The sequence below is a fragment of the Seonamhaeicola sp. genome, from assembly GCF_028281565.1.
In the GTDB taxonomy this organism is placed as follows: domain Bacteria; phylum Bacteroidota; class Bacteroidia; order Flavobacteriales; family Flavobacteriaceae; genus Seonamhaeicola.
Genome location: NZ_JANQJQ010000014.1, coordinates 1 through 115,343, shown reverse-complemented (window position 1 = coordinate 115,343; position 115,343 = coordinate 1). Strand labels below are relative to the sequence as shown.

General features: G+C 39.2%; 70 protein-coding genes (1 of these 70 running past the window's edge). 39 read left to right on the top strand and 31 right to left on the bottom strand.

All coding sequences use genetic code 11. The annotated features are described in order from the left end of the window. The 11 genes from Q0983_RS06970 to Q0983_RS06920 form a co-directional block, all read left to right on the top strand. On the top strand, positions 1 to 2,187 hold the 3' portion of the coding sequence (locus Q0983_RS06970; protein WP_299550619.1) for a TonB-dependent receptor. The gene continues 846 nt to the left of window position 1, outside the view; 2,187 of the gene's 3,033 nt are visible here — the last part of the coding sequence; the start codon falls outside the window, past its left edge; the stop codon is at positions 2,185 to 2,187. A gap of 10 nt (positions 2,188 to 2,197) precedes the next feature. Beyond that, the gene (locus tag Q0983_RS06965) at positions 2,198 to 3,691 is read left to right on the top strand and encodes a RagB/SusD family nutrient uptake outer membrane protein (RefSeq protein WP_299550616.1); all 1,494 of its coding nucleotides are present in this window, start codon (positions 2,198 to 2,200) and stop codon (positions 3,689 to 3,691) included. A 163-nt stretch (positions 3,692 to 3,854) separates the two neighbouring features. After that, the gene (locus tag Q0983_RS06960) at positions 3,855 to 6,251 is read left to right on the top strand and encodes a glycoside hydrolase N-terminal domain-containing protein (RefSeq protein WP_299550614.1); all 2,397 of its coding nucleotides are present in this window, start codon (positions 3,855 to 3,857) and stop codon (positions 6,249 to 6,251) included. Between the two features lie 6 nt (positions 6,252 to 6,257). After that, positions 6,258 to 8,285 (top strand): glycoside hydrolase family 97 protein, encoded by a 2,028-nt coding sequence (locus tag Q0983_RS06955; RefSeq protein ID WP_299550612.1) that lies wholly within the window; start codon positions 6,258 to 6,260, stop codon positions 8,283 to 8,285. A 2-nt stretch (positions 8,286 to 8,287) separates the two neighbouring features. Further along, positions 8,288 to 9,685 (top strand): SGNH/GDSL hydrolase family protein, encoded by a 1,398-nt coding sequence (locus Q0983_RS06950; protein ID WP_299550610.1) that lies wholly within the window; start codon positions 8,288 to 8,290, stop codon positions 9,683 to 9,685. 15 nt (positions 9,686 to 9,700) lie between these two features. Further along, positions 9,701 to 10,777: an aldose epimerase family protein gene (locus tag Q0983_RS06945; RefSeq protein WP_299550609.1), complete on the top strand. Its 1,077-nt coding sequence runs from the start codon at positions 9,701 to 9,703 to the stop codon at positions 10,775 to 10,777. 51 nt (positions 10,778 to 10,828) lie between these two features. Continuing rightward, positions 10,829 to 12,904 (top strand): LamG domain-containing protein, encoded by a 2,076-nt coding sequence (locus Q0983_RS06940; RefSeq protein WP_299550608.1) that lies wholly within the window; start codon positions 10,829 to 10,831, stop codon positions 12,902 to 12,904. 87 nt (positions 12,905 to 12,991) lie between these two features. Then, complete coding sequence (locus Q0983_RS06935) at positions 12,992 to 13,975, top strand: aldo/keto reductase (protein ID WP_299550606.1); 984 nt, start codon at positions 12,992 to 12,994, stop codon at positions 13,973 to 13,975. Between the two features lie 45 nt (positions 13,976 to 14,020). Beyond that, positions 14,021 to 15,592 carry a Gfo/Idh/MocA family oxidoreductase gene (locus Q0983_RS06930; RefSeq protein ID WP_299550604.1) on the top strand — a complete coding sequence of 524 codons (1,572 nt, stop codon included), beginning with the start codon at positions 14,021 to 14,023 and terminating at the stop codon, positions 15,590 to 15,592. Positions 15,593 to 15,668: 76 nt separating this feature from the next. After that, positions 15,669 to 16,076, top strand: a complete 408-nt coding sequence (locus tag Q0983_RS06925; protein WP_299550602.1) for a hypothetical protein — start codon at positions 15,669 to 15,671, stop codon at positions 16,074 to 16,076. A gap of 19 nt (positions 16,077 to 16,095) precedes the next feature. After that, positions 16,096 to 17,049, top strand: a complete 954-nt coding sequence (locus Q0983_RS06920) for a TIM barrel protein (protein ID WP_299550600.1) — start codon at positions 16,096 to 16,098, stop codon at positions 17,047 to 17,049. Positions 17,050 to 17,353: 304 nt separating this feature from the next. On the opposite strand, the gene Q0983_RS06915 is transcribed toward Q0983_RS06920, so the two are convergent. The 7 genes from Q0983_RS06915 to Q0983_RS06885 all read right to left on the bottom strand — a co-directional run bounded on the left by Q0983_RS06915 (position 17,354) and on the right by Q0983_RS06885 (position 31,584). After that, entirely contained in the window at positions 17,354 to 18,634 is a 1,281-nt protein-coding gene (locus Q0983_RS06915) for a right-handed parallel beta-helix repeat-containing protein (RefSeq protein WP_299550598.1), read from the bottom strand. Positions 18,635 to 18,691: 57 nt separating this feature from the next. Beyond that, complete coding sequence (locus tag Q0983_RS06910) at positions 18,692 to 20,371, bottom strand: glycoside hydrolase 43 family protein (RefSeq protein ID WP_299550596.1); 1,680 nt, start codon at positions 20,369 to 20,371, stop codon at positions 18,692 to 18,694. A gap of 66 nt (positions 20,372 to 20,437) precedes the next feature. After that, the gene (locus Q0983_RS06905; RefSeq protein ID WP_299550594.1) at positions 20,438 to 23,152 is read right to left on the bottom strand and encodes a LamG domain-containing protein; all 2,715 of its coding nucleotides are present in this window, start codon (positions 23,150 to 23,152) and stop codon (positions 20,438 to 20,440) included. Between the two features lie 770 nt (positions 23,153 to 23,922). After that, the gene (locus Q0983_RS06900) at positions 23,923 to 25,134 is read right to left on the bottom strand and encodes a TlpA disulfide reductase family protein (protein WP_299550592.1); all 1,212 of its coding nucleotides are present in this window, start codon (positions 25,132 to 25,134) and stop codon (positions 23,923 to 23,925) included. 212 nt (positions 25,135 to 25,346) lie between these two features. Next, on the bottom strand, positions 25,347 to 26,750 hold the full coding sequence (locus Q0983_RS06895; protein WP_299550590.1) for a RagB/SusD family nutrient uptake outer membrane protein: 1,404 nt from the start codon (positions 26,748 to 26,750) through the stop codon (positions 25,347 to 25,349). Between the two features lie 11 nt (positions 26,751 to 26,761). Then, positions 26,762 to 30,241: a SusC/RagA family TonB-linked outer membrane protein gene (locus tag Q0983_RS06890; RefSeq protein WP_299550588.1), complete on the bottom strand. Its 3,480-nt coding sequence runs from the start codon at positions 30,239 to 30,241 to the stop codon at positions 26,762 to 26,764. A 161-nt stretch (positions 30,242 to 30,402) separates the two neighbouring features. Next, entirely contained in the window at positions 30,403 to 31,584 is a 1,182-nt protein-coding gene (locus Q0983_RS06885; protein ID WP_299550586.1) for a FecR domain-containing protein, read from the bottom strand. Between the two features lie 114 nt (positions 31,585 to 31,698). Between Q0983_RS06885 and Q0983_RS06880 the strand changes: the two genes are divergently transcribed. Continuing rightward, the gene (locus tag Q0983_RS06880; protein ID WP_299550584.1) at positions 31,699 to 32,301 is read left to right on the top strand and encodes an RNA polymerase sigma-70 factor; all 603 of its coding nucleotides are present in this window, start codon (positions 31,699 to 31,701) and stop codon (positions 32,299 to 32,301) included. A gap of 134 nt (positions 32,302 to 32,435) precedes the next feature. Here Q0983_RS06880 and Q0983_RS06875 read toward each other — a convergent pair whose 3' ends face one another. From Q0983_RS06875 to Q0983_RS06825, 11 genes are all read right to left on the bottom strand, one after another. Then, on the bottom strand, positions 32,436 to 33,419 hold the full coding sequence (locus Q0983_RS06875) for an endo-1,4-beta-xylanase (protein ID WP_299550582.1): 984 nt from the start codon (positions 33,417 to 33,419) through the stop codon (positions 32,436 to 32,438). A gap of 348 nt (positions 33,420 to 33,767) precedes the next feature. Next, complete coding sequence (locus Q0983_RS06870) at positions 33,768 to 35,051, bottom strand: beta-galactosidase (RefSeq protein ID WP_299550580.1); 1,284 nt, start codon at positions 35,049 to 35,051, stop codon at positions 33,768 to 33,770. A gap of 3 nt (positions 35,052 to 35,054) precedes the next feature. Then, positions 35,055 to 36,848, bottom strand: a complete 1,794-nt coding sequence (locus Q0983_RS06865) for an arylsulfatase (RefSeq protein ID WP_299550578.1) — start codon at positions 36,846 to 36,848, stop codon at positions 35,055 to 35,057. Positions 36,849 to 36,866: 18 nt separating this feature from the next. Further along, positions 36,867 to 38,699, bottom strand: coding sequence for a hypothetical protein (locus tag Q0983_RS06860; RefSeq protein WP_299550576.1), 1,833 nt, complete (start codon positions 38,697 to 38,699; stop codon positions 36,867 to 36,869). Between the two features lie 6 nt (positions 38,700 to 38,705). Beyond that, the gene (locus Q0983_RS06855) at positions 38,706 to 40,079 is read right to left on the bottom strand and encodes an MFS transporter (RefSeq protein WP_299550573.1); all 1,374 of its coding nucleotides are present in this window, start codon (positions 40,077 to 40,079) and stop codon (positions 38,706 to 38,708) included. Continuing rightward, on the bottom strand, positions 40,057 to 41,325 hold the full coding sequence (locus Q0983_RS06850) for an AGE family epimerase/isomerase (protein WP_299550571.1): 1,269 nt from the start codon (positions 41,323 to 41,325) through the stop codon (positions 40,057 to 40,059). Before Q0983_RS06850 ends, Q0983_RS06855 begins: the two co-directional genes overlap by 23 nt. Positions 41,326 to 41,329: 4 nt before the next feature. Next, on the bottom strand, positions 41,330 to 42,520 hold the full coding sequence (locus Q0983_RS06845; protein WP_299550569.1) for a glycosidase: 1,191 nt from the start codon (positions 42,518 to 42,520) through the stop codon (positions 41,330 to 41,332). 41 nt (positions 42,521 to 42,561) lie between these two features. Beyond that, on the bottom strand, positions 42,562 to 44,499 hold the full coding sequence (locus Q0983_RS06840; RefSeq protein WP_299550567.1) for a glycosyl hydrolase: 1,938 nt from the start codon (positions 44,497 to 44,499) through the stop codon (positions 42,562 to 42,564). A 122-nt stretch (positions 44,500 to 44,621) separates the two neighbouring features. After that, complete coding sequence (locus Q0983_RS06835; protein ID WP_299550565.1) at positions 44,622 to 46,295, bottom strand: hypothetical protein; 1,674 nt, start codon at positions 46,293 to 46,295, stop codon at positions 44,622 to 44,624. Between the two features lie 20 nt (positions 46,296 to 46,315). Beyond that, positions 46,316 to 47,911, bottom strand: a complete 1,596-nt coding sequence (locus Q0983_RS06830; RefSeq protein WP_299550563.1) for a RagB/SusD family nutrient uptake outer membrane protein — start codon at positions 47,909 to 47,911, stop codon at positions 46,316 to 46,318. Between the two features lie 10 nt (positions 47,912 to 47,921). Further along, positions 47,922 to 51,008, bottom strand: coding sequence for a TonB-dependent receptor (locus Q0983_RS06825; RefSeq protein ID WP_299550561.1), 3,087 nt, complete (start codon positions 51,006 to 51,008; stop codon positions 47,922 to 47,924). A 386-nt stretch (positions 51,009 to 51,394) separates the two neighbouring features. Between Q0983_RS06825 and Q0983_RS06820 the strand changes: the two genes are divergently transcribed. From Q0983_RS06820 to Q0983_RS06760, 13 genes are all read left to right on the top strand, one after another. Next, positions 51,395 to 52,267, top strand: coding sequence for an AraC family transcriptional regulator (locus tag Q0983_RS06820; protein ID WP_299550559.1), 873 nt, complete (start codon positions 51,395 to 51,397; stop codon positions 52,265 to 52,267). A gap of 248 nt (positions 52,268 to 52,515) precedes the next feature. After that, positions 52,516 to 53,622 (top strand): endonuclease/exonuclease/phosphatase family protein, encoded by a 1,107-nt coding sequence (locus Q0983_RS06815; RefSeq protein WP_299550557.1) that lies wholly within the window; start codon positions 52,516 to 52,518, stop codon positions 53,620 to 53,622. An 80-nt stretch (positions 53,623 to 53,702) separates the two neighbouring features. Beyond that, the gene (locus tag Q0983_RS06810; RefSeq protein ID WP_299550555.1) at positions 53,703 to 56,495 is read left to right on the top strand and encodes a transcriptional regulator; all 2,793 of its coding nucleotides are present in this window, start codon (positions 53,703 to 53,705) and stop codon (positions 56,493 to 56,495) included. A 227-nt stretch (positions 56,496 to 56,722) separates the two neighbouring features. Then, positions 56,723 to 59,764, top strand: a complete 3,042-nt coding sequence (locus Q0983_RS06805; RefSeq protein WP_299550553.1) for a TonB-dependent receptor — start codon at positions 56,723 to 56,725, stop codon at positions 59,762 to 59,764. Between the two features lie 20 nt (positions 59,765 to 59,784). After that, the gene (locus Q0983_RS06800; protein ID WP_299550551.1) at positions 59,785 to 61,314 is read left to right on the top strand and encodes a RagB/SusD family nutrient uptake outer membrane protein; all 1,530 of its coding nucleotides are present in this window, start codon (positions 59,785 to 59,787) and stop codon (positions 61,312 to 61,314) included. A 6-nt stretch (positions 61,315 to 61,320) separates the two neighbouring features. Next, positions 61,321 to 63,099 (top strand): LamG domain-containing protein, encoded by a 1,779-nt coding sequence (locus Q0983_RS06795; protein ID WP_299550549.1) that lies wholly within the window; start codon positions 61,321 to 61,323, stop codon positions 63,097 to 63,099. A 113-nt stretch (positions 63,100 to 63,212) separates the two neighbouring features. After that, entirely contained in the window at positions 63,213 to 64,568 is a 1,356-nt protein-coding gene (locus tag Q0983_RS06790) for a glucoamylase family protein (protein WP_299550547.1), read from the top strand. Between the two features lie 4 nt (positions 64,569 to 64,572). Continuing rightward, entirely contained in the window at positions 64,573 to 65,940 is a 1,368-nt protein-coding gene (locus Q0983_RS06785; protein WP_299550545.1) for a glucoamylase family protein, read from the top strand. A gap of 21 nt (positions 65,941 to 65,961) precedes the next feature. Beyond that, complete coding sequence (locus Q0983_RS06780) at positions 65,962 to 68,199, top strand: glycoside hydrolase family 3 N-terminal domain-containing protein (RefSeq protein ID WP_299550543.1); 2,238 nt, start codon at positions 65,962 to 65,964, stop codon at positions 68,197 to 68,199. A 97-nt stretch (positions 68,200 to 68,296) separates the two neighbouring features. Next, positions 68,297 to 69,181, top strand: coding sequence for an alpha/beta hydrolase (locus Q0983_RS06775; RefSeq protein WP_299550541.1), 885 nt, complete (start codon positions 68,297 to 68,299; stop codon positions 69,179 to 69,181). Further along, positions 69,181 to 70,842: a sulfatase gene (locus Q0983_RS06770; RefSeq protein WP_299550539.1), complete on the top strand. Its 1,662-nt coding sequence runs from the start codon at positions 69,181 to 69,183 to the stop codon at positions 70,840 to 70,842. The genes Q0983_RS06775 and Q0983_RS06770 overlap by 1 nt, the downstream gene beginning before the upstream one ends. Continuing rightward, positions 70,832 to 72,682, top strand: coding sequence for a family 43 glycosylhydrolase (locus Q0983_RS06765; protein WP_299550537.1), 1,851 nt, complete (start codon positions 70,832 to 70,834; stop codon positions 72,680 to 72,682). Before Q0983_RS06770 ends, Q0983_RS06765 begins: the two co-directional genes overlap by 11 nt. A 7-nt stretch (positions 72,683 to 72,689) precedes the next feature. Beyond that, entirely contained in the window at positions 72,690 to 73,535 is an 846-nt protein-coding gene (locus tag Q0983_RS06760) for an endonuclease/exonuclease/phosphatase family protein (RefSeq protein WP_299550535.1), read from the top strand. A gap of 36 nt (positions 73,536 to 73,571) precedes the next feature. On the opposite strand, the gene Q0983_RS06755 is transcribed toward Q0983_RS06760, so the two are convergent. The 12 genes from Q0983_RS06755 to Q0983_RS06700 form a co-directional block, all read right to left on the bottom strand. After that, complete coding sequence (locus Q0983_RS06755; RefSeq protein ID WP_299550533.1) at positions 73,572 to 75,062, bottom strand: sulfatase-like hydrolase/transferase; 1,491 nt, start codon at positions 75,060 to 75,062, stop codon at positions 73,572 to 73,574. A 284-nt stretch (positions 75,063 to 75,346) separates the two neighbouring features. After that, complete coding sequence (locus Q0983_RS06750) at positions 75,347 to 76,225, bottom strand: carbohydrate kinase (protein ID WP_299550531.1); 879 nt, start codon at positions 76,223 to 76,225, stop codon at positions 75,347 to 75,349. A gap of 23 nt (positions 76,226 to 76,248) precedes the next feature. After that, positions 76,249 to 77,589 carry a sugar porter family MFS transporter gene (locus Q0983_RS06745; protein WP_299550629.1) on the bottom strand — a complete coding sequence of 447 codons (1,341 nt, stop codon included), beginning with the start codon at positions 77,587 to 77,589 and terminating at the stop codon, positions 76,249 to 76,251. A 3-nt stretch (positions 77,590 to 77,592) separates the two neighbouring features. Next, on the bottom strand, positions 77,593 to 78,027 hold the full coding sequence (locus Q0983_RS06740; protein WP_299550529.1) for a doxx family protein: 435 nt from the start codon (positions 78,025 to 78,027) through the stop codon (positions 77,593 to 77,595). A 7-nt stretch (positions 78,028 to 78,034) separates the two neighbouring features. After that, positions 78,035 to 80,065, bottom strand: coding sequence for a glycoside hydrolase family 65 protein (locus Q0983_RS06735; RefSeq protein WP_299550527.1), 2,031 nt, complete (start codon positions 80,063 to 80,065; stop codon positions 78,035 to 78,037). A 216-nt stretch (positions 80,066 to 80,281) separates the two neighbouring features. After that, positions 80,282 to 80,941, bottom strand: a complete 660-nt coding sequence (pgmB, locus tag Q0983_RS06730) for a beta-phosphoglucomutase (protein ID WP_299550525.1) — start codon at positions 80,939 to 80,941, stop codon at positions 80,282 to 80,284. Next, positions 80,938 to 83,292, bottom strand: a complete 2,355-nt coding sequence (locus tag Q0983_RS06725) for a glycosyl hydrolase family 65 protein (RefSeq protein ID WP_299550523.1) — start codon at positions 83,290 to 83,292, stop codon at positions 80,938 to 80,940. Before Q0983_RS06725 ends, pgmB begins: the two co-directional genes overlap by 4 nt. 30 nt (positions 83,293 to 83,322) lie before the next feature. Continuing rightward, positions 83,323 to 84,435, bottom strand: coding sequence for a sn-glycerol-3-phosphate ABC transporter ATP-binding protein UgpC (gene ugpC / locus Q0983_RS06720; RefSeq protein ID WP_299550521.1), 1,113 nt, complete (start codon positions 84,433 to 84,435; stop codon positions 83,323 to 83,325). Positions 84,436 to 84,438: 3 nt separating this feature from the next. After that, positions 84,439 to 85,263, bottom strand: coding sequence for a carbohydrate ABC transporter permease (locus Q0983_RS06715; protein ID WP_299550519.1), 825 nt, complete (start codon positions 85,261 to 85,263; stop codon positions 84,439 to 84,441). Between the two features lie 2 nt (positions 85,264 to 85,265). Continuing rightward, entirely contained in the window at positions 85,266 to 86,789 is a 1,524-nt protein-coding gene (locus Q0983_RS06710) for a glycoside hydrolase family 32 protein (RefSeq protein ID WP_299550517.1), read from the bottom strand. Between the two features lie 40 nt (positions 86,790 to 86,829). After that, a complete protein-coding gene (locus Q0983_RS06705) occupies positions 86,830 to 87,708 on the bottom strand; it encodes a sugar ABC transporter permease (RefSeq protein WP_299550515.1) in 879 nt (292 codons plus the stop codon). Positions 87,709 to 87,710: 2 nt separating this feature from the next. Then, entirely contained in the window at positions 87,711 to 88,928 is a 1,218-nt protein-coding gene (locus Q0983_RS06700; RefSeq protein WP_299550513.1) for an ABC transporter substrate-binding protein, read from the bottom strand. Between the two features lie 133 nt (positions 88,929 to 89,061). Between Q0983_RS06700 and Q0983_RS06695 the strand changes: the two genes are divergently transcribed. From Q0983_RS06695 to Q0983_RS06635, 13 genes are all read left to right on the top strand, one after another. Beyond that, entirely contained in the window at positions 89,062 to 89,937 is an 876-nt protein-coding gene (locus Q0983_RS06695) for an AraC family transcriptional regulator (RefSeq protein WP_299550511.1), read from the top strand. Between the two features lie 501 nt (positions 89,938 to 90,438). Continuing rightward, positions 90,439 to 93,462, top strand: coding sequence for a TonB-dependent receptor (locus Q0983_RS06690; RefSeq protein ID WP_299550509.1), 3,024 nt, complete (start codon positions 90,439 to 90,441; stop codon positions 93,460 to 93,462). A gap of 13 nt (positions 93,463 to 93,475) precedes the next feature. Next, positions 93,476 to 94,987 carry a RagB/SusD family nutrient uptake outer membrane protein gene (locus Q0983_RS06685; RefSeq protein WP_299550507.1) on the top strand — a complete coding sequence of 504 codons (1,512 nt, stop codon included), beginning with the start codon at positions 93,476 to 93,478 and terminating at the stop codon, positions 94,985 to 94,987. A gap of 171 nt (positions 94,988 to 95,158) precedes the next feature. Continuing rightward, positions 95,159 to 98,485, top strand: a complete 3,327-nt coding sequence (locus Q0983_RS06680) for a VCBS repeat-containing protein (RefSeq protein WP_299550505.1) — start codon at positions 95,159 to 95,161, stop codon at positions 98,483 to 98,485. Further along, entirely contained in the window at positions 98,478 to 101,720 is a 3,243-nt protein-coding gene (locus tag Q0983_RS06675) for a VCBS repeat-containing protein (protein WP_299550503.1), read from the top strand. Before Q0983_RS06680 ends, Q0983_RS06675 begins: the two co-directional genes overlap by 8 nt. Positions 101,721 to 101,727: 7 nt before the next feature. Then, on the top strand, positions 101,728 to 103,032 hold the full coding sequence (locus Q0983_RS06670; protein ID WP_299550502.1) for a phosphatase PAP2 family protein: 1,305 nt from the start codon (positions 101,728 to 101,730) through the stop codon (positions 103,030 to 103,032). A gap of 6 nt (positions 103,033 to 103,038) precedes the next feature. Next, a complete protein-coding gene (locus Q0983_RS06665) occupies positions 103,039 to 103,950 on the top strand; it encodes a hypothetical protein (protein WP_299550500.1) in 912 nt (303 codons plus the stop codon). A 31-nt stretch (positions 103,951 to 103,981) separates the two neighbouring features. Further along, positions 103,982 to 104,620: a hypothetical protein gene (locus Q0983_RS06660; RefSeq protein WP_299550498.1), complete on the top strand. Its 639-nt coding sequence runs from the start codon at positions 103,982 to 103,984 to the stop codon at positions 104,618 to 104,620. Positions 104,621 to 104,688: 68 nt separating this feature from the next. Beyond that, the gene (locus Q0983_RS06655; protein WP_299550627.1) at positions 104,689 to 106,749 is read left to right on the top strand and encodes a glycoside hydrolase family 97 protein; all 2,061 of its coding nucleotides are present in this window, start codon (positions 104,689 to 104,691) and stop codon (positions 106,747 to 106,749) included. A 12-nt stretch (positions 106,750 to 106,761) separates the two neighbouring features. Beyond that, positions 106,762 to 108,114 carry an MFS transporter gene (locus tag Q0983_RS06650; RefSeq protein ID WP_299550496.1) on the top strand — a complete coding sequence of 451 codons (1,353 nt, stop codon included), beginning with the start codon at positions 106,762 to 106,764 and terminating at the stop codon, positions 108,112 to 108,114. Between the two features lie 15 nt (positions 108,115 to 108,129). Then, positions 108,130 to 109,359, top strand: a complete 1,230-nt coding sequence (locus tag Q0983_RS06645) for an MFS transporter (protein WP_299550494.1) — start codon at positions 108,130 to 108,132, stop codon at positions 109,357 to 109,359. Further along, complete coding sequence (locus tag Q0983_RS06640; protein ID WP_366140999.1) at positions 109,356 to 111,209, top strand: alpha,alpha-trehalase; 1,854 nt, start codon at positions 109,356 to 109,358, stop codon at positions 111,207 to 111,209. The genes Q0983_RS06645 and Q0983_RS06640 overlap by 4 nt, the downstream gene beginning before the upstream one ends. A gap of 5 nt (positions 111,210 to 111,214) precedes the next feature. Beyond that, entirely contained in the window at positions 111,215 to 112,390 is a 1,176-nt protein-coding gene (locus tag Q0983_RS06635; RefSeq protein WP_299550623.1) for an MFS transporter, read from the top strand. 7 nt (positions 112,391 to 112,397) lie between these two features. Here the strand turns inward: Q0983_RS06635 and Q0983_RS06630 are convergent, their stop codons facing one another. Continuing rightward, the gene (locus Q0983_RS06630) at positions 112,398 to 113,420 is read right to left on the bottom strand and encodes a LacI family DNA-binding transcriptional regulator (protein ID WP_299550492.1); all 1,023 of its coding nucleotides are present in this window, start codon (positions 113,418 to 113,420) and stop codon (positions 112,398 to 112,400) included. Between the two features lie 192 nt (positions 113,421 to 113,612). Here Q0983_RS06630 and gtfA point away from each other — a divergent pair, with 192 nt between their 5' ends. Then, a complete protein-coding gene (gtfA, locus tag Q0983_RS06625; RefSeq protein WP_299550490.1) occupies positions 113,613 to 115,169 on the top strand; it encodes a sucrose phosphorylase in 1,557 nt (518 codons plus the stop codon). The last annotated feature ends 174 nt before the right edge of the window (positions 115,170 to 115,343 follow it).

Sequence of the window (115,343 nt, the reverse complement as noted above, 5' to 3'; positions counted from 1 at the left end):
TTTAATTTGCCAGGTGTAGATACAGATTGGCAAAAGGCTGTCTTTAGAACCGCTTCATTGCAAGATGCCAATATTAACGTATCTGGTGGTGGCGATCGTCATACCATTTTATTTGGTGTGAATTACACCTATCAGGACGGTACGGTGCCAGGACCAAAATTTGATAGAACGGGTATCCGTTTAAATAGTTCATTTGATATTATTAAGGACCGTCTTACGGTTAGCGAAAACTTATCCATTAACAGAACTAGGGCTAGTGGATCCGTAGATGAAGATAATCCGGCAACAGCAGGTGTGGGTGTTGGTGCCGCCATCGATATGTTGCCTGTTATTCCTGTGTACGACCCAACCAGGTTAAGTGGTTATGGACATGGCGATTTTAACAATTTAAGTTTTACGGCCAATCCAATTGGTTACGCCGATTTGTATAAGAATACGGATGAAGGCACTAACATCTTCGGGAATCTTAATGTTGATTTTAATATAATTGACGGACTTGATTATCATTTTGGTGTGGGTATAGAAAAGACCCATGGTTATACAAAAGCGTATAACCCTAGAAATCAAATTAGAAGAACTACCATTGTTGGTTCCGCTTTAGCGGTAGGGCATTCAGAATCTATGAATACTTACCTAGAGCATAGATTGACATATGAAAAAACATTTGGAAAACATGCATTTTCCTTAATGGGTGCTTATAATGAGTTAGAGGAGACAGCCTTTTCATCGGGTGTTTCTTTTGATCAAACCTTAGATGCTTTTAGGGCAGGTTTATTTGAGCTGGCGTCGGCGTCGCCTATCACTACCGGGGTGCCAACCGTGGGAAGTGATCGCAGTACTATCGTTACGCAGTCCTTGATATCAAGATTTACCTATGATTATGATAATCGGTATTTGTTAAAGGCCTCGGTGCGTAGGGATAGTTATTCTATATTTTTAGATAATAGATCCGATATATTTCCATCATTGGATTTAGGGTGGAACCTACATAACGAATCCTTTTTTAATGTCAAGAACATTTCCCAATTAAAACTAAGAGCTGCTTACGGTGAGGTAGGAAACAATGATGCCGATAGTAACGCCTATATTGGTGTAACAGGCATAAACCAAGGATTAGGTGGTCCTAACTATAACTTAGGCCCGAATGGCATTTCAGCCTCAGGCGCTACACGAGCTAGTGCTTTAGGGAACCCCAGTTTAACATGGGCCAGGGTTAAGCAATATAACTTTGGTGTTGACCTGGAAATGTTTGATGGTAGGTTAGCCTTTGAAGGTAACTATTACTTTGGTGAGGTCGAAGATTTATTGGCAGACATTACCATTCCGGCATCAGCGGGTGTAGGATTTGAAAATACCATTAAATTAAATGCGGTTACCAATGAGCAGAACGGATGGGAAGCAGCGCTTACCTATAGAAAATTAAAAGGTGATTTTACTTATACGCTTAGTGCCAATGCTTTTGCTACAAGAACCTCGGTTAAGAGTGTACCAGCTGGTTTTACCGGAATTGTTGGAAACTCTCTTACAACGGTAGGTTCGCCAAGAGCAAGATTATTCCTTTGGGAGTATCAAGGTTTGTATACCCAAGCGGAAATCGATGCCTTGCCTCCAGGGTTCCTTGTAGATGAATTTGAGCCCATGGTTGGCGATGCCAAGTATAGAGATGTTAATGGTGACAATATCATTGACCAAAATGATCGCGTTGCTTACGGAAATACATTGCCCGATGTAAACTTCGGATTGAATTTCAGTGCTAATTATAAGAATTGGGATTTCACGGTATTCCTTTCAGGGCTTTTTGGTCGTGATGTATTCAATGGCACCCTTCAAGGCTTACATGGCGATATTGCCAGTAATTATCCCGCAGATTATAACCCGTATATTGATGGTGTTGGAACCTATCCAAGACCACAGACAGATGGGAATCACGGTAATTACAGAGCTAGTACCCTTTATGTAGAAGACGGCAGTTTTGTTAAGCTGAGAAATTTACAGATCGGTTATATCGTACCTTGGAAGAGCGTGGATAACCTTAGAGTGTTCGTGTCTGGACAAAATTTATTCACATGGACCAATTTCAACGGTGTAGAGCCAGAATTTGAAGGCGGTTTCTTTACGGCAGGTGAAGCCAGTTTAGGATATCCTGTTGTACGTTCAATTTCTGCAGGTTTAAATATTTCATTATAAAAACATGATTATGAAAAATAAAATAAAATCTATTTACATTTTAGCGTTAACCACGGTATTCTTTGGGTGTTTTGAATTGGACCAAATTGATCCTATTAACGTTTCAGAAGCTACGTTTTGGCAAACGGTAGATGATCTTAATAAGGGGGTTATTGCAACCTATGATGCCCTACAATCAAGAGATATGTACGGCCAAAATTTACATATCCTATATTCCGGACTTTCTGATGAAGGTACCAATGAACACCCCTTTGAGTTTAATGCCTTGGTGCGTTTCACCTTATCGGATACCAATGCCTTCGGTGGACCCCACTGGGCCAGTAATTATACCTTAATTAGTAGGGCCTATCAGGTTTTACAAAATGAGCCTAACTTCAATAAGCCGGAAGTTGCCGGTCAGGCCGAGTTTATGATTGCACTTGGCTATTTCAACTTAGTGAACTTTTTTGGAGAAAACGTAGCATATGTTGATAAAGTGCAGGTGCCGGCAGATCGACCTTTTTCTGCTGAAAATGGACAGATCTATACCCTTATGGAGAGCATGTTAATATCGGCAATTGATAAATTGCCATTGAGCTGGCCGGTAAACGAATATGGTAAAGTTACCAAGGGAGCCGCTCAGGCCCTGTTGGCCAAGCACTATTTTCAGTTAGGACGCTATGCAGATGCCGAAATTTTACTTAAGGCCATTATTGATTCAGGCCAATACAGTTTATTGCCAAATTTTGCCGATAACTTTAGAGAGACCGGTGAGGTGAACCCAGAGGCTATCTTTGTGGTAAACTTTATTGAAAACGGTCCAACAAATGAAACAGATAACAACAGACGTCACCAAATCTTCAGTGTATCTGAACAAGGCGGTGCATTTGGAGATATACAATGTACCAATATGATATTTAATGCTTTTGTTAGGGAAGAAACTGCTTCCGGAAGCAAGGATTCCAGAATGGACCAAACCATTATCTATCCTGGTTCAGAGCTTACTTATTACGGGTTAACTGGAGATGTATGGGCCGAAGCTGCCCCGAATCCAGAATTATTAACCGGTTTCTATAAATATTCGGAACAGGAACATGTAGAAAATAATGGTAATGGTACCGCGCTCGAAGAAGATGGCGGAACAGACTATATTGTTCTGCGATATGCCGACATCTTGCTTATGTATGCCGAAGCATTAAATGCCGGCGGTAATACGGCACAGGCCGTAACCTATGTAGATCAGGTAAGGGCAAGATCCGGAAGACCGGCATTACTAACTGCTTATCCTGGAGCTGCCGGAAGTCAGACAGCCTTTAGAGATCAGTTGGAGCAAGAACGTATCCTGGAACTTTCAGGAGAAAACTGGAGATATTTTGACCTAAGGCGTTGGGGGAAATACAATAATGCGCAGCAAGTTGAAGATGCTAATTTTGCGACATTTACTGATGGCCAAGATGAGGTTGCCGGAATTCCGCAATTAGAACTTGATACGAATGCCAATTTAAAGCCCAACCAAGCTAATTAATGCAAACTGTCTTTATTAAAGATTGCGTGTTGATAGTCTTTAACAAAGAAGAAATTTAGTTGTTTTAATAGTTTTGCTAGCACCATGTCAGAGTTTTGATTATCATTTGGCATGGTGCTTTTTAATACCTTGACGTATAAAAAATTAGAATACATTTATTGCAATGAAGAGAAAGCCTTTTATATATCTGATAGCTGCTATTTGTTTGTGCTCCTGTGAGTCGAAAATAAACCAGACAAATACAAAAGAAATTTTTGAAGCTTTTCCGAAGCATGGGTTTTTAAGTAAGGCTCCGGCTTCTAAATGGGAAGAATCTGCTATTAGCGGTAATGGTACCATAGGCATGTTAATTCCAGGTGATGTCCATAAAGATAGAATCGTATTAAGTCATGAGAAACTATTCATGCCAGAATATGAGCCCTTAAAGGCTCCAAATTTAGGAAGTAGATTGGATGATATAAGAACGCTTATTTTTCAAGGTAAGGAGAAAGAGGCTTCAATGGTGGCTGTAGAGGAAGGAAAGAAAATAGGTATTGTAGATGATTTTGTATGGACCAACCCGCATATTCCAGCATGCCAGTTGGAATTTCAGGCCATAAAGCCTATTAAAAATGAAAAATATGCGCGAACTGTAAATTATGAAACGGGAGAAGTAGCTGTGAATTATGGCACGGAAAGCGAAGTCATTACAAGAAAAGCATTTGTATCAAGAAAAGACAATGTTGCTGTTTTTCATATTAAGAGCCCAACGGGTAGCAAACTTAATTACACCTTTCTTTTAAATCAATTACCACAGTTGGAAGCCGAAGATGACGAAGAAGTATTTGACCCTACGGCATTCACCAGTTTAAATATATCGGCTGAAGATCATTATTTGTCGTACCAGACCACTTTTAAAAAGGAATGGGAAGGGTCTTTAAAATCATACAGCGTGCTTTCTAAGATTATAAATAAAAATGGTTCTGTCAAGTTAAAGGGAAATTCCATAGAAGTAACAAATGCCGATGAAATTTTGGTGCTTTCAGCTATAAAATTAAGTTACGATAAAGCAGAAGGCAACCAAAAAGAAGCTTTAAAAAATAAACTCGATGCCCTGGAGCCTTCCTACGATAAGCTTTTGTCACCACATGCAAAGATTCATGGCGAAATGTTCAACAGATTTAGTCTTGAGCTGGGAGAGAATAAGAGTATATACCTTACATCTAATGAATTGCTGGCTTCCTCCAGTTTTGAAAGTACCAATCCAGATTTAATAGTACAAGCCCTTAAAGCAGGTAGATATAATGTTATTAGCAGCACCGGGGCTACGCCTCCAGCATTGCAAGGTATATGGGGTGGTACATGGAGACCTGCTTGGTCAGGTGATTTTACTTTAAATGGTAATGTCCCTTCGGTAATAGCATTAGGATTAAATACCAACTATCAAGAGTTGACAGATGCCTATTTAAATATGTTGGATAGCATGATGGACGATTTTAAGTATAATGCCAGGGCCATGTATGGGCTGGATGGTATCTATGTGCCTTCAAGAGCTAGCGAGTTTGGAAGTGTATTCCATTATGCCGAATATTTTCCGCACTTATATTGGTATGCTGGAACAGCCTGGGCAGCCCATTTTCATTATGACAAATGGTTATACACCATGGATGAGCAATACCTTAAAGACAAGGCACTACCATTTATGCTAAAGGCTTACGACTTTTTAAGTCAGATTTTATATAAAACGGGAGAAGGAGATTATATGTTTATTCCTTCTTACTCACCGGAAATAGGACCTTTGGATAAACATCCTGTGGCCATTAACGCCACTATGGATGTGGCGGCCATGAAACAGTTACTCAGAAATTTAATAACGTTGGCAAAACAAGGCTATATACCAAAAGAGAGCATTGAAGAATATGAAGGTATATTAGAAGCATTACCAGAATACGCCATAGATAACAATGGAGAGTTAAAAGAGTGGATATGGGATGGCTATGAAAACAATAATGACCATAGGCACGCCTCACATCTATATCCGTTGTATGACGGCATGGATCCAGAATTTAAAGATGATAAAGCACTACAAGAGGCTGCCAGAAAAGCTATAGAAGCAAGAATGGTTTACAGACGTGATAATAATGGCGGCGTCATGGCCTTTGGGCTGGTACAGCTGGGAATGGCCTCGGCCCATCTTAAAGATACCGCATTGGCAAAAGAATGTGTTAATTGGCTGGTAAACTCCTATTGGACACCTGGTTTTGTGTCTTATCACGATCCCGAGAGTATTTTCAATATGGATATAAGTGGTGGTCTGCCAGCAGTGGTGTCCTATATGTTATTGCAATCAACATTAGATGAAATAGAGTTATTGCCCGCATTGCCAAAAGACTGGCCTAATGGTAAAGTAAAAGGCTTACCCGCCAGGGGTGGTTTTGTTGTAGATATGGAATGGAAGGAAGGCAAACCTTTTAAAGTCTCCATAACTTCAAAAGCAGGGCGCTCTACCAAGATAAAATTCGGAGATCAAGTAATTCCTTTCCAAGGTGAAATAGGGGAATCACATCAAATTAACTTTTAGGATATAATGATAAATAAATTAGGAATTACATGCCTGGTGCGGTGTGCATTATCGGCAGTTATAATTACCGTTGTTTTAGGTTGTGATAAAACGGAACAGAACAAAATATCAATTAGCTCACCTGATAACAATATCATATTGGAATTTGACAACTCAAACTTCAATATGGCTTACTCTATTATTCATAAAAATGACACTTTAATATCTAATGCCAATTTAGGGTTTGAATTTAAAAACATCCCGTCTTTAAAGTCTAATCTGGAAATAAAAGATTTTCAAGTTACCGAAGCCAACGAAACATGGGAACAACCATGGGGACAAAATCGTTTGGTAAGAGATCATCATAAACGTCTGCTAGTTCATTTGGAAGAAAAAGAATCTTTAAGAAAGCTTTCATTAGAATTCAAAGTATTTAACGACGGGGTTGGTTTTAGATATTTAGTGCCTGAACAAGAAAAGATAGATTCTGTTAATATTATGAATGAACTTACAGAATTTGCCTTTACTAAAGAGCATGAAGCATGGCATATACCTGCATTTTTCCATGGGAAATATGAACAGTATTACAAAAAATCAAAGCTAGGAGCCATTGAAACAGCCGAAACACCAATTACCATAAAGACCCTGAATGGGAAGTTCATTAGTTTACATGAAGCGGCCTTGGTTGATTATTCGAGTATGGCTTTAAAGACAACCCAAGCTGGAACATTGAAAAGTGAATTATATGCTTGGCAAGATGGGGTAAAAGTAAAGCTTAAAACACCGTTTAAAACACCGTGGAGAACCATTCAAATAGGAGATAAACCAGGTGATTTAATTGAGTCAAACCTGATTATCAATCTAAATGAACCAAATAAATTAGGAGATGTTTCTTGGGTAAATCCGATGAAATACATCGGCATTTGGTGGGGTATACATATTGGTAATTGGACCTGGAATCCTGGGCCAAATGTTGGCGCTACTACAGAAAACACAAAAAAATATATAGACTTTGCCGCCAAGTACGGTTTTGACGAAGTTTTGGTAGAAGGCTGGAATGAAGGTTTCGAAGAAGACTGGCATAGCGATTGGGGGCCAAATCAAAATTTCACAAAACCTCATGATAGATACGATTTAAGAGGTTTGCAAGACTACGCGATGTCTAAGGATGTAACCATACAGGCATATAACGAGACCTGTGCAAATACCACAAATTTTTTAAATCAAATTGATGATGCTTTTAAACTCTATGAAGACTTAGGCTACAAGAGCGTGAAGGTGGGGCATGTAAACCGCATTTTAGACACCAAGGAGTTTCATCACAGTCAATACGGGGTAAGTTATTTTAATAAAGTTGTCGAAAAAGGAGCGCAGTATCATCTTGCTATTAATTTCCATGAAGCCATAAAACCTACGGGTTTAAGAAGGACCTATCCAAATCTAGTTGCTAGGGAATCTGCTAGGGGTCAGGAGTTTAATGCTTGGGGTGAAAACGGCGGTAATCCGCCAGAACATCTAACCATTCTGCCCTTTACTAGATTATTGGGAGGGCCTATGGATTTTACCCCTGGAATTTTTCAAATTGATATTCCGCAACAGGAGCATAACCAGGTTAATACAACACTTTGCAAACAACTGGCTTTATATGTGGTCATTTATAGTCCCATACAAATGGCAGCAGATTTAATTGAAAATTATGAAAAGCGCTTAGATGCTTTTCAATTTATAAGAGATGTCCCTGTTAATTGGGAAACAACCAAAATATTAGATGCACAAATAGGAGATTATATTGTAACGGCCAGAAAGGATATAAACTCTGAGGATTGGTTTCTAGGAGCTATTACAGATGCGCATTCCAGAACATTAGAAATAACACTAGATTTCTTGGAGGCTGGAACTTATGAAGCACAAATTTATAGAGATAGTGATGCGGCCGATTATGCTCAAAATCCCATGGCTTATATCATAGAATCTCAGGATGTCAGTAATACCGATGTTTTAAAAATAAAGCTTGCCAGAAGTGGTGGTTTGGCCATTCGATTTAAGAAAAAATAACTATGCATATAAGGTATACAGGACAACTAAAACAAATTTTTAGAGTTGCTTGGCTCTTGCTATGCTTAGCACCATTATATGCAGGTTCCCAAAACTTTAAAAAGACCTTGAGTCCTATAGTCTTGGAAGATGGTGATACCTTCGTCTTTATAGGAAATAGTATCACCCATCAATGTGCCTACACCCAATATGTTGAGGATTATTTTTATACACGATACCCCAATAAACGGATCAATTTAATAAATGCCGGGGTATCTGGTGATTTTGCCGAACATGTCCTTACAAGATTAGATGAGGACATCTTAAAGCACCAGCCTAAATATGTGAGTATTTTAATTGGGATGAATGATGGCGAATATGTAAAATGGCAGGATTCTATTTTTAGTACCTACAAGAACAGCATGACCAGTCTGACCAATAAGCTTGATAAAGCTAAGGTCAAGACCATACTTTTAACACCAACAATATATGATACCCAGCAAGGTTTGATTGGTGAAAATTGGGTTGAAAAGGAGGAAGTTAAAGATTTACATTATGATGCGGTACTATCATTTTTTGGGGCTTGGTGTGCCGAAATAGCGGGATTAAAAGGATATGGTTACGCCGATTTGCATGGCGATTTAACACATTATACCCGTATGGCCAGGAAAAAGGATCCCAATTTCACTTTTGTGTCAGACGCCGTGCATCCTGAAAATAATGGACAGCTTATCATGGCGCTTTCCTTCCTCAAGGGTATTGAAGCGAATACCACGGTTTCTAAGATTCTAATCGATCATAAAGATGGCACTTGGACCTATACCGCAGAAAATGGTATGATCAGTAGTCAGAGTCCAACAAATATTGCTTTTGATTTTAAAGCGAACGCCTTGCCATGGGTGGTGCTCAATGATGCCCAAATGGCCTTTGAGCTTGCCGAGGCAGGTTCTAAAATGGGCCAGGAACTTTTGCAGGTGGTTGGATTGGAACCGGGCGACTATGAGTTGATGATTGATGGCTCCCTTGTAGGTACCTATTCCCATTTAGATTTTGCAGCGGGTGTCGCATTACAAAACAATGAAAAAACACCGCAATACCAACAGGCGCTTAAGGTGGCCCAGATCAATAAAGAACGGAACGAGCAAATAGTAGAAAGAATACGGGACGAATGGTTGTTGCGTAAAGGTTTGGAATTGGGAGACGAAGATGAGGAAGAAGAAGAGGAAGAGGAAGATTTAGTAAATGACCCGGATTACCAGCGCTATTTAAGGGTGCGGAACATGGGCCTAGAAAACTACTTAAAGAAGGAGTTCTACTCGGTTGTGGGTGCCCTGGAATCCAAATCAAAGACTATGGTTGATGCCATCTACATAGCCAACCAGCCCAAGCGGCATCATTATGAAATTAAACGGAAATTATAACGTAAAAGAAGTACATTGAATACCAACAGACCAACCATTGAAAAAAGCATCTATGGCCAAATGCCAAACGGAGAAAAGATTGAAAGCCATATTCTGAAAAACAAAAATAATGTAGCAGTGGAAATAATTAATTACGGTGCCATCATTACCCAGATTAATGTACCCAATAAAGAAGGGTTATTAGAAAACGTAGTCTTAGGACATGACTCCCTAGAAGGATATGTTGAAGATAATGGTCCTTATTTCGGGGTCGTGGCCGGCCGTTGTTGTAATAGAATAGCCAATGGTAGCTTTTATATTGATGAGGAACACTACCAGTTGCCTAAAAATGAATTCCCCAATAGCCTACATGGCGGTGAAAACGGATTTGATAAGCAAATCTGGGAAGTTGTTTCAACAATCGTGGGAGCCAATGCCGTTTCCATTACACTGTCCTATTATAGTGAAGATGGTGAAGAAGGTTATCCCGGAAACCTAGAGACTTTTGTGACCTATGAGTTAACAGCCGACAATGCCTTAGCGGTTTATTATGAGGCTTTCACAGACAAGAAGACCATTATTAACCTAACCCAGCATGCTTATTTTAATTTATCGGGAAACACCGAGGAAGACACGCTTAACCACGAATTAAGGATTTATTCCGATCGTTATTTGCCCGTAAATGAAACGCTCATACCCATTGGCGAGATAGCCGATGTGGAAAATACCCCCTTCGATTTTAGGGCCTTTAAAAAGATTGGAAAGGATATAGATCAAGAAAATGAACAACTGAAAATAGGGCAGGGGTATGACCACTGCTGGGTTATAAATGAATCGGTTGATTTCACCACAGATGAAGCAGCCTGTCCCTTAGTTTCAGAGGTCTACCATGAAAAGAGTGGTAGGTTTATGGAGGTCTACACAGATCAACCGGGCATACAATTTTATTCAGGGAATTACCTTAATGGTTCCTATGGAAAATACGCTGGGCTGTGCCTGGAGACGCAACATTTTCCCGATAGCCCGAACCAAGCTGCTTTTCCGGAAATCGTATTAGCTCCTGAAGATACCTATGCAACACGGACTATTTTTAAGTTTTCGGTTAAAGACTAAAACTAGGTTCAGGGAGCGTATACTGATGGTTAATTACTAAGTTATAGCATTATGAAGATTACAAAAAGAGTACAAGTTTTTATAACGATGGCCATATTGGGCATCCAATTACATGGGCAAACTGATGCACCGCTTTTAGGATATTGGAACTTTGATGCGGTTGCAGATGATGCCATAATGGATCATGCCAGTGCAGTTTCAGATAGTATAACGGGGTATTACAGATTGGTTGAAGGTGTTCAAGGCAAGGCACTTAAATGCGATGGTTTTACCACGGCCATACAGCGGGAAGCAGAAACCGCTCCTGTAATTACCGGGCCTTTTACCATTGAAGCCTGGGTGGCCCCTCAGGCCTACCCATGGAACTGGTGTGCCATATATAACCAAGAATATAAAAAGCACCGCGGTATTTTCTTTGGTATCGATGCCGAAGGAAGGGTTGGTTTGCATGCTGCAATTGCAAGGCAGTGGCGTCAATGTATTAGCACGGAAACCATTCCCTTTATGCAATGGTCTTATATTGCTGCCACCTATGATCCTGAAATGGGAATGAAGGTTTATATCAATGGGGAATTAGCGGGAGCATTAGCTGTAAAAGGAGACCTGCTTTATGATCGCGAATTTCCCATGCAGATAGCCAGAAACCATAGGCCCATGCCTCCTTCCTCCCTCAATAGAGCAGGCTTTGTGGATGTGCCCGTTAAATATTCTTTCGATGGGTTGATTGATGAATTAAAGATTACAGCCGCCGTTAAGTCTGAAGCGGAACTGGAACATACCTACAGGAAACTAGAACCTAAAAATGCACCGCAGTTAAAATGGCGCAAGCTACCCGAAATACAGCTTGAACAGCCAGAATTTGGCGCCTATTATACCAAGTTAAACTATGATGAGGACTGGGATAGACTTTGGAGAGATGATAAATTTCCGGATGTGGTTGTTACATTCGATGATAAAAAATATGCCATGGTCTTTTGGAAAGGTACCAATTACAACATGAATTTGGTGTCTGAAAATGGGAAGTGGATAGCCGACCAAAGTGCGGAAACTTTCGGAGATTTAGGTTGTATGGAACATATGTCTGATAAGCAAAACCGCTACAGCCATATTCGTATTGTAGAAAATAGTGCCGCCCGAGTGGTGGTACATTGGCGCTATGCGCTTACCGATGTGAACTACAACATTGCAAATACGGATCCGGTAACCAATTGGGGCGATTGGGCCGATGAATATTACTATATATATCCAGACGGTATGGCCGTAAGGTATTATATGATACATGGCTATGATGATGGCTATAGCATAACAGAACCCGCCTTATTGTCTGGACAGGGCGAAAGGCCAGAAGATAATATAGATATGGTTGCCGTTACCCTTATGAACCTTGACGGCGAAACCAGTAGCCATTCTTTTGAGACATGGCCGTCTGAACAATTACAAGGTGGTGGTTTTAAAAATTCCATAGAGAATGAAGTGTTGTCTGTTATTAATGTAAAGGCCCAAACAAAACCTTTTTTTATTTATGAAAAGAAAGGGGTAATTGGGCCTTATGGAGGCGGGAGAAAGGAAATTGACTATCGTTTATCGAAATTTCATTGGAGGAATCATTGGCCCGTATCACAAATACCCAGTGACGGACGTTTTGTTTTGGCCAACGATAGGGTAACCAGCTCTGCCATTACATCGCCTGAAGCGGGAATGCAGCGCGAAACTGAAAATGGTCCTTTAGAAGGGCGTTTTGTACTTGGGCTTAGTGATGAACCCATTCAAAATCTGTCGGGATTTGCAAAGTTTTGGATTAATACTCCTGAGTTAAAAGTTCTAAGTAACGGGTATACTTACGAAGGGTTTAACAGAAATGACAGAGCGTATCATTTAATTAAAAAAGACGCTAAAAAAGATGGTTTGAATATGGCTATTTATGCTTCGGAAGATGCTCCATTGGTAAATCCGGTCATCGTCATAAAAAACTGGGGGAATAACATTCCCGCCTTAAAGGTAAACGATAAGCTTCGGCCTCTATCAAATAGGTTTAGATATGCTATTAGAAAAACTTTAGAATCTAAAGACCTAATTGTATGGCTTGAAACAGATATAAGAGAACCTGTAAAACTAAACCTAAACTAATAATCCTAAAACTCTAAAAAATAAAAAGGGATTTATACTGTATTTGAAATGACCTTTTACAGAATGATCTATCAAAAAAAAGCAAAAATGAAAAGTAGAAAATTAGGTAGGAACGGATTTCATGTAACCGAAGTAGGTCTTGGCTGTTGGCAGCTGGGCGGTAAAAATTGGGGTGACGATATGAATAATGACAGGGCTTTCAAAATTCTTCAGACTGCGGTAGATCAGGGTATCCGTTTTTTTGATACGGCCGATGAATATGGGGAAGGACAGAGTGAATCTTTAATAGGAGCCTTTTTAAAAACTACCGATGTGGATATTAAGGTTGCTACCAAATTCGGAAAATCCGTTAAGGTGGGGAACAATTTTAACGAAGCTATTTTAAGGGAGTCTGTAGAGGCTTCGGCAGAACGTTTGGGCCAAAAGACCATAGATTTACTTCAGCTGCATTGCGTACCCCAAACCGTGCTGGAAGATGGCGCTATATTCCACTGGTTAGGCAGATTGCAACGCGAGGGGAAGATAGCCCATTTTGGTGCCAGCGTGGAAAGTGTAGAAGAAGCCCTAATTTGCTTGGAACAACCCGGACTGCAGTCACTACAGGTGATTTATAATATTTTCAGGCAAAAGCTTAGCACAGCACTCTTACCGCAAGCCCAATCCAAAGGTGTCGGCATTATAGTGAGATTGCCTTTAGCCAGCGGTTTGCTAACTGGAAAATTTAATAAGGACACGAAGTTTGCCGAGAATGATCATAGAAACTTTAATCAAGGCGGCAAGTTTTTTAATGCTGGAGAGACTTTTGCAGGCTTACTATTTGACAAGGGCCTAGCGCTCTCTGAATATCTTAAAACGCTGTGTCCGCCCAATATGACCATGGTGCAAATGGCCCTACGATGGACCCTAGATCATGATGCCGTATCAACCGTAATACCCGGAGCAAGTTCAACAGAACAGGTGATTGGGAACGCCACGGCAAGCACCTTAGATCCATTACCGGATAGTCTAATGAAACGCTTAGAAGCCTTTTATGCCAACCAAGTGCATCAGCATATTCATGGTGTTTATTAATCTGTTTTTAAAGTTTTAGCATAAAGTAAACTGTTTTAGAAAACTATGGAAAAACAATCTCAATCAGAAGAGACGTATCAAGAAGCTACACCAAAGGTTACCGTTGGAAATACCAAACGCAGAAACTTGATAAAGGGACTGATTGGACTACCTTTTTTAGGATTGTTTTTTCAGCACTTTGGTCAGGTACAAGACAGCGGTAATTCAGACAACTATTTAGAGGCGCTTAAGAAACTTGGACTTGATTTTGATGAGGTAGAAAAAGAAAAGCAGCTCAAGCCAATAGGGGATGCTAAGACACTTCGTATTGGGGTGGTTGGACTAGGATGGCGCGGTCCGGATCTGATGCGATCTTTGGGCTATATTGATGATGAATTAATAGCCGAAGATCCTTATACTCTTGAGGAAATGAAAGTGCAAGAAGACTTGAACGTAGAAATTGTGGGAGTATGCGATTTGTACTCGCTTAGAGCAGAGCGCGGTGCTAAAATTGGAAGCAAGAAATTGATTGGTGGAAAAATTGTAAAGGTGACACCACCTATAATTTATCCTACTTATAGAGACATGCTAAATAATGATCGTATAGATGCCATTATGATTGCAACAGCAGATTTGTGGCATGCCGAAATAGCCATAGAAGCTTCAAAACGAGGCGTTCATGTTTATTGTGAAAAACCAATGACTCGCACTATTGAGGAAGCAGTAGCATTACGCAAAGCTATTCAGCAAAGTAAGGTTGTTTTTCAGTTAGGGCACCAAAACAGACAACAAGCTAGTTACATAAAGGCCAAACAATTACTGGATCAGGGTGTTATTGGTACGGTTTCGGCTATTGAAACCTATACCGATAGAAATAGTGATTTTGGCGCCTGGATAAGAGGCATTGACCCAAAAGCCAATGCTTCAAATGTAAATTGGAAAGAGTATATCAGAAATACAGGTAAGGTGCCTTTTGATTTAGACAAGTTTTTTAATTGGCAGAAGTATTTTGATTTTGGTACTGGACCGGGAGGAAACCAATTTACACATGCTTTCGATGGTGTAAATCAAGTTTTAGGTGTTGGCATTCCAAAATCTGCTGTAGCCTTAGGGGGTAATTATTATTTTAAAGACCCTAGGGATATCCCTGATTCTTATAACGTAATTTATAACTATCCGGATAAAGGCCTCACGCTTACCTATGATTGTACCCTAAAAAGTAGATTTGACCGTGGAATACACTTATTAGGAACCAAGGCGCAAATGGAAATTGGAGCAGAGGTACATGTTTTCCCTGATTTATATAATGAAGCTTATATGAATCTACAACGAAAAGAAGGAGCCCCTATATATACTTTTCCGTTTGAAGTGGAGAAGGTAGATGGTATTTCTGGAGCAACAGCAAATTATTATAAGTCCAGAGGCCTTGGAACAACTTTAGATGGTGGTGTTATAGTAGATTCAACGTATCTTCATGTAAAGGAATGGATAGATGCCATTAGATATGGAACTAAAGTTAGTTGCGATATACAAGCTGGTTTTGAGGAGTCTGTTACCTTTATTATGGGGAACCTAGCTTATCAAAATGGGAAACGTGTGGATTGGGATGAAACCGAAGAAAAAGTAATAATGATATAATTGATAAAGGCTTAGAGGCATGAATCCCCTTTTTTTAGAATCCAGGACCAAAGTATACTCAAACCTTGAACTCATCGTGCTTACAGGACTTAGAATAGCTATTGGCTGGCATTTTTTACATGAAGGTTTGGAAAAAGCATTCCAACAAAGTTGGTCTGCAAAGGCTTTTCTAGAACAATCCAATAATATGTTCTCTCCTTTGTTTCATTCTATTAGCGAGAATGATATACTACTAGGAATTACAAATATTATAAACCCTTGGGGACAGATTATTGTGGGGTTTTCATTGGTTCTGGGAATTTTGTCAAAGCCCATCAAACATTTTGGGCTACTTTTGTTGTTGTTATATTATTTATGCAGCTTTTCTTTAGGTACTGCACAGATTGTAAATCCAATTTTAATAGAGCTGTTGACACTAGGTATGCTCGTTTTATTTCCCACAAGTAATAAAACAGGATTAGATTCATTTTTTGAAAAAACGTAATCGAAAATTCCTAAAACCAATGAGACGAAGAGATTTTATAAAGCATACTGTTTGTGCCTCAAGTTTGGTTTTTATTGGATTTCCCAATTGGAGGTTTACTAAAGGCCAATTCAAAGAACGTAGGGTATACATCTTTTCAAAACATCTTCAATGGTTGCATTTTTCAGAAATGGCCAAGGTAGCAAAAAACCTAGGGTTTGATGGTGTTGATCTTACCGTTAGGCCTGGTGGTCATGTTGAGCCCCAGGAGGTTGAAGAGCAACTTCCAAAAGCCGTAGAAGCTATAAGAGCGGAAGGGTTAATTATAGATACAATAACTACTGCCATTACTGATGCTAATGATAAACAGACTATACAAATAATAAAAACTGCTGCTAATTTGGGAATTAAACAGTTAAGATTGGGATGGTATCATTTTGAAGAAAACCTTAGTTTAGAGCTTAATTTGACACGAATAGGAGAAAAATTATCGGCATTGGATAGATTATGTGGAACGTATAATATTCGTGCTGACTATCAAAATCATAGTGGGGATGATTTTGGGGCTTCTGTTTGGGATATTAGGGAAGTTTATAACAGTATTAAACCAAAATGGTTGGGGATAAGATATGATGTGCGCCATGCCTCTCTGGAGGGGTTCAATTCTTGGACAACAGATTTAAAGGCCATACATAAGTATGTGAAATCTCTAGACATAAAAGATTTTGTTTGGGAAACTACCAAAGATGGCGTTCATGTTGAAAATGTTCCATTGGGTCATGGAGATGTAGATTTTGATACTTATTCTAAGCTTCTTGAAAATTTACAGATTCAGGGAAATATTACGCTTCACTTGGAGTATCCGTTAGGAGGCGCTGAACACGGAGATAGAAAATTAACTTTAGAGCCCAAATCTGTCTTAAGAGCTATAGAGAAAGATTTAAAATTTATTAAGAGAAATATAAGTCTCAAAGTAGGTTCCTTGGGCAAATAAGTAAAATTAATCAGGATAGTATGCTTTAGTAATGTTAATAACCTTATTTTGAATTTTATAAGGCGAGTAAGACTTATTAAAAATTAGGGGTACTAATATAGGCAAACTTTTAATTCACCTATATAGTACCTCACTAACTAACCAAATATCAAAAAACCTATGAAATGCCTGACTTCTCAGGCCCTCTTGTATTTATAACAACAGCGTTTAGAATTACCCTACCTAAAAATTTATTTTTTTTTGCCGACTTATAGGCCATGAATAATTGTTAATAATAAGGGGGAAAAGTTATTGGGGAAACAGTTTATTTATAGAACTCATAAGCCCCTAAATCAATGATGTTATCATTGATTCTACTATTTCCATTTAAATCAATTGAGATGTCATTTGGAAAGACTTCATTAATTCCTGAATCGATGGCTGGAGAGTTATTTGATAGCTCAAATCTATTATCAGAAAATTCAGGGTCAACATCTATAATCTTCATACCGTTATAACCTCCGGATATGATGCTATAAGCAATATCTGGAGTAGATCTTAAATTGTTTATCTCAAAGTTTTTAGGTGCCTTATTTCCCCAAAGTATACAGTTTCTTAGTATAGGGTTGCTATCCCTGTTGCTCATGCCACCTCCAACTTCTTTGGCAGTGTTATTAGCAAAAGTACAGTTAACTATTAAAGGAGCGCTGCCATTAACATTATACATGCCTCCGCCAGTCAATGTTGCTTCATTGTCATAAAAAAGACAATTGACTATGACCTGATGGGTCGTTTCGTTATTATACATGCCTGCACCGTCTTCGCCTGTCTTATTGTTTCTAAAAATACAGTTGAATACTTTAGTATGGCTTCCGGGGCCATTCATAAGGCCGCCACCTTCCTGAACGGATTCGTTTTTTATAAACAAACAAAAACTAATAGAGGGGTTAGAATCTCCCCAAACGCGAATGCCACCGCCATCAGCAAAGGCTCGGTTATTGGTAATGGTACAATTTTTAATTGTTGGACTTCCTTCCTCAATATTAATACCGCCACCGCCGTCATTGGGCCATTCATCTTGGTCAGCATTACCTCCGGAAATAGTAAAACCATCAATAACAGCAGTTTGGTTGGTTCCATTACCGGTAACCACATGGTAAGCATTGTCACTAAGGTTTTGAGCCGATTCATCATCTTGATTTAAATCTCCACTTAGTGTGGTTATGTTTATTTTCCAATTTCTTTGATTCCTTGTCTCCTCCGTGCCATTAAACCCGCCTAAAAGGGTGACGTTATTTTTTAGGTGAAAACTGCGATCTCGGTTATCTTTTCCGGTAACTTTTCTTTCTGGATAATAAATGCCTTTTGCTACCCAAATTTCAGATTTTATACTCGCTCGTAATAAGGCAGTTTCTAAAGAGTTGTATGCCGTCTTCCAAGAGGAACCATCCCCATTAGCGCTCAAACTAGAGTTGACATAAATGATGTTTTTTATTGAACTTTGTTGAGCAAAACCAAGACTTAAGGTACAGACCAATAATATCAACATGATACATAAATCTCCTTTAAAGGTATTGGCACCTGTAAATGAATTAAAAGTTTTCATAAAGGTTTATTTTAAATAGTTTAGAAGTAAGTATTTCACTAAATCTTTTAGTTACAATTAAGGCTTGTTATTTACCTCGTATATAAACCAGTCCAAGTCAATATAACCTGAATCTGATTTCGTATTGTAACTATACACACCAACCATATCGCCACGAAAACCTTTAGCTTCTATGGAATATGTGTTTTTGATTTTTATATAATTACTGCCATCAAAACTATAGAACCAATGGGTGATGTTATCCATACCCAGTTTCGTTTTAAGATATAGGGTATTTTGATGCGCTTTCAATGCCTTTATTTCTGTGATTTGCTCATCATGCTCATAAAAAAGAAAGCGATTATCCCCTTTTTTTTCTACTCCCAGATGGGCATAATTTTCACCTCCGGTGAAGTGGGCCAGACCTGCTTTTTGACCATTTACGATACCATCAAATTGTATCTTAATAGTAGTAAAGGTGCTATCGCTTTTAAAGTGCCTCTGTAGCAATGTATTTGGAGCTTTGTAAAATGTACTAGCTTTGCTGGCGTGCAGCCTTAAATAACCCTCTTTTTCTGTTAATGACCATTTTTTATTATTTGGAACATGATTCCATTGCCAAATGGGATTTAAGGTGGGCTCATTAAAATCATCATTGATGTATGGATAAACAATTGGAAATCCTTTAATGGGTTTTTCCATTTCCCAGAGCATGTGGCCTTTACCATTTTTTACATTAGAACCAAATACGGGCCAATCATGGATCCAGGTTACAGGAACTAAATGCGGGACTCTATATTTATCGGTATTAATTCTATTGAATTGCCCAATCCAAAACCAACGTCCATCTGGGGTGTCAACAAGGCCGCCCTGACCTGGGAATTCTTGGTTAACGCCTTCGCAATCGTCATTTCCAATTTTGTAGATTTCGTATTTGCCAATATCGCCAGGTCTACCCGGTGTACCATCGTCTTTAGTACCGTATATATGTTTTGAACGCATGAAGTAAGTGCCACAACCTTGGCCATCCGGCAAGAATTCAATATGTACTAAATAATAAAAACCATTGCGTTTATATATTTTATTGCCTTCAGTAGATTGAAATGGAGAAAACAAAGTGCCTCCTTTTGGGTAATTGTATTTAATGTCCTCTAAATTCATATGTGCCACATCTGCATCCAATAATTGTTTGCCGTCAGGGGTCATCTCAAAAAGGTAACCAAACCATTGTTCGCCAACACGACTGGATGCTAAATAAGCTTTTCCATTATCGTCCCAAAACGGACAGGGGTCGGTCCAGTTGGTTGTTCTTAAAGGCTTTCCATTTTTATCTTTTATTTGATGGATTTCCCAATCCTTTGAAGGATGGTCTGCAGTGGCCATAAAAAACCCATCACCAAAAAAGTTAACAAATACCCAGAACTTACCATTGTGGTAACGCAAAGAAGGTGCAAAGATACCATCACCATATTTGTTCATCTTATCCCATCTAAAATCTTTATTTATATCTGCTAAATTGTTAAAAACACTTCCGGAATATTCCCAGTTTACTAAATCTTTTGAATGCAGTATGGTAAGTCCGGGGTAAGATTCAAATGTAGAAGCTGCCATATAATAATCCGTACCAACACGAATGGGGTCGGGGTCACTGTAATCTCCCGCTATGATTGGATTTCTGAATAAGCCATTACCTTGGTCGCCCCATTTGCCCGTTTCCTGTGCTTGGGAAGTAAAGGCATACAGTATGAAAAAAGTCATATGTAACCAGAAACATTTAGGCTTAGATGTCATAGAGGTCCCGTTGATTATTTGTCTGTTATCATGTTATGATTTTTCAATATCAATCGATACCGGATTGTCACTGTGATATTTAAGCCATACAACCAATCTCATGTTACCATTGGTATCTCTTTCTATACCCGATTTTAAGTTATTGGTATCTATGGTTTCTCCATTTACCTTTATATTGAAATTGCCGTTCCAATTAGAGATGACAAAGGCTGGATGAACTACAGGCTGCTTTTCTGAAGCCATTATTTCAAAATGAACGCTATCACCTGTAGATTCCACTAAGAAAGCTTTTTGTTCTTTAGAATAAGTAACAGAGGAAGCGCCAGAAATATGTTCTATAGACGGAGGTAATTTCCATGATCTGGCCAAGGGCACTAATGTTTCTATATTTTGATTGGTCATCCCGTGAAGCACCATGGCACCAACGGCTGGTAAGAAGTCATTCGCTCCGATTGCAAAATGTCCGATGCGATCGTTACCAATAGCGTAGCGTCCATCAGAGGGCAGAAGGTTTACCGGCCAGTGGTTCCATGGTCCGGCAAAAGGATCATCGGTGTAGGCAGAATTCTCGGCAAGGCCCCAGGGCGTAATATAGCCACCCTGAAATACTTCAAATGTTCTGTATTCCGATTTTGTTTTTATTAATTCAATGGATGCATCATGAATTTGAACGAATGGGGACTTATTTGGTAGCTCCCATTGTAATTTCTGAACCTCTCCATTTAAGTTAGCAACATCCATAGCATTTAATCCAACTAGATCCAGGGCTTTTATTCCAGGTGAAACCAGTATTTGTACATCTTGGAATCCGGGGCCATTGGCTCCTATATTTTCTTCATTCCAGGTGTCGTTTTCCGGATGATAAAATTTGTCTCTGTATTTGCTCATCTCTTCTCCCCAGGCCATTGTGGCCAGTGAAAATTCGGAAAGCGCTTCTTCTTCGCCTTCTTCTTCCTCTTCTTCATACGAAAAGGTGTCCTCGCTCTCTTCATCTTCTGGTAATCCTCTACCATTGAAGTTTACCTTTCTAACGGCAGTTCCATCTGGATAGACATAGTAATATTCATCAGACCAATTGGTGTCGTCATTATTGTTAATGTATCCAACATCTACACAAGGGTATTTCCAATGAATGATGGCCCTGGCCGGACTGTTTTCAATGATTCTTGCAAAGCTTTGTCGATTTTGTTTATCTGCCATGTGTTCAGAGCATCCATGAGGTCCCCAAGTTTCGGTACTTTGATCGGCCATCCAAATGTTATTGTCGCTAATCCAATTTGATGCATAATTGGTACCACGCCAAAATTTAACCGAGCCCTTAACACCGTCAAACTCAACGGCTATATCTGGGTTTGCAACATTTCGCCATAAATTATCCCATAAAGCATTATTAAGGGTTAAGTTGGCATAGTAAGCTCCAAACTTTCCTGTTTCACTTTGTCCGGGTAGTACACTTAGTGCTAAGCTAGATGTGAAATTTGAGGGTTTCGTATTGTTGAATAGGGTGGCCATAGCTTTATTGTCTAAGGCTATATTTTGAATGAGGATTTCATCTATTAATCCTTGAAAACCAATGTAATAATCTATGTTTTCATCATTGGTTCTTACAAAATCAGACCCCCTGTCCAACTCATTGTTCATGCCTATTTGCATGGGAGCGCTTATGAAATTGATTGGTGTTTTGAGTGATTTTGTTGCTTCAACCTTCCCATTAATAGATAGTGTAGCTTCCGTCTTGCTAACAGAAACAGATACAAAAGACCACTTGCCAAAATCTATTTTGGACTTTGATTGCACTTCCTCTCCATTAGTTTTAAATATGATTTTACCATAAGGGTTTAATCCAAAATAGAAACCTTCAGCCCCCCAACCTTTTGATTGATGGATAATAGGTGCATTATTATAGGGGTAGGCATCAGGGGCTACCCAAGCGCTAATAGTAAAAGATTTACTCAGTTTAGGCGTTTTATCGGTGGGTAACGAAACAGACGTATAATAGCCATCAAAAGCTAAGGCGGTGCCTGAGATTCCTTTGGTATAATGAGTAGAGACACCTTCAATATCACATGGGGTTCCCGAAACAGACTCCAGAGTATTGTCTTCGTGTAACTTCATGCCGTCATCAAATTTGATGGCTAGGGCAACGTTTTCTGGACTTGTGTGAATTATAGGATTTCCTTCAAAAGCTTTTCTGGGGTAAATAGGTGCCAACTTTCCTTGGTTAAGCGCGCTGTGATCAATCCCGTTTGGCTTTAGTTGGATTTTTTGTAGGGAACCAAAATCTGGATGCACCCAATCTTCATATCGCGTTCCAGTTGCATCTTTAATTTCTCTTATTATGGAGTAGTCCTTATTAATTGTAAAAACCTCATGGACCACATCGGTAATACCGCCTTTGTATAGCGGGTTTTCATCAATGCTTTTAAAAATGCCGGAAAGCATGGGGGTATGCCTGTAGTGTACTACTATTTGATTATCAGATTCCTCCAATAATCTAACATAGCTGTACCTTGATTTGTCATCTTTTTCGCGATTAGGGTAAAGGTCTTCAAGAGGAAAGGTTTTATCTCCAACACGCCATATGGGAGCGTAGGCATTATCGATTCTAAATTCCAATTGGCCAATGCCTAATTTAACAATTAAATCTTCATAGCGTTCGTGGGGTTTATCAGACTTTTTTAAGCTGGTGTGGTAAGCATAGAAATCATTGCTTTCTAGGTTAGTTTTGGTTTTGTTGCATGATAGCATAGTCAATAGGACACAGCATATCAGAAATTTAAATTGATGCATGGTTTTTCAGTTGATTTATTAATCAATATGTGTTATGATTTTACAAATATATCACTTACTAATTAAACTTTAGAAAGTATTTAAAACTTTAACAAATTTTTTCATCTGCTGTCGGTATATTGGATATAATATTTTTTCTATTTGGATTTATAAGCTACCTAATGGAATTTTATTTAAGACAAATCGGATAGTAAAGAATTGATGTAGCGTCCTTTATTTCTGCTAATTAGCATTAGTATATTACGCCTCTCGATAAATAATCTTTATATTTCCAAAAAAGTTTGATTCCTTCCATGGTTGCTGCACTAGATTTGGAGTCTTTAATAATGAGGTTTTTATTTGAGTAATGTTTGAATAAATTTTGGTTCGATAATATGTCAACCTTCAGTACAGAATAAAGGATGATATATTTTGACTGTTAAAAAAGTCAGATTAGTTTTTCTAGTATTAAATATATGATAGTAACTGTGAGTAGTTTTTTTTATCATGGCGTAAGCAATACCAATTTGGTTTTCAACAGTCTTTGGTGATAACCCTAGGTACTCCATAATTTTACTGTATTGAAATCCTTCGTACTTACACAAAAGACATATCAAATGCTCTTCACAAGAAAGAAGGTGCATTTATATGGTCCTTTCGTTGGAATTCAAAATAGCCATATTACAATAATACATCATATAAGGAGGTATAATACCATAAAACTTGCTAAGTATTTGTTAATAATTAAATTAATCAAACAAGTCTGCTAGGTATCTATCCATGTCATCATCAGTTCCGCCGCCACTTCCATAACGACCAATAATTATTCCTTCGGGATCTATCAAAATTTTGGTTGGTAAGGTGCTAATGTTATAGTGTTTACAAATATCGGTAGATACGTCCTTATAGTCTATTTTTCCATTTACCTTTTTAAGCCCCCTTAACACATGATGCCAAATGTCAATTTTATCATCTTTTACTGCTTTACGCCATGCATCGGGTGCATTATCATCTGATGCTACTCCCAAAATTTCTAAACCTTTTGAGTGATATTTATTATAAAGGGAAATCAAATGCGGATTTCCTTTTCTGCAAGGGACGCACCAACTGGCCCAAAAATCTATGAGCAAATATTTGCCTTTAAAGTCGGCTAATTTTATTGAATTGCCATAAATATCTATGGTATTAAAATTTTTAGCTTCGGTGCCAGGAATACCTTTTTGCATATCTTCAATACTATTAAGTAATCGTTTTCCTAATTCTGAATTCTTATACAAAGGGTCAAAATTATCATATATTGATCTTGCTTCGCCATATTTCATACTCCGTATCATAAATAACATTTGATACATACTTACAAAGGATTTTGGATTTTCTTTGATAAACATCATTATTGCAATTTGTTGTTCTGCCTGCATAGCGTATATTTTTTGTTCAGCTCTATAACTTTTATCCTTTATAGAGTCTAATTTTTCTTTGCTGGCTCCATTCATTGCTTCATTATAGTACGATTTTCTAATTCTATCAACTTCATCTGCTTCATCTTTGTATTTATTACGGATAATCTCTAACATGTTGATAAGTTTATAATTATCATCTTGAGTTTTAGAACCAATCAGTTTTGACTTTGAAAAATCATTATAATTAAGAGTTAGTTTTACAATGGTAGGTTCGATAAAAAGATGAAGATTTGTTTCAGGATTCGTGCCACTTCCATATAAGCGCTCTTTTTTAAGATAAAGCTGAGATACTGGATCATCTGTATGCGCTTCTATTCGAAATTTCCCGTTTTTAATTTTGACAGTATCTACTCCCGTGTTTTTATCTATAAAAATCTGACCGTTTTGTAACCCGATTGCGGTTCCATCAATACGATATTTACCAGTTTCAAGTGACTTTTCCTTACAACTGTTAATTAAAATTATTACAAGCAGTGCTTTTAATATACCAGTTAATTTCATGATTAGAGTGTTTTTGCGTTTAATTTGTTCTACATTTTAAAATTTTTGCTGTTTAAATCAAAAGATGACTACCGTTCTCAACTCTTTTTGTTGTTTTGTTAATTAACTATCTGAGACTGAATGAAGCCCAATTGCAAAAAAAATAATTGCTTATATATTGAAGAATAACAGCTTGCTTATCTTTTTTTAGATAAGCAAGCTGATCTACTAACTCAAATACTATCGTATCCTGGGTTCTGACTCCCAAACGAGAAGTTTCGTTCTAGTTCTCTTCTTGGGATTGGCAGTATATATTGATTTATACTTTCAATACCTGGTCTTAATTGTGTGACATCTTCAAAATCTACAAGACGATGTAAAGCAAACCATTCATGGCCATCTTCAAAGCTCATATTTTTATAATATTCTAGAAATATTTCGTACAAAAGATCTGCACCTGTCGCAGCATCAACCGAAGAAAAATCGGTTATTCCACCTTGCGTTAATACGTCTTTTAGGTAGGTTCTGGATGAGTCTTCATCTCCTTCTCTTGCAAAGGCCTCTGAGACTATTAAGTAAGCTTCGGTCAATCTAAAAGCGTATGAGTTCTCAATAATACCGTTTGGATTTGGGAACTGACCATACTTAGTTAAAATATTATTATTTCCATCCCAGTCAAAACCAACCATCCAAGGTCTTCTTGGATCTCCATTTAACAGATCTGTAAAAGTCGTTGTTAATGTATTTCCTTGTCCAAAGAAAAAATGATAAAGATAGACTCTCTGATGGGCAAATTGAGTTTCATAAGGTTGAATTCCCAAAATCACCTCCGAACTGTTAAATCCGTTAAACTGAAATAGCCCTTGCATATTGTCTAACTGATAAGGACCATTATTAATAATATCTAAAGCTAAGTTTTTAGCTTCAGAATAATCACCTTTATATAATAATACTCTTGCCTTTAATAATTTTGCCGTCCAAACATTTGCGTAATAAATTTCATTACTTGCAGGCATATCGGAAATAGCTTCATCTAGATCACTAATAATAGAATCATAAGTCTCAGCAACCGTGCTTCTGCTAATTGCTATTTCTGTAGCAGTTACTAAACTGTTCCTGATAATTACACCAAATTCACTATTGGTATCATAATATTGCCCGTAATAAGTTAACAGCGAAAAGTGACCGTAAGCTCTTAAAAACTTTGCCTCGGCAATAATCTCTGATTTTCTATTATCTTCAAAACCAGTATCTGATAAACCCTCAACTGATTGAATAACACCATTTGCCGCAGAAACTAAGGCATATCTATTAACCCAAATTGGGGCAGATTCATCTGAACTAACGACATTATCGGCTACACCAAAAAGTGGATTTCCAGTAAAGAATGCAGTGCCGGCAAGGTATGATGGTATTCTTTCATGATCCTCCATCCAATTAGTTGCCTCTAAGCCGGTAATCCAATCAACGGATTGTCCTGCAAATGCAAGATAGGCACCATTTAGAGCATTTTCTGCAGAATTTGCATCTGTTATTGCAAATTCTTCGATCAACTGACCTGTTGGTAATTCATCCAGTTCACAAGAAGTAAACAAAAAACTTGCAGTAAATAAAAAGTATATAAACGTTTTTTTCATAATCGTATATTTTATAATCCAACTTTAAAACCTAATGATATTGTTGTGCTGGTAGGGAAGTTATCTGTATCTCTCCCCCCTCCAATAATGCTTGAAGGGTCATCACTTACTTCAGGGTCTATTCCCGGATAATCTGTGATTGTGAATAAATTTGAAGCCGATAAATATATAGAAGCATTTGATATTTTAAGTTTATCCATCAAGGTTTGAGAAAAGCTATAATTTAGTGTTAGCTGTTTCAGTTTAATGAAGGAAGCGTCATATACATTTTGGTCCGTCAAATAGCTCGATGCTCCAAATAAAGGTAGGGGTCTTGTTGTATTTGTATTATCGGGCGAATACCCTCCTAAGGCAAGTGGACTAAAGTTTCTAACGGTACGAATACCAGGTTGACGGTTTGTTACATCACGCTGCCAAATAAGGTCATTACCCACGGTAAAGTTAAACAAGGTATAAATACTAAAATTTTTAAACCTAAACGTATTACTAAATCCACCAAAAAAGTCAGGATTAGCATTACCAATTATACCGCGTTTCCAGAACTCCTCTTCGTCAATTATATATTTTGTCGATCCAATAGTGGCATCTCCAAAGAAAAAATTAGCGACAAAACCTAATTTGTCAAAGGCTTCCGTTACATAGGCATCTAGTTCATCTTGATCATCTATTATTCCATCAGTCAATCTACCAAATAATAGACCTAGGGGTTCACCTTCTTTAACAATACTGGTACCTAACTGAACTGATCTTACATCTCTGTTAAATGGGTCTGAAAAAGGATCTCCATCTATATTGGTAACTTTTGATTTGTTTGTAGAAAGATTTAAATTAGAAGACCAGCTGAAGTTTTTAGACCTTATAATATCAAGTCTTAAATCTATTTCCCATCCTTCATTATCAATAGTTGCAAGGTTAGTTACTAAATTAGAAAAACCAGAACTGGGAGCTATTGAAATATTAATTAATTGGCCATCAGTAGACTTGCTATAGTATCCAATTGTACCCGCAACTCTGTTCTTAAAAAATGAATAATCAAGTGCAAAATCTTGTTGAAAAGTTTCTTCCCATTTAAGATCATTATTACCCAAAACACTTGGCGATATGGTGGGGTTACCTGCATATTGCCCTACAGCATATAATGTTCTATAAAGGTTATCACCAATATTTTGAGTCCCGACCAACCCTAAACTGGCTCTTAGTTTAATTTCATCAATCCAGTTAGAATCCTTTAAAAAGTTTTCTTCTGAAACTCTCCAGGCAATCGCTCCTGATGGGAATATTGCCCATCTATTTTTAGGGGCAAACTTTGAAGACGCATCTGCACGACCAGTAAAAGTAAAAAGATACTTGTCACGATAATTGTAGTTAGCTCTGGTGTAAAAAGACAACAGTGAATTGCCTCCTGCACCACCTGCAATCCTTGTTCGGTTTACTGCCGAGCCCAAATTGATTAACCCTACATCATCCGGATAACCCTGTCCAGAAGCCGAAAAGAAATCTGTATCAAACACCTCCCAGGCTGAACCTGCTATTATATTTAATTTATTATTTTCGTCAAATTCTTTATCCCATGTGAAATAATTTTCAAAAACCTTACGTTCGTTTTTACTAGTAGATTCGCTCCCTTCTGCCTCTGGGCTAAAAAATCTTCCATTCCCATCAGAAAGGTCTACAAAACTAGGAGCAAATCTTGTTTGATCATATCTAGTTAAATCAATAGCATACGAAGACCTGAATTTTAAATCTTCTAATATTTTATATTCTAAAGCTACAAATGCATTTAGATTAAAAGATTTTGCTTCATTGGCAATTTTAGTCAAAGCTACCGGGTTCTGAATTCCTGAAAACTCTGTGTCTATTACTGTGTAGTCACCATTATCGTCAAAAACAGAAAAATCTGGTCTTGCTAATAAAGCTTGTGCAAAAACACCGTTGGTTAAATCATTTTGTGAAAACGACAAGCCTATTTTAGAAGATAGTGATAGTCGGTGAGAAAATTTAGTATCCAGTTTGGAAACAGAGGTTATTCTTTTAAAACCCGTGTTAATTATTGTCCCTTCTTGTTCTGCATGAGCCAACGAGGTATAGTATTTTGTGTTTTGTGAGCCTCCGCTTATGGAAAAATCAACTCTGGTAGATTTAGCTGTTCTTGTTACCAAATCAACCCAATCAGTATCTGCTTCGCCAAAAAAGGTTTCAGGGGAATCTAAAATAAGATCTGGTAGGGCGCCTGCAAATAAAAATGGGTTGTTTCCTGCATTTTGAAGATCTCTTGTATTTTGAGCAGCAGTTGTAAGAAAGTCCCTAAATTGCTGTGCATTCATAACATCCTGTGTTATTGGAATGCTGAAACTAGTATTGACGTTTAAATCTATTTTTACTTTTTGATTGTAGCTACCTCCTTTGGTTGTAATAATAACTACACCATTGGCAGCTTTAGAGCCATAAATAGCAGTTGCAGAGGCATCTTTTAGTATATCTATTGTTTCTATATCATTTAGATTTAGCCCGGCAAGATTATTTAATCCTCTTGCAAAGGCACCACTTACTGTATTATTAAAACTTTCACCAGACCCTTGAGCTTCAATAGGACTGGCAACATTAATATCATCAAAAATGTAATTATTACTTGTAACAGTTACTGGAACTCCATCTATAACATAAAGAGGGTCATTGCCTCCTAACAAGGATGTTCCTCCTCTTACTTTAATGCGAACGGCTCCCCCCGGAGATCCATCGGCTTTAATAATTTGAACCCCTGAAGCTTTACCTACTAAGGCATTATCTACACTTGCAACTGGCATATCTACAATTTCTTTGGCAGAAACTGAAGATACAGATCCGGTTACATCTTTTCTTTTAGTAGAACCATAGCCAACAACCACTACCTCATCTAAAGCACTAATTTGTTCTTCAAGAGTTATATTATACACCAGTTTTTCTGCAACGATTACCTCAGAATAAAATGAGTATCCAATACCAGAGGCAACTAAGTAATAACCAACCTCGGTTAATAGAGAAAAATTACCATCAAGATCTGATGTAGTTCCTCTTACTAAAAATTCTCTATTTAGGTTTTCTCCTTGTGGTTTGTTATTTGTAACATAAATTGTCATTCCTGACAATGGTATACCATTTTCATCCACAATTTTACCAGAAATTGTCACCTCTTGCTGTATATTGGATATTTTCTTAATTACAACAGTATTCTCATCAATGAAATTGAAATCAAAATTTCCTTTTGAAAGACTTAACTTAAGTAATTGATTCGCTTTTATAGTTCCTCTTTTAACAGATACTTTTGGGAAACCTTTAAACATATCTGATTCATAGATAAATCTATAATCAGTCTGCTTTTTTATAATACGAAAGACTTCGTCTACGGTTATGAGTTTATCTTTTTCAATATTAATTGAAGCATTCTGTGATAACACATTGTTGGGCGTAAAGCTAAAAACCGTAGTACACAATAAGAATATAAAAGTTCTCATAATGTTTAGTAGGAGTTTTTTTCTAAAAAAGAAAAGGACATCAGTTAATTTAAAATCCATAAATTTGCTTGAATTAGTTAGTTAAACATTTAATTAATTAATCGGAATTATGGGGAAATTGAGGTTTGTCTTGTGAGAAATTCTAACCTCATCCCCTTTTTTTATCGAAAAATGATAGTCTTGTTATTTATTTGATAGTTTAAATTGTTGGTACTGTAAATTGTTGATAATATTTTTTCTATTGATTGGTTCTTATCTAAGATTCCTGTAAATTTCTTTTTTTCTGTTTCTTTATTAACAAATATCACGTCCGTGTCATACCATCTTGACAACACCTTCATTATTTCAGTTAAAGAGGTATCTTCGAAACTAAAAACACCTTCTTTCCAAGCCGTTATACTATAAATATCATCAACAGTTAATAATTGAAACTTATTGGTGCCAAGATTTAGGGCAGTCTGTTGATTGGGAGACAATACATTATAATTATGAGTATTATGTACAGCTACTTTTCCTTCAATTAATGTTGTATAAATAAAACTTTCGTCTTTATAGGCTTTTATATTAAATTCAGTACCTAGTACCTCTATTTCCTGAGCATCCGTTTGTACTTTAAACTTAGAACCTTGGTGATTCGTACTTGGGGAAACTTTAAAATAAGCTTCTCCATATATCAATTGGACTGTTCTGGTTTCACCGTCAATAAAACTTACTGGATATTTAAGTTTAGATTCTGAGTTTAACCATACTTGAGTACCATCTGATAGTTTAACAAAATACTGACCGCCTCTGGGAATGGTTAAGTAATTATAAGTTGTTATGTGTTCATTGGCGGATTGACTTGATTCAGAATTTGTCGAGCTATTGTAAACCAATTCTTTTCCATTACTCATAAAATTATCAGTTATATAATCTTGTTCTTTTTCTAAAACCAGATCGGTACCATCATCTAAAGTTAAAGTTGCCTTATCAGTTCCTATTTTAACATTATTAACAATTATCGGCCGCTCAATATTCTGATCATCATCCTTCTTCATAGTTAGGAAATAAGTAAAGGCTAATAGCAGGACAACTACAGCTGCGTACTTAGAAAACTTAAAAAAGAAATTAGGTGATTTTCTAACAGTTGTTGATTTTATATTGTTTAAAAACTCTTCCGAAGAAATCTTGCCTTTAAATTTTATGAAATGTTTGTTAACAAAGTAATTCATTGAAATATACTCTTCAAGCTCTTTTTTATTTTCTGGTTTTTCAATCCATTGTAATAACTGAGCCTCTTCCTCTTTTGAGATTTCATTATTTAAATACCTAACTATAATTTTATAAATCTTTTCTTTTCTCATTTCATTGGATATATTTTGAGTATTGTTATTAATGTGTCGGAAAATTATAAAATACCACTACTTTAAAATTAACTTTTACTATTATTGTATCTTAAACTATAATTAATTCAGAAGTTGATTGTATCTTTAAATAGTGATAAACACTTAATTGATAGATTGAAAGTCGATGACAAAAAGGCCTTTGATTATATTTATAACACCTATTATGATAGTTTATGCCTTTACATTTTCAGCTTTTCAAATAATGATACTATAGCTGAAGATATTGTTCAGGAAGTTTTGCTTAAACTATGGGAAAGGAGAAGAAAATTGAATATCCACACCTCTCTTAAAGCTTATTTATACAAATCTGTATATTACTTATATATAAGTCATTATCGTTTGAAAATGAAAACGAATAATCAGCTTGAAGAGCTTAGGTTGAATGTTGTTAATGATATTATTGAAAAGGATGATGACTTTATTGAGCAAAAATTGATTAAACTTAGGACGGCAATTGAGGCCTTGCCTCCTAAAAGAAAGGAAGTATTCCTTTTAAGCAAAATACAAGGTTATAAATATCGTGAGATTGCCGAGGCACTTGATATATCTGTAAACACTGTAGAAGTTCACATAAGCAGATCTTTGAAGTTTTTACGAAAAAAGCTAATTGATAAGGGAAATGATTTTATAAAACTGTTCATTTTATTTTCTCGACAAAATTATAGACGGTACTGAGACATGTTTTGGTTTTGTGCATAATCTATTGTAAGCATTTAGGAAAGTTTCGAATACTAATACAGATTATCTGAGCGCAAGATTCTTTCTAGGCTAATATAAAATTATTCTCATAAGAGTTAAAGAAGGAACAACTAAAATTTTTTAGGGCTAAAACTTAGGATTTTATCCGTGCTCAAGGTAGGATTAATTTGAGCGGAATCAGTTAATTTTACTGGATAAGGATTCATTTTAGGGTCACCTTCAAATCGCTCATAACTCTGTTCTACTGCCGCACCATTTAAATCCCATGGATTTGGTAGTGCGGTTACATCAAGTTCAGTAATCATTACTTTAATACCTAGTTCCGAAAAGGCTATAATGCTATTTTCAATATCTTCAATAGTTGGACCTAAAAGGCTATAATGCGCTTGCAGGCCTACGCCGTCAATTTTAATTCCTTTGGATTGTAATTGTTTTACCAGTCTGACAACCCCGGCTCTTTTTTTAGGTTTCCAAAGGTTATAATCATTATAAACTAATAGTGCTTCAGGGTCTGCTTCTGCAGCCAATTTAAATGCTTGTTCTATATAGGTTTCTCCAATAGTTTTTAGAAATAAGGATGCTCTCAATGAGCCATCTTCATTTAAGGCTTCATTGACTACATCCCAGGTGTCAATTCGCCCTTTATACCTGCTGACAATGGTATTAATATGGTTTTTTATGTGGCTGAACATTTCCAAACTGTCCATGTCTTCATGCATCCATGGAGCCAATTGGCTGTGCCATACCAAAGTGTGTCCAACAATATTCGCATCTATCTTTTCGCCAAAAGCAACATATTTGTCGGCTATATCAAAATAAAACGTGTCTTTTTTAGGATGAATTTGTTCCCATTTTAAATCGTTTTCAGGAGTAATAGTGTTGTATTCTTTCTTAATAAGAGATAAACTTAAAGAATCTTTTCCTTCAATGATTCCTTTATTTATAGCTGCTTCAATGAAAAAATTGGCTTCGAATCTGTTTTTAAGAGAAACTATTTTTTGTGAGTTAACCGTGTTAGGTTTATTCTCTTTACAATTTAAAACATTGAGTAGGCAAACTAAAATTGCTAATGTTTTTATTTTTAAATAACGCATAAAAAATATTTGTAATAGGGTAAACTTTATTCTAAATAATCTGTGAATGAAAGTAGTTTTGCAATGAAATATGAGGTAAGACAAAATGGACTATTACTGGTAAAATTGTTGTTTTTTAGTTAACAATCCTTTTAAAAACTAAGTTTTTCTTTGCTTTTTAAAAATTTTTGATAGGTGAATGAGTAGATTGATTTAAACTTTTTTCTGCGCTTTACCAAAAAGATTAATCATTTTTTTAGTTGATACCGACTGAGATAACTGATGCCCTTTTTTTATTCGTTTCCTTTTCGTTTAGTTCCTCTATATCTCTTTGAAAACAGTTTTTAGCAGTGTCATATTCCTGCTTACTTAATTTACTTTAAAAGAATAACTTTTTATCAGTTCTAAGGTTGATGTGTCAGTATTATAAACACCATACCAGCCTTGTAATTCATGAGGCGGGTCACCTAAAAAGGTGTCTCCGGGTTTCCAATATTCTCCAGGTCTTGCAGGCCTGCCTTCCCCGGAGTAAGTCCAGAAATTTAAACCTTTTACAGGGCCGTTATTTTGAATAGAGTTGAGCACTTTACCAAACAAATGTTTGTAAAACCTATCTCTCCATATAGTTTCGGAATCGGGGTTGTATGACGAATTATCTCTGGCAATACCAAACTCTTCCAACACTACAGGTTTTTGCAATGACTTGGCAGCTTCTACATGAGTGCCCCAATAATTATCAGCTTTTTTAATGGCTTCTTTAAATTTTTCTTCACCTTGTTTAGGATTAAACCAACCCCAATTTTGCGGCCATATGTGCATGGTTATATAATCTACGTTTTCATCATTGTTGTCACGTAAAACATTGGTGCCCGCAGTTTCTTTATCTGTATTGCCTTCTGTTCCCAAGCATACCAAATGATACTGGTCCAGGCTCTTAATAAAGGCTGATGTTTTTCTTGTCCACTTTACGAAAGCCTCAGAAGCATTGTATCCTCTGGGTTCATTGGCAAGTTGCCAAGCCATTATGGTCGGGTCTTTCCTGTAGCGTTTTTTGGTAATGCTATTTCTTCTGTTAATGATTTTCTCGATGTGGTTGTACATCATTTGTTGAGCAACTTCATTCGAATAAAATAATTGTGAATAGTCTGTAAAGTCGTTCCAGGATGTGCCTTCATTTTGCGGAAATGGAATATCTCCGGCATTAGCCCATTTTAAATACTGAGGGAACCCACCACTCCAGGTCCAGAAGTTGCCCAGTACCATGACGGCTTTCATATTTCTTTTAGCCATTTCTGAAAGAAGAAAATCCAAGCCCTTCCAAACATCTTCATTGTATACGCCCGGATTGGTTTGTAAAGCAGGATGTACACAATATTTCATGTCGCTATCGCCTTCGCTTGCAGCTAAAACTCTCAGGTTTGTAATTCCAAGTGTTTTTAACTCATCTAACTCTTGTATTAAACGTTGCCGGTCACCGGAATCCGGTGCTCCTAAATTCATGCCTTGCCAATAGTTGGAACCAATAAATACATAAGGTTTCTTTTTGTGTATAAATGCGCCGTTTTCAACTTTAACAAATTTTCGTTTGTAACCGGCGCATGAGGACAGGCTTCCTATTGATACCAATAGGATTATAAGTATTATTACTTTCATAATTTATTTTAATCGTGATATGATTATGTCTTTTAGTTCAATTGATTTTTTGCCAGGTATTTTAGCTGATTTAATCTTTAGTGTTTTATCTCCCTTGGACAAGTGAAATTTTCCAACAGAAACCATGTTCCAATCAGCTTCCGGAGCTTCCTGGTCCCTTTTAATACGGTCGTAATTCTTAAAACTACCATGCTCAAAAGGTTCTAAATCTGATATGGATAGTCTTTGGTTGTCAATTTCAACTAGAAGTTCAACGCCAACATTTTCCTTGTTTAGTGCATATTTTAGTTTGATTTCATAGTCACCGGTTTCTACCACATCGATGTCCCAGGTAGCATATGCCGTCGGTTTGGTCCAGAAATCAATCCAATCATGGGCCCAACCGTATAAGCTATGATAAGCGATTCCGGTATGTTTTCGGTCTTTTCTAAACTCGAAAGAGGGGTGCAAATTAGCTTCGTGAGCGGGCAAAGTTGTATTTGGATAATCATTATAACCAATGGGGATGCGCTTAGTAATTTCAGTAGGTTTTACAGACGTATACCACTTATTATAAGCGTTGTTTAAGGAATCGAAAATTGTTGGGAATTGTTCTCTGATATTAATGGACTGACTTGGGTCTGATTTTAAATTGAATAACGCTTCGTTAATTAATAAAAAATCGTTTGAACGGACCCGTTTTTTGCTATTCCATTCAGTGAATAACTTTCTGTCAGGAAAATTATTCTCGCCTTTTAATAGTGCATTGAAACTGACTCCATCAATATTATTTTCAAAAGAATGTTCTATATCCATTAAGTCTAATAGTGTAGGTAAAATATCTATATGGGCCAGTGGTTTAGAAATCGTCGTGTTTGCATATATTTTACCTTTCCAGTTAATGATGAATGGCACTTTAACGCCGCCTTCATCAATACCGCCTTTTTTGCCTTTCAATCCGGCGTTGTATCTAAAATTGAGTGGGCCATTATCAGACATGAAGATTATGATTGTGTTTTCTCTGATTCCAAACTCATCTAATTTCCTAATTACTTTTTCAACATTGTCATCAATGTTTTCAATCATTCCATAAATGGAAGCATTAAAATCATCAATACCTTTCGCTTTGTATTTATCAAAATATTTATCCGGAACCTGAAGTGGCGTATGTGGTGTTTGATAGGGTATGTAGCAAAAGAAAGGCTGCTCTTCTTTGTTATTTTCAGAAATAAAATCTGTGGCTTCATTAGTCAAAACATCTGTTAGATAGCCAACGGTTTTAAATTCTTTTCCATTCTTCTCAATAGTTGTGTTGAAATAATTTGTCCAATGCCCGGAGGTAAACCCGGTAAATTTGTCGAAACCTCTTCCCAATGGGTGATAGGGGTAATGCGCTCCATTATGCCACTTTCCAAAAATGCCGGTCGTGTAACCCTGTGATTTAAGAATGTCTGCCAAAGTAGTTTCATCCAGATTCATGTTCTCCCTGCCTCTGGTGACCCCGGTCACTCCTGTGCGCTGATGATATCTGCCAGTTAATATACTGGCTCTTGTTGGAGCACAAACCGGACTAACATAGAAATTCTCAGCAAAAGCGCCTTCCTTTGCAAGTAAATCAATGGCTGGCGTTTTTACAATTGGGTTATTGGTGAAAGATAAGTCTCCATAGGCTTGGTCGTCAGTTACAATAAGAACAATATTTGGCTGTTTTTTTTCGGCATAATTAGGATCGTTTTTACATGCAGAAAAGAATAGTATGATAAGAATAAAACTTACTAATCCGGAAGCCGCTTTCAAAAGACTAAGATATTGGCACATATTTTAGGCATTAAAGTGTTATTGATAGCTTATTAAAACCCTTCCAATTTGAACTTGTTCTTTAAAGCCAATTTTTAAGAAAGACACCTTGTTTTCAAGGTGGTTGCCTTTATAAAGTTTTGCGTTCCAATACCCGTAGTCACCTTCACCTTTGTTTTCACCTAAAACACTTGTTGATATTGGCAGAAATTCTTCTCCGTGTTCGGAAACTGAAAGCTCTAACCCTGTGTTTGAAGACGTTTCAAAAGCAAATATATTTATGTCTTTGATACTCCCGGGGACATAATAAATAATTTCACTATCAGCTTCTCCCTGAATACGCTCAGTGTCTTCTTTAAATTTTCTGTCTTCCCCTTTTTCAACGGTAAGATTTTTATAACTATAGAGTGTCATTAAATTACCCATTTCATCAATTAACGCTTTAGCAGAAACACTAACGGGCCCTATGACGTTTGATTTGGGTGATTTACCAGAAGCATTTTGGGCTTCAACTCTATAAAAATATGATTTTCCTAATTCGGCAGTTTTGTCGTTATATAAGGAAGTATATTGAACGTCTGCATCTGAAATATTATAGGCTATTTGTTTCCAGGGACCACTTTCTTTTTCGGCTCTTTCTATATTATATCCTGAAGCTCCAACTGAACCTTGCCACGAAATTTCATAAACGTTTTCAATCGGTAGTAGTTTAGGGACTTTTGGTTTAGGTAACTCCGGAGGTGTTAAACTATCAATTTCGTAAGCTTTGTTTCTCATAAGTTCAAGAAGCCCTTTTTCGTCATAGTTATGTCCCGAAGCAAAACCCGGCCAATGATAGGCTTTGTATAAACCATGCCCTACAGGTTCTGAGTGCCAGTAAAAACCGCCTTCCCGTCTATGAGATCGAATACTCCAGTTTAATGTTCCGGCAATCTCTTTATTCGATATGATATAGTCATACACACGCTCATGGGCACTGGTGCTTTCAAATCCAAGTTCTCCAAGTATATATGGTTTTTTGCCTTGAATAATGTCCAGATTCGCCTTGATATTTTCTATTTGTTGAAATGGATCCTGTTCGTAATGGTGTGATGATAAAATGTCAACATTAGGGTCTTCAACAGATTCTTTATGAACATACCTGTAATTATCTATGGCATAAAATCCATCCATTAACAAATGATTGGTGTCAATCTCTTTTATGTAGCCCGCTATTTCTTTAACCCAGGAGTAGGGGGACATTAGTTCATTCCCTGTTTCCCAGCATAGAATGGATTTATCGTCTTTATACTTTACACCGGTAAGGGTATTGGTTCTGTTAAGGGTATACTCAATGGTTTTTTTAAAGTCGTTGATTAATTGCTCATCTTCCCAAAATTCTTCAAAGGTTTTTCCTCTAAAGGCAGCGTATTGCGGTGCGCCACCCATCCATTTCCAATTATTTAAAAGTGAAAAAATAATTCGGATTTCCATTTCATTGGCAATCTTTAGCATTAAATCGTTCACCGCAAAAGCTTCTTCTACAAACTCGCCTGGCCCGGTAATGAAAGTCGGATTGTCCGGTTCGTCTTCACGTTTTACCGGAAGTGTGTAGATTCTAATCACTTTCCCACCCATTTGTTTAACTGTTTCAAAGGCATCACGGATTTCAAATTCATCCGGATATCGGTATGGGTTGTTGGTTGAAAAACTTAATTCGTCCTCTATGTAGTTTAGGTTAGGAATGTTCATGGAAATAAATCGATATTCCTTATCACCATCCATTAGTTTATAGCCTTCCTTGGTTATAAAGTTTTCAAAGCCTTTCTTTTCAGGTTTGGAACAACCAAAACTAATCATTGTTATCGCTATTAATATTAATGTTTTTTTCATGTCTTTTTATTGTCGTTTGGATGTTAAATCGTCAGTGATACGATCCATATACTTGTCATTTAATTTATATACTAGCAGAATAAGTGCAGAGATAAGGGCGCCAAGTGCCGGATAGATGCTTATCATCATTTTAATGCCTTTTAATGATTCCATAGTTTGCTCTGTGTTGGCTTCAAAGCCATAGGCTGCCAATAACCATCCGGTAATGGCACCTCCTAATGTCCAGCCCATTTTTTGTGACATAGAAGAAGATGAAAATATCAGTCCGGTAGCTCTTCTGCCTGTTTTCCATTCGGAATAATCGGCTATATCTGCATACATGGACCAGATAAGAGGTAAAACAATACCTGCAGATAGTCCAATAACTAAATTAAGAGCAAAAATGGTGCCTACAGCATTGGGGTCCACCCAGTAAAAAATAAAGCTGAACAGGGCAGCAATGAGCATAGCACCGATAAAAACAGTTTTCTTTCCAAATTTAGCCGAAGCAGGTTTAGCAAGTAGGACTCCAAGTAAGTTTGATCCTAGCCAAACTGTCATATAAGCGCCCGCGAGTTTATCCCATTTCACTTCACCAAAGCCCGATAAAACCTGGTCTTGTACAAAATATTTGAAATAATACATAATGCTGCCATCCCTTAAGGAGTTAAATATTAAAACAGCAATGCCTGCTCCCAGCATGATAAACCACTGACCGTTTTTTGCTAAATCCTTTAAGTCGTTTTTTATAGACGATTTTTCTATTAAGGGCTTAACACGTTCTTTGGTCCACTTATAGGTCATTATAAAAAAGAAAGCAGCAATAATAGCATATACAGCAACAGTATATTGATAACTTTGAGCATTATCGGATCCTGAATTTTTAAAGAAGTCTAATAAGTACGGTACTGTGGCTGTCATGAAAATCCCCCCGGAATAGGCTCCTATAAACCTAAAAGAAGCTAAAGAGGTACGTTCTTTAGTATTGGAGGTCATGACGCCCATTAAAGAAGAATAAGGTACATTAATAGCGGTATAGACCATCATCATTAAGGTATAGGTAATGTAGGCGTAAATGAGTTTTCCCGATGGACTAAAGTCGAAAGATGAAAACGTTAAAACACCTATAATACCAAACGGAATGGCTATCCAAAGCAAATAGGGTCTAAACTTTCCCATTTTGGTGTTAGTCCTATCCGAAATAATCCCCATAATTGGGTCATTTAGCCCATCCCATAAACGTGTTAGTAAGAACATGGTGCCCACTGAAGCTGGTGAAAGTTCAACTACGTCAGTGTAATATATCATTAGGAACATGGAGAACAACTTCCAGAACATGGAAGATGCAAAGTCTCCAAATCCATAACCTACTTTTTCTTTAAATTTTATGGGCTCTTGCATTACCTTGGTTTTTAATCTTGTCAATACGTTCAATAAGTTCTACTAAAGCTCTGGAATTGTGGTATGGACATTTCCAGAATCCTAATTTGTCATCATCAGGATTAGGATTCCCGTGTTCATCAACACGCCAAAACCATTCGCCGTTTTCCCGGTCTATCAGGTAATTCTTGATAAAACTCCAGATGTTAAATATGGCCTTAATGTATTCCTGTTTTGGTTCCATTTCAAAAGCATCCATAAAGCCGACCATAGCTTCGGCCTGGGGCCACCAGTGTTTGTCCTTATCGTACTGATTATTTTCGTATTCATTAAATACAGAGCCATCTGTATCCAGCCCTTTTTTCAGTGTAATATTTGCTAACTTCAGGGATGTTTGCCTTACATTGTGAATTAAAGCGGTATCCTGAATTACTTCAGCTGCTTCATGTATTAACCAGGCCCCTTCAATATCATGACCAAATGAAATGGTGTTGGATCTCACGTTCCAGTCTAATTCGAAAAACAGGTTAAAATGACCGGAGTCTTTATCCATAATCTTATCTTGAAAAATGGCTATTAATTCCTGAATACCAGTCTTTAATTTGTCATCTGGCCAAACTCTATACAGATTGGTGTATGGTTCAAGAATATGCAGGTGTGTATTCATGGATTTTGGTGCATTTTGGTCTTTTTCACTTAGGCGCATGTCATCTATCGGGGCCCAATCATATTGTAATGCTTCTATATAGCCTGAATATCTGGGTTCTTTAAATTTATCCTCAAGAATATTGAATAGTGCTTTTGCGAAGTTTAGACTACCTGCATTGTTTGTTGCTCTATAATATTCTGAGAAAGCATAAATTCCAAAACCCTGAGCATAGGCTTGTTTTCTTTTGTTTATGGGGTTTCCGGTAAAATCTAATTCCCAATACAGACCACCATTCTCCTCATCCCAAAAGTGATTTATAATATATTCGTAAACAGAATCGGCAACTGATTTATAAGCTTTGTTCCTGGTGATTCTGTAAGCGGAAGAGAATGTCCACAGTAATCTTGAATGTAAGATGGAACCTTTTGAAGCTTCTTTGTATCTGTTACCATAGTGATCTATCTTACCGATTACGCCTCCGTTTTCTGTATCTAAAGCTTCCGAACTCCAAAAATCGAGTAAACTTTTGAGTTCCTCAAAAAGTTCAGCTTTAAGAAGCGAAAGGTCAAATTGGCTTTTGTCAAGGACCTCTGTGATGGTTTCTAACTTGTTATTCATTAATCTACTTTTGGATTGGTGTTAGGTTGGAAACTTTCTTGTTGGCGTCTATCAGTTTATTAATTGTTTCTACCGAAAGGTGAGAATGTAGTTTGTCTTCAGGTGAATTGATACAATAATCCAATAACTTGTCAATTGTTGAGGTGGCTACGTGTACTCTGGTATCAGATGACGCATAGTAAATATAGACTGTACCGTCTTCATCTTTTATCCAACCGTTTGAGAATGTTACGTTTGAAACATCTCCAACGCGCTCTTCCTTAAGTGGCGCAATAAAATGGCCATGAGGTTTATGTATGATTTCCCAGGGCCTGTCAATATGGGTCATAAACATATACAGGGTATATCTTAACCCTGCAGCGGTGTTTCTAACGCCATGAGCTAAATTTAACCAGCCTTTTTCAGTCTTAATAGGAGCGGGACCTTGACCATTTTTTACTTCATAAATGGTGTGGTATGTTTTTGGGTCAACAATGGTTTCTTTGTCTATTTTAGGGCTCTCTATTGTGTCAGATAATCCAAATCCAATACCACCGCCTTTTCCAGTGTCAATAAAACCGTCTTGGGGCCTGGTGTAAAAGGCGTATTTTCCGTCTATTAAATGAGGGAACAGGACAACGTTTCGCTGTTGTCCGGAATTTGTAACCAAATCCGGCAGACGTTCCCAGTTTATCAAATCTTTGGTGCGTGCAATCCCTGCAGATGCAACGGCAGAAGAAGTATCCCCGTCAGGAGCATTTGGGTCTTTGCGTTCCGTGCAGAATACACCATAAATCCAACCGTCATCGTGTTGTGTTAAACGCATATCGTATACGTTTGTGTCCGGGTTGTCGGTTTGCGGGATTGTAACAGGTCTGTCCCAAAACCTGAAATTGTCAATGCCGTTTGGGCTCTCGGCAACGGCAAATATTGATTTTCTGTCGTTGCCTTCAACCCTGGCTATTAAAATATATTTTCCGTTAAGCTTTATAGCGCCTGCATTTAATACGGCGTTAAATCCAATACGTTCCATAAAATACGGATTGGTTTCCTCATTGAAATCAAAACGCCAGTGTAACGGAATATGGTCCCTGGTTAAAACCGGGTTTTGATAACGGCTATAGATACCATTGACACTAAATTTTTTGTTATTTGGTGCAGCAACCAATGCCTCATATTGGTTTGTAATTCTTTGTAATCGTTCAGAAAAATTCATATAATATTTTGTTTAAGCCCCTCGACCTTAAATTAAGTAATTTATTGGTTATAAACGTTTAGAGCATTTACCTCCTGTTGGAATAATGTGCTTGGACTATTGTAAAAATTAATAAAGTCGTTTTTAATTTGTGTTGAGCTGTTGGCATTTGGAATATAAAGTTGACTTTGTGATGAATTCCAGGGCGCATTAAACCAGGCTAATACCCATGCAATTCTAATATCACTTCCGCCTTCTTGAATGGCCGCCAGAACATTTGAGGTCCAGAAGGTAGGTGTTAAATTAACATAGTCTTCCTTTCCGGTTTCACTAAATATGGCCACCTTATCATGATTGAAAGCAAATGTTGATAATGAGGTTAGCTCGGCTTTTAAATTACTTTTAACCGGGTTGTAATAATCAATTCCAACAACATCTACATAGGTGTCCCCGGGGTAGTAGCTTTCATCTGTTGTCTGATTTGGTGTCCACCCAAAAAGTACAAGGTTTGTTCTGTCTTTTATATAGTCTACTGCTAATTGATAAAAATCAATGTATAGTTGGGCCGAGTGATTAGTGGCTTGAGTGCCCCACCAGAACCATGCACCGTTCATTTCATGGAACAACCTGAAAACTATAGGGAACCCTAAATCATTGTTTATGATGTCTAATACTTCATCAAGTTCCGTATAAAACCAGGTTCTTGAGTCATTCAAATCATTAACAATGTCATACATCAAACTTTTGTCGGTATCAGTGGTTATGCCATTAAAATAGACCTTGTGGTCGGTTCTGGATCTTTGATGAAAGTCAAAAGTAACTATAGAGCCATTGTTATAAGCATGTTTTGCTTCGTCAATATGAAGTTGCTTTTGGCTTTCCGGTTTATACAGCATGTAGTGTGGGTCTATGCCGTAAACTCCCGGGTGGTCTCCGGTAACATCTTTACAATCTGAAGTGTTTAGGTCTGTGCTCATTGAATTTAATTGAAAAGTCAACGGGAATTCTTGACCAAAAGCAAATTGGCTACCGTTAGCCAGGGTTGCTAATTTGGTATAGAGGTTTTTAGTTTCCTGAGTAGCATTCGAATCTATCGGGAGATAGGTTCCCTGCACTCTAACTTCAATACTTATGGCATCAGAATCTGTATCGCCATAGGAGTCCGTAACTATTAATTCTACGTTATGTGTGCCAAGGTTCAAATCAACATCTAAAACTTCTGTGTTACCAATGGTTGAGCCATTTAACTTCCATTCAAATGCAGCAATGGGAGCTTCAACATCCGACGAATTAGAGCCATCTAGTCTTACTGTTACACTAGTGTTGGAACCTACTAAGACAGCGACCTTATTTTCACCGGCATTTGCTACAGGTTGGTTGTTGGGAGCTTCTGATATGGTTACCGTATATTGTTTTGCAGTTTCATTATTCTGCTTTAAATCGTAAGTAACGGATTGCTCAAAATTATTGGTTGTTTTACCGGATTCCTGTAATGTGCCTCCTATATATAAACTGGAATTCTGTGTAGTCGTAAATTCGGCAGTCAAATTGCTTAAATCTGTTCCGGCAGGCACGGTAGCTGTAATAGATAAATTATCTATTGTGAAATTCACGTTGTTAAGTTCTTTGATGCTAAAAGCAGTTAGTTTGGCTTCAAAGTTTATGGATACTGTGTAACTGGTTCGTGTTCCATCTTCAGCTTCTACAATATATGTGACCGGGTTAGTAAAGTCGTTTTTAGAATAACCGGATGTTTGAAGTGTATTGCCAACAAATACTTTGGCATCAGGTGATATTGAAAAAACAGCTGTGAGGTTTTTTAAATCTCGTTCGTCTTTTAGCGTGGTCTCTACTTTGTTTGAAGAAATACTAAAGCTTTCGGTTATTTCTTGGATAGAAAATGAAAGCAATTTAGCATCGCTACTCAATGTAGGGGTTTCGTCTTTTGAACATGCTGCCAAAAGGAAAACCAATAAAAGCGTTCTGATTGTTAATTTCATAATACTACGTTTTAAATGCTTTTCAGTGTGATTGGTAGAAGGTTATTTTAAACGGGGTATTCTTAGGTAAATACCCCATCTAAAACAAAAACTAAACATCAACTAATTTCAAACAATGAATACTAATATCTTGGTCCTTCCGTAATCACAACTTCGTCTATACTGATGCCTATGGTGTTCGCGTCATTTCTGTTTACAATAATTTCAATCCTATCTACAGGTACATCGTTAGTTGGGCTGGAGAAGGTATTATATGGCGCATTCCCGCTCCAGTTTTCAAAAGAACCATCATTAAACAAGCTAAACTGAAATGTTTCCCAATTTCCATTTGTATTAGGGAAGAATTTCTTAGCCAACTGCATTTCCCCATCATATTGCCAAATTCTAATGATCACATATTGTGCATTATCCGGAATGCCATTCAAGGCGAAGGATAAATAAGGGTCGTCGAAAACGGATAGTTGAGAGTCTGACATGTCTTTTGATATGGCTTGTCCCCAATAACCGCTCCAGTTACCTAGTGAACCGTCATCAGTGTAAGTGAAGAATTGGTCGCCGTAAAATGGATCAATGTCATCCCTTCTAAAGTTTAATGAAGCTACAGTCTCGTTGCCATTCATGATATCAGGCCATGAATTTGTGTCTTCAAAATCCATTACAACGATTTTGGCTGGTTTCGTAGACCCAACAAGTGCGTCTCCCACTTCCTGGCTACCATCGTATTTTCCTTCTGTTATTTTAACATAGGCTATATCCAGATCCTGGCTAGTTCCCGCATTACCGGCTTTAAGCCCTAATTTAGGAAGGAATGTTGCGGGGTCCCAGCCGTCACCTTCCCAATTATCTTCCAGTGGTTGTGAGATGATAATCCATTGGCCGCCTGTATCAAATCCATATCCAAAATGTCTCCATGTCCCAGGAGATTCCATTTGGAAATACCCGGCGCTACCTGCTGGTGTTCTAACAGCAAATGTTAAATGTGGATTTATAAGCTTGCTAAAGTCCGGTGTTTCAGCAATTGAAATATTTCCAGTTTCTCTATCCCAGCCATAACCGGGTGCTCTTAAAGAGAAGTAGTTTTCCTGGTTGCCTAATACATCTCCTGCTTCTATAGTGGAAGTTCCTTCTCCCTGATAAGGATTAATACCATCTTCAAAGTCCCATATAATGACTTCATCATAAGAAATAAACGGATAGATAACGTTTATTTTTTCGGCAGTTGGAATGTCATTTTTAGCCAGACTTTTGAATGAAACGTCTACTAACATACCTGCTCTCAGATTCAACCCGGAAACTGATAATAATAATTCTGTTTCAGATTTAGATACAACGGGCACCGGTTCACCTTCCACAGCAACTTCCGTTAATAAATCTACATTTACTCCTTTTACAGTGAAAGTCAATCCTACTTGAATATCGCTTACTTCTGTAACTGAAGACTCCTGGATAAGTGGGATAAAGGGTTCCATGGTTTGGTAACTTTGTTCGTATTCATTAGTGACTCTAATCGGAGCACCATTTACCGACATGGTTCTGGGAACTACAACGGTTAGTGAGTTTTCGTCTCCGGCTACTGCAATATCTTCTCCGGCTACATTGCCAAAGTATACGTTTTTAACTCTGGTAAAATTTCCTGTTAAAGTAATGGTGCTTGATAAGTAGTCGCTATAAGTACTTACATTTGAAATTGTTGGCACCGGCCAGCTTATGTCATATATAGAATCATCCTTTTGGCAACTGATTACGGTTACCAAAACCAGTATGATTACTGATAAATATTTTAAATGCGTTCTCATTTGAATTGTTTATTTAGTTATTAGTAGCCTTTATTTTGTGGTAGTCCAAAGGTGTTTACGTCTCCTATTGGTATAGGGAGTAAGCCATCGTGGGACGTATAATTGTCTGTAAATGGTAATAGGTCAATTCTTCCGGTTCTGATGATATCAAAGTATCTTATGCCTTCAAGAGCAAGTTCCATACGGCGTTCTTTCCAAATGTCAAGTAATAAGTCATTTCCTGTGCTAAGAATATCTGGTACAGATGCTCCTGCAAACGTATCGTAAGTGTAGTTTGACGTTTGCCCTTCAGATGCCCCTAACGGCATAGTAGAGTTTTGAGCACGGTTTCTGACCATATTAACGTAATCTCTGGCGTCGCTTTCCATGCCTTTATAGTAGGCAGCCTCCGCATGGGCCAGTAAAACTTCAGCATAACGCATGACTCTTTTGTTTACGTCCTGATTGTTGTGGTTACCATGTCTGGCTTCTTTTGCTAAAGCATATTTTCTGTTTAGTCTACAGCTGGTTACAAAATCTTTTGTACTGTCATCAGTTAATGTCCAAATTTGTTTGTCCCAGGTTTGTTTTACGCCGAAAAGAATGTCGAATTCCTGCCCGTAGATTGTACATAGTATCCTTGGGTCTGAGCTTAGGAAAGTATTATACAGTGCATCAGTTGGTAAGTTAAAGCACCAGCCCCAATCGTCTCTGTTACCCATTTGAACGATTGTAGTGTTACCTACGCTTTCTCCCCATTCGTTATTGGTTTGTTTGTGTTGAATTTCGAAAATAGACTCGATGTTATTTTCGCCTTCTTCTTCCCAGATAGTTGCAAAGTTGCTCGCTAACTCATATTCTCCGGAGTTAATAATGTCACTTGTAAGGTTGTAAACTTCATTCCAGTTGGCAGAAACGTCTACCGAATGACCTGCCGAAGCAGATAGAACAGAATTGTAGCTATAGCCGGTTTCTTGCATTAGCACTCTGACCTTAAGCATTCTGGCAGCGCCCTTGGTTGCTCGACCTAAATCTGAAGCAGCATATTGGCTTTTTTCCGGTAAGACAGCAATCGCATCATCAAGATCTTGTTTTATGAAAGTGTAAATCTCGCTAACCGTACTTCTTGGAGCGGTTAAATTGTCTACTGTAAAGTCTGCAGTAACCAATGGTACGCCACCAAATAAAGGAACTAACTTAGAATACGCATAAGCTCTTAGGAATTTGGCTTCACCAATAATTCTTTGTTTTAAATCTTCATCGAAAGTGGCATCCGGTAATGAGTTTATCACTTCATTTGCTCTGACGATAGTTGTGTATAAAAGCGACCAGGTTCCTCCGGATACACCGTTTCCGGAGTTTGCAGTAAATTGTCTTAAGTATTCACGGTCCACCCAGTCAAAGAAGCTACTACCTCCTTTTAGGGCGTCATCAGATAAGATGTCTCCATAAACAAAGAACTCATCATCTTGGGTTGCCGCATAAACAGAGTTTAATCCTGCCAATGCATTTTCGGGGTCGTTAAAATAAACCTCTGCGGTTTGGGTTCCTATATTTTCTAAGTCTGTTAAGTTGCCTTCACAAGAACAAAGAGCAACAACAGCTATAAAAAATGGTATTAATCTATGTAATTTCATTGCTAATTTTTTAAAAGTTAATGTTCATTCCAAAATAGTATAACCTCGGTTGCGGGTAGTTTCCTAAGTCTACACCAATACCTAAACTCCTAACATCATTTGCGGCGTCTTGGGTCAAATCACCAATCTCAGGGTCGTAACCTTTATAATTTGTGAAGGTCAATAAGTTTTGTCCTGACACGTAGAAACGTAATTTATCGATGCCTGCCTTTTCAATTAAATTTGAAGGAAGTGTATAACCAATTTGTAGGTTTTTCAATCTTAGGAAAGAACCGTCTTCAACATACCTGTCTGAAAAACGTAAGTTGTTATTGGCATCAGATAGGGTGACTCTTGGTTGTGTCCCGTTTGGATTGTTTACCGGATGGAAACGATTCATTCTATCGGCATAGGCATTAAAATAATCGTTAACATCTAATAGTCTTAAGCTCATACCGTTTACGATTTCAGCCCCCTGGACTCCAAAGAAATTACCTGATAAATCGAATCCTTTGTATTCCAAACTGAAGTTAATACCATAAGAGAAATCGGCCTGGCCAGAGCCTAAATAAGCTCTGTCATCTGCTTCTATAGTGCCATTTCCATTGTTGTCAACAAATCTAACATCTCCTATCTGAGCATTGGGTTGTATACTGGCGTAAGCGTCAACTTCTTCCTGAGTACGGAAAATACCATCCGTTTGATATCCGTAGAAATAAGCTATTTCTCTGCCAGATTCAGTTCTGGTTGTAAATCCCAGTTTATCAATGTATCCGCCATCAATAAAAGCATCGGCATCAGAATTTAGCTTGGTGATCTCATTGTCAATAAATGTAATGTTCGCCCCGATGCTAAAGTTTACATCTCCAATATTGGTTCCGTAGTTCGCTGCAAATTCAAAACCTTTATTATTCATAGTTCCAATATTCGCATTTGGTCTGTCTTTTGGATAGTAGCCAGGAAGTGCAACTCTGGTAATCATATCTTTGGTATCTCTTATGAAATAGTCTGCGGTAACACTTAAGTCGCCTTCTAAGAAGCCCATATCAACCCCAAAGTTTTGGGTTTCAACAACCTCCCATTTTAGGTCGGGTGTTGGAATGTTGGTGGTGGTACCTCCCTGGTATTGAACATCGTTGAATACGTACTGCATGGAGTAGTTGCCAATGTTGGCAACATCAGAACCTGCTTGTGCACTGGCTTGATTACCTACGCGCCCCCATCCTGCTCTAAATTTTAAAGTTGAGAACATATTAAGATCTTGGACGAACTCCTCTTCATCTGCTTTCCAGGAGGCCCCAACTGATGGGAATAATCCCCATTTATTGTCTCCTGAGAATTTGTTAGACCCATCATATCTAACTGTTCCTGTTACCATGTACTTGTTGTCAAAGGAATAAAATGCTCTTGCGAAATAAGATTCTGTACCTCCTTGTCCTTGATAGGCATTAATTCTTTCGTTAAAGGTTTTTGCCAAATTCAAATACTGTAAATCTTTTTCCTCTGGAACATTGATTCCTGTTCCACTGAAACCTGAACTTTTATTGTATTGTGATTCATGGCCTAAAGTTGCATTTACTTTATGTAAGTCGTTGAAAGTCTTGTTGTAGTTTAACAAGTTTATCCACGTCCAGCTATAGAAATCGCCTCTTTGCTCAAATAATTGGCTTTCAGGACGATTAAAATTTTCGTTTAAGTAATAAGCCGGGCTATAATTTTTGTTATGGATGGCTCCGTTTGAAATTTGATAATTGGTTTTAAAGCTAAGGCCGTCAGCTATATCAAATTCCAGCCAAGAACGCAACAAATAGGAATTGGTTGTATTGTCGCCATATTGTAAATGATCAACCAGTAACGCAGGATTGTTTCCAAAAGCCGTAAGCATTGGAATAAATTCACCTTCCGCATTTGTTGGGCTGTCAATTGGGCTTGATGTTAATGATAAAGGAATGGGGCCGTTATAAATTCCCTCCGGGAAGTTACCTAATTCACTTCTGAAAATATTGATTTGAACACCTGCATTAACCTTATCGTTAAAGTGGTATTCTGTTTTGGTGTTGAAAATATACTTTTTAAAAGAAGTGTTTTCTACAGTTCCATCTTCATCAAATAAAGTGCCGCTAAGTGCGTACAAAAGCTTTCTTCCGGAATCATCATTAGATGAAAAGCCTCCTCTTATACTCAGGTTGTAATTTTGTTGGTGCGCTTCTCTAAACACTTGATTTTGCCAATCAGTGCCTGATGCATTATTTGCGATAGCAAAATTAATGCGGCTTTCAAGATTTGTTGGCAATGTTTGTCCGTCATTCGCTGCCGCCTCAAGAATCAACTGTCCCTGTTGAGAGGCATTCAATAAATCTACCTTATTTGGGATTTCGGCAATACCGTAATACGTATTGAATGAGAATACGGGTTTCGTAGAGGCTTTACCGGATTTAGTAGTTACAATTATAACACCGTTGGCTCCCCTGTTACCATAGATAGCCGTTGAAGATGCGTCTTTTAGGATCTCTATGCTTTGGATATCTTCCGGGGCTAAAAATTCAATGTCGTTCCCAATCGGTACACCATCAACTACATACAGTGGGTCTGAGTTGTTGGTACTACCAACACCACGAATTCTTACTTTCATTCCAGCTCCCGGACGACCGGAAGTCTTATTGATCGTAACACCGGCAACTCTACCTTGAATGGCTTCTACTGGTCTGTTCGATGCTACTCTTAACAAATCATCTCCTGTTACCGATGACACAGCACCGGTTAAATCACTTTTTCTCATAGAGCCATATCCAACTACTACCACTTCATTAAGTCCAACCAAATCTGTTTGTAAAGTGACGTTTAAAGTGGTTTGGCTTTCAATGGCTACGTCCTGGGTTTTAAAACCTATATACGAAAAGCTTAGTACATTTTGGCTGCCGGAAAGCGTGATGGAGTAATTCCCGTCAAAATCTGTGGTTGTACCATTGGAAGTTCCTTTAACCAAAATGGTAACACCAGGTAATGGCATATTACTTTCATCTGTAACCGTGCCACTAACCGTTTTGTCTTGTGCAAATAATGTCCACGTTGGCACAAGTAAAACGATCATTAAAATAAATCGGAGGTTTTTTCTCATAATTAAAAGTTTAGTTAGTATATCTCAAAATTGTCTTAAGTAGTTTGCTTTTTTACCGTATGGTTGTATAAGCAATTCTTTGATCAGAATTTAGAGTTCAAAATTATGTACTAATACCTCTTTTGTTAAATATTTTTATATCATTTAATGATACTTTTACGACATTTTTTAATATTTTGATATTCAGGCACTATTTTTTTATTCATACATAATTGAAGTTAAATATTTAAAAATCAATAATTTAAATAAATATTAATAAAATTTACGAATAATAAGAAAAGCTATTTGGTCAATATTATAGATATTATTATTAAATTAGCATATGTACTATTATATCATTATTTGTTGTACTATTTCATCAAATTAAAGCTAAATCAAAACGAATTATGTTAATACACAGAGAAATTACCCCGCTAAAGGAAGATGATTGTTTTTTGGTTTTTGATAGGGAAAGGAATGATTTTACATTTCCGATTCACTTTCATCCGGAATACGAAATCAACTTTATCCATAATGCCAAGGGGGGGAAACGCATAGTGGGAGACCACATCGGTGAAATAGATGATTATGAATTAGTAATGGTGGGTCCAAATGTATATCATGGATGGGAAAACTATAAAAATGATACTACTCAAACCTTACATGAAATTACAATACAGTTTCCAAGGGATTTGTTTGACTCGCTTCTATTAAATAAGAATATTTTGAAACCGATAAAGGAACTCTTTAAAGCTTCAAAACATGGTATTCTCTTTTCAAAGGAAACTATATTGAGTGTAGAAGAAAGGTTGAATTCATTAAGCAGGAAGAGTGGGTTTGACAATTTTATGGAATTTCAATCCTTATTATATGACCTGGCTGTTTCCAGGGATAAAAAAACCCTGACTAATCTGTCGTTTGAAGATCAGAACGATTTTCATAATAGTGAACGTATAGAAAAGGTGTACAACTATATTAAAGAGCATTACGATAAAAAGATTAAGGTTGAAGATGCTGCTGCAATTATAAACATGACTGTGATCTCTTTTAGTAGATTAATAAAAAAGCGCACCGGCAAAACGTTTACCGAATTTGTGAACGAGTTAAGGTTAGGTTATGCCACCAGAAAACTTATTGAGACCAATGATGGTATTTCTGAAATTTGTTTTGATTGTGGGTTTAACAATATTTCCAATTTTAACAGAAGATTTAAGAACAAGCAAGGTTGCACGCCTACAGAGTTTCGGGAAAACTTTAAAGGGACACGAAATATTTATTAATAGTAATACGTAAAGTAGGATTTGGTTAAAATAATCTGCTTTGGTGAAATTCTGATTGATGTGCTTCAGGATTATGAGAAAATAGGTGGTGTGGCTGTTTAATGTAGCAAGTAGATTTTTGAAAAACTTTAAAGTATGGTTCGATAATAGTTCAGGCTTCAGTATGGGCCGGGGCAAAACCAGAATTATTTAATTTTTAATATATTTAGAGGAGTGAGAAAACGCCCACTTCTTTAAATTTATTAATTATGCTGCATAAAAAAGTAAGCCTGCATTTTGTTCTTATCCTATACCTATTTACTCTAAACTGCCAATTTGATAGAAGTGAAAAGAGAACAAATCAAGAGCAGCATGAAAACTCAAATAAGGTAGAAGTAGCGTTTACCGGAAAGCTTAAAGTACTAACATTAAATACCTGGCATGAAGGTACCAAAGTTAGTGGGGGTGTTAACGCTATCGCCGAAGTTATTGCTCAAACTAATGCAGATATAGTTGCCCTTTCTGAAATAATGAATAATGACAATACCGTGTTTAGTAGCCGAATTGTAGAAGCGTTAAAAACATTTGGAAAAACCTACCATTCCTTTAATTCTGGAAAATCCCCAATTATTCTTTCGAAGTTTCCTATGGTATCCGAACCCATACTAAACTCCCCTTATTTGGTAAAATGCGTTATAAAATTAACTGAGGATAAACTTTTAACCATGTATTCTGCACATTTAGATTATACGCATTATGCTTGCTATTTACCTAGGGGATATGATGGTATTACTTGGGGAAAATTACCTGAGCCCGTTACCGATCTAAATACGATTTTAGAACAAAACTTAGGTTCAAATCGTGATGAGGCCATTGATCTTTTTGTGAATAACGCCAAAAGTGAACGAAATAAAGGCAATATGGTTATTTTGGCGGGTGATTTTAACGAGCCATCTCATTTAGATTGGATTGAAGAAACTAAGAATTTATTTGATCATAACGGAACCGTGGTTCCATGGCAAAATAGTTCAACATTACAAACGGAAGGTTATTTAGATGCCTATCGTGTAAAATACCCAAACCCTGTAACGCACCCTGGTTTTACATGGCCTGCTTTTAACACCCTTGTTCCACTATCAAAATTGGTTTGGGCACCAGATGCTGACGACAGAGATCGCATAGATTTTGTTTATTATAATGACGACGCCTTTATGTCTCTGGACGATATAATTATAGTAGGTTTATCAGGAAGTATTGTTAGGGGTGAAGGTATTGAAGATACTGAATTTCAGGATAAGTTTTTGCTGACCAAAGGCGTATGGCCATCCGATCATAAAGGCATTTTGGCAACATTTAAGACCAACTCTTTTGATTGATTTTTTATTCCTAAATTTTACCTTTCCACTAACTATTGGTTATATTTAATTCTCAAAACTTTCTTAACGCGTTTTAATGCATGCATTTTAGTATTCGTAACATTCTGGCACTGGTTTTTGTTATATGGGGGTACATGGCTCATGGGCAGTATACACCATTTTTTCAAAACTATGCGTTGACCGAATTTGGTGCCGGTAATAAAAACTGGGGCATATCTGTTTCAGAGACCGGAGAACTTTATGTAGCCAACGATAAAGGATTAATGGAGTTTGATGGTGTGAAATGGGATTTTTATCAACTTCCGAATAAAACCATAATTCGTTCAGTTCTTGCTTATGAAGGCTTGGTATATAGCGGTTCTTATGAGGAGTTCGGCTTTTGGAAAAAAAATGAAAAGGGGCGGTTAGAATATAATTCCCTGAGTGATTTTAAGGAACGGGAAGAATCTTTGGCAGAAGAGTTCTGGCAAATTTTTCATCATCAGGACGCTATTTTATTTCGATCATTTTCCAGCGTATATATCTATAAGAATAATGAAGTTCAACGTGTAGTGCCGCCCTCCACAATTTTGTCATGTAGTATAGTGGATAATGACATTTATTTAGCTACAGTTAGAGACGGTGTATTTATCTTGAAAAACGGCATCTTACACCGGAAGATACATCATCCTCAGTTGATTAATACTAAAATTGTGTCTATTACCAGGTATCAGGAAAAACTATTTATAGCTACCGCTTTGAATGGCTGTTTTTTATATGATACCACCCATGGAAGTTTGGTTGCATGGGACTCCGAGGTCAATGCCATATTAAAGGAACAACAACTCAATAGTTTTGAAATTTTGAAAGATACCAATATCGTATGTGGTACGATAAAAAATGGTGTATACATAACGGATAAAAAAGGCGATATAAACTACCATATTAATAAGGAAAATGGGTTGTTGAATAATACCGTATTGAGTCATGAGTTGGATAGATATGACAATTTATGGCTTGGGTTGGATAATGGCGTTTCTAAAATAGACTTGGATTCCAACCACGTGCTTTACAACGATAATTCGGGAAAACTGGGAGCCGTTTACGATGTGGCTAACCATAATAACACCTTGTATATAGGCAGTAATACAGGGTTGTTCTATCTGGATGCCGATACTAAAGATTTAAAGTTTGTTGAGGGCTCTCAGGGGCAGGTGTGGGAGTTAAAAGAAATAAAAAATCAATTGCTTTGCGGACACAATAGTGGCACCTACCTGGTGCATGAAAATAAACTCAGGAAAATATCGGATTTTACAGGAGGTTGGATAATGAAAAAGATCCCTGAATTAAAAAATGCATTTGTTCAGGGGACATATGGTGGATTGGTAAGGTTTGATTTTGCAGATGGTCAATGGAGTGTAAACCATCTGGGGTCGAGAATAATACCTGTTAAATATTTGGTTTTTGAAGATCCTGAAACTGCCTGGGTGGCCCACGCCTATAAAGGGTTGTTTAAGGTGGTGTTTAATAAAAACAGGGACAGTATAGTAAGTTTTGAAAATTATAACGATAAAGGACTTTGGTCCGATTTTAATGTTAAGGTCCATAAGATTAAAAATGATATTTGCTTCAAAACAAACAGGGGATGGCAAAAGTATGAGGCATTGCTTGACAGTATTGTTCCCCATGACATTTTAAATAGCTCATTGGGAGAAGATGCTGATATTTTATCAGATGCTAACGGAGACGAGCTAATAACTAAAAGCGGTAAAGGCGTCGTAAGTTTACGATCCATATCGGGGGATAATGCGGTAAACCTCCCTAGCGGACTATTACAAAAACGACTCGTTGTAAATGCAGAAAGCGTCTCGAAGCTAAATGATACCACTTATACGTTTAATCTTTATGATGGATTTCTGTTAATTGATAAATCTGTTCAGGGCAGTAAGGAGGACCTTTACAAGCCGGATATAAAACAGGTTAAGGTCGATAATAAATCCGTGAATATTAGTAAGGAGAATACCTATGAATTCCCCTATAATAAGAATGTGGCCATTTCTGTGACGTCTCCTTTGTCTACAAATCATTTTTTTGAATATGCTATTTCCAATGCTGAAACATTCAATTGGGTAAAAATGGATAAAGAAAAATTGGAGCTGTCAGGACTTAGTAATGGTGATTACAAAGTGCATTTTAGAACATCTAATTTTTCGGGGAAAGACTCAAAAGAAAATACTATAAACATTACCATTTTACCACCATGGTATAAAAATATGTTGTTTTATGCCGCAGTCGCTTTAATGGGAAGTGCGCTGTTTTACTGGTTGCATAAACGAAAAATAAGAAAGGAGCAAAAGTTGTTACATGATAAGCTGGTAAAGGAGCAGGAAACATTACTAAAGGAAAAGGCTATAGAAAACGACAAGAAAATAGTGCAGCTAAAAAATCAATCGCTTAAGAATGAAGTAAAACTTAAAAGCAAGCAGCTTGCAAATACGGCAATGGCATTGGTTAAGAAAAATGAATCTATGCTGGAAATTAAAAGCGAGCTTGAACAAAACAGGTCAAATTTTTCAAATGCTCTGGCTTTCAAAAGACTATTACGTAAAATAGACAACTCCATTGGCCATGAAGATGAATGGCAGTTGTTTGAATATAACTTCAATCAGGTTCACGAAGAATTTTTTAATCAATTAAAGCGTAAGCATCCAAAGCTTACACACAAAGATTTAAAGATTTGTGCCTACATCAAAATGAATTTGCTTACCAAAGAGATTGCGCCATTAATGAATGTGTCAATAAGAGGCCTGGAAACTCACAGATATCGATTAAAACGCAAGCTAAATTTAGATAATGATAAATCTTTAGCAGATTATTTAAGAGATTTTAAATAGTTAAGGGAGATAATCTTGATTTTTATAACTTCTTTAGCACGTCATTACTACGTCATTTTTATTTAAAAGCCTTTATTTATAAGAAAAAAACAGCTTGATATTATACGTCAAACAGAGAATTTAGGTACTTTTTGTGGTATGACGTATTTTATGTGTATCTGTTTTTTTGATAAGCACTTCCTTAGTGGTTAATTTAGTAAAAACTAACGTTCAAAAATAAGACTCATATGAAAACAAGATTTACTTTATGGTTAATTCTGCTGTTTACAGTGCACGTTTTCGCCCAGGAAAAATCCATTAACGGTACGGTAGTAAGTGCCGAGGATAACATGCCCGTTCCTGGGGCTAATGTTATTGTACAGGGAACCACAAGAGGAGTAAGTACAGATTTTGATGGTAAGTATACCATTAATGTAAGTTCCGGGGAAACCCTGGAATTCAGTTCACTGGGGTTTACAACGGTTACTGTTTTAATTCAGGACCAAACCCAGGTTGACATTGCTTTGGAAACTGATATTGCCACACTGGATGAAGTGGTAGTTGTAGGTTATGGCACGCAAAAACGTGCTGATTTAACGAGTGCTATTGTTACAATAGAGCCGGAAGCCCTGCAAAAAGTTCAGACCGCTCAGGTTGTTCAGGGATTCCAGGGTCAGGTTGCCGGCGTACAGATTAGTAGTCTGGGATCACCGGGCGATACGCCGGAGATTAATATTCGGGGAATCAATTCCTTATTTGGGAATTCAGCCCCGTTATTCGTGGTAGATGGCATGTTTTACAATAATATTGATTTCTTAAATGCTTCGGAGATTCAGGATTTATCAATTTTAAAGGATGCATCGGCTGCAGCTATTTACGGTGTGAGAGCCGCAAACGGTGTGGTTTTAATCACCACCAAAGGAGGAAAGTTCAATAGGGATGCCCAAATAGAGTACACAACGAATTATGGCCTCCAAAGAGCACAGAACATTTTAAAAATGGCAAATGCAGAACAATTTACAACCTTTGCTTTGGAGTCAGGTTCGGTCTCGGAAATCGCCAGTATCGATGACGCTATGCAACGCTTTGGCAGAAGTAGGGTAAACCCTAATATTCCAAACGTAAACACAGACTGGTATAAAGAAGTGTTAAGAGAAGCAGCTATGTACAATCACGATTTACAAATTAATGGAGGTACCGAGGCTGTAGCCTATTCGGTTGGCGGGAACTATTTATTCCAGGAAGGTATTCTTGACATGCGAAACGACTACAAACGTTTCAATTTAAGGGCACGGATAGATGCTAAAGTTAACAACTGGCTAAAAGTTGGCGCAAATTTCTTAAACAGTAGGGCCATAAAATATGACGACGAAGGTTCGGCATGGCAATTAACCTATTATGCCGTACCGATTTTACCCGTATTTGATTCTAATTTCACCAATGCCGATCCTCTGCCATACGCAGATGCCAGGGAAATAGGTTACAGGGGAAGCCAAAACCCATTCCCTTTACTGGATAATTCGGACAGGCGGGGCGAACGCCGCAGGAGTACCATTAATGTTTATACGGACATAAGTATTTTACCTGAAAAATTGAATTTTAAAACCACGCTGTCATATAATAATAGAAATAACAACGAGAGAATCGTATTGTTACCATATTTTGTGTCGGATAATTTCCAGAGGCCAATTGAGGAATCTTCAATTACAAGGAATAATTCTGTTCAGGAAAACTATATTTTAGACAATGTACTTACCTATACTGATACTTTTGGAGATCATGACCTTACCTTAATGGCCGGTACGTCCTACAGGGATGATTATTTTGTGGCTTTCGGGACGCGAGGCAATTTTGATCCGGGCTCAGCATTCGTTAGGAACAACGACAAAACTTGGTATCTTGATAATACCGCGGAGGATAGTCGGATTTCGTATGATAATAACCCTGGAGCAGGTCCTAGTAGATTTTATGGTTTTTCATATTTTGGTAGAGCGTCCTATAAGTTTAAAGACAAGTACATTGCTTATGCAACGTTTAGGGCCGAAGGCAGTAATAAATATGAAGAAACCTATGTGTATCTCCCGGCCTTTGGATTGGGATGGGTGGCCTCGGAAGAGCCCTTTATGGATGGTATTGATTTCGTTGACTTCCTGAAATTTAGAGCAGGCTGGGGTAGATTAGCTAACGATGCCGTTCCTGCAAGTATCCCCCAAAGCGCCAGTACGATCTCCACAGTTTTTGATGATACCTTAATTAACGGCTTTTCATTTTCAACAAATGCCGATGATTTGGGTTGGGAGTTTACCGAGGAAGCTAATTTTGGACTAACCGCAAGATTTTTTGACAGCAGTTTATCACTTGAAGCCGATTACTTTATTAAGGATACAAAAAACCTTGCCATTCCCGTACTTCCACTGGTCGGTACTGATATTAGCCAGCAAAACGTAGGAAGTGTTAGAAATAAAGGTTTTGAAATAGCGGCAACCTACAGAGGTAAAATTGCTAAGAATTTAGGGTTTACCGTTTCAGGAAACTTCAGTTCTATTGATAACGAAATAACGGATCTGGAAGGGCAACCACATATTGACCGTGGAAGTGCAGAATTCAGACAACGTCTGGCGGTCGGACAACCCATCAATGTATTTTATGGTTGGCAGGTTGACGGCGTCTATCAAAATGCTGCGGAAATAGCTTCAGACCCGTTGGCTCAGGCTGCCATTGCCGAAGGCATAGATGTAAAGCCGGGGTATTTCAGATATAAGGATTTGGATCCTGATGGTACGTTGGACGCGAATGACAGAACATATTTAGGGTCCCCGGTTCCAACATACTACTATGGAGGTAGCCTGGGCTTAAATTACAAGAACTGGGAAGTGACTGCACAGTTTTATGGTCAGGGAGGCAACGTGATACTTAATAGAAACAGAGCAGAGGTAATCCGTACACAAGGTCGCAATATCGATGCGGAATTAGCCATTAACAGATGGCATGGAGAGGGCACTACAAATGCATTCCCGTCATCTGAAGGATACAGACAATTATGGAACCAAAGAATGTCAGAATTCTGGTTAGAAGAAGGCAACTTCTTTAGAATTCAAAATATACAACTGGCATATACCTTAAAGAGCAATAATTTGCCACAAATGAGATTTACATTAACCGCAGACAGGCCATTCCAATGGGCTAAAAGCTTTAATGGATTTAACCCGGAAGTTGGTTTTGATGGCATAGACTTACAAACGTATCCTGTACCGTCTGTCTATTCATTTGGCCTAAATGTAAAACTTTAAAATTGCTAAAAGAAAACATTATGAAAACACAATCATTTTTTATAAAAGTTATGTTATTGGCACTCCCCGTTTTTTTAACAGGTTGTAGTGAGCAATTAAACGAAGAGCAAGAACTTGTGGTTCAGCAAGGAGATATTGATTACACAAGTCCGGAAAGCGCATTTGGGGCTTTAGTAGGATCCTATAGGGCATTCCAGAGTGTGGGCTGGGAGCAGATACCACTCATAGCCGTGAGGGGTGATGACGTAAATGCCGGAGGGTTGGGAGACCAACAGGGATTTGCCGATACAGATAATTTTATTTACGATAATAACTATTGGATGTATAATTCGCTTTGGCAAAACTGGTTCCAGGATGTAATACAAATTACAGTACAGATAGATCAGTTGGAACTATTTAAGGCCAATGGGGTAAATGCCGATTTGATTGACCAATACATTGCAGAATCCAAAACATTACGAGGCTTCATTACATTGCAATTATCGCGCACTTTTGGTGACGTTTATAAAATCGATACACCGGATCAAACGAAAATCGAGGTGTTGCCAAAAGATCAGCTTATGCAATGGATATCAGATCAAATGGACGAAGCCATACCGGATTTATTGGATGAACATCCCGTAGACAGAGCTGATTTACCGGGAGGAATTACAAAATACACGGCCCTGACGGTTAAAGCAATGGCCAATTTGGAATTAGAGAACTACCAGGCTGTTGCCGATGCTACAGGTCAAATTATAAGTTCTAACAGATTCGAATTATTTAATGATTTCTATAATCTTTTTAAAATACCGGGAAAACTAAGCAGAGAGAATATCCTGGAAATCCAATACTCGGACTTTGGTCAGTCTTCAGGAGACAATGTAGGACATTTGTATGCGTTTTACGGCTCCCAAAACTGGACACCGGCCGTAGCCGGTGCCGGAAGTGGCTGGGGCTTTTACGAACCAAGTTTGAAGTTTATCAAATTTATGCTGGATAGAAATGAGACCATTCGCCTGGAAACAAGCGTATTATTCACCAATCGCGGTATAGCCGAACTTGAAGCGGCGGGTTATACAAATCTACCGTCATTTGTAAGTAATACAACCCGGGACGGAGATCGTATTAATGATTATTCCAGGGCCCTTTTTGCCAGCGGGAAGCACTATTTGCCATCTGTTCAACTAACGCCCGGCAGGACGAATTACGGTACGAATAAAAACTATACGGTCATTCGATATGCCGAAGTATTGCTGATGTATGCCGAGGCGCTTACGCGAGGCGCTACAGGAAATGCGGGTTCTGCGGATGACGCCATCAATGAAGTCAGAGCCAGAGCCGGATTAACACCTATAAGCGGAGCAACCAGTCAGGATGTTATCAATGAAAAATTTGCAGAATTTGCGATGGAATGGGGTATAAGATATGCCGATATGGTACGCCTTGGTGAAACCGGTGAGCTTAGCTATGATGGAAGAAATTTTACTATGGATAAAGCCTTTTTACCTTATCCTTTGGCCCAGTTAGAACAGAGTTTCATTCTGAGAGAATATGCGAATAATAACTAAGATATTATGAAGACTATAGTAAAAAGAATAATGACATTAGTAGTATCCATGTTGGTTTTTACGGCATGTGATAAAAATAATATAGACCCGATTACTGAAGTAGACCCGGGACCTGATGCCGGTGCACCGGTCATTACCATTATGAAACCTTCAAACGGATTTGAAATTCAGGTTCCCGAACCCATTACTTCTGTGGATATTGAATTTAAAGTGGAAGACGATATAGAACTCGATAAGATTGAAGTTGAATTGGACGGTGTACAAATAGCCTCATTCGAAAATGAGATTAATGATACTTTTTTAGATTATCGAATTGTCACCAGAGAATTTAATTACGATAATATTACTACAGGGGATCATATGCTTACGGTAAAAGCTACCGATTTGGCCGGTAACACTTCAATGGTCGTATCGAACTTTAGTAAAAAGCCACCCTATACACCACTGTTTAATGGCGAAATGTTTTATATGCCATTTGACGGCAGTTTTACAAATTTAATTTCGTTCGACGAAGCCACAGAGGTAGGGTCTCCGGGTTTTGCCGGAGAAGCTAAAGTAGGAACGAATGCCTATGCGGGTGCCGCTGATTCGTACTTAACGGTTCCGACCGACGGCATGTTAGGTGATGAATTTAGCGCCTCTTTTTGGTATAAAGTTAATGCCACACCGGATCGTGCCGGAATATTGGTTATCGGTCCTGAAGATACGGACAATGCCGGATACCCGGATACCCAAAATGACAGAACCTCAGGTTTTAGGTTGTTTAGAGAGAATGCCGGTGGCATGCAACGTATAAAACTGAATGTTGGTAGCGGTGCTGGCGATTCCTGGTTTGATGGTGGTGCAGCTGCCGATATCGATCCCGCATCCAATGAGTGGGTTCACATTGCATTTTCTATATCTCAAACAGAGGCAGCCGTTTATATCAATGGTGAAGTGGTAAGGCAAGGCGCTTTTAGTGGTGTGGACTGGACGGGTTGCGATATTTTATCGATAATGTCCGGCGCACCCAGGTTTACAGGATGGAACCATAGATCGGACGCAAGCTTTATGGATGAGTTAAGATTATTCAATACGGCGCTGTCCCAAAGTGAAGTGATCAACTTAATGGCACAGGGTAGTAAAATATTTAATATGTCTTTTGATGGAAGTTATGTTGAATCTGTTAGTAAAACAGATGCTACAGAAGTAGGATCTCCCGGGTTTGCAGGCGAATCCTATAGTGGAATTAACGCTTATGCAGGAGCGGCGGATTCCTATTTAACATTTCCGACGGATGGATTGTTGGGTGATGAGTTAAGTGCCACGTTTTGGTATAAAGTTAATGCCACACCGGACCGCGCAGGAATATTAGTTATCGGTCCTGAAGATACAGACAATGCCGGATACCCGGATACCCAAAATGATAGAAGCTCAGGCTTTAGGTTGTTCAGGGAGAATGCAGGCGGTATGCAACGCATTAAATTAAATGTTGGTCGTGGCGATGGGGATTCCTGGTTTGATGGTGGTGCCGCTGCAGATATTGATCCTTCGTCCAATGACTGGGTACATATTGCGTTTTCCATTTCACAAACAGAGGCCGCCGTTTATATCAACGGACAAGTAGTTAGGGATGGCGCTTTTGATGGTGTGGATTGGACAGGTTGTGATATTTTGTCCATTATGTCCGGAGCTCCAAGGTTTACCGGATGGAACCACAGATCGGACGCAAGCTTTATGGATGAGTTACAGATATTCAATAAGGCACTGTCTCAAACGGAGATTCAAGCCATAATGGATAATTAACAGATTAGTTTAGTTTAATTTCAATATCGAGTTAGTTTAGTTTATTTAGTTGAAGATTTTAGTCACGCTTTCTAAGCGTGACTAAAATAAATTCACGCTTTTACATTTATTTTATGAAGATAAAACTATACTTCTTAGTTGTCTTAATACTCCTTTTTTTTAGTTGTAAAGAGAACAAAGAGAAACATGATGTCCTTGAGGCAAAAAGCTTTATGGCTTTGGATGATGAGGCGCTATTGGACAGTATTCAAAAACAAACCTTCAATTATTTCTGGGAAGGCGCAGAGCCAAATTCAGGTCTCGCACCGGAACGCTTGCACATGGATAATATATATCCGACATCACCAAAACACACGGTAACTACTGGAGGAACAGGTTTTGGCATGATGGCCATTCTGGTTGGTGTAAAGCGAGGGTTCATTTCTAAAGAACAGGCCTTTCAGCGTTTTGTTAAAATGATCGACTTTCTTGAAAAGGCCGATCGATTTCATGGCGCATGGCCACATTGGCTTAATGGCCAAACCGGTAAAGTAATGCCCTTTAGTAAAAAGGATAACGGAGGCGACTTAGTGGAGACAGCTTTTTTGGTACAGGGTATGTTGACCGTAGCCGAATATTTTAGAGGAGGTAATGCAGAGGAACAAAAGCTTGTAGAGCGGATTGAGAACCTTTGGAAAGCGGTGGAATGGGATTGGTATACCAGGGGGGAAGATGTTTTATATTGGCACTGGTCCCCGGAGTATGGTTGGGAGATGAATTTTCCGGTAGGCGGATACAACGAATGCCTGATCATGTATGTACTGGCTGCTGCTTCCCCTACGCACCCCATAAGTAAAGAAGCTTACCATAAAGGTTGGGCCAGAGAAGGCCATATTGTATCCGGGGAAACTTATTATGGAGAAGATTTAATTCTGGATTATTACGAACACGATGACTCTCCTGTTGGCCCCTTGTTTTGGGCGCATTATTCCTATTTGGGCTTAAACCCGAATGCCCTGTCTGATGTGTATGCCGATTATTGGAAATTGGTACAAAACCAGGCAAAAATTCATTATAAACATGCACAGAAGAACCCGCATAATTACAAAGGCTATGGTGACAGTATTTGGGGGTTGACCTCAAGCTATTCTATCAAAGGTTACAAAGGGCACAGGCCAGACAGGGACCTAGGGGTAATAGCACCGACAGCCGCCTTATCGTCTTTTCCATATACCCCAAAAGAAAGCATGCAAATGCTTAAAAAAATGTATAAAGACCATGACAGCCTCATTGGAAAATATGGTCCCTATGATGCCTTTAGTTTAGAGCATCAATGGTATTTGCCAAGGTATTTGGCCATAGATCAGGGGCCCATACCGGTAATGATAGAAAATTACCGTTCCGGATTGTTATGGGATTTATTCATGTCTAATAAAGATGTACACAAAGGTTTGGATAAGCTGGGGTTTACATATAAAAAAACGCAATAAGTTTATGAAAAGACTGCTATTGATTTTAAGTTTTTTACTTGTGTTTTCATGTGCAAATGATGATGGTCCGGGGTATCAGGAACCTTATGTATCCGTTTCAGATGATCCAAAAACCGTGGAGCCTTTGAGTGATGAAGAGATGCTGGATCTGGTTCAGGAAGAAACCTTTAAATATTTTTGGGATTTTGCACATACCAACTCCGGAGCAGCTAAAGAACGATACCATCCTAAGGAACCCGCACTCAATCAAAATGTCGTGACCACAGGAGGAACCGGTTTTGGCTTAATGAGTATTCTGGTAGGCATAGAGAGAGGTTATATTACCCGGGAACAAGCTGTTGCCAGATTAGGTAAACTATTGGATTTTTTGGAAAATGCCGATAGATTTCACGGGGTATGGTCGCATTGGATCGATGGCAATTCCGGAAGCGCATTGCCTTTTAGCACTAAAGATGATGGTGGTGATTTGGTAGAGACCGCATTTTTAGTTCAAGGGCTAATTTGTGTCAAAGAATACTTTAAAAACGGTTCGGATACGGAAAAGGCTTTAGCCCAAAAAGCGGACGACTTGTGGAAAGGTGTGGAATGGAACTGGTATACCCAAAACCAGGAGGTGTTGTACTGGCATTGGAGCCCTAACTTCGGATTTGATATTAATTTGAAATTGACGGGTTATAACGAAGTGCTGATCACCTATATTTTAGCGGCAGCCTCACCAAACTATACCATTGATAAGGCTGTCTATGAAAAAGGTTGGGCACGTAGCGGCGCTATTAAATCCTCGGCAACGCAATATGGGTTCCCCCTGGTGCTTAAGCATGCCGGAGGGAGCAATTTCGGAGGCCCCTTGTTTTTCAGTCATTATTCATTTTTGGGATTGAACCCTCAAAACTTAACCGATCAATATGGGGATTACTGGGATTTGGCAGTGAACCACACAAAGATCAACCGTCAATATTGTATCACGAACCCTAAGAATTATGTGGATTACGGCGAAGATTGTTGGGGCCTGACAGCAAGTTATTCCAGGAATTCTGATGGTTCCAGAGGTTATTCGGCTCACAGTCCTTCAAACGACATCGGTGTAATATCACCCACGGCAGCTATTAGTTCTATGCCCTATACACCATCTGAATCCTTGAAAGTGATGCATTACTTATACCAAAATAAAGATAAAATGTTGGGCCCTTCAGGGTTTTATGACGCCTTCAGTCCGCATTATGATTTTTGGGTTACAGAAACCTATTTGGCGATAGACCAGGGACCTCAAATCATTATGATAGAAAACCATAGAACAGGGTTACTTTGGAACTTATTCATGCAAAATGAAGATGTGAAAAACGGATTGCAGAAGCTTGGATTTAGCTATTAAGATTTAATTAGAATTTATAAAATGAACAAATGTATTTTAATCTCAATATTGGTGTTAGTTTCCGCTAGTTGCACAACTAATAATAAAGCGCCTTCTTCTGAAGGCACGCCTTACAATGCCAAAGTGGATTCCCTTATGAACCTAATGACATTACAGGAAAAAATAGGCCAAACTGTAATGTACAGCGGAGGATGGAGCGTAACAGGGCCCACAGTGAGTTCCAATAATAAAAAGTTTATTAAAGAAGGGGCTGTTGGAGCCATGCTGAATGTGTATTCTGTAAAAGGCACCAGGGAACTGCAAAGACTGGCAGTAGAAGAAACGCGCCTGGGAATCCCCTTATTATTTGGTTACGACGTTATTCACGGGTTTAAAACCATTTTTCCAATAAACCTGGGGTTGGCCGCAAGTTGGGATTTGGAAGATATTGAAAAAGGTTCCAGAATTGCTGCCGAAGAAGCTTCGGCAGAAGGTATTCACTGGACCTTTGCACCTATGGTCGACATAGCCAGAGACCCACGCTGGGGACGCATTTCAGAAGGAGCAGGAGAAGATGTGTACTTAGGGAGTGAAATAGCTAAGGCTTACGTTAAAGGCTTTCAGGGCGATGATTTATCAAAACACAATACCATACTGGCCTGCGCAAAGCATTTTGTGGGTTATGGTGCGGCACAGGCAGGGCGTGATTATCATACCGTCAATATGGGGTATGATGAATTGAGAAATGTATACCTGCCACCATTTAAAGCAGCTGTAGATGTGGGTGTTGAAACTTTTATGACAGCTTTTAATGAAGTCAATGGGGTACCGGCCACAGGGAATAAATTTATTTTCAGGGATGTTCTAAGAGATGAATGGGGTTTTAAAGGTTTTGTAGTGACCGATTATACTGCTATAAACGAATTGGTAGAACACGGTTTTGCCGAAGACGAAAAGCATGCAACCGAGTTGGCCATTAAAGCAGGTATAGATCAGGATATGATGAGCAGTGCCAATAGGCTGTATCTGGAAGCTTTGGTGAACGAAGGTAAAGTGGATGTTAAACTAATAGACGATGCTTGTCGCAGAATACTGTTGGCAAAATATAAATTAGGCTTGTTTGAAGACCCCTATAGGTATTGTGATGAACAACGCGAAAAAGAAATGGTTTACAAACCGGAATTTTTAGAAGCGGCACGGCAAACGGCTGCCATGTGTTCCGTGTTATTAAAAAATGAAGATAAGGCACTTCCCCTGGACAAAAACGAAACCATTGCGTTGATAGGCCCATTGGCCAGGGATAAAGAAAATATTTTAGGGAATTGGGCCGCAGCAGGAGATAGAAAAGGTAGAGCTATTAGTGTTTACCAGGGGATTCAGGAATATTTAAGTGATTCTAAAATTGTATTTGCCAAAGGCTGTAACATTGAAGGCGAAGATCAAAGCGGCTTTGATCAGGCCATAAAGGCTGCCAGAAAAGCCGATAAAGTTGTGATGGTTATGGGCGAAGATTATGATATGAGCGGCGAAGCGGCCAGCAGAACCAATATCAAATTACCGGGACGCCAAACAGATTTAATTAAAGCGATTAGAAAAGCGGTACCAAACAAAGCTATTATCCTGGTTTTGATGAACGGCCGGCCATTGGATTTGTCTGAAGAAGACACTTTGGCTGACGCTATTCTGGAAACCTGGTTTCCCGGGACAAGCGGGGGTTACGGCGTAGCAGATGTATTGTTCGGGGCCTATAACCCATCAGGAAAATTACCGGTAACTTTCCCACGTACACTAGGTCAAATACCTATTTATTACAATATGAAAAACACGGGGCGCCCAATCCCGCCTGATGATCCCAAGGAGGATTACAAATCCAATTATATCGACGTACCTAATACACCATTATACCCTTTTGGGCATGGATTGAGTTACACCACATTTGAGTACGGCAATTTAGAGCTATCCGGAGAAACCATCGGCATGTCAGATACGCTAACGGCATCTGTTACCGTAACCAATACAGGGGATTATGACGGACATGAAGTGGTACAATTATACATTCATGATAAGGTGGGGAGTATTACAAGACCCGTAAAAGAACTCAAAGGCTTCAAAAAAATATTCCTGGAAAAAGGGCAAAGTAAACGTGTGAGTTTCGAACTGTCCCCGAAAGATCTGGAATTTTATAATAACGAAGCCTTTGTAATTGAGCCGGGTGCGTTTGAAATAGCAATTAAAGGCACTTCAGATTTTGATTTTGAGCATTCATTTAACCTGGAATAGTTAATAGCCAAAGCCTATAAGATTTTTTTTATCTTATAGGCTTATTCGAGATGAAAACCTATCACGCTCGATATAGAAAAACATGACACTATCCATTATGAAATATAAACTTGTTTTGCTGTTGTTTCTTTTAAACTGTTTGGTCTGGTCGCAGAACAAAACAACTTACACTTATGCTATAAAAGGAACGGACACTTTAAAAATGGATGTTTATACACCCAAAAACGTCCGGTCTATCGATAGTTTACCCGTTATTTTATGGATGCATGGAGGCGGCTTTGCCGGTGGAAAGCGTGATAATCCGGATGAGGTTAAAATGATGCAATACCTGACAGAAAGCGGGTATGTAGGTGTTTCAATATCCTACCGACTGTTATTGAAGGGCTCAAAAACCGGGGTAGGATGTGATTGCCCTAAAACATTTAAACTGGATGTTTTCAGACAGGCTGCCCTGGACTATTTGGATGCGGCGAGATACCTTGTTGAAAACAGATCAAAACTTCATGTGGACCCTACAAAAATTATTGCCGGCGGTAGCAGTGCAGGAGCCGAAGGTGCCTTGAGCGCGGTATACCTAAAGCACTTTTACGTAGATGATACATCTCAGTATGAAGCCGTGAATTTTGCCGGTATCATGGCCTTGGCAGGAGCCATGGTAGACGCAGATTACATCTCGGAAAACAATGCGGTCCCTACCGTTTTATTTCATGGCACGGATGATGATCTGGTGCCTTTTGGAAAAGCACCACATCACTATTGTACCCCTGACAGACCGGGATATCTCATATTGGATGGGTCGGAAATCATTGCCAATAAATTACAGGACCTGGAGGCATCGTATTATTTTAATAAAGTAGTTGGAGGCAGACATGAACTAAGTCAGATCCCTTTTGAAAAGTTGGATGATATTCTTGATTTTTTTAAGCGGACTATACATGGTAACGAGACGATCCAAACTACCATTATTGTAAATAAGAATTGATGAAAAAGATATGTTTTGTACTATGCATTGTGGTTGCTTTTCAATCTTGCAAACAAGGAGAAACAAACAAAGCTATTCCGGAAACAAGGCCTAACATTATTTTTATAATGGCCGATGACCATGCTACGCAGGCTATAAGTGCCTATGGGCATCCTGTCAGTCAATTGGCACCAACGCCCAATATTGACAGGATTGCGACAGAAGGTGCTATTTTCAAAAATAACTTCTGTACAAACGCCATTTGCGGACCCAGTCGTGCCGTAATTTTAACGGGGAAGCACAGTCATATAAACGGATTTCGCATGAATGGTGATACGTTTGACGGTAGTCAGCAAACCTTTCCTAAATTATTGCAAACGGCGGGGTATAAGACGGCCATGATTGGGAAATGGCATTTACATGGTTTGCCGCAAGGGTTTGATTATTGGAACATCCTTCAGGATCAGGGAAATTATTATAACCCTAATTTTATTAAGGTAGATAAAGCGACTAAAAAAGTAGATACTACCATGGTCCTAGGGTACGCTACCGATATTGTTACCGAAGATGCCATCAGGTATTTAAATGACATAAAAAATGAGGGGCAACCTTTTATGCTTATGGTACAACATAAAGCACCACACAGAAACTGGATGCCTGCGCTTCGTCATCTCAATAAGTACGACGAGGTGAAGTTTCCGGTGCCTGATACGTATTTTATCAATCATAAGAATTCAACAGCCTCAAAAGAACAGTATCAAACTGTTTACCGGGATATGTATGAAGGCCATGATCTAAAAATGACCAAAAGAAAGGGCAGTCCCGAGCTGGCTCACAATCCGTGGAAAACAGATTTCCAGCGCATGACACCTGAGCAAAGAACTGCATGGAATAAGGCATATCAAACGAAAAACGATGCTTTCCATGATGCCAATCTTTCGGGTCAGGACTTAGATATATGGAAACTGCAACGTTATCTGCAGGATTATTTAGCTACCGTATCTGCAGTTGATGAGGGTGTCGGTAAGATTTTGGATTACTTAAAAGCCAATAATTTAGAAGAGAATACCATCGTAGTTTATACCACGGACCAGGGATTTTATTTGGGTGAAAAGGGGTGGTTCGACAAACGTTTTATGTATGAACAATCATTGGGAATGCCCATGCTGATGAAATATCCCGGAGCCATAAAACCCGGAACAGAAGTGACTGCTCTTACCCAAAATCTGGATTTCGCAGAAACTTTTTTAGACTTTGCAGGTCTTGAAATTCCCAAAGATATGCAAGGGAAATCTCTAAAGCCTTTACTTGCAGGAGCGGTGGAACAGGGTGATTTTAGAGATGCTGTTTATTATCATTACTATGATTTTCCTGCATTTCATATGGTTAAAAAGATGTATGGTGTTAGAACAAAACGTTACAAACTAATTCATGTATATGATGACATTGATGAATGGGAATTGTATGATCTGGAAAAAGACCCGAATGAGATCGATAATGTTATCAATAATAAGGATTATGATACTATTGAAGCAACACTCCGAATAAAATTAAAAGCGTTGCAAGCGCAATATCATGTTACCGAAAAGGAATTTGAGCGTGCCAATAAAGATCAAATAAAAAGAGCTTACAAAGGATTTGAACGCTTAAGAGGGCAACCCATGGAAGCTTATGAGCACTAGAAAATTTAAAATACTAATGGTAATATCGTTCCTTATAGGGTTGCATTCCTGTAAACGAATGGCACATACAGATGCGGGTCATAAAACCATTTCGAATACTGCTAAAGACGTCGAAACTTATTGTAACCCATTAGATATAGATTATACTTACATGGTCTACAATTCAAGCAGCAACTTGTCTTATCGTTCAGGAGCAGATCCGGCAGTTATCGAATTTAAGGGAGAATACTATATGTTCGTTACACGGTCATTTGGTTATTGGCATTCCACAGATTTGGTTAGCTGGAATTTTATAAAACCACAACAATGGTTTTTTGAAGGCTGCAATGCGCCTACAGCTTTTAACTATAAAGATTCATTGGTGTATTTTGCAGGGGATCCTGCGGGTTACGGAAGTATACTTTATACAGAAGATCCAAAAAGCGGTAAGTGGACACCCACACCTTCTATTTCAAAAAATATTCAGGATTCAGAATTATTTATCGATGATGACGGAAAAACATATTTGTATTGGGGCTCGTCCAACGTGCATCCTATAAGAGTGAACATGTTAAATAAAGAGGACCGTTTTCTGGAAACCGGTGTTAGAAAAGAACTGATTAATCTAATTGAAGAAGAACACGGGTGGGAACGTTTTGGCGAAAATAATTTTCATCCAAGGCTGAAAGAGGGCTATATGGAAGGTGCATCCATGACAAAGCACGGTGGTAAATATTATTTGCAATATGCAGCACCGGGAACCCAATTTAATGTGTATGCCGATGGTGTTTACATTGGAGACACACCGCTTGGGCCATTTAACTATATGAAAAATAACCCTATGAGTTTTAAACCCGGAGGCTTTATGAATGGTGCCGGTCATGGTATTACGGTAAAACAAACCGGTGGGCAATATTGGCATTTTGCAACCATGGCTTTGGCTTCAAATGCGCAATGGGAACGTCGTTTGTGCATGTTCCCAACTTATTTTGATGATGAAGGTTTAATGTATTCCACAACAGATTATGGGGATTATCCGCGCTTTGTACCCAATCATCCTACAAAGGCCGGACAGCATAATGGCTGGATGTTGCTTTCGTATAAAGGAAATGTTACGGTGTCCTCATCGTTGAAACAGATCATGAAATTTACTTCAGATGATGATGACGTAGTGGTGAATGAATTACCGATGAAAAAAAATGCTGATGGTGCTATTCTGGCGAATGTGTTAACCGATGAAAATCCAAAAACCTTTTGGGTGGCAGAGGCAAATAATGACGAACAATGGATAACAATTGAAATGCTTAATCCGGGAAAAATTCATGCGTTTCAACTTAATTTCCATGACCATGAGTCAGCTATTTATACTCGTGTTGAAGGTTTGAGCCACCGTTTTAGCATTGAGGTGTCTGAAGATGGCGAGAAGTGGCAGACCATTGCAGACAGAAGTAACAGCAATATAGATGCGCCCAATGCTTACATTGAGTTGGACGAGCCGGTTAATGCAAAGTATGTGCGCTATAACAATGTAGAAGTTCCGGGACCAAACTTTGCCATGTCTGAGTTTAGGGTGTTCGGTTTGGGCCATGGTAAAGTACCGGAAAGTGTAACAGGGTTTGAAGTAAAACGTGAAGCTGATAGAAGAGATGCTACTTTCACATGGCATGCCGGGGAAGGTGCCCAGGGCTATAATATCCGTTGGGGAATTGCTCCGGATAAGTTATATCAATCCTGGTTGGTCTACGATACCAATGAACATGTTATGCGCTGTTTGGATCGTGATACGCCATACTATTTTACCATTGAAGCATTTAATGAAAATGGTATTTCCGATAGAGGTGATATTGTATTTATGAAATAGAAATATTATGAAAACAATTGTTGCATTGCTGTTTTTGGTTTTTTGTTTTATGCTGGTACAGGGTCAGGAAACTACAAGAATGATGACCTACAACATTAAACTTGACTATCCAAAGGAAGGGAAAAACAGTTGGGACAATAGAAAGGATTTAGTTGTTGGGCAAATCAATTTTTATGACCCTCATGTTTTTGGAGTTCAGGAGGCGTTGCCCAATCAAATGCAATATTTGGATAGTGTTTTGGTTGATTTTAAATATGTTGGGGTTGGTCGTGATGATGGGAAAAATTCAGGTGAATATTCTGCAATTTTTTATAATCAAAACATTTTTGAAATCGTTGAAAATGGTACTTTTTGGTTATCTGAAACTCCGGATAAAGTTTCAATGGGTTGGGATGCGGTGTGCAATCGAATATGTACTTATGCCCTTTTTGAAAATGTGAAGACACAACAACGCTTTTGGGTATTCAACACACATTTTGACCATGTTGGTAAAATTGCCAGAATGGAAAGCCCAAAACTTATTCTAAAGAAGGTGAAAGCAATAAACATTCAAAAACTTCCTGTAGTGCTGATGGGCGATTTTAATCTTGAGCCCGAAACCGAAAACATCAAGCAACTTTATACTTATTTTAACGACTCAAAAAGTATTTCAAAAGACAAACCCTTTGGACCTATAGGCACTTATAATGGGTTTCATTTTGATAGACCCGTTAGCAGAAGAATCGATTATATTCTTACTAGTAAAGATAATGTTCAAGTCAATAAATATGCCGTATTGAGCAACCCAAAAAATGGCAGGTATCCCTCAGACCATTTTCCGGTGTATGCTGAGATAACTATTTTATCCGATTAATTTCATTTTTTTAATTTGATAGTGCTTTAATCAAATTTAATCTAAACCTTTGGGGATGAAATAAAGCGGCTTTGTTTTACTTTGATAATCCTCGTGAATTTCTTTTAACTTTGTCTCACGCTTTTTCTGATAATCACCTACTTGAATATGTCGATTTGGAACATTTTTTTTGTTCCATGCGTTCCATAACTCAGCCACTTTCATAGCGCTCTTTTTCTTGTTTTCTATTATGTTATCATTTTCAGAAATATCAGTATCTATGCTGTAATACTGAACCTCAAGACGTTTTCCACTACGACCAATTAGCTTTTCGGTTGCGGTCCTTACGGCAAATGACCTGCCATTACCGCCTCTCCAGAATAGAGCCTCGTGCGGTAGCCCAGTGTTTTCACCAAGTACATACGGAATTAGGTTTTTTCCATCATACTGGCTAAGATCACTTTGTTTATCTGCAACTTTTAAGCTTGTTGCCGCAATATCTAACGAGATAACAGGATTGCTGTAAACCGTTCCTGCTGCAATTTTTGCAGGCCAACTTAGTATAAAAGGAACACGTATACCGCCGTCAAAAGTAGAGCCTTTTCCGGCTCTAAAAGGGGAATTATCGGCCCAATCCTCATTTTCATAATTTCGCTTGGGATAAACACCCCCGTTATCACTTAGAAAATATATCATGGTATTATGCCGTTGTCCGCTTTTTTCCAGGGCATCTATTAACAACCCAATCCCTTGATCCATGACATCGATCATTGCTGCATAAACTCGTCTGTTTTTATCCTCTATATGCTTGTACTTATCAATAATATCCTTTGGAGCCTGAAGCGGGCCATGAGGCGCATTGTAAGCTAAATACAGGAAAAAGGGTTTGGCATCATTTTTTGAGTCTTCAACAAATTTTACCGCGTCTTCACTAAAAACTGTGGTTAAATAACCATTAACATTTTCAGCCAGTTTGTTTCGCTGTAATGGCAGGTATCCTCCTTCAACAGGGCTATAAGCTAAACGCTTACCATCCTTTGTATAATGAGAAGCCGTAATATCTGTTGTAAAATAATCATGCCCGCCGCCTAAGAATCCAAAAAAGTAATCGAACCCTCTGTTGTTAGGCTGTTGTGGCGGTGCTGCACCCAAATGCCATTTTCCTATGATACCTGTCCTGTAGCCCTTCTTTTGGAGTTCTTCAGGAAAGAAACGAACATCAAGTGGAATGCCCTGGTCAACGTCATAGGGGGAGTAACTTGGGTTTGATTCCATACCAAATCTGGCCTGATAACGACCGGACATTAACCCCGCCCTTGAAGGACCACAATAAGGATGTGTGACATAGCCATCTGTGAAAATCACCCCGGACTCAGCTAATTTGTCAATATTTGGGGTTTTAATTGGTGTTGCTCCTGTAAAACCTACATCATTGTACCCCAGATCATCTGCAAAAATTACAATTATATTAGGTTGTTGACCAAATACCAAAGCCATATTTACACCGAACAGGCAAAATAGGACTGTTAATTTATATACTGATGTCATTTTGTATTATTATTTAATTAAACAAATATAAAATACGGGATAAATATGAATTAGAACAATTGTACAAACCAGTAGAATAAATGTCTTATCTTATTGCTTAACAATAAGTTTTGATTTACTGTTTATTTTAAGCGTTAACAAGTTAATATAAACGTTGGATTTTAGCTTAGATTTGAAGGTCCTACACAGGGAACCAGACTCATGACCATTTAAGTTATGGATTTTTTGGATGCTGAAATTTGCATGGGACTTTTTTAAATACTAAAGGCTGGTTCGATAACAGGTCAACCTACAAGATCCAGAATGTCTTTTTCCTCGATTTTAGGATTGGCACCGGCTTTACTGGCTACCAAAGCTCCTGCGGCACAGGCGTAATCCAGGGCTTTTTGCGGGTTGTTTTCACTTAACAGATAATGAATGAAGGTGCCCAAAAAGGCGTCGCCTGCTCCCACGGTATCCAAAACTTTTACGGTGTAACCTGTATTGGTATACAGCATGCCATGGTTAAGAAGCACGGCGCCCTTTTCCCCCAGGGTAATGCAAATGGTATGGGTGTTAGTTTTTTCTGAAATAAAGTTTAGCTGGTCGGTTAGAGAGGGATAGGACTTGCCTAAGGATGCACATAGTTCCGTAAGTTCTTCTTCATTAAACTTAATCATGTCGGCTTGGTCCATTAAAAACTGTAAATCCTTGTAATTGTAATGGGGAGCCCTTAGGTTGATGTCGAAAATTTTAAAATTAGCAACTCCGATTAAATCAATCAAGGTTTGTTTTGAAACCGCATCCCGTGAGGCCAGACTTCCGTAAACTAATGCATCGGCTTGTTTTACTAGTGCTTTGTTTGCCGGTGTTCCTTCAATGTTGTCCCAGGCAGCAGGGTGTTCAATGGTATAAGAGGCCACTCCCGCATTATTTAGGCTAACGTTTACCATACCGGTTTTAAACTCTTTATGGATTCGAATATGGGTTGTGTTTAAGCGATGTTCTTTCAGATAGGACAGGAGTTCTTCTCCTTCCGGGTCATTCCCAACAGCACTTATGATGGCGGTTTTATTTCCAAAGGCATTAAGCCGGAGTGCCACATTTAAAGGTGCCCCTCCAATTTTTTTATGGGTATCAAAGACATCCCATAAAACTTCCCCAAAACAAACGATAGATAACATAAATCTTGTTTATAAATGTCAGGTCACTTCATTAATCTTTTGCTCAAAGCTTCCAAAGACACGCCTTTGGTTTCCGGCATCATGAAAATAACAAATAAGAGTTGTAAAACCATCATGATGGCAAAAAAGAAAAATACATTTGAAGGGCCAATAACAGAAAATGATATGGGAACCAGGGAGGGAATAATGGCGGCGAGCACCCAATGTACGGAGCTTCCAAATGATTGACCGGCACCCCTTAAATGATTGGGGAATATTTCTGAAATAAATACCCATATCACCGTACCCTGGCCTATGGCATGAGCAGCTATAAAGATGAACATGAAAATGGGGACTGAAACCCCACCCCAGTTAAGGTAAAACGCCACGGCAATTAGAACAAGCGATACAATATAACCCACGGATCCGAAATACATCAGTTGTTTTCTTCCGAGTCTGTCAATTAGAAAAATTCCCAGGAGCGTAAATATAAGGTTGGTAATCCCAATCCCAATACTGCTTAAAAGCGCCGCACTGTTTCCTAAACCGGCTTCTTCCAAGATCCGGGGTGCGTAGTATAACAGGGCATTTATTCCGGAAAGCTGATTGAAAAAAGCGATTAAAAAAGCCAAAATCAGGGGCGTCCTAAGCTTTTTTAGGAAAATGGTGTCCTTGTTATTCTTTTCCAGGAAATCACTTTTTATCTGTTCCATAATCTGATGGGCATCCTGGTTTGGGGATATTTTTGAAAATACCTGTTTCGCCGCATCTTCTTTCTGTTGGGTTAGCAACCATCTGGGGCTTTTGGGGATCAGAAGAGCCAACAGGGTATACATTAGGGCCGGTAAGGCTTCTATACCCACCATCCAACGCCAGGCGTTTTCGCCAATGTTGTTCAATAGGTAATTGGATAGAAACGCGATAAGAATACCAAATACAATATTGAACTGATAGAGTCCTACAAGCTTGCCACGGTCTTTGGCCGGTGCAATTTCCGAGATATAGGTTGGTGCGGCAATAGTGGAGGCGCCTACACCCAATCCGCCGATAAATCGGAATGCTGCAAAGGTTATGGGGTCATTGGAGAACGCCGATCCAATAGCCGAAACGGTATATAGTAGCCCGATGTAAATTAAGGTCCGCTTTCTTCCTAATTTGTTTGTGGGAATGCCTCCGGTAAAGGCTCCGATGACCGTTCCCCAAAGAGCCATACCAATCACCACAAGGCCATGAAACGCATCTGAAGAACCCCAGAGTTCCTGTAATTTCTTTTCGGCTCCCGATATAACTACGGTGTCAAAGCCAAACAGAAATCCGGCTAAAGCAGCTGTTATGGACCATGCCAGGATATTTCTGTTCATGCCACGTTTTTTTGTAAAAGTAATTATTTATGCAGAGGCGGCTATGTTTTTATTTTGATGGTATTTGAACAAGGTGACCAGAGCCCCAATGATAATAATATTTTTAAAGATGTACTGCCCCAATAGTGTAAATGAAAACGGCGACGTAAAAGAATCCTGGCTAAACAGAAACAAAGGTAAAAAGGTTGGGAGAATATGGGCAAAAGCCAAAATCAGTGCCACCTGTCTTTTGATATTAAAAATTAACAGGATGCCCACGAGCGTTTCCCAGGCAGCCAATAATATAATGGATACATCCGGCGACATGCTTCCAAAAGTTATGATATCAACCGTATTCTTTGCCAGACTTTCGGCAGGGCTGTGGTTTGGAAAGAATTTAAGAATGCCAAACCAAAGATACACGATGCCAAGACAAATGGCCAGAATATGATTTTTTCTAATCTTTTTAATGATACGTTCCATAATAAAATTATTTAATGACATAGGTATTTTTTTCTTTGCCAACTCCTTTTATAGTGAGCGACTTCCATTGCTTGGGTAAGATAGCATTTTTTTGCTCAATGCCATTATCCGTCAGGTGTAACCCTCCAAATCCGAACAATACGGTTTGTAACATACCACCGGCTCCGGTGGCAAAATACGGGTAATGCCCGGTAGCCGTTTCCGAAAGCGCTCCAAATGGGGGCCGTTTATTAGGTTCATAGCTTTCTTTGAATAACCTGAAGGCATTGTCCGCATCGCCTAGACGGGCGTAAATAACGGCGAAAACCGATTTCCCCATAGCAGGGCCTTCTTTAGCCAGTTTGGGCTCATAGTATTTTAGGTCTTTTAATACGGTTGCTTTGTCGGTAACTATATTCAAAGGAAACGTAAGAAGGTTAACATCGGCCTGTTTTATGATGTCGCCGTCATAGGTGCTATGCTCCATAGTAGTGCCGTCCTGAAATTGATAGATCTTGATTTTGGAGGCTACTTCATCCCACATGTTATTACCGGAACGGTTTAATGCTTTTGCTGCAAGCGAGGCATACTGCAATGCCGTAATGGCGGCACCGTTGGTAAAAGCATTATCGTCTACATTAGGCGCAAACTCATTGGCACCAACAACATTTTTAATGCTGTAGCTGCCATCGTCATTTTTATGGACTCTGCTAACCCAATAATCGGCTACCTCTTTTAGCATGGGATAGCCTCTTTGTTCTAACCATTTCTTGTCTCTGGTCACCCTGTAGTAATTCCAAAAAGCTATGGCCACATCGGCTGTAATGTGATGCTCAAAGGTTCCGGTTAAAGCCCAGGCCGGCGTGGCTTCTTCTCCGGTATCATCACTTTCCCAGGGAAACATAGCGCCTTTATAACCAAAGTTTACGGCTTTTTCTTTTGCTTTATCCAATCGGTCTGAGCGATAGTTTACTAAAGATCTGGCTATATCCTGGTTAAGTAATAGCAGGGGCGGGTACATCCATAATTCGGTATCCCAAAAGATATGGCCATTATAATTTTGAGAGGATAGACCCATGGGGGCGATACTTAAATTGTTGTCACCCCTTCCAAAGGCATATAAATGATAGAGCGCCAAACGAATATCTTGTTGCGACTGTAAGTCGCCTTCCACAATAATATCGCCTTGCCAAAGATCACGCCATAGCGCTTTATGCTGATTTAACAGATCCTCCCTGGGCGTTAGAAGATTGAAAATCACAAAGCGTTCAGATTCGCTCTGCGGGTCGTTAAAATCCTGTGTTGTGGTTTGTGCCGCGGTCCAGGCAAAATCCAGAGCGCTCCCTTTTTTAAGTGACTTGTTAAAGCTTAATTGATGGTTGTGGTCATCAATTTTTTTATGATGTAACTCCGGCCTTTGATGTTCTCTGGTACTATTGATGTCATGCCAGATAAAGGTTCCCGAAGCTGCTACAGTATGTCTTTTTTGTCTGCTTTGTGCCACGGTTTGCAGAATGGGCATGGTAGTTTCCAAATCCCGTAAGACTCTAAAGGTACTCATGGGGTTATGGTATTCTTTCGGCGTAACGATACTTGCTGTAGCCTGTATGGAAATATCCTTTAAAGCTTTTACGGAAATATCCAGATAGCCCGTATACGGTACATTCCTTAAAGCATATATGGTATAGGATACCTGCGCTTTGTTTTTAAAGGAAAAGGAGGTTGTAAAGGAGGCCTCCTTCATATTTAGGGTTTGTTTCCAGTTGGAAATGTTTTCATCGGAAACCAGTTCCCCGTCTATTTCAATTTGAATGTCTTGGAAATTAAGACCTGATAATATCCTACTCACCCCTAAAGGTGATTCCTTGTCATAAACATTATTAAGAATGATCTGTTCTGTCTTAAAAATGTGCTTGGAGGGTAAAATCCCAATTCTTCCGTTAGCAACTACAATGCCCGTGTAATTGGAGCTGTCTGTAGCCGAAATATGCCAACCATCATGTTGGGAAAAACTCAAAAGTGCGGTTAGCATAACAACTATTGAAAAGAAAAATTTCATTGGATTAATAATTAAAGTAATAAACTAAATATCATCTTTTTTTCAGTGATTTGGTCTAAAACCCGAAAAAAAGGAATCAAAAAACGTCCGATAACGATTTCGATAATCTGGAATCGTTAAATAATGACCAGGAATTTGACCTGGTACAGAGCTGTCCATAAATTGTTAAATACTATAGCGCTTTAAAAAAGCGTATATCTCTTGTCCCAATTTTGACTAGAACAACTGTTTAAAGGCTGTCTTAACCTCAAATAACGTGGCCTCTAACATGGAGTCAAAACGTACATGGGCATGTCCCACTCTTTCTTTTGGCCCTATACCTACTAAATAAAAACCTCCTGCTATGGCGGCATCAACACCACTTTCGGCATCTTCGTATACCACACATTCCTCAGGTTTTAAATGCAGATTTTCAGCACCGTAAAGAAAAATATCCGGGGCAGGCTTACTTTTAGAGACGCTGTTTCCGTCACCAATAACATCAAAATAAGACATGGCTTCCAGTTGGTTTAATACTATTGAGGAGTTTTTACTGGCACTCCCCAAAGCTACTTTAAAGCCTTCATTTTTTAAATGGGTAAGCAGTTCCTTAGCGCCCGGAAGATAATCGTTTGGAGTAATGTTTTCTAAGCTTTCAACGTAAATATCATTTTTAAGTGTAGCTAATTGCAAAAGCTTTTCTTGTGATACTTCTGCATTATTATGGTTTTTAATGATGTTAATGGAATCCATGCGGGACACGCCTCTTAGCTTTTCGTTGATCTCCCGGTCAAACGCCCAGTCCATGGAATTAGCCAAGGCTTTCCATGCCAGATAATGAAGTTCAGCGGTATCTGTAATGACGCCGTCTAAATCAAAAATGAATCCTTTTATCATAATACGCTGTTAACAGTTTTAAAGGTTAATTGGTTTTCTATTTGGTGTTTTTCACCGTAAATTTCAATAGCTACAGGCTTATCTCCTTTATTTATAATGTCTATGGCGTCAGTCGTTACCGTTATTTTGAGCGGATTACCATGCCAGTGGATAGGATATTCTATAGATTTTATGTTTGCCGGTAATTTTGGGTTAAGTCTTAAGGTTCCGTCCAGCATTCTGATGCCTCCGAAACCGCACACAATAATTTGCCAGATACCTCCTAAAGAAGCGGCATGGATGCCATGGTCTGATGTTTTCATATTAGGGCCCAGATCAATTCTGGAAGCACTTTCAAAGAGGTCATAGGCCAAAGGCAGGTTATCTATATCGGCCGCTAAAATGGCATGAGTAGACAAGCTCAATGACGAGTCATGTAGGGTTCTGGGCTCATAATACTGATAGTTGGCTTTTTTAATAGCATCATTGAATTTATATTCCAGAAGATACATGAGCATAACAACAGAAGCCTGCTTTGATACCTGAATTTGGTTGACCTGGTCCAGGTTGAAATCTTTAAATATGGAACCCACGTGCTCCTGATTTTTGTATTTGCTGAGGTCTATTTCTTTTAAAGATAAATAGGTGTCGTCCTGAGGAATTACCAGGTCCTCGTTAGGTTGTGGGAGATAAACCTTGTCATAGCGCTCTTTTAGTTCTGCCATCTCAAATTCAAGGTTTAGCCTGGTACTTAATACTTCATATAGTCCGGGATGTTTTTCTTTTACAATGTCATGGTATTTTAAGGCATTTTCCATACACCACCTGGCCGTATGGTTGGTAAAGGCATCGTTATTCACGTGCTCTTTATACTCATCGGGCCCCACAACATTATTTATATGATATTCTTGTTTTTTCTCATCCCATTCCAGCCGGGTGCTCCAGAATATCCCGGTATCCAGAAGGATTTCATAACCGTATTGTATCATGAAATCCTCATCATTTGTAACCTGGTAATATTGCCAAACGGCGAAGGCTACGTCTGATGTTATGTGTTGTTCAATAAAGCCGCTCCATATTTTGGTGGCCTTTCCCGTGACAATATCGGCGGCTCCCCAAACCGGCGTCACTTCACCATCATCGGCCCAGGCAGATTCCCAGGGATACATGGCACCTCTGTATCCGTTTTCTTTTGCTTTTTTTCGGGCACCTTCAATGGTGTGATATCTGTACTCCAGGAGGTGTCGTGCAATTTCGGGATGTGTGTACGTAAAGAACGGGAGCAAAAATATTTCCGTATCCCAAAAGGAATGGCCCTTATAACCCTCACCGGAAAGGCCTTTGGCACCAATACCGTATCTGGAATCATGCTTGGGTGCCATGGCCAACAGATGATACATGGCAAATCTGATAGCTAATTGATCATAGGCGTTGTCACTGTCAATTTTAATATCCATGTTTTCCCAGTACTCTTCCCAGTTTAAAATACTCTCCTGAAGTAAAAGTTGGTACCCCTTTTCGGATTGCTTTTTCAGGTGTTCAATGGACAGGTCCCTCAATTCCTGGAGGGATAAGTGCTCGTAAGCTTTATCTCTGGTAGTATATAGATTTGAAATTTTGCTGAATTCCAGGGTTGCATTGGCAGGGACTTCACAGTGATATAGCATTAAAACTTTCCTTCTGTCCATTTCAAACCTGGACTTTACCTCAACGTCCTTTGAGTTAAACTCGTGATAGGTATTATGTATAAAAGTGATGTTGGATTCATTGGTGTTTTGAAGCATTTGAAGGTATGCCTTATCGAATATGCGTTTTTCGCCTTCTTCAAAATGCTGGGCACCACTGTTGGTTACCTGGCCGTTAATGCCCGATTTAATCTCAATGTTACTATCGTTGTCTAAAGGTGTGATTTTTATATGGGCACCAATCAGGTGCAGATCAGCGAATGAAACAAATCGCTTAAACTCAAAACGATAGGATTTCGAGTCAAAGGTCCAGATAAACGTCCTGGATAATTCACCTGTTTTTAGGTTTAAAGCCCGGTTGTAGTCACTAAAAGTGCCTTTTTCAAGACTGAAAAGTTCCCCGTTAATAAAAATATCAATGCCTGTAATATCAGCCGCATTAGGGAGTTCTGTAACCTCATTGGCATTGGCTTTATTAAAGGTACCCGATACAAACGTGTTTCTTACCTGACCCAGATAACTTTCTTCGGTACAGCTTCGCATGCCCAGATAACCGTTGCCCAAACTCATAACGACCTCGCATTTTCCCTGGTATTTTCTTTTAAAGGAGCTCTCTGCTACGATCCAATTTTTGAATTCATTTTCTCCTTGATCATAAGACATTATGGTGTCGTCTTGTGTTCTCATCTAGCTATTTTTATTTTAAGTATTTAAAGGTTACATGATGCGTTGTTCCGTGTCCGCTTCAAAGAATCGCAGTCTTTGAATATCAACGCCAATGGTAATTTTATCTCCAATGTTATAGGCAAATCCGGAATCACTTCTAAAGCAGAATTGATGATTAGGGTTGCCGGTAAAATGGAAGTAGACAAAGGTTTCACTACCAATGGGTTCTAAGGCCTGTACTTCTATTTCCATGCTTTCGGAAAGGCGTTTTGTTTTTTCTACGGCTTTATCATAAATATATTCCGGCCTGAACCCAAAAATAACACGCCTGCCTATATAGGGTTTTAAGCACGGCCTTAAATCCGGAGGCGCAGAAAACTTTAGATCCTGGGATTTAAATGTTGTGAATGATTCCATGATGATCTCGCCTTCAATAAAGTTCATGGACGGGCTCCCGATAAATCCGGCCACAAATTTGTTGGCAGGGTTATTAAACAGGTTCATAGGCGTATCGAATTGCATGACGTTTCCATCTTTCAGCACTACAATTCTATCGCCCATGGTCATGGCTTCTATCTGATCATGGGTTACATAAACGATGGTTGCATTTAGATCGCGGTGAAGTTTTTTTATTTCGGCTCGCATTTGTACGCGCAAAGCAGCATCCAGATTGGATAAGGGTTCGTCAAATAAGAATACTTTTGGTTGCCTTACAATAGACCTTCCAATAGCGACTCTTTGACGTTGGCCACCAGACATGTCTTTCGGCCTTCTGTCAAGTAAATGGGTTATGCCCAGGATGTCGGCGGCGTTCTCAACCTTTTCTTTTATTTCCTGTTTGGGGACCTTTCTAAGTTTTAACCCAAAGGCCATATTTTCAAATACGGTCATATGCGGATATAAGGCATAGTTTTGAAAAACCATGGCAATGTCCCGGTCTTTTGGTGATAATTCGTTCATCAAATTGCCATCTATAAGGAGTTCTCCGTCGGTAATATCCTCCAACCCTGCAATCATCCTTAAAAGCGTAGATTTTCCACAGCCAGAGGGTCCTACCAGCACAATGAATTCTTTGTCCTCGATTTCCAAAGAGGCTTGTTTTATGGTGGCATCTTCTGCTCCCGGGTATACTTTTTTAAGATTTTTAATGTCTATTGTTGCCATATGTTATCCTTTTAATCCTGAACTGGCCACACCTTGCACAAAGTACCTTTGGAAGATGATAAAGATGGCCAATGTTGGGAGTGATATTAATATTGTTCCGGCCATTAGCAGTGGCCAGTCTGTTAGTAATTCATGTCTTAAGCTTGCCATTCCAAGGGGTAAGGTGTACATATCTTCCGTATAGGAAACAATCACAGGCCATAGGAATTCATTCCAGGCCCCTTGAAATGTGTAGATGGCTACGGCGGCTAAAGCCGGTTTGGATATGGGTAAAAATATTTGCCAAAACAATCTGAAATAACTGCAGCCATCAATCAATGCAGCTTGCTCCAGGTCCTTCGGGATGGTTTCAAAAAATTGCTTCATCAGGAAAATATTGGTCACGCCTACTAAGCCGGGAAGAATTAATCCGCCATAACTATTGATCATGGATAACTCATTCAGAACTATGAACTTTGGTACCAATAGAATGATTCCGGGGATCATCAAACTACTTAATAAGAGCGTGAAAATTATCTTGCGCCCGGGAAATTCGAGTCGGGCAAAAGTGAAACCTGCCAGTGCCGAGAAGAAAACATTGGAGAATGTTTGAATGGTGGTTACCAGAACACTATTGAAAAGCCACTTGCCAAAGGGCAGATCTTTCCAGACATTTTTATAATTATCAAGTGTAAAGTTTTCAGGAAGCAATTTTATGGGCCAGTCGAATACATTTTTGTCAGCATTAAAAGAAATACTTAATGAGAATAAAAATGGTCCGATATAGATCAGGGTCATGACACCCAATACGGCTAAAAATAGTATTTTTTGTAATCTTAATGCCTTCATGATTAATTCCAGATACTTTTTAAGGTGCTCACCGAAATGTTTGAAAATTGAGCAGTTCCATTTTCAGTGAACAGGGTTATTTTATTACTGGTTTTTGATGGGAATACGCGATTGGTAATGGCGGTCTCACCATCATTGACAAAAACTTCAACAACGGACTCATCCGCAAAAATGGTGAAGCTAACGGCTTTGTTTTTTGAAACTACCGGGGCGACTTCGATACTTGGAAATTTCTTGTTAAATGAAACATCTCCGGAACCCCTACGGTCTATAAAAGCCTCACGGGTATCAAAGTCAAAACCTATAACAGTTTTTTCGGAGTCTGATTTAAAGATTTCGATACCGGCGCTTCCGGAGTCCTTTAAAACTTTAAAGGCACTAACAAAAGATTTTGATGCGATGGGTAGCAGGTGATTTCCATTAACCTCGATCTTATCTTGAATGAAAGTATCCTGTATGAGCGGTTTTATATAATGCAAGGGCGGTTTGCTTTTTAAGATGATGGTGTCTTCAGCCATGTCCAGATAGAGGTCTCTGGGTAGTGACATGGCACCTCGCCAGGTGGTGGTCGGTGTATCTTTAGTATACACATGGCACCCTAGCCAGGATATCATGGTAGCCCGGTTTAAATTATTGGTATTGGCAAACGTGATCCCGGCGTAAAAATCTTTTCCGAAATCCAAATATCGTGGGTAATCCAGTGCGTCCGCTTTAAACGACATGCCGTTAAAAGAACCTATGAAATATTGCATGGCATAAAAGCCAGGGCCTGAAGGATGTCCGGCGGATAATGTCAATACCCATTTTTCCTGTCCGTTATAATTCAGTTTAAACAAATCCGGACATTCCCAAACGCTGTCAACATTGCCAATATTCCCAAATCTGGAGACTTCCGTCCAGTTCAACAAATCTTTTGACGTGTAGAAAGCAATGGCATGCTGATCTGCTAAGCTAACGAGCATGATCCATTTCGCACTTTCTGTATGATAGAAAATTTTGGGATCCCGAAACTCTTTCGACCCTATATCCAAAACCGGGTTGTTCTTGTATTTTTCAAAAGTGTAACCACCGTCCTTACTAAAGGCCAGACTTTGGTGTTGCGCCAGGGCATTAATGTTTTTGTTTTCGTCCAACTCATATTCAAATGAGGTGTAGGCCGCTACAATGCAATCAGGAGCGTCACAAAGGGCTGTCGGGGTTTCCGGGCTAACCGCTGTTGTACCGGAAAAGATCATGTGCTTATCTTCGGGGATGGCTACTTTTTCTTCATTCCAGAATATCAGGTCCTTACTGGTGGCATGCCCCCAGCTCATGTGTCCCCATTGCGTACCGTAGGGGTTGTACTGGTAATACATATGATATAGTCCCTTATGGTATATCAGGCCGTTAGGGTCGTTGAACCAGTTCCTGAAGGAAGTGTAATGGTATTGCGGTCTGTGCAATGCTGTCCTTTCAGGGGTATTAGCCTCCGCTTTAACAGACTTGTTGTCCTCTTGTTTCTTTTCTGATATGCAGGAACTGATCATTAAAAAAAGTAATAAATATGTTGTTCTGAAATACATGGTATCAATAAGCTTCTGGTGGGAAATATTTCTTTTGCACCGCTGTTACCGTAAAGATCAATAAAGCTAAAACCACAGCCGAAGCTGCACCAAAACCGAACCTGAAATATTTAAAGGAGTTCTGGTAAACAAAATAACTCATGGTGGTAGAAGCATTATCCGGTCCGCCGCTACTCATTACAAAGATCTGGTCGAAAACCTGAAAGCAGCCTATCAGGCTCATAACCACTACAAAGTAGGTGACCGGGCGCACCATAGGCACCATAATTTTCCAAAACTGTTTCCATTGACTGGCACCGTCAATTCTAGCGGCTTCATACAAACTGGCCGGTATGTTTTGTAAACCTGCCAGGAACGACACCATAAAGTATCCGGAGGTGGTCCATACGTTTAGCATCATAATGGCGGGTAACACCGTTGAGGGGTTTGTAAGCCAGTCAATGTTAGAGTCTACCCCCGCACTGCTGAGTAAATAGTTTAGTAATCCCGGTTTTGAATATATCCAGACAAAGATGATGGAAGTGACCACAGACGAGGTGATGGCCGGAATATAGAATGCGGTTCTGAAGAAGGCTCTTCCCCGAAGCTTTTGGTTCATGATAAAAGCCAAAAAGAGCGACAAAAAGGTTTGAACCGGCACCACGCCCAGGGTGTAAATGACCGTATTTTTAATAGCTTTTACGAAAACGGGGTCCTTAAATAGTTCTATATAATTTCCCAACCCAACAAAGGGCTTGTCCGGAATGAGCAGGTTCCAGTCAAAAAAGCTTACTATAAAAGCAAAGGCTATAGGAAAGAACACAAATATGGAAAGCAAAAGCAGTGGGAATGCCAAAAAGGTATAGGCCCAGATCTTTTGTTCGTTCTTTGGCTTAATAGTCATTTTTATTTTAGTTTATAGTTTTCTAATCGTTTGGCCAGGCCATCCAGGACGTCTTGCGGATTGGCTTTTTTATAGAACATGGCCTGCATGGCCGCGTTGGTTTCGTCAAACCATCGTTCCTGCATATTTACTTTATAAAGTTTGGCATATTCCGCACTCTTCATGAATACTTTAAAAATGGAATCATTGTAAAACCCGTTTTCAATAGCCACACTTTTTCGGGTGGGTAGGGCTATTCCGGAAGATGTCCAAATTCTCATGCCATCTTTCCCCGCCATATAGCTCAGCATTTTCCAGGCCGCTTCAAGCCTTTTGGTTTGTTTGGGAATAACGTAAGCATTGGTAAAGGCCAGCGTCGCTTTATGTTTGCCTTCGGGTAATTCTGAGACACCGTATTCCAGATCCGGATAGCTCTCTTTAAGATATGGGATCATCCAGGCACCGGATATGACCATAGCAACTTGCTTGCGCCCAAAAACATCACCGTTCCATCCGGCACCGGCATCACTTGGTATGGTAGCAACCCCACTATTGTAAAGTGACAAGAAAAATTCCACGGCCTCTACAAACGCTGTTGAATTAACCAGTATGTCATTGTCATCTGAAATGAGATCGGAACCATTTTGAAATACAAAGGGTAACAACATATCAATAGAAGGTTCAACAATAAAGCCGTATTGGTCCGGTTTTCCATCCTGGTTTCTGTCTTTGGTTAACAGTTTTGAATAAGCCTGTAACTCTTTCCAGTTTTTAGGAGGGGCTGTCAAGCCTGCCTTAGCAAACATTTGTTTGTTGTAAAACAGGACATAAGCGTTAAAGTCTTTACCAAATCCATAGTATTTTCCCTTATATTTAAAAGCATCTTTAAAAGCCGGCAGAAAATCATCCGGATCAAATTCAGGATCGGCGTTTACCAGGGAATCCAAAGACTGCAAGACATCAAAGCTTAAATAAGCCGGTGAGGTGTCTCCCTTTAACCAAAATAAGTCGGGTGCTTTACCGGTTCCCAGCATGAGCTGTATCTTTTCCGGGTAATTCCCAGGAATGGGTTGGTAATTATAAGCTACTTCGGGGTGTTCTTTTGAAAAAGAATCCAGGGAGTTCCGCACTATTTTTTCTTCGGTCGGACTGGACTGCCAACTGGAAAAACGCAATTTGTCTTCTTCGCTCTTACAGGAAAAGAATACTATAAATAGTAATATGACGTAAAATGTTTTCAATTTAGTTTTAGTTGTTAGATTTTTCAAAGTTAGATCGTTAAGGGACTAAAAGTTACATTTTTATTTGCTAAGTATAGTCGAATTTTTGCATAAATTATTTTTTATGCTCATATTTGGGTCAAAATAAGTCTACATGAGGGTCGGTTATCAAAAATTATCCAGTAAAACTTCCGAAAATTCTTTTGGTGATTTTTGGGTGAAAGTTAAGAGTTTCGGTGTCCATTGGCATTATCATCCGGAGGTGGAAATATGCTATATTAAGCAGGGTGAAGGGCACAGGATCATAGGGGATAGTATAGAACCATTTACCAGGGACGATCTGGTGTTAGTGGGAAGTAATTTGCCGCATACCTGGGTGTCAAGCGAAATTTTTAATAAATCTTCGAAACATATGGAAGTCTATGTCATCCAGTTTCACGCGAAGGATATTTTAAATCAGTCCATTGAGTTTAAGGGATTATTTGATTTACTTGACAGGTCCAAACGAGGCTTGAGTTTTGATCTGACCAAAGAGAAAAAATTTAAGTCTTTGTTGCTCAAGGTGGATAAGAGAACCGGCTTGGAAAAATATTTGGCACTTATTAATTTATTAAATCTTATGGCCACCTCTGAGGCTAGGAAAGAGCTGGTGTCCAAAGTTTATGTTCCGGACTATTCAAAAAAGGCCGAAGGCAGAATAGAAAAAGTGTGTAATTATTTGCATGACAATTATAGAGAACGCATCACCATTGAGGAGGTGTCAGATCTGGTATCCATGAACCAGGCTTCTTTTTGCAGGTTTTTCAAAAAGTACATTGGTAAGACGGTTATTGAATATATCAACGACCTGAGAATTAATTATGCCTGCTATCAATTACAAAACTCTTCCATCCCTATATACAAGATTGCTTTTGATTCCGGTTATCAAAGTATTACGCAGTTTAACAAGGTTTTTAAACGCATGGTCAATGATACGCCCAAGAATTACAGAAGCCTGAATCAAACGGGCTTTGTAGATTTTATAAAGTAACTGCCATGGAAACTTCCATTTTTTACCGGAGCCCTGAAGGCGCAGGGATGTTTCAATTTTAGATTTTGGCATTTTTTGAAGTTTTTAAATAGTTTCAACTATAGCCAAAAGGAGCCGAAATCCTTAAAACCGGAATATGGATATCCCTGTAGCCATTTTATAGCACTATTTTGATTAAATATAGTCGTATTTTTGCAAAAATTACTATTTTAGTACTAAATCAGGCTAATATAGCATTCGGTTTTATTAGAGGCGCTTATAGTAAATCCTACAGTGTATATTAATTTATATTATTAATATAATAATATAGCTGTCTAAAAGATGGTATATTGTTAAATATTAAGGTTTTAATTAATGGAATAATTAATTTTCGAAAACGTTTTCGGTGGATTTTAAAGTGTTTTTCTGAGTTTTTTTTGGTTTCATTCTGCAAAAAGGCAAAATTCGTAATTGGTAAGGAAAAAACCGACGATTCTTAAACTAATTAAATTAAATATGAACATGAAAAACAAACAACTCAAAAGAATTATCTTTTCAATACTACTTCTTTGGGGAGGTCTCATCTATGGGCAAACCGTTACGGGTGTTGTCTCCGATGTTTCAGGACCCCTGCCCGGAGTTAATATTATTGTAAAAGGAACAACTAATGGAACCCAAACGGATTTTGATGGTAATTATACATTGGAAGACGTAGATCCCAACGCTATCATTATTTATAGTTATGTGGGATATAAAACTCAGGAAGTTGCTGTGGACGGCAGATCTACAATAGATGTCACCCTTGCAGAAGATGCTGCCAAGTTGGATGAGGTTATTGTTATCGGATATGGTAGTACCACAAGGAAAGACGCCACCGGTGCTGTAGATGTGGTTAGTGCCGATGATTTTAACAAAGGGGTTACAACGTCGCCGGATCAGTTATTACAAGGTAGATCGGCCGGTGTGCAGGTTACAACCTCAAGTGGTGAGCCGGGTGCCGGAGCTACGATTCGTATCAGGGGATCATCATCCGTGAGATCCGGAAACGATCCGTTATACGTTATTGATGGTGTACCATTTAATAATGATACCAATTCTCCGGGAACGAATACGGGTAACATTGCCGGAGAAAGTAGTGCTAAAAACCCGTTGAACTTTATCAACTCCAATGATATTGAATCCATTTCCATTCTTAAAGATGCGTCTGCTACCGCTATTTACGGTTCCAGGGCAGCAAATGGTGTTGTTATCATTACTACCAAATCCGGTAAAAGGGGAGATGGTAAAATAAATTATTCATTTACGGCAACTACATCAGCGGTTACCAGAGAGTATGATCTGTTAAATGCCAGCCAGTACGCCAGCGCCAATTCAGGAGCTAACGCAGGTGGAAGTGTAGATGCTTTTGACGAAATATCAAGAAATGCATTGACCACTGAGCATAATTTATCTTATTCGGGAGGTTCTGAATCAGGTAAATACAGAGTGTCTTTAGGATTGCTTAATCAAGAAGGTGTTATTGAGAACACCGGACTTGATAAATACACATTCAACACCAATATTTCTCAAAAGTTCTTTGATAATAAGTTAGAGATATCTGCGGCCTTAACTGCTTCCCAGATTGAAAGTGAAGCAACGGCATTATCAGAATCCATTGGTGCTGAAGGTGACTTAATGACGTCGGCTTTAAAGTGGAATCCAACCCAATCCTTTTTTAATGGAGACGGTACCTTTGTTCAGCCTTCTGACAACCAAAGAAACCCGTTAGCATTTTTGGAATATTTTGATGATAATTCCGAAACAACAAAGCTATTTGGAAACGTTAAAGCTACCTTAAGATTCACAGATTACTTAAAGTACCAGTTTACTTATGGTTTTGATAAAACAAGTACCTACAGAGGTATAGCGGTGTCTAGATTATTTAACACCAATACGGTTTTAGGCAGAGGTTATGCCAACACTACTAATAACAGGTTCACCAACCAGTTATTTACAAATACGCTTTCCTTTAATAAGGATGTTACCGAGGACCTGAATATAGATGCCGTTATAGGGCACTCTTATGAGGAGTACAGAGGTAGTGGAGAAAGCTTGACCTTAAGGGATTTTGATTTTGATGATCAGGCGTTTTATTTACAAAATATTTTTGCGGCAGGAACCGTGGAAAGAAACGACAGAGCGTCTTTATCCTATGACCCTGTGGGCAGATTGGTAGGTTTTGTTCCTATTTCGCTACAGTCATTCTTTGCGAGAGGGATCTTTAATTACCAGAGCAAATATATTTTCACGGCCACGGTTCGTGCTGACGGATCCAGTAGGTTTGGTGAGAATAATAAATACGGATATTTTCCGTCGTTTGCTCTGGCCTGGAAAATTCATGAAGAAGGGTTCTTACCGGAAAGTATCAGCGAATTAAAGTTTAGAGCCGGATGGGGACAAACCGGTAACCAGCAATTTAACGCCGAGGCGGCCAGAGAAGTTTTCGTGCCTCAGGATGGTGGCGGTGTAACACGACTTAATATCGGTAATCCGGATCTTAAATGGGAAACCACAACACAGTTGAATTTTGGTTTTGATTTTGGATTTAACGATGGAAAGTTAAGTGGTAGCATCGACTATTTTAGAAAGAACACAAATGACTTATTATTCAGATTGCCGGTGTCTCAGCCAGGTCCGGTAGGATCGTTCTCCTGGGCAAATTTTGATGATGAGATCATAAACTCCGGGATAGAAATAGGGTTAAACTACAAGGCGATCAGTGAGGAAGATTTTTCTTTGGAGTTTGGTGGTAATATTTCGTTCCTGAACAATGAGATAAACGGTAAAGAGGCCTTTACGCAATTCGGAACATCTACAGGTTCTGCGGCAGGTCAGGGATTATCAGGAGAGAATTTACAGTTACTGTATGACGGGCAACCTTTATATGCGTTCTACCTGCCTGTATTTACAGGATTTGATTCCAGTGGAGCAGCCACTTATGCCGATACCAACGGTGATGGTGTGGTAGATACCAATTTTGATCAGCCGGGAGGACAAAGCGACAGGGCTTTTGTTGGTGATCCAAACCCGGATATGAATATTGGTCTGTATCTAAGAGCTAGCTATAAGAACTGGGATATGTCTATTAATGGTTATGGTGCCTACGGACATGAGGTGTATAACAATACTGCAAATGCCTTGTTTAACGCAAGTGCACTGAATAGAGGAGAGAACGTTATTACAAGCGTGGTAAATAACGGAGAAGACCCAGGGTCGAGTCCGATCATTTCTACCAGATTCTTAGAATCAGGAGATTTCTTTAGATTGTCAAATGCCAGTATTGGTTATACCATTGATACGGAAAAGCTGGGCAAAGTAGGCGAGTATTTATCAAGTGCCAGGCTATTTTTAACAGGACAGAATTTATTCATAATTACACCTTACAGTGGTTTTGACCCGGAAGTAAATACGAATAAATCAGTTAGCGGTGTGCCTTCTTTCGGTATTGAATATTCAGGTTACCCAAGAGCACGTTCATTTTCGTTTGGAGTAAACTTAAACTTTTAAAAAAAATATAATTATGAAAAAATATATAATCTTTGCTATTAGTACGGTATTCCTTTTTTCCTGTACAGACCTGGAAGAAGATTTAGACGGGCTTTTGGAAGAAAGCGGTTTAAGTGAGCAGGAAATTGTAACCGGACAGATATCTTCAGCATATAATCAATTAAGATCATTTCAACAAACAGACTGGCAGTATCCGTTGCAGCAGCATCCAACAGATGAGATGGCCGGACCTACCAGAGGATCTGATTGGGATGACGGAGGTGCATGGCGAGCCTTGCATTTACATCAGTGGAATTCATCACATCCGAGAGTTACTCAGGCGTGGGACCAAATTTTAGGAGGGTTATTTGCCGCTATTGATGCACTATCAAACAATCCTACTACGGAACAGGAAGCGGTAGCAACCTTTTATTCAAGTTTCTATATGTTTAACGCATTGGATATCTATGGTCAGGTACCCTATAGGGAGCCGGGATCTAATTATGGAGAATTTCCTATCGTTCTTAAAAGAACAGAAGCTATAGACCGTGCCATAAATCAACTGGAAGCGGTTTATAATAATATGCCGAGTACTTCGGCAAACAACACAGCCAGTCAATATGCGGCAGCGTCGTTATTGGCCAAACTATATCTTAATAGGGCCGTATATAAGGCTACAGATGAAGATGGCACACCGCAAGCCGGACCGTTTACGTTTGATAATGCCGATATGCAAAAGGTAATTGATTACTGCGATGATGTATTGGCAGGGCCATTTACCTTACAATCCAACTACTTTGACATGTTTGCGCCAAATAATACGGCCCTCAGCACTGAAAATATTTTTGTTTCGGAAAATGATAATGTCACAGGTGGAGAATTGAGAAGGTTTTATTATATGACTTTACACTACAATCATAATCCGGGAGGATGGAATGGTTTTGTAGGTTTAACAGACCTGTATGATAAATTTGATCCAAGTGACCCAAGAATGGGAGGCGATTATACCGGGTTAACCGATGTGTCCGGTCTTAAAACAGGGATGCTTTTAGGAGCTCAGGTAGATCAAAACGGAACCGCCATATTAGACAGGCAGGATAATCCGTTGGTTTACAGTCAGGATTTTAGTTTAGCCAATTCCACCGAAGAGAAGGGTATGCGGGTAGTTAAATATATTCCGGATTACAGTAATTTAGACAGACCGGCAAATGATTACGTCATTTTCAGGTTGGCTGATATATATTTAATGAAAGCGGAGGCTATGGCAAGAATGGGTAATGATCCTTCAGCGCCTCTAACTACATTACGAGCTGCTCGTGGCGTGGATGGCGTTTATACGGGAAGCACATTGGCTGATATTCTGGACGAAAGATCCAGGGAATTGTATTGGGAAGGATGGAGACGTAATGACCAGATCAGATTCGGAACCTTCCTGGATCCGGTACAGGAAAAATCCAATACATCAGACAGAACCAAAATTATTTTCCCAATACCGGCAACGGCATTAAGTACAAACCCGAACCTTAGCCAGAACCCTGGTTATTAGTTTAGTTTTCAGATTGTTTCTTAAGATGAGAAGTGAATAGATTAGTTTAGTTTAGTTTGAATGTTGATTTCAAGGTTAAATGAAGGAAAAGAGGAACTAACATTCCTCTTTTTTCTTCTATTTAACAAAAAAGTATCTTAACTTTAATAGGTTTAAATTTTTAATTCAATTATGACTTACAGAGTCCTGTTGGTGTCTTTTTATTGCATATGCTGCTTGTCATGTGCAAACAAAGAAACAGAGCGCACCAAAGCTAATAATTTGTTCAGTGAAATAAGTTCAGATCATACAGGTGTTACCTTTTTAAACGCCATAGAAAACGAAAAGGATCTGAACATTTTTACCTACCGGAATTTTTATAACGGCGGCGGTGTTGCTATTGGGGACATCAATAATGATGGCCTCCCCGATATCTATTTTACTGCCAATCAGGGACCAAACAAACTATACCTCAACAAAGGAGGGCTCAAATTCGAGGATATTTCATCAAAGGCCAACATTGAAGGCACTAACATATGGTCCACAGGAGTTGTTTTTATTGATATTAATAATGATGGCTTTTTAGATATCTATGTATGTAACGCTGGAAACGTAAAAGGAGATAATTTAAAAAATGAGCTTTTCATAAATAACGGTGATCTCACATTTACCGAAAAAGCTGAAGATTACAATCTGGCGGAAAACGGTTTAACCACACATGCCGCTTTTTTTGATTATGATAAGGACGGGGACCTGGATGCTTATATCCTGAACAATAGTTTTATCCCCGTGAATTCACTGAACTATTCCAATAAGAGGCATCTCAGGGCGAAAGACTGGGATGTGGCAAGCATTTTAAAAGGAGGCGGTGATAAGCTGCTGAGAAATGAGGGCGGTAAATTTGTTGATGTCAGTGAAGAAGCCGGGATCTTTGGAAGTTTAATAGGCTTTGGTCTGGGGGTGACCGTTGGAGACATTAACAATGACGGCTATCCCGATATTTATGTTTCCAATGATTTCTATGAACGCGATTACCTGTACATTAATAATCAGGACGGAACATTTACAGAGTCTGTTGAAAATTGGACATCCCATACAAGCCAGTCTTCAATGGGCGCAGATATGGCAGATATCAACAATGATGGTAAACTCGACGTGTTTGTTACCGATATGCTGCCGGAGCACAATAAAAGGCTTAAAGAGACTACACAGTTTGAGACTTATGACATTTACAGGAGAAAGCTCGGTCTGGACTTTGATCATCAATTCATGCAAAACACTTTGCAGCTAAATATTGATCATGATCGTTTTGCCGAGATAGCCAACTTTAGTGGAGTTGCAAAAACCGATTGGAGCTGGGGCGCGCTGTTATTCGATATGGATAATGACGGCTTTAAAGATATCTATGTATGCAATGGCATCTATCATGACCTTACAAACCAGGATTTTATGAACTTCTTTGCCAATGACATCATTCAGAATATGGTGTTAACGGGAAAAAAAGAAGAGGTGTCTAATATTATTAATAAAATGCCCAGTACGCCTATTACCAATTACGCCTTTAAAAATTCGGGTGATTTGCGTTTTAACAATATGAGTGCAGCATGGGGCTTTGATAAACCAACATTTTCTAACGGTGCGGCTTACGGGGACCTGGATAATGACGGGGACCTGGATTTGGTCATCAGTAATGTTAATCAGGAAGCACTGGTGTACAGGAACAATGCCGATACGGAGACCTTAAACCATCATATTAAAGTAAAATTAAAAGGAACGTCAAACAATCTTTTCGGTGTGGGCAGCACCATAAAAATGTTTTCCGGCGATGAAATCATAATACAGGAAGTCATCCCTTCCAGAGGCTTTCAGTCTTCTATAGACTACGTTCAAACCATTGGTATAGGTCAGAGGACCATTGATTCCATGGAAGTGATCTGGCCGGATGATACCACGCAAAAGATCTTTAATTTGGAGCCTGATCAGGTTTATGTTGTGGATCAGAAGGATGCGGTAAAACAAGAGCGAGGTATATTAAAAGCATCCGGGACCTTCATTTCTGAAGTTCAGGAGCACACATTTAAATCCCATCAGGAAAACAATCATGTGGATTTCAACTATGAGGGCTTAATATACCAGATGCTTTCAAAAGAAGGGCCCACCATTGCTGTAGGCGATGTCAACAATGACGGTCTGGATGATGTTTTTACAGGGGGAGCCAAAGGCCAGGAAGGGAACCTATACCTGCAGACAGCATCAGGAGATTTTGATCAAATAGAAACCCCCGGGTTTAAAAAATATAAGAACCTTGAAGATACGGCCTCTGTGTTTTTGGATGTTGATAACGACGGGGATGTGGATTTAATGATCGGTTCGGGAGGGAACCAGCCGGAGGATGATAAAAATTATAAAACCCGTTTGTTCCTGAATGATGGTAAGGGCCGCTTTACTGAAAGTGAAAATAAAATTACCTCCACGTTTCACAATACCTCTGTGATCTTGCCCTGCGATTTTGATGCCGATGGCGACCTGGATGTTTTTATAGGCAGCCGAAGTGTTCCTGCCATTTATGGTGTTAATGCTAAACACCTGTTACTGGAAAATAACGGCCAGGGCGTGTTTAAGGATGTTACCCAAAGGAAAGCTTATGCTTTTAATACTTTAGGAATGGTTACCGATGCTACCTGGGAAGATATTGACGGCGATGGCAAAAAAGACCTTGTTTTGGTTGAGGACTGGGGAAGCTTAAAAGTGTTCAGGAATAACGGTAAGCAACTGGCTTTGTATCCAACCACATTGAACGACCTCAAAGGTTGGTGGAATACCATAGAGACGGCAGATGTGAATAAGGATGGTTTACCGGATTTTATAATGGGTAACAGGGGCTCGAACATCCCCTATAAACCTTCAGGAGAAGTACCCATCAAGATGTATATAAATGATTTTGATAATAACGGTACCATAGAACAAATACTTACGGAAACCGTAAACGGAACCGATGTGCCTATCATTACCAAACATGAATTAACAGCGCAGATCGTATCATTAAAAAAGAAGAACCTTAAGTTTTCGGAGTATGCCACCAAATCCATTAACGACCTTTTTTCAGAAGACATTATTTCTCAGTCTATCCTCAGGGAAGTAAACACCTCAGAAAGTGTAGTGGCTTTAAGCAGTCAAGATGGAAGTTATAAGGTGGAGCCCTTGCCTCTACAGGTGCAATTTTCATGTATAAATTCGGTGCAGGTACTTGATGTTAATAAAGACGGGCATTTGGATATTTTGCTTGGAGGAAATAACCACGCTTTAAAACCACAGTACGCCCGATTGGATTCTAATTATGGAGGGCTGTTATTAGGAAATGGCCAGGGCAATTTTACCTGGGTAAACTATAAGGAATCCGGCTTTTTTGTTGAGGGTGAAGTGAAGCATATAGCCGCCTTAAAAACAAAAGAAGGGATGCGCCTCATAGTAGGGATCAATAATCAGCAACCAAAACTATTTAAAGTCAATAATGAATAGGTTTTTACTTTTTTTAGTAGGTGTATTACTGCTTTTTGGTTGTAAAAAAGACGATCAGAAACTTTTTGCCATGGCATCACCCGAGGCTACCGGGGTTCATTTTAACAATGTCTTAAAAGACACTTTAGGTCAGAATATATTGGATTACCTGTACTACTATAATGGCGGAGGCGTTGCTATTGGTGACATTAATAATGACAGTCTCCCCGACATTTATTTTACCTCCAATCAGAATAAGAACAAGCTTTTTTTAAATAAAGGGCACCTGGAATTCGAAGATATAACTGTAGCTGCAAAAGTACAGGGGGAAAGCGACTGGAACTCCGGGGTCACCATGGCAGATGTCAACGGTGATGGGCTGCTGGATATTTATGTGTGTGCCGTTGTAGGCACCAACGGATTTAACGGTAAAAACGAATTATTCATTAACAACGGCGACCTGACCTTTACGGAACGCGGCGCAGAATTTGGTTTAGACCTGGACAATTATAGCTCTTCCGCGGCATTTTTTGATTATGACCTGGATGGCGATTTAGACATGTACCTGTTAAATCATGCCATACATAATGAGGATTCTTTTGGAAAGGCCGCTATAAGGCATAACAGAACCTATGAAAGCGGTGATAAATTGTTTAGAAACGACGATAATAAATTTGTGGATGTCAGTGAAGCAGCCGGTATCTTCGGAGGAGCAAACGGTTATGGTTTGGGGCTGGCTATTTCGGATTTCAACCAGGATGGCTTTCCCGATATATACGTGAGCAACGATTTTCATGAAGACGATTATTATTATTTGAATAATGGCGACGGCACATTTACCGAAGATCTAAAGAACCATTTTGGACATACCAGTAAATTTTCCATGGGTAATGATGCGGCCGATATTAATAATGACGGCTTTACAGACCTGGTCACCCTGGATATGCTACCCGAAGATGAAAGCATTTTAAAAGCTTCGGCCGGTGACGACAACATTCAAATTCAAAATCTCAGAACGGGGCAATTCGGATACCATTACCAATATGCGAGAAATATGCTGCAAATTAATCAGGGAGCCAATAGCTTTACGGAAACGGCTTTGTTGAGTAATCTGGCCGCTACCGACTGGAGTTGGGGCGCACTTATTTCAGATTATGATCAGGACGGCCTTCAGGATGTTTTTATTGCCAATGGCGTTCCAAAACGTCCAAATGATCTTGACTACATTAGGTATATTTCAAATGATCAGGTGAAAAAGAAAATTGAGACCACCAATTTAATTGATAAAGAAGCACTTGATTATATGCCCGATGGGAAACTAAAGAACAACTTTTATTCAGGAAGTCCGGCGTTGAAGTTTTCAAATGAAACCGATATTTGGGTGGATCAAAAGGCATCCTATTCCACAGGATGTGCCTATGGTGATTTGGATAATGACGGCGATCTGGACCTCATAACCAATAATATCAACGAACCGGCCGGCTTGTATATAAACAAGGCTTCGGAGAAAACAAACTCCCTTAAGATCAGATTCAATTATAACAAGGGGAATGCATTTGGTATTGGCACTAAAGTATTTTTATATCACAATGACCGGATTCAGTTTAAAGAACTCTTCACGCAACGGGGATTTCAATCCTCATCCCAGCCTATTTTACATTTTGGATTGGATACGCTGCCGGTTATAGACTCCCTAAAGGTGGTTTGGCCGGATAGAACCTGTAAGACCCTGAAAAATGTAGCATCCAATCAAACACTGGTGATCACACCCGGTGAAGAAGACAGGCCCTATGAGTATCAGGCTTCCAGGTCCGGGGCCGAGGCTGTATTTGTGAAAGTTGAGGATAATTTGGGGATCCACTTTAAGCATTCCGAAAACAACTATATAGATTCTAATCGCCATAAATTAATACCTTATCAGGTATCAGACCGGGGGCCGGCGCTGGCTGTTGGCGATCTCAATAATGACGGTAAAGACGATGTTTACTTTGGAAATGCCAAGCACAAACCTTCGGAAATTTATTTACAAAAAGAGACAGGGTTTGTTAAGTTGGAAGATACTTTAATTGAAAATTTTGCGCTGTATGAAGCCAGTTCTGCCATAGTTGCTGATTTTAACAACGATGCCAAAAATGAACTCTTTGTGGGTTTTGGAGGCGGTGAGTTTTACGGAAAATCAAAGCCCCTTCAAAACAGTTTATACACTTTGGATAATCATGCCTTAAGAGCACTGGAACTGCCGGAAGGGTATGACGATACCGCGGTAATAAGAGCATTCGACTTTGATGCAGATAACGATCTGGACGTTTTTGTCGGCAATGCCACCATATCAAATGATTTCGGAAATATTCCCGAAAGTTATATCCTGGAAAATAATAATGGTGTATTTACAAAAAGATCCCTTGGGCCTTTAGGTATGGTAAGGGATGCCGTATGGACCGACTTTAATAATGATCAGCAACAAGACCTTATCGTGGTTGGCGAATGGATGCAGCCCTTGTTCCTGGAAAATAATAATGGTGCATTCACAGATAATACCCATCAATATCTGGCTTCCGGCTCTAACGGCTTATGGCGAGCTATCTTTCCGTTTGATATAGATGGCGACGGCGATCAGGATTATTTACTGGGCAATTGGGGGACAAATACAAAATTCAAAGCTTCAGAGGCCTTCCCCATGCTTATGTACTATGATGATTTTGATGATAATGGCATGACGGAAACCATTGTGGCCATTGAGAAAAATGGCACCTATTTCACCATAGACGACCTGGATGAACTAAGCTCCCAGTTGATCAGTTTAACCAAAAAGAAGTTTACAGCTTATAAAGATTTTGCAGGAAAGCCTGTTGATATGGTTTTTGACAAGGAGGTTCTGGAAAAAAGCAAAGTTTTTAAAGTGACCCAGTTGGCCTCCGGTATTTTAAAAAACAACGACAGTACCTTTCAGTTTGAACCTTTTGAAAGCCAGTTGCAGGTGTCCCCGATAAATAGCTTTACCGGAGTCAACATAAATGGAACGGAGCACGTATTGTGTGCCGGAAATTATTTTGGCATTAAACCTTATCATGGCAGGTTTGACGGCTTTTTAGGAGCATTGATCTCTCAGGATGATCAGATACAACTCGGACATGTATTAGGGCTGGATTTTTTTAATAAAGCAGTCACCAAACTGGAAACATTTATATATAACAATAACAACTATTTAATAGCGGTAATTCACAATGATGACGTTCAGATCTATAAAATTAAGTAAGCTCGTAATGGCCGTTTTAACAGGCCTTGTATTACAGAGCTGCAAAACTGAGAAGGAACCTATAGCCATTTCGGCAACGGACTTTTACAATGCCGTTGAACAGGTAACGCAAATTATGGTTCATGATATTTTCTCACCCCCGGTAGCCAGCAGGATTTATGTATATCCTAACATTGCTGCCTATGAGATCATCTCTCAAAATAGTGATACCTATAAACCATTGGCAGGTCAACTGAGGGATTTAGAGGCGATTCCTCATGCCGAAAGTGAGGCTGTAAACCTTAAAGTAGCGGCTCTGGTGGCGCATATGGAATTAAGTAAGGCCCTGGTGTTCTCAGAAGAAAAAATGGAACATTTCAGAGATAGCCTTTACGGTATTTGGAAACAAAAGAACGAAGCTGAGTTTGAAGTGTCTGAAGCTTATGGCATGACTGTGGCCAAACATTTAAAACCATGGATCAATAAAGATAACTATGCTCAGACCAGGACGATGCATAAGTATAACGTAGATACGGATGATCCTTCAAGATGGCAGCCAACACCACCGGCCTATATGGATGGCATAGAACCGCATTGGAATAAGATCAGAACCCTGGTTCTGGATTCTGCGGCGCAATTTAAACCCGCCCCGCCTCCGGATTTCTCCCTGGATAAGGGAAGCCAGTTTCATGAGGAACTGATGGAAGTGTATAATGTGAGTCAGGAGATCACGGAAAAAGGAGATACCTCGGAAGAAATAGAAATTGCACAGTTTTGGGATTGTAACCCCTATGTTTCGGTAACCAGAGGGCATTTTATGTTTGCCACAAAAAAGATCACACCCGGGGCACACTGGATCGGGATCACAAAAATTTGCTGTGCTCAGAATAATTATGATTTCGAAGAAGCGGTGTATGCTTTTACCAAAACATCGATAGGGATTTTTGAAGCGTTTATAAGCTGTTGGGATGAAAAGTATCGAAGTAATTTAATAAGGCCGGAGACCTTAATTAATCAGCATATTGATGAAAAATGGCAACCTATTCTGCAAACACCGCCTTTCCCTGAATATACCAGCGGACACTCCGTGGTTTCAGGATCGGCATCAACGGTCTTAACCTCCATTTTTGGCGAAGATCATGCGTTTGAAGATACTACGGAGATTCCTTACGGGCTTCCCATACGTGCTTTCAGATCCTTTGAACACGCTGCCAATGAAGCGGCCATTAGCAGGCTTTACGGGGGCATACATTACAGGGCGGCTATTGATGTGGGTGTGAATCAGGGTAGACGTGTGGGACGTTTGGTGGTGAGCCACCTTAAAATGAAGTAAATAAGAGTGAATAGAAAAAAAATAACATTATGGGCGGTCCTGGTGTTGGCGGTGACCCTTGTGCTGTGGTATTTATTTGTAAAGCCTTATGATTACAAGATCACCTTTACATCACAGCAATCTCCGGGAACCATTTATAGTTCCCTGATAGCCTGGAACCATTGGGAACCAAAATCAAAGAAAGCTGTTTCTGTAATATCAAAGAAGCCTTTTAATAGTATAGTTCAGGAGTTCAAGGTGGCTGATTCCGTTTTTAAGATTGAGTGGCTGCTAACCAGGACATCGGACTCCGTTACCAAAGTGGAAGCACTGTTGTCGGATACCGAACACAGATTGGCACAACGGCTAACAATGCCTTTCAAAAAAACAGATTTTGCCAGGCGCGCTTTGTTAACAGTAAATAATATAAGAAAGGGGATACTGGCGCATGAGGAAGATTACAGAGTTTCGGAAGTCACCGAAGCCGTCATCCCGGAAAGCCATGTGGCATACATTGAGCTTAGTTGTAAAACTTATGAGAAGGCTAATATCATGATCAAGCACACTATTGATGTAATGGACTATATAAGAAATAATGATCTGGAATTAATAGGGGATCCGTTTCTTGAGATCGTGCATTGGGATTTGCAGCAGGATCAGATCACATTTCATTTCTGTTTTCCTGTTGAGGAACTTGAGGATTATCCGCAATCCGAGGTGGTTGAAATAAAAACCTTAGCGTCTAAAAAGGCTATTAAAACACGGTTTAACGGAAATTATAAGATCTCAGACCGGGGTTGGTATCATCTGATTGATTATGCGGAAACTCATGGGATCAAGGTGCAAAAATTACCCGTTGAGATCTTTTTGAATGACCCGCATTCGGGGGGTAATGAACTGGAATGGGAGGCTCAGGTATTTTTACCCCTGGAGCAATAAGTAAAATGATATTGGGTAAACACTAAAGAACATGATAGGGGATCATTTAACATATCATCCGGAATATAAAGCCGTAAGCAACGTAGTCATTGCCGAAATAGAAAAGCAGATGTGTAACGGAGCGCGTTTGTGTATTGCCGTAGGCGGGGAATCCGGAAGCGGAAAGACCTCTTTAGCTTACGCCTTGTATGTTGATATTCAACAATACTTTGGGGTTAAAGGCTTTTTATTTCACGGCGATGATTATTTCTTTTATCCACCCAAAGATAATCACAACCGAAGGCTTAAAGATATTTCCATTGTAGGAACCGGTGAGGTGGACCTGGACCTGTTAAGTCGGAATATTTTGGAGTTCAAAAAAAATGAGGCTCCGGTACATAAGCCTTTGGTCAATTATGACGAGAATAAAATTTTAGAGGAAAAAATAAATCCCGGGGACTTTCAATTTTGCCTGGTAGAAGGCACCTATACCATGCTTTTGGAAAACATAGATTACAAAGTTTTTATTGAAACTAATTATAAAGAAACCAAAATGTCCCGGTTAAAAAGAGCCCGGGATATTATTAATGATTTTAATGAAGAGGTTCTGGAAATTGAACACAACATTATTAAAACGCACAGATCGTATGCCGATTTGATATACGGTAAAAATACAATTCAATTCAAATAATCAGGAAACACATGAGAAATTACATTATAATACTCTGGTTTGTGTCACTGTTTTCATGTGGCAAAGCAATGGAACCTTTTAAGGTGAGTTCCCCGGACAGTGATATTCGTCTGGAGTTTAACCTCGATGAGAATGAGGCCCCTTTTTATAAGGTATATCATAAAGATAAATTAGTTATTGATTCCTCGGGCCTGAGTTTCGATTTCAAAAATCAGGCGTCTTTAGGAGCCGGTTTAAACGTTTTAAAAACCGAAACAAGTACCGTTAATGAGACCTGGCAGATGCCCTGGGGAGAGCAAACAGAGGTTGCCAATCATTACAATGAACTCATTGTTTATTTGGAGGAAGCCACCGAAACAAAACGTAAATTCAACATTCATTTCAGAGTGTTTAATGATGGACTAGGGTTCAGGTATGATTTTCCGGAGCAGGAACATTTACAGGAAGTTATCATAACCGATGAAAATACGGAGTTTAACTTAACGGGTGACCATAAGGTTTGGTGGATTCCGGGCGATTGGGATATTTATGAGCACGTGTACAACGAATCAAAGCTGTCTGAAATCGATGCCTTATCCAAACGGGATCACCCGAATTTGTCGGCGACGCACATACCTGAAAATGCTGTAAATACACCGGTGACCATGAAAACCGATGAGGCCCTGTATCTTAGTTTTCATGAGGCCGATCTTACCGATTACTCCGGGATGACCCTTAAGGTTGATAAAGATGGGCTGGGCCTTACCAGTGAATTGGTGGGTTCTGAACGGCTGGGCGGGAAAGTCAGGCTGGCTGCCCCGTTCAAAACACCATGGCGTACCATTCAAATAGCCGAAAGGGCCGGAGATCTGATAGAATCTAAACTTATTTTAAACCTTAATGAACCAAATAAAATAGGCGATGTGAGCTATTTCACCCCAATGAAATACGTTGGGATCTGGTGGGAAATGCACATAGGAAAATCTACCTGGGATTTTGAAGCTACCCAGGATATGACAACGTATACCCAGGGTAAAGCAAGTTCTAAAACACACGGGGCCAATACGAAGAATGCCAAACGTTATATTGACTTTGCTTCGGAGCACGGTATAAAAGGCTTATTGGTTGAAGGGTGGAACACCGGATGGAATCAATGGCTGAGTGGTGACAGAGAAGGTATTTTTGATTTTATGACGTCCTATCCGGATTACAATTTTGAGGAGGTCATAGCATATGCCAAAGCTAAAGGCGTAGAAATCATCATGCATCATGAAACCTCTGCAGCGCCCAGAACCTATGAGAAACAGATGGACGAGGCCTATAATTTTATGAAAAAACATGGGATTAACTCCGTTAAAACCGGGTATGTAGGTAAAATTATTCCGGAAGGGGAGTATCACCACGGACAATATATGGTGAACCATTACCATAAGGTTTTGGAGGAAGCTGCCAAAAAGAAAATAGCCATAAATGCGCATGAACCCATTAAAGCTACCGGGAAGCGAAGAACCTATCCAAATGCCATTGCCCGGGAAGGGTTAAGAGGCCAGGAATTCAATGCATGGGCTTCCGATGGAGGGAACCCGACAAGCCATTTATCAACCGTGGCCTTTACCAGAATGCTGTCCGGCCCTATAGATTTTACGCCGGGGGTGTTCAATATTAAAATGGATGGTTATAAAGAAAATAATCAGATCAATACCACATTGGCCCATCAGTTAGCGTTGTATGTGGTCATTTATAGCCCTATTCAAATGCTTTGTGACCTCCCGGAGCACTATATGGAAAACGGGCAGATACATCCGATGTTCCAATTTCTAAAAGATGTTGGTGTGGATTGGGAACAAACCAAAGTACTGGACGGAGAGGTTGGAGACTTTGTGATTATAGCCCGGGAAGAACGCGAAACGGGAGATTGGTTTGTTGGAGGTATTACCGATGAACATGCCCGTAACCTGCAACTGAACTTTGATTTTTTACCGGAAGGTACGTCCTTCCAGGCTGTCATTTATAAAGACGGACCAGACGCGCATTGGGACGAAAACCCAACGGATTATGCTATTGAAACCATGGACATTACCAGTAAATCAACACTGGATGTGCATTTGGTAGCCGGAGGAGGTTTTGCCATCAGTATTAAAAAGAACTAAAAAAGCGTACGCATGAAAGTAACCAAACCAAGTTTATCCTTTTGGCAAATATTTAATATGAATGTTGGGTTCTTAGGGATTCAATACAGTTTTGGGTTACAACAAACCGCCGTAAACCCTATATTTTCCTTTTTAGGGGCACATCATGACGAGCTTCCCCTTCTTAATCTGGCCGGCCCGGTCACCGGGTTGATCATTCAACCTATTATTGGGGCTGTCTCAGATAAGACCTGGTCACCACGTTGGGGTAGGCGTAAACCGTTCTTTTTAATTGGTGCCCTGCTGGGTAGTTTGTGTTTATTTGCCTTTCCCTTTAGTCCGGCCCTTTGGTTTGCCGTGGGGCTGTTATGGATCCTTGATGTAGGTAATAATATGGCCATGGAGCCATACAGAGCGTTTGTCGGGGATAAGCTGCCTGACAAACAGTTGAGTTTCGGATATCAGATGCAGAGTTTATTTGTAGGCGCCGGTATTGTATTAGCCAATGCCTCTATTTTCATTTTTCAGGATTGGTTTGGTGGTGCCGAGACGGTTACCGAAGCAACAGAAGGCATTCCCACATGGCTCTATTATTCATTCTTTATTGGGGCCATTCTATCTGTTTCAACCATATTGTGGTCTGTCTTAAAAACACCTGAAATCCCACCTTCCGATGAAGAGTTGCAGGAAATTAAAAAACATAAGACCCTGCCTTTTACAGAGCGGGTGTTTGCGCCCATAGTTGAAATTATGCATGCCGTAAAAGACATGCCAAAATTTATGTGGAAGCTGGCGGGGGTATACCTCTTTCAATGGTATGCTCTATTTGTATACTGGCAGTTTATTGCGCCGATGTTTAAGGAAAGTATGAGTTTTAATGCGTCGGAAGCATTGAGCCAGGCAGCCAAAATGAATACTACCTATAATGTGTCCACCATTGTTTTTGCCCTGGCCCTGGTGCCTCTGGCGTTAAAATACGGTGGGAAAAAAGTATATGTCATCAGCCTGTTTCTAACAGCTGTAGCCATGCTTTCCATCCCCTATATTCAGGATCCCTTACTGGTGATCCTGCCTATGGTATTATTTGGTATAGGCTGGGCGGCCATGATGGGAATACCTTATTCCATGGTTTCCAGAATTGTACCTCAGGAACGGCGTGGGGTCTATATGGGTATATTAAATATGATGATCGTTATTCCTATGGGAATTCAAACGCTTACGTTTGGGCCCATTGTGAAAAACCTACTGAATAACAGTGCGGTTAATGCGATCATTTTTAGCGGGGTGTTTTTCCTGATAGCCGGAGTTCTGGCGTTGCGTTTAAAAGAACCTGCATCCGATAACGATAGTGAAAATGTCATGATGCCCGGCGGTGGCGGTCATTAAATAAAATCTAAGATTATGAAGAATTTGGGGGTCAAGTTATCATTGTTTATCAATTATTTTGTGTTTGCCATACTACTGAATAGTGTAGGTATAGTAATTGAAAAATCTATTGCTGTTTATAATGTTACGGAATCTCAAGCATCCGTTTTAGAGGCTTTTAAAGATTTGCCTATTGCAATTATTTCGTTTTTGGTGGCTTCCTTTCTTCCAAGAATCGGGTATAAAAAAGCCATGTTAACTGCGTTAGTTTTGGTTTTTATCGGATGTTTAACCATGGTTTATGGAAATACCTTTACCTATACAAAGGTTCTATTTTTAAGTATTGGGGTGAGTTTTGCACTTATAAAGCTTTCGGTTTACAGTCTTATTGGTATGCTTACGGAAAGCAAAAAAGAACACGCTTCTTTAATGAGTAGTATAGAAGGGTTCTTTATGGTTGGTATTGCATTGGCCTATTTTATTTTTCCGGCGTTTTACTCAGATGACCCGGACTCCTGGTTAAATGTCTATTACTTACTATGTGGCTTAATTGGCATATCATTTTTACTGCTGTTATTTTCAAAAATTCCGGAGGAAAAACAAGAGCAAACTTCAAATGCTTTGGATGATATAAAGCAATCGGCCCGTTTAATAGCAGTCCCTTTAGTATTGGTGTTCATAATTTCGGCTTTTTTATTTGTTATGATAGAACAGGGTGTTATGACATGGCTGCCAACATTCAATAAAAAAATATTTAAGTTTGATTCCGCTCTAAGTGTTCAGATGGCTAGTATTTTAGCCTTATCTCTGGCCTTAGGAAGATTTGTTGCGGGTTATCTGACCAAATATATCAGGTGGGTTCATTTGGTAATATTATGTGTTATTATTTCCGGTGGCATTCTTATGTTAGTACTTCCGCAACTCAGGGTTGATGAAGCAGTTTTAACAGAGATCGTTTCAATTGCCAATGTGCCGGTTTTAGGATTTGTTTTACCGTTGATAGGTCTTTTTATAGCACCAATTTATCCGCTTTTAAATTCTTCGGTTCTGAGTTCTTTGCCTCAAAAATTGCATTCTCCAATGTCCGGATTAATCATTGTTTTTTCGGCACTGGGAGGGACTTTAGGTTCAAGAATTGTTGGCGAGCTTTTTCATAGAATAGGTGGTGCGAATGCGTTTTATTTCCTTTTAATTCCTATGCTATTGCTTATCGTTTTTGTTTTATTGATTGATAGAATGTCTAAAAAAGAAATAATTATTCAATGATGATTTTTAGATTACATATAGAAGAAACACTCCGGGCTCTACTGGCACAGGAGGACACTGACGGCGATAAAAAAATAACCATTGAAGATAAAGGGCCGGGGTCCTTTAGCTTGAGATCGGAACAGGAGCATTACGAGGTAAAAGGCACCTATCACTTATCCAATCTGCTCCAGGAACTGGTCATTGCCAAAAATGAAGGTAAGACGTATACCGATATTTCGGTTGACATGATAGAAGAGCTTCCGGTGGATCGCGTATCCAGAATGATCAGGGAGTATTATTGGCAGGGTTTGACCCGGACCATGGACGCCGCAGGCATTGAACGCCTTATTTCCGATTCGAAGAACGAGTCCCTTACCGCTGAAAAACTTCCTGTTTACATTCCGTTTGAAGATGCCAAGGCTTTACAATATTACAAAGCGCTTGAAGCAACTGTGGCTATAGAGGCCATCCAACTGCCGGAACACATGACACCGGACTATGTGAAGTCCATCAATAAGAAACCGGGCATATTAAGTTTAAAATTAAAAACCGAGGATGGCAAAACAACAGGTGTGCCCTTTGTGGTCCCCGGTGGGCGCTTTAATGAAATGTATGGCTGGGACAGTTATTTTGAATCCATAGGCCTTATTAATGATGGAAAAATAGAACTGGCCCGGGCCATGGCAGATAATTTTCAGTATGAAATAGAGCACTACGGGAAAATATTGAATGCCAACAGGAGCTATTATTTAACTAGAACACAACCACCGTTTTATTCGTCCATGATCAGGGATGTATACGTGGTAACCAAAGATAAAAACTGGCTGACAAGCCATTTAAGAACGGCTATAAAGGAGTACGAAAGTGTCTGGATGGTAGAAGGAAAGCGGCTGACGGATAACGGGCTTAACCGATTTTTAGCCGAAGGTATCGGGATCCCTCCCGAATGTGAGGCCGGGCATTTCGATGCTATCTTGCAGCCATATGCGGAAGCAGCAGGCCTGAGTATTGCAGAATACATCGCCCGTTATGAAGATGGTACTATAATCAACAAGGCTCTTGATACCTATTTTCTGCACGACAGAAGCGTTAGAGAATCGGGTCATGATACCTCGTACCGGATTGACGGGAACTGCGCCGACCTGAATTTGGTGGAACTCAATGCCTTCCTGTATAAATATGAAACCGATTTTCAATACCTTATAAAAGTAGAATTCAATGATTTGTTTGAAGGCTATACAAGTACCTATTGGGAACAAAAGGCAGAGCAACGCCTGGCAGCCACCAATGCGTTATTGTGGAATTCCGAAAAAGGCCTGTATTTTGATTTTAATCATAAAGACCATAAACCATCCGATTTTATAGCGGTAACCACCCTGGTGCCCTTATGGGCAAACATGTGTAGTGACTCCCAGGCCGAACAGTTGGTGGCCTCGGCCATTCCCTTACTGAAGGAAAAAGGCGGACTGGCAGGATCTACTAAAGCGAGCAGGGGAGATATTACAGAACAAAGGCCCGCCAGGCAATGGGATTATCCCAACGGCTGGGCGCCACACCAGATGATGGTTTGGAAAGGGCTTATGGATTATGGCTTCCACGATACAGCCCAGGAGTTGATCTACCGATGGCTTTTTATGATCACAAAAAATGCCGTGGATTACAATGGCACCATTCCTGAAAAATACGATGTGGTGGCAGCCACCCATAAAGTGTTTGCCGAATACGGTAATGTTGGGACGGATTTTGAATACATCACCCAGGAAGGATTCGGATGGATGAATGCCTCGTATCAATACGGTTTGTCGTTGTTGGATGATGACTTTGTGGATAAACTGAACCACCTGGTAACCCCGGAAACCTTATTTTAAAATTGATGCACTCACTAAGGCTCATACTGTCCAATACCAGATACTTTGCCGTGGTATGGGTATTCTGTTCCTTAAATATCATGATAGGGACCTGGGTCTTATACATTCCCCATGTAAAACATAAGTTGCAGCTCAACGATGCGCAGTTGGGCATCGCCTTGTTTTGTCTGGCATTGGGACTCATGTCATTTATGCCGGTCATTCCGTGGATCACAAAACGTTTTGGTTTGGGACGGACGACCATAGTCGGGATTGTCCTGTTCGCGATGGCATTTTTACTGCCGCTGCTGACACCAAGTTACATCATGCTGTGTCTGGCTTTGTACATCGTTGGGGTCTTTTCGGGCGTTACGGATATTGCCATGAATGCTTTGGTGTCTGAACTGGAGCAAAAGGATGGCGTTAGTTTTATGGCTGCGGCCCATGGATTTTTTAGCTCGGGTGGCGTGATCGGGGCCGTTTTGGGGTCTTTGCTCATGGGACTTGTAACCGTGCCGCAGTACCACATGCTCCTGATAGCTTTAGTGGTGATCGTATCCAACCTGTTGCTGTGTAAACACTATATTAAGCAGGAAGAGACTCCGGCGGTTAACAAGAAGGAAAAACGGAGTTTCAAGGCTTTTAAACCACTTATGGCCATGGCATTTATTGCTATGATCGTTATGGGTAGCGAAGGGGCCATTGAACATTGGAGTACCTTATACCTTACGGAGATCGTTCAGATAGAGAACAATAGTTTAACAGGTCTGGGGTTTATTATGTTTTCAGCCTGTATGACTACGGGTCGGTTTTTCGGAGATATGATAAGTAATCATTTCGGTTCTATAAAAGTGGTGCTCCTGGGATGTGTCTGTGCTCTGGCCGGCTATATTCTGGTCGCTATCGGAACCTTAATAACCGCGACCCTTGGGTTTGGTATTGTGGGCCTTGGGCTGTCCGTCATTATTCCCGAATTGATCCGAATTGCCGGAAAGACGGAAGGTATTTCGGCTTCGGCAGGGATTTCCTTTGTTTCCGGGGTGGGCTTTATAGGATTTTCATTAGGCCCGGTTATTTTAGGATTTATTTCCGATAATTTCGGTTTGAAGATGAGCTTTATGTTCCTGTTGTTTTCAACGGTGTTAGCCATCATGGTTTCAGCGTTCAGGGCAAGACACCTAAGCTTAACAAAATCGTATTAAGTCTTAATTATGTAGACTCCCTGATGACAAGGTCCGTGTCTATAACAACGGTTTTGTTTAGAGCCGGTTTTCCTGCCCTCTTATTTTCTATTTCTTCAAAAAGGACATTGATTGCGGCTTCTCCCATTATAGAACCATCCTGATTGACGGTGGATAGCTTCGGAGAAATTACCGAAGACATAAACCAATTACTAAACCCGAAAACCGCTATTTCTTCAGGGATTTTAATATCATTGTTTCTAAAGTAATGTATGGCACCTATGGCCAGCATATCATTTACGGTAAAAATGGCATCTACCGAGTTGCCATGTTCTTTAATCATTTTTTCGGCATTGAATATACCGTCCTCAAAATCCCTGTTGTTATCACATATATAAACCAAACTTGGATCTAATGGGATGTCGTTATCTTCCAACGCTTTTTTATAACCCAAATAGCGGTCAATGGAATTTTGAGGGTTCAGACCGGCCCTGAAATGCGCGATCTTTTTGTAGCCTTTCTCTATCAGATAACTAACGGCATTATAGGCCGCTTTCCGGTCATCAATGATCACCTTGGAGCTGTGCACAATTTTAGAGATCTTATCAATTTGTACAAAAGGGACATTATAATCCTGCAGTTTTTTTAAATGCGTATAGGTCCTGGTATGATTGGAAAGTGAAATGATTAGCCCGTCAATACCTTTGCTCAACAGGAGATTGACCTGTTTTTTTTCCAGTTCAAAGTTTTCATCACTTTGCAAAAGAATGACCAGATAATCTTTACTGTCGGCAATTTTTATAATGGCTTCGATCACACTGGAAAAGAAATAGTGTACGATGGTGGGGATGATAACCCCAATGGTTTTGGTATGCTGCTTTCTTAAGCTTATGGCCGCCGTATTAGGGGAGTAATTTAACTTTTCGGTCAATTCCAAAACGCGTTTTCTCGTTTTAGGACTCACATCCTGGTAGCCTTTTAAAGCCTTGGAAACAGTAGCAACCGAAATTCCTAATTCTTTAGCTATCTCTTTTAGTGTTACCGGTCTCATGTAGTAAAATGATTGTAAAATCTTTTATAAAGATAAAAGAAGCTGTTGGATTGTTCCTATTAAAAGTAAGGATTTAGAATATAATACGATAACAATCGAAAAGGTTTTCGGTATTTGAAAGGCCTTTTTTTTAAGGATTGCTACCAACTTTACCCCTTGAATTGTATCTTGTTTCTTATATACGAAGTAGTTATGAGCAATACCATGCATGGCGTTATGTTTAATGCCTATCCGGATAGTATAGGAGAAAAACTGGCGGACACTGTCAGCCTGTTGGAAAGGCCGGAATTTAAAGATGTCTTTTCGTTATTTTATATCCTCCCCACGTTTTTTAACAGTGATCTGGACCGGGGCTTTTCCATCATTGACTACGACCTGAACCGGGATCTGGTTTCCGAAGCCGATCTGGAAGCTTTAAAGCAATTGAACATCCGCTTGAAGTTTGATATTGTATTAAATCATTTATCGGTGGCCTCGCCACAGTTTAAAGATCTGCTCAAAAAAGGCAGCGCTTCCGAATACAAAGACTTCTTTATCAACTGGAATGCTTTTTGGGAGGGCCATGGGGAACCGAATGATGAAGGTGTGATAATTCCAAAGGAGGCTTATCTCAACAAATTATTCATGAGAAAAGCCGGATTGCCCATATTAAAAGTGCCTTTTCCCGATGGTACCCAGCAACCTTATTGGAATACCTTTTATCAGAAAGTGGACTATGAAAATAAAAGCTATTTGGGCCAGATGGATGTCAATGCCAGGTCGTCACTGGTATGGGATTTTTATAAAGAGACCTTACAGAAGTTAAGTGCTTATGGCTGCAAAATACTACGGTTGGATGCCTTTGCCTATTTGCATAAAGAAGTGGGGCAGTCCAATTTTTTTAATATGCCCGGAACTTGGGACTATTTGAAGCGCATTAAAAAACTGGCCGATACCCATGACTTAACGGTCTTGCCAGAAATCCATGCGGAATATGGCTTAAACCTGCATGATGAGGTAGCTGCGGAAGGCTATCAGATCTATGATTTCTTTTTACCGGGATTAATGATCCATACGCTTGAAACCCAAAACAACGGGGCCCTTTTGGCCTGGGCCCGAGAAATTATTGACAAAGGCTATAAGACCGTTAACATGTTAGGCTGCCATGACGGTATTCCTGTTTTGGATTTAAAGGGAAAACAGGTGGGGGATACATATCATAAAGGCTTACTGGAAGATGAAGCCATTGAAGAGGTCATGAATGTCATTATGAAACGGGGCGGGCGCGTCAAAAATATCTATGATGCTTCCGGTAATAAGCTGTCGTATTACCAGGTAAATGCTACGTTTTTCAGTGCTTTAGGCGAAGACGATAAAAAAATGCTTTTGGCCAGGGCTATTCAACTCTTTATGCCGGGGATCCCGCAGGTCTGGTATTTGGACCTTTTTGCGGGCAAAAATGATTATGAAGCTGCCGATAAGGCCGGAAAAGGCGGGCATAAGGAAATAAACAGAACCACGTTAAGCATGGAAGCCGTTGAAAAAGGGCTGGAAACACCTGTAGTGCTGGATCAGCTTAAGCTGCTTAGGTTACGAAATACCTCCAATGCATTTTCCGGAACGGTTCAGATCCATGAAACCCCTGCCCATAAGATCCATATCCAATGGGCACATGACGGAGATGTGGCACAACTGCAGGCAGACCTTACCACCTGTGATTTTTCTATAGATTATAGCGAAAACGGTGTGCATAAGGTGCTATCGTTTTAATGCATTTGTCAAAAGGGTCTACATTTTTTTGTGTATTTTATCTGACTCCTTGTGAAAAAATGTATATTTACCCTATCTCTCTTCTATAATTATTATTAGCACTCAAATTTTTTAATGGATTTTGCCATAGGGACTCTTATGGGAAATTCCGAATAACGGATAACTAATTATTAT

Excerpts from the sequence above, each read along its gene's own strand:
- Q0983_RS06965 (WP_299550616.1), top strand. The coding sequence starts at position 2,198 with ATGAAAAATAAAATAAAATCTATTTACATTTTAGCGTTAACCACGGTA.
- Q0983_RS06960 (WP_299550614.1), top strand. The coding sequence starts at position 3,855 with ATGAAGAGAAAGCCTTTTATATATCTGATAGCTGCTATTTGTTTGTGC.
- Q0983_RS06955 (WP_299550612.1), top strand. The coding sequence starts at position 6,258 with ATGATAAATAAATTAGGAATTACATGCCTGGTGCGGTGTGCATTATCG.
- Q0983_RS06950 (WP_299550610.1), top strand. The coding sequence starts at position 8,288 with ATGCATATAAGGTATACAGGACAACTAAAACAAATTTTTAGAGTTGCT.
- Q0983_RS06940 (WP_299550608.1), top strand. The coding sequence starts at position 10,829 with ATGAAGATTACAAAAAGAGTACAAGTTTTTATAACGATGGCCATATTG.
- Q0983_RS06935 (WP_299550606.1), top strand. The coding sequence starts at position 12,992 with ATGAAAAGTAGAAAATTAGGTAGGAACGGATTTCATGTAACCGAAGTA.
- Q0983_RS06930 (WP_299550604.1), top strand. The coding sequence starts at position 14,021 with ATGGAAAAACAATCTCAATCAGAAGAGACGTATCAAGAAGCTACACCA.
- Q0983_RS06920 (WP_299550600.1), top strand. The coding sequence starts at position 16,096 with ATGAGACGAAGAGATTTTATAAAGCATACTGTTTGTGCCTCAAGTTTG.
- Q0983_RS06915 (WP_299550598.1), bottom strand. The coding sequence starts at position 18,634 with ATGAAAACTTTTAATTCATTTACAGGTGCCAATACCTTTAAAGGAGAT.
- Q0983_RS06910 (WP_299550596.1), bottom strand. The coding sequence starts at position 20,371 with ATGACTTTTTTCATACTGTATGCCTTTACTTCCCAAGCACAGGAAACG.
- Q0983_RS06905 (WP_299550594.1), bottom strand. The coding sequence starts at position 23,152 with ATGCTATCATGCAACAAAACCAAAACTAACCTAGAAAGCAATGATTTC.
- Q0983_RS06900 (WP_299550592.1), bottom strand. The coding sequence starts at position 25,134 with ATGAAATTAACTGGTATATTAAAAGCACTGCTTGTAATAATTTTAATT.
- Q0983_RS06895 (WP_299550590.1), bottom strand. The coding sequence starts at position 26,750 with ATGAAAAAAACGTTTATATACTTTTTATTTACTGCAAGTTTTTTGTTT.
- Q0983_RS06890 (WP_299550588.1), bottom strand. The coding sequence starts at position 30,241 with ATGAGAACTTTTATATTCTTATTGTGTACTACGGTTTTTAGCTTTACG.
- Q0983_RS06885 (WP_299550586.1), bottom strand. The coding sequence starts at position 31,584 with ATGAGAAAAGAAAAGATTTATAAAATTATAGTTAGGTATTTAAATAAT.
- Q0983_RS06875 (WP_299550582.1), bottom strand. The coding sequence starts at position 33,419 with ATGCGTTATTTAAAAATAAAAACATTAGCAATTTTAGTTTGCCTACTC.
- Q0983_RS06870 (WP_299550580.1), bottom strand. The coding sequence starts at position 35,051 with ATGAAAGTAATAATACTTATAATCCTATTGGTATCAATAGGAAGCCTG.
- Q0983_RS06865 (WP_299550578.1), bottom strand. The coding sequence starts at position 36,848 with ATGTGCCAATATCTTAGTCTTTTGAAAGCGGCTTCCGGATTAGTAAGT.
- Q0983_RS06860 (WP_299550576.1), bottom strand. The coding sequence starts at position 38,699 with ATGAAAAAAACATTAATATTAATAGCGATAACAATGATTAGTTTTGGT.
- Q0983_RS06855 (WP_299550573.1), bottom strand. The coding sequence starts at position 40,079 with ATGCAAGAGCCCATAAAATTTAAAGAAAAAGTAGGTTATGGATTTGGA.
- Q0983_RS06850 (WP_299550571.1), bottom strand. The coding sequence starts at position 41,325 with ATGAATAACAAGTTAGAAACCATCACAGAGGTCCTTGACAAAAGCCAA.
- Q0983_RS06845 (WP_299550569.1), bottom strand. The coding sequence starts at position 42,520 with ATGAATTTTTCTGAACGATTACAAAGAATTACAAACCAATATGAGGCA.
- Q0983_RS06840 (WP_299550567.1), bottom strand. The coding sequence starts at position 44,499 with ATGAAATTAACAATCAGAACGCTTTTATTGGTTTTCCTTTTGGCAGCA.
- Q0983_RS06835 (WP_299550565.1), bottom strand. The coding sequence starts at position 46,295 with ATGAGAACGCATTTAAAATATTTATCAGTAATCATACTGGTTTTGGTA.
- Q0983_RS06830 (WP_299550563.1), bottom strand. The coding sequence starts at position 47,911 with ATGAAATTACATAGATTAATACCATTTTTTATAGCTGTTGTTGCTCTT.
- Q0983_RS06825 (WP_299550561.1), bottom strand. The coding sequence starts at position 51,008 with ATGAGAAAAAACCTCCGATTTATTTTAATGATCGTTTTACTTGTGCCA.
- Q0983_RS06820 (WP_299550559.1), top strand. The coding sequence starts at position 51,395 with ATGTTAATACACAGAGAAATTACCCCGCTAAAGGAAGATGATTGTTTT.
- Q0983_RS06815 (WP_299550557.1), top strand. The coding sequence starts at position 52,516 with ATGCTGCATAAAAAAGTAAGCCTGCATTTTGTTCTTATCCTATACCTA.
- Q0983_RS06810 (WP_299550555.1), top strand. The coding sequence starts at position 53,703 with ATGCATTTTAGTATTCGTAACATTCTGGCACTGGTTTTTGTTATATGG.
- Q0983_RS06805 (WP_299550553.1), top strand. The coding sequence starts at position 56,723 with ATGAAAACAAGATTTACTTTATGGTTAATTCTGCTGTTTACAGTGCAC.
- Q0983_RS06800 (WP_299550551.1), top strand. The coding sequence starts at position 59,785 with ATGAAAACACAATCATTTTTTATAAAAGTTATGTTATTGGCACTCCCC.
- Q0983_RS06795 (WP_299550549.1), top strand. The coding sequence starts at position 61,321 with ATGAAGACTATAGTAAAAAGAATAATGACATTAGTAGTATCCATGTTG.
- Q0983_RS06790 (WP_299550547.1), top strand. The coding sequence starts at position 63,213 with ATGAAGATAAAACTATACTTCTTAGTTGTCTTAATACTCCTTTTTTTT.
- Q0983_RS06785 (WP_299550545.1), top strand. The coding sequence starts at position 64,573 with ATGAAAAGACTGCTATTGATTTTAAGTTTTTTACTTGTGTTTTCATGT.
- Q0983_RS06780 (WP_299550543.1), top strand. The coding sequence starts at position 65,962 with ATGAACAAATGTATTTTAATCTCAATATTGGTGTTAGTTTCCGCTAGT.
- Q0983_RS06775 (WP_299550541.1), top strand. The coding sequence starts at position 68,297 with ATGAAATATAAACTTGTTTTGCTGTTGTTTCTTTTAAACTGTTTGGTC.
- Q0983_RS06770 (WP_299550539.1), top strand. The coding sequence starts at position 69,181 with ATGAAAAAGATATGTTTTGTACTATGCATTGTGGTTGCTTTTCAATCT.
- Q0983_RS06765 (WP_299550537.1), top strand. The coding sequence starts at position 70,832 with ATGAGCACTAGAAAATTTAAAATACTAATGGTAATATCGTTCCTTATA.
- Q0983_RS06760 (WP_299550535.1), top strand. The coding sequence starts at position 72,690 with ATGAAAACAATTGTTGCATTGCTGTTTTTGGTTTTTTGTTTTATGCTG.
- Q0983_RS06755 (WP_299550533.1), bottom strand. The coding sequence starts at position 75,062 with ATGACATCAGTATATAAATTAACAGTCCTATTTTGCCTGTTCGGTGTA.
- Q0983_RS06750 (WP_299550531.1), bottom strand. The coding sequence starts at position 76,225 with ATGTTATCTATCGTTTGTTTTGGGGAAGTTTTATGGGATGTCTTTGAT.
- Q0983_RS06740 (WP_299550529.1), bottom strand. The coding sequence starts at position 78,027 with ATGGAACGTATCATTAAAAAGATTAGAAAAAATCATATTCTGGCCATT.
- Q0983_RS06735 (WP_299550527.1), bottom strand. The coding sequence starts at position 80,065 with ATGAAATTTTTCTTTTCAATAGTTGTTATGCTAACCGCACTTTTGAGT.
- pgmB (WP_299550525.1), bottom strand. The coding sequence starts at position 80,941 with ATGATAAAAGGATTCATTTTTGATTTAGACGGCGTCATTACAGATACC.
- Q0983_RS06725 (WP_299550523.1), bottom strand. The coding sequence starts at position 83,292 with ATGAGAACACAAGACGACACCATAATGTCTTATGATCAAGGAGAAAAT.
- ugpC (WP_299550521.1), bottom strand. The coding sequence starts at position 84,435 with ATGGCAACAATAGACATTAAAAATCTTAAAAAAGTATACCCGGGAGCA.
- Q0983_RS06715 (WP_299550519.1), bottom strand. The coding sequence starts at position 85,263 with ATGAAGGCATTAAGATTACAAAAAATACTATTTTTAGCCGTATTGGGT.
- Q0983_RS06710 (WP_299550517.1), bottom strand. The coding sequence starts at position 86,789 with ATGATCAGTTCCTGCATATCAGAAAAGAAACAAGAGGACAACAAGTCT.
- Q0983_RS06705 (WP_299550515.1), bottom strand. The coding sequence starts at position 87,708 with ATGACTATTAAGCCAAAGAACGAACAAAAGATCTGGGCCTATACCTTT.
- Q0983_RS06695 (WP_299550511.1), top strand. The coding sequence starts at position 89,062 with ATGAGGGTCGGTTATCAAAAATTATCCAGTAAAACTTCCGAAAATTCT.
- Q0983_RS06690 (WP_299550509.1), top strand. The coding sequence starts at position 90,439 with ATGAAAAACAAACAACTCAAAAGAATTATCTTTTCAATACTACTTCTT.
- Q0983_RS06685 (WP_299550507.1), top strand. The coding sequence starts at position 93,476 with ATGAAAAAATATATAATCTTTGCTATTAGTACGGTATTCCTTTTTTCC.
- Q0983_RS06680 (WP_299550505.1), top strand. The coding sequence starts at position 95,159 with ATGACTTACAGAGTCCTGTTGGTGTCTTTTTATTGCATATGCTGCTTG.
- Q0983_RS06675 (WP_299550503.1), top strand. The coding sequence starts at position 98,478 with ATGAATAGGTTTTTACTTTTTTTAGTAGGTGTATTACTGCTTTTTGGT.
- Q0983_RS06670 (WP_299550502.1), top strand. The coding sequence starts at position 101,728 with ATGGCCGTTTTAACAGGCCTTGTATTACAGAGCTGCAAAACTGAGAAG.
- Q0983_RS06660 (WP_299550498.1), top strand. The coding sequence starts at position 103,982 with ATGATAGGGGATCATTTAACATATCATCCGGAATATAAAGCCGTAAGC.
- Q0983_RS06655 (WP_299550627.1), top strand. The coding sequence starts at position 104,689 with ATGGAACCTTTTAAGGTGAGTTCCCCGGACAGTGATATTCGTCTGGAG.
- Q0983_RS06650 (WP_299550496.1), top strand. The coding sequence starts at position 106,762 with ATGAAAGTAACCAAACCAAGTTTATCCTTTTGGCAAATATTTAATATG.
- Q0983_RS06645 (WP_299550494.1), top strand. The coding sequence starts at position 108,130 with ATGAAGAATTTGGGGGTCAAGTTATCATTGTTTATCAATTATTTTGTG.
- Q0983_RS06640 (WP_366140999.1), top strand. The coding sequence starts at position 109,356 with ATGATGATTTTTAGATTACATATAGAAGAAACACTCCGGGCTCTACTG.
- Q0983_RS06635 (WP_299550623.1), top strand. The coding sequence starts at position 111,215 with ATGCACTCACTAAGGCTCATACTGTCCAATACCAGATACTTTGCCGTG.
- Q0983_RS06630 (WP_299550492.1), bottom strand. The coding sequence starts at position 113,420 with ATGAGACCGGTAACACTAAAAGAGATAGCTAAAGAATTAGGAATTTCG.
- gtfA (WP_299550490.1), top strand. The coding sequence starts at position 113,613 with ATGAGCAATACCATGCATGGCGTTATGTTTAATGCCTATCCGGATAGT.